This is a genomic window from Bdellovibrio bacteriovorus, from assembly GCF_001592755.1.
Classification (GTDB): domain Bacteria; phylum Bdellovibrionota; class Bdellovibrionia; order Bdellovibrionales; family Bdellovibrionaceae; genus Bdellovibrio; species Bdellovibrio bacteriovorus_E.
In genome coordinates, this window is the sequence record NZ_LUKF01000016.1 from 287,586 (window position 1) to 402,928 (window position 115,343).

The following is a 115,343-nucleotide window of genomic DNA, read 5'->3' on the forward strand; positions in this document are numbered from 1 at the left end:
CATAAGCACTCGGTAAGAACGATGTATGCAGAACCAACAAAATGGCTAAAATATTCTTAGATTTCCAACGATCTAAAAGCCCGAACATTATAAGCTCCTCCGCTTTCGGAGGAGCTATAAAGCAAAGAGAAAACCCACTAAAAACACCTTAAAAAGGGCTTTATTTGAAGATGAAGAACACCAATTCCGCCGAATCGGACGGTGTCCGAGACTAGGGAATAAAGAGAGGAAGCCAGTTTTCTATTATTTAAAAAGGATCAGGTACCTTTTGGGAGGCTTCGAGAATAGCAAATCATTCAATCAATCGCGCGAAAGCGCTGATTCGATAAATAAAAAGTACGTCGTTAAGAAGTTTGATTTTCGATGAGGATCAACGCCTTGATACCGGGTTGGTTTTTTCTTTCATTTTAGCATGGAGCCTTGGATTGGAAGGGTGAGGTGTTTTAGAAAATTCAGACCTCCGGCCCCGCAGGATGCGGTATTCAAGGCCGGCGAGCGCCGGAAGCGCGCGTCTGAATTTTCTAAAACACCTCACCCTTCCACTCCAAGGCGGCCCCGCTACGAACGAAAGACAAAAAAAAAGCCCCGTGTTTCCACGAGGCTTTCGATTCTTCGCAAGAAGAGCAAAAACTACTTAACAGTAACTTTCGCGCCTGCAGCTTCAAGAGCTTTCTTGATTTTTTCTGCGTCTTCTTTAGTAGCGCCTTCTTTAACAGCTTTGTTACCAGCTTCAACAAGGGCTTTTGCTTCAGCAAGACCAAGACCAGTCAAGCCACGAACTTCTTTAATAACGTTGATTTTGTTGGCGCCAGCGTCAACAAGGATAACGTCAAAAGCAGTTTTTTCTTCAACAGCAGCAGCAGGGCCTGCGCCAGCAGCAGCTACAGGAGCAGCAGCAGAAACGCCCCATTTTTCTTCAAGCATTTTTACAAGTTCAGCGATCTCAAGAACAGTTTTTTGAGACAACGCATCAACTAATTGATCGTTAGTTAGAGACATTTTAAAATCCTCCAAAGGATATAAATTTATTGTTAATTCAAATATTCAGCGCCCAAACGTAACTATTACGCTTGTGGAGCTTCTTCAGTAGTAGCACCGCCACCAAGTTTCTCAGCGTAAGCATTTAAGCATCTAGCAAGTGCAGAACCTGCACCCAATAGCGTACCGAGGAACATAGCGCGAAGTTGGTCTTTGCCTGGAAGAGTCGCCAAGAATTTGATCTTAGCATCGTCCAACGCTTCACCGTCCATAACACCAGACTTGATCTGAAGAACTTCAACGTCCTTCGCGAATTCAGCCAATGTTTTTGCAGTAGCGTTCACTTCACCGTAAGAGAATACGATGGCGTTAGTACCTTTCATTGAATTAGCAAATGCCTTTTCAATAGCTGGGTGATCTTTGAACGCTCTTTTTGCAAGAGTGTTGCGGACAACCTTCATCTCTGATTCAGCAGCATTCAATTTTTTGCGCAAAGTAGTAACTTGCTCAACCTTGATGCCTTTGAAGTCAACGATGAAAGCTCCTTTAGCTTTTCCGAATTTCTCCGTGATTAGCTGAATCTCTTGCTCTTTATCTGCGCGAGTGATCATAAGTGAGCCTCCTTTCGTTAGATTCTTTCTACTCCAGTTTTGCTGAAGTAGGTTGTGCGATTCAGGTTGGTTTGGAGTCACCTAGAACTAGGAAACTTTTTGCCTTATCTCGGTAGGCCCCACACCGTCGTGGGATTACATCTACTAAAAGAAACCTACTGTCTCTGATCGCAATAAAAACTTAAGCTCCGATTTGCATCGGAGCTTTTAATTACATTTAAAATTATGCGTTAGTAGCAGTTAGAGCTGCTGCCGCATTTGGCTCAATCTTAACACCAGGGCCCATAGTTGAAGCTACGGAGATAGTTTTAAGATAGATACCTTTAGACGCTGCTGGTTTAGCTTTAACGATAGCACCCAACAAAGTTAGGAAGTTATCGCGAAGTTTAGCATCGCCCATAGATTTCTTACCGATACCAGCGTGAACGATACCTGCTTTATCAACGCGGAAATCAAGCTTACCTTTTTTCTCGGCAGCTACGGCTTCACCAACGTTCATAGTTACAGTACCGATTTTTGGATTCGGCATCAAACCACGAGGTCCCAAGATCTTAGCAACTTTAGAAACAGTCGCCATCATATCTGGAGTCGCGATACATTTGTCGAAATCCAACCAACCACCTTGAATTTTAGCTACAAGGTCGTCAGCACCAACGAAGTCAGCGCCAGCCGCTTTCGCTTCAGCCTCTTTAGGACCTTTTGCGAAAACAACAACTTTAACTTCTTTACCAAGACCGTGAGGCAAAGAGATCGCGCCACGAACTTGTTGGTCAGATTGCTTAGGGTCAATACCCAAGCGCAAAGCTACGTCGATAGATTCATCAAATTTAGCTGGAGCAGTCGCTACCACAAGTTTGAATGCTTCTTCAACAGAGTATTTTTTTTGAGAATCAACCTTCTTAGAGGCTGCTTCGAATTTTTTACCTGCCATACATCACCCCTATGCGATATCGATGCCCATGCTCTTAGCTGTACCAGCAACTTGTGACATTGCGGATTCAACTTTCAAGCAGTTCAAGTCAGGCAATTTCGTTGTAGCGATTTGCTTGATTTGATCGTTATTGATTTTGCCTACTTTGTCTTTTTGCGGTTGTTTGGAACCAGATTCCAATTTCAACGCCTTTTTGATCAAAGAAGACACCGGTGGTGTTTTCGTAATGAAAGTAAACGATCTGTCTTGGTAAACAGTGATGATGATAGGGATGATGCTATCACCCAACGCTTGTGTACGAGCGTTGAACTGCTTACAGAATTCCATGATGTTTACCCCGTGCTGTCCAAGTGCCGGTCCAACGGGAGGAGCTGGATTAGCTTTCCCTGCCGGTATTTGCAGCTTGATCATTCCTGTAACTTTTTTTGCCATGACCCACTCCTGCAAGAGGTTTGTTTAAGAGTGCCTCGACCAATTCGAAGCGACCCGTGCTTAAAGTGCTACCTATGTAGCGCTTAAATTATTGTTTTTCAACTTGAATGTAGTCCAATTCCACTGGAGTTGGTCTACCGAAGATGCTGACAAGGACTTTCAGCTTTCCTTTGTCCTCGTTCACTTCTTCTACAGAACCCTGGAAGTTGCTGAATGGACCGTCAATAACAGTCACATTCTCACCCACAGAGAACTTCACTTTCGGCTTCGGCTTTTCAGCCACGCCCGCCATTTGCTGCGTTACGCGAAGAACTTCAGCTTCCGGTACTTCTGGAGGACGAGTTTTAGTCCCACCCACGAAGCCGGTCACTTTAGACGAATTGCGTACTAAATGCCAAGTCTCATCATTCAAAAACATCTGAACGAAGATATAACCTGGGAAAAATTTACGCGATTTAGTTTGTTTTTGGCCTTTTACAAGCTCAACAACGCTTTCCGCTGGAATAAGGATTTCCCCGAAGAACTCTTCCATTTTATTGGATTTGATCTTTTCTTCGATCGCCTTTTTAGCGGTGTTTTCACAACTTGTTTGAACGTTAACGATATACCACTTTTTGTCCATGGTCCGTTCCTTACTTCATGAGGTAGTTGATAAAGAAGCCAGAAATCAAATCGAATGAGCTGATGATCACGCTAGAGATAAGAACCATCACCACACAAGCGATTGTCATGGCAGTCGTGTCTTTACGAGAAGGCCATACCACCTTACGAATTTCAGAGACAACTTCTTCACCCCAAGACATTACTTTTGGGTTGAATTGAAGGACTGCGAAGACAACCAAGCCCAAAGCCACAGGAACACCGTGACGAACAATGTCTGAGTCCGCAGCTCTTGCTACAACCCCGAACGCGCCCGCGAAAGCCTTGATGAGAAGAGATGTTGTCAAACCGACCAAGATAGCTGCGATGGCAAAGCTGATTGTCAAAATCTTAGAGTTGGCCTTTTCCATAGTTCCTCTTTGTTTGGATTTCAAAATTGGCAGGGGCGGAGGGATTCGAACCCACGACCTAACGATTTGGAGTCGTTCGCTCTACCACTGGAGCTACACCCCTGCGATCTTCTTGATGATAATTAACCAATCCCTTCGTTGCTCGGTCGTCGGCGTACTATCTGTACGCTCTCCTCGGTCGCGCCTCGGGCTTGATTAATTCTCATCAAGAATCTCCTTATTTAGGAGACACAAGTAGCAGTGCTATTGTTAGCATTGCCAAAAATACATCGACGAAGTCGATGTGCTACAAAACACCGCGGGGGACCCTTTTGTCAAGGAGTCCCCCAGGTGATTTTAATTTAGCCTATGCTGCGTTATCGTTATTCAACGATTTCAACAACTACGCCGGCGCCAACTGTACGGCCACCTTCGCGGATCGCGAAACGCAATTCTTTTTCCATTGCGATTGGAGCGATCAACTCAACAGCCAATTCAACGCGGTCACCAGGCATAACCATTTCAGTTCCAGCTTTCAAAGTACAAACACCAGTTACGTCTGTTGTACGGAAGTAGAACTGAGGACGGTAACCATTGAAGAATGGAGTGTGACGTCCGCCTTCTTCTTTAGTTAGGATGTACGCTTCAGCTTTGAATTTTTTGTGAGGTTTTACTGAACCTGGTTTAGCCAAAACTTGACCACGTTCAACTTCTTCTTTTTTAGTACCACGAAGAAGAACACCACAGTTGTCCCCTGCTTGACCTTCATCAAGAAGTTTACGGAACATTTCGATACCAGTTACAGTCGTTTTTTGAGTTGGACGGATACCGATGATTTCGATCTCGTCACCAACTTTAACGATACCACGCTCTACACGGCCAGTAACAACTGTACCACGACCAGAGATAGAGAATACGTCCTCTACTGGCATCAAGAAAGTTTTGTCAGTAGCACGAACTGGTTCAGGGATGTAAGCATCACAAGCGTCCATCAATTTCATGATAGCTGGACGACCGATTTCAGAAGTGTCACCTTCCAAAGCCTTCAAAGCAGAACCTTTAACTACTGGGATTTCGTCGCCAGGGAATTCGTACTTAGAAAGAAGCTCACGAACTTCAAGTTCAACAAGGTCCAACAATTCTTTATCGTCAACCATGTCAACTTTGTTCATGAATACAACTAGAGCAGGAACACCTACTTGACGAGCAAGAAGGATGTGCTCACGTGTTTGTGGCATTGGACCGTCAGCAGAAGAAACTACTAGGATAGCTCCGTCCATTTGAGCGGCACCAGTGATCATGTTTTTTACGTAGTCGGCGTGGCCTGGGCAGTCAACGTGAGCGTAGTGACGTTTGTCAGTTTCGTACTCAACGTGAGTTGTAGAGATAGTGATACCACGTTCTCTCTCTTCAGGAGACTTATCGATTTGATCGTAAGACATCGCCTGAGCTTTACCAGCTGCTGCAAGAGTAGTAGTGATAGCAGCAGTCAAAGTTGTTTTACCATGGTCAACGTGACCGATTGTGCCGATATTTACGTGCGGCTTCGAGCGGTTAAATTTCTCTTTAGACATTATTCCTCCTGCAGAGATTTATTATAAAAGTCGTAAACGCTTTAACTAAAAACTTAACTTCAATTTCCAAATTATCCGAGTAACAAGTGGAGCCCATGATCGGAGCCGAACCGACGACCTCACCCTTACCAAGGGTGTGCTCTACCACTGAGCTACATGGGCAAGTGCATCGCCAGATAAATCTTCTCTTCGTTGCTCTGTCGTCGGTGTGCGGTGCACACCTTCCTCGGTCGCGCCTCGATAAGATTTACCTGTCGAAGCACTTCCTAACAACTTAGAAAACTTATCTCGCGATACCCAACTCTGACAAATTTGGAGCGGGAAACGGGTCTCGAACCCGCAACCCTCTGCTTGGAAGGCAGATACTCTAGCCAATTGAGCTATTCCCGCCCTATCAGAGTGCCCGAAGAAGAGTAAACTCCTCTTCCCATTTTCATCTGGGTTAACATTCAAAATGGTGGGCAGGGAAGGATTCGAACCTTCGTAGACGCAAGTCAACGGATTTACAGTCCGTCCCCTTTAGCCACTCGGGCACCTACCCATTTTGTGAATGTTGACCCAGAAAAAATGGAGCTGGTTATGGGACTCGAACCCGCAACCTGCTGATTACAAATCAGCTGCTCTACCAATTGAGCTAAACCAGCCTTACTGAGATAACCGAAATGTTTTACGGATAAAATCTAAGTCCGTCAAAGATAATTATTTGCCAGATTACGATTTTTTTCGGTTTCCGCGCGGTGCGTGCTGCCTAAGAGTTTCAGTTAACGCCATAGCTGTCGCTACAGAAGCGTTATAACTCGCCGAAGAACTAGCCTGCGGAATGAAAACTAATTCATCACAAAGTCTTTCTGTTGTCACTCTCAAACCTTTGTCTTCCGAACCAATCGCCCAAATAACTTTATCTGGAAGATCCAATTCAAAAATAGATCTTTTTCCACGCGGACTGAGACCAAAAATCCAATAGCCTTTTTTCTTTAATTCTTCTGCATAGTTAGAGAAGTTCGTCGTTTCCACAACCGGAACGTGCTCAACTCCACCACAAGCGACTTTATGAACTGTCGGAGTTAGACCCACCGCGCGATCCTCGGGAATCAATACGCCGTGAGCACCAGTAAGCCAAGAAGTTCTCATAATTGCGCCAAGGTTGTGCGGATCTTCGATACCGTCCAACATCAACACGACAGACTTATCGAAACTATCAAGACCACCCATATCCAAAGTCGGTGCGCCATCGACAAAAATCGCAGCACCCTGTTGGGAAGAACCGAACTTTTCGATCACGTTCTCGGGCTTGATATCCACTTTCACTTTTTTCTCTGTCGCAAACTCGTACATATCACGAAGATCACCGGAATGTTCCCATCCTTGACGGATCCACATGCCTTTCACTTGGTTAGGACGCACGTTTAAGACTTCATTGATCGCATGAGTCCCGATCACGATACGCCAGTCACGCGGAATCTGATTTTCCGAGCGCGCGGCAGGATGAGGACCGCGTCCTTGCTGTAGACGGCCGCTTTGAGGACGACCTCCCCCAGAGGGACGAGCACCGCTTTGTTGCGGACGTTGAGATTGAGAACCACGAGACGGACGAGAATTATTTTTCTTCATAAGCAGCCATTACAAAATCTGTTGCAGTTTCCTTGATGTTATTTGATTCAAGGATGGGTCTTCCAACGACCAGTGCCGAAGCTCCTTTACGAAGAGCTTCTTTAGGACCCATGATACGCTTTTGATCGCCGGAATCCTGCATACTAAATCGAATTCCAGGTGTGACAAGGTAAAGATCGCGGTTTTGTAAAAGGTCTAATTCATGCGGAGAACAAACCACGCCTTGAAGGCCCGAAGAGCTGACTAAATTCACCAGATCGGTCACGTGCTGAGCAATCGGTTGTTCCTTCATATTCCCAGGGACAGAAGCTTGATCCCAAGATGTTAGAATAGTGACCGCCAAAATCTTGAAAGGCCTTTGGCTTTGCAGCTCTTTTTCTACGGCGGCCATCCTTTTTAAGGCTTCGGCTCCACTGAGAGCATGAACTGTGACCAAAGAAGCCCCTGCTTCGAAACTCGCGCGAACGGCGGCCTCCATGGTGGAAGGAATATCAAAGTGTTTATTATCCAGGAAAATCGGGCCCCGTTGTGCCATTTCTTTGACGAACTCCATGCCGTAGCGAAGGCAGAGGCGAGGCCCCAGCTTAAATCCCCCGACGATATCACTAAGATCATCGGCAATTTTTAAAGCCTGGTCGCGAGTGTCGACGTCGAGAGCTAAAATAATCGGATTTCTCATCGGATGAGCGCGAAGATTTTTTTTCAAAGGGAACTCCTGGCATAAAGGATTTTTGAAGTTTCTCATTCGGGGATGAACGAAGCAACTATCGGCGCGGCCCGTCTCACCCAGAGACACCTCTTTTTCAACTTAGAGAATTCATTTAGCCACCTCTGCGGCTGAGATATACTAAGAAAAAGGCTGAAAAGTATGAAAATCTTCAATCAAAGACGCCGTCTGATCGTCAATCGCGAAGTTCAATACGATGTGCTTATGTACGTGGGCATTTTTGTTATGTCCATCTTTGCGGTTCAAGCCTTGGCGATGTACATATTTTTAAGCCGGCTTGAACACGTCGTCAGTCACATGACGGCTTTGGAGTTTGTCGCTAAGTACAAAGTCAGTATTCTGATCTATCAACTGATTCCGGTCGGTTTTGGAATGGTTGTTGGAGTGTATGTTTTTAACAAACTGACCAGTCGAATTGTCGGTCCTCTGTATAACGTTAAAAGGATTCTTCATAATGCCGTTGAAACTCAGCAAATTCCGCAGGAAATCAAGTTGCGTGAGCACGACTATTTCCGAGAAGAAATCAACGACATCAATGTTATCTTAAAAAGACGAATAAAGTAGGCTCTTTTTTGCGCCTGAGCACCAGACATTTCTTCGACACCAGCCTAGATGGACTTCCCATGAAATAAAAAGAAGAAATCAAAAAAATTTTGCGACTTCCTTTGAAGCAGAAAAAAATAAGGCCATCAAAGGAGGTCCCATGAAGTATCTAATTCCATTTCTATTAAGTATGGCTTTATCCACTCCTGTTTTCGCGCAGGATGTAAATGATAAGACGTCGAATGAAGAAACGTTTGAAATTGCTTTAGGTGAACAAGGAGAAGTTGAAGCGCAAACCCGCCATTTTTACTACAACTTTGGTCGCACGTATTTGAATCAAACAAAATCGGCCCGCTTTTACATTCGCAACACGGGAGGTTTACCAATCTATTTCAATGATTTCGACATCAGTGGAAATGGATTTTGGTATAATGAAAACTGCCCGCGTTTGCTTTTCTCAGGACAAAGATGCTCGGTGCGCGTTTACTTTAGACCGAACTATGTCGGGAACTTCAATGGTCGACTGGATATAGAAATGACCGGAGCTGAAGACATCCGCATTCACCTTCGTGGTCGAGGCATTTGGCCGTTCTAAAAATCAAAAGGGGAGTTTTTTGACTCCCCTTTTTTATTTATAGCTTCCAATCCATCATCGTTATTTGACCAGAACCGCGAGAGATTTGTCCCAGCTTCCACGCTTTTATTTTTTTAGCACTCAATTCGGCAAGGACTTCCTCGGCCTGAGCTTTCTTAACCAAAACGGTGAAGCCAACTCCCATGTTAAAAGTACGGAAAAGTTCTTCTTGTGATAAATCCGCGCGCTGAAGCATCGGTTTAAAAACAGGTGCCATCTCGTCAACGGAAGGCCAATACGAAATCGTGTAATCGAAGTTATCACTCATGCGTGGAATATTGTGAATACCTCCCCCTGTCATATGGGCGGCGGCAAGAATTCCCTGCTGGAATTTTTGGCGAAGATGAGTGAAAGTTTCCACATAGATTTGCGTTGGCACAAGCAACTGTTCTAAAAGATCTGTTTCTGTGTCCTTCACTAATTTTCGTAAAAGCGAATAACCGTTGGAGTGAAAACCACTGGAGGCAAGACCGATTAAAACATCGCCTTCGCTCATGTGTTCTTCTTTGAACATTTCTGAAGGAGTTAATTCCCCGACGCTAAAGCCTGCCAGATCATACTCTCCGTCTTTATAGATTCCTGGCATTTCGGCGGTTTCTCCACCTATTAACGCCATACCCGACTGACGGCAACCGTCGACCATGCCAGTAATCAATTCTTCACTGATGCGTGTGTCTAGTTTTCCGAAGGCCATGTAATCTAAAAAAAACAAAGGGCGCGCACCGACACACAAAAGATCGTTCACACACATCGCAACCAAATCAATCCCGATACCGTGGTGTTTATCGAGGTGCTGACCAATCTTCAGCTTAGTCCCCACACCATCCGTACAAGACGCGAGATATTTTTGCTCATTCAATTTGTAGACGGCAGCAAATCCGCCAATTCCTTGCAACACCTGATCGTTGAATGTTGTCGGAACAAGCTTTTTAATTCTTTCAACAAAAGCATCGGCTTTTGTGATGTCGACTCCGGCCTCTTTGTAATCTACTTGTGACATACTTGTTCCTTTCTTAATGAAGAAAATGACGGCGACCCGTAAAGATCATGGCAATATCCAGACGGTCCGCTTCAGCGATCACATCGCTGTCTTTGATAGAGCCCCCCGGCTGAATGATATATTTAACCCCTAAATTCGCAGCAACCTGAATCGAATCGGCAAACGGAAAGAAAGCATCTGAGGAAAGCACGACATCAGAAATATCTTTGATTCCTTTATCGCTAAGACGTGAATGGATCAGTTTTTCAATGCAATCCACACGGTTTGTCTGACCTGAGCCCATCGTGAGGAGTTCAAATTCAGGCCCCTCTTGTCGACACAAAGCAATCGCGTTGCTTTTTAGATTTTTAACGGCCAATGCGGCGAATCCCGCGAGCTTTTCTTTATCCGCTGCAAACTTTTTCTGCGTCACGGTTTTCATCTGAGACAGATCAAAACTATCTTGTTCTTGCATCAGCACGCCGCCTTCAATCGAGCGCACTTGCCAAGAGGAATGGGGTGTTAAGCCGACTTCCATCACGCGACAGTTCTTTTTCAATTTTTCGCGAGCAGAATCAGAGAAAGAAGGCGCTAAAATCACTTCGACAAATTTTTCTGAAAAGAATGTCGCGACTTCGTCGGTCACCGGGAAATTTAAAGCGATGATTCCGCCAAAAGAACTTTTTTCGTCGCCCTTCCAGGCTTTTTTTAAGGCGCGCAGAGGTGACTCCGCAATCGCCAAACCGCATGGCGTATTATGTTTCACCACCACGGCGGTAGGTAAAGCTTTGTCTTTTTGCCATGAATGCACATCTTGCAAAGTCTTTAGAGCAAAATCTGCGTCTAAATAGTTATTGTAAGACATCTCTTTTCCTTGAAGGGATTTTGCGTGTGCCAAACCTTCTTCAAATGGATTTTTCAGAACGAAGGCTTTTTGGTGAGGATTTTCACCGTAACGAAGTGCTTCGCCACTTTTCTGAGTCAGAAAACCCGCAATGGCCATGTCATAAAAAGCTGTCATCGTATAAACCCGCGATGCACATTTTTGGCGGAACTCAAAAGAAGTACTACCTGTGTTCCGAAATTCTTGAACAAACTCTGAATACTGATTGGATTCACAAAGTACAGTTACGGACTGAAAGTTTTTTGCTCCCGCGCGAAGAAGAGTGGGGCCACCAATATCAATGTTTTCAATGCACTCTTCAAAGCCACTTTGCTTTTTCAAAGTTTCATGAAAAGGGTAAAGATTAACGACGACTAAATCAATCGGCTGAATTCCGAGCTTTTCAGCTTGCTCGATGTCGCTGGCATCGTCACGACGGAATAAAAGACTTGAGGCAATTTCAAAGCTGATGGTTTTCATTCGTCCTTGAAAGGCTTCTCCATGACCACTCAGTTTTTCAACAGGGGTGACTTTAAGGCCCGCAGTCTCAAGAGCTTTAGCCGTTCCACCACTCGCGATCAACTCGACATTTTTTGCTGCCAAAACTTTGGCTAATTCTACTAAACCCGTTTTATCAGAAACGCTTAATAAAGCGCGACGAATCTGTCTCATAGTTCTCCCCTTAAGAATTCAACTGCACTTTTAAAAAATTCCAAACCCCAGGCTTTTCCCGCGAATGGTAAATGCCAGTCGTGTAAAGCAGCTTCTGGGTGAGGCATTAAGGCAAAGACCAGCCCTGAAGGATCGCAGACTCCGGCAATACGCTCAGTGGCTCCATTGACGTTTTCTTTGTAGCGAAGAACCGCTTGTTGGTTTTGTAAGAGACGTCCCAGAACTTTTTCATCCTGACAGACGAAGCGGCCCTCCCCGTGTCGGATCGGAAGTGCAAATTCTGCAGGTAAGTTTTTCGTCCAAATACATGGAGATGAAGAGTTTTTTTCTAATGTCGTCCAGTGATCGATAAAATGACCCTGTTCATTCTTAACTAAGGCACAAGATCTTTGAAAGTCCGCATCCGGCAACAATCCCAGTCGTACAAGAGTTTGAAAGCCATTGCAAATTCCTAAAACCGGTTTGGTTTTAACGAAAGTTCGCAGTTCTTCTTTTAAAGTATTTTCTAACTTTAATGCGAGAATCTGGCCGCTTCCAAGATGATCTCCGAATGAAAACCCGCCGGGGAACACCATCGCCTGATGATCCCGCAAAAGAGCGGGATTTTTTAGAAGCTCGTTCACATGCACTTTGCAAGCGTCACCACCAGCTAAATCGATAGCCCGCGCGGTTTCATTTTCACAATTAATGCCGTCTCCCCAAAGAACTAAAAACTTAGGCTTCATAGACATTTTTAACTCCTTCAGACCAGGATTTCTGCAAGCTTTGTAAAGATGTGCTTGCCGATGCGCCGGCAAATTCTACTTTAAACTCTGGTTCATTCAGAACTGTACCGAGATGTTTGAACCATCCGGCAAAGTGGGTTTCAAAAGCCGTCTTTTTATTTACGGGGACACTGACAACGAATAAAGATCCTGTTTCAGACCAAAGTTCTTCCCAAGAAAGATCGTTTAAAGAAAGCTTCATGCCTAAAGAATTTCCGAAACCACTTTCCGCTAAGGCCGTCATCAAGCCGCCTTCGGAAATATCGTGGCAGGAAGAAAGCATTGAGGCTTGCTGAGACTCATAAATTTTTTGGTACAACTCGATATTTTTTTGCAAAATCGGATACTCTGGCGCCACGTCGTTTTGAACTTCGAATTCTTCTGAAAATGCCGAAGCATACAAACTGCGTGTCAAATTTCCGATGACATAGATTTCGTCGCCGGCATTCTGAAAAAATCCCGGAGTGACTTTATCAGCGTCAGGAATTTGACCAATTGCCGTCATTAACAAAGTCGGCGGAACAGAAATTTTGACGGTCTCACCACCTTTGGTTTTTCCAATGAAGTCATTTTTCATGCTGTCCTTGCCACTGACTAAAGGCGCCTTGTACGCGAGAGCCGCTTCGTACATACCTTCGCATGCACGGACAAGCTGGGCCATCTTGTGAGCGGCATCCGGATTTGTTTTTTTACCAATCGGATCAGGCCAGCAGAAATTATCCACGAGAGCCATCCGGCGGGGATTAACTCCTGTTGCGACAAGATTGCGAACCGCTTCGTCGACGGCTTTTTGCGCCATGAGGTAAGTGTCATAGTAAGAAAACTGAGGGCATAGACCATTTGATACCGCGACGGCATTATTTTTTTCACCGCCATGGACTGACAGATCAATGACGCCGGCATCGTTCGCACCATTTTGAGTTTTACCCGCGTAGGGTTTCACTCTTGTTGCTCCTTGCACTTCATGATCGTAGTAGCGCACCAGAGGCTCTCTTGAAGCCACATTCGGCGAAGCTAAAACGTCTTTGAGTGCGGAAAGAAGAGAGCTTGCGTTTTTTGCTGGAGATGCCTTTCGTGGATTTTCACGATGGTATTCCTTATAGGCTTTCGGTCCTTCGAAATGGGCTGGAATCTTCATGCGACTCAGACCCTCGTGCAGAAAATGCAGATCCAACGACGCTAACGGCGTATCACCGTAAGAAACATCGAATCGTCCTGAATCCGTGAATTCTCCAAGAACGGTTGCTTCAACTCCCATGTCTTTTGCCAGAGTTAAAAAGTTTTGAATATCGCCTGGAGCCACCGCATAAGACATGCGCTCTTGCGATTCACTGACTAACATTTCCCAGTATTCAAGACTTCCGTATTTCAAAGGATGCTGACTTAAATCCATTCTTGCGCCGCCCGAGAACTGCGCCATTTCGCCAATGGAAGAACTGACTCCGCCGGCTCCATTATCAGTGATGGCTTGGATCCAACCGCGGTCGCGAGCTTGCAAAGTAAAATCCAGCAAACGCTTTTGCGTGATGCTATCTCCGATTTGCACGACATTGGAGGAAACTTGATCGTGTAACGCTAATGAGCTGAACGTCGCGCCATGCACGCCATCTTTGCCTAGACGGCCACCGGCGACAACGATGAGATCACCTGGCGCAATTTTTTTCTTTTCACTGGGGCGTCCTTTAACGGTCTTAGGCATCACGCCTAAAGAACCCACAAAGATCAAAGGCTTCGCTGCAAATTCGCTGGCAAAATAAAAGCTGCCATTGATAGTAGGAATACCACTTTGATTTCCGCCCTCTTCGACACCTTGGTGGACACCACGGAAAATAACGCCAGGCTCTTTCAAAAGTTCAGGACGCTTCGGAGAGTCTGCGGCCGGGAATAAATCTTTTTTGGAAAGACAGAAAACATCCGTATTCGCAACGGGTTTAGCTCCTAAGCCGCAACCTAAGATATCGCGGTTCACTCCTAAAATCCCTGTCAAAGCGCCACCAAAAGGATCGAGAGCTGAGGGACTGTTGTGAGTTTCGACTTTAACGCAAACATTGATGTTTTTATCAAAATCAACGATGCCACCGTTGTCTTTAAAAACGGAAACCAGGTATCCACAAGACTCGAGTTCTTTTGTGGCCTTTTGAATATACGTTTTATAAAGGCTAGTGATGTTTTTATTTCCTACCGCAGGGAAACTCCCTGTTTCTTCGGTGTAATTAACTTCAGCGGCAAAGATCTTGTGCTTACAGTGCTCGCTCCAGGTTTGTGCTAAACACTCTAGTTCCACTTCCGTGATTTTATGAGCCCATCCTAAAGACGTTCGAGCTTGAAGCATTTCTGAAGAAGAAAAATGTTGAATGATCGTATGGATTTCTTCATCCACCAGAGCTAAACCGCGTTCTTCGTTAATGCGCTTCAGTGTTTCCATGTTCAGATCAAATAGCTGAAGGCGGCGTTTTTCCAATGCCGGAGACTGCCAGAATTTGGAAAAATCTTTCCAAGGATTTGATTGATGAAGTTCGGATCCGCGAGCGATTTCAACTTTGTGTAAAAGAGGGTTTGCTAAAGACTGAAAAAGAATTTTTTCGATCTGCTTTTGCGAATAATCCCCCTCAATTTCAAGCTCCCATCCGCTGTGGGCTTCAATTCCAAAATCCTGCCAAGAAGAATTATGTTGCGAAGAAAAAAGCATTAAGGCTTCTGTTGCTGATCTTGCCAAGTTGTCAGTCACCCCTGCTAGGAAACGCAATTCCACATAGGTGGATTGAAGATGAAACTCGGGGAAACCATGTTGAATTTCTTCCGCTACCGGATCAAAGAAGATCTTGTCCATCAAAGTGTCTAAACGGATTTCCTGACTTAAACCTGGCGTTTTTTCTAAAAGCCAGTACACACGGCGAAGACGAAGCGCTTTCAAGGGCGCTTCCTTTTCAAAGGCTTTTTTTAATGCGTTTTCGGTACTGTGATCATAAAGACTGCGAACAGAAATTCTTTGCATCACGGTGTCTCCTTAAAATAGACCGTCGGTTGACGTCCCAAAGCCACGTTCTCTAGAAACTGACTGTAAAGGCGGTGTTCCACTTCATGAAATTGTTGTGTCCATGCCGGAAGAGTTGAATCCTGACTACGACAAACAATTTCCTGAACTAAAATCCGTCCGGTATCCATGCCTTCATCCACCAAATGAAGAGTCACGCCACTTTCTTTTACACTGTCGCTAAACGCGCGCGCGATCGAATCCACGCCCGGATATGCTGGCAATAATGAAGGATGAATATTCACTATTTGTTCGGCGCCCTCATGCCACTGGCGGAAGTGTTGAATAAAATCGGCCGATAGCAATCGCATGTAGCCTGCTAAAAAAATCCAATCCACGTGATACTCGTGAAGAAGGCTTAAAACTTCCGCCTCGTGGGCCTTACGATCTGCCTTCTTTTCTACAAGATAAGTGCGCACACCGGCGTTTTTGGCTTTCTCAAGAACGGGGGCTGCGGGTTTGTCAGAAAGGATAAAGGCAATCTCGATCTTTTCTTTTGATAGCTCTTGGGCTTTTGCGACTAGAGCCATCGCATTTGATCCTGTCCCTGAAGCAAAAATGGCGATGCGAACAGGTCTCATAGTCCGATGTCCTCTCGCACATACATTCCTTTAAAGGAAACTTTTTGAATGTCTTGGTAAGCAAGCTCACGGGCTTCTTCGCGCGAGGCCGCTAAAGCGGTGATTCCTAAGACTCTTCCCCCCGAGTTAACAAGCGTATTTTGCATTTCGCTGACCCCGGCATAGTACAATTGATGACGAACTTTGGGTTCGATGGCGACGGGATGACCGGTATTCAAAGGACCTTGCGGATAACCTTCACTCACCGCCACAACGTGAACGGAAGTTTCTGGTTTCACCTCACAAACCTGGTTTTTTAATTCGTGTGTCACGGCCGTAACAATAAGCTTCGCTAAGTCTGATTTCAGACGTGGCAGAAGAGCTTGTGTTTCGGGATCACCCATACGCACATTGTATTCTAGGACATAAAGTCCTTGGTTTGTTTTCATCAAACCTGCAAACAAAAATCCCTGATAGGGAAGATTCTTAGCGTGCAAGCAGGCCAAGGTTTTGGCGAAGATCTGGTGAATCGTGCTTTCGTCTTCTTTGGTGATAAAGTCACAAGGACTGTAGGCGCCCATGCCTCCGGTGTTTGCACTGAAAGGATCCGGAGTAATGCGCTTGTAATCACAGGCTGTGCCCAATAGAACAAAGTCTTTTCCGTCACAAAGAGCAAACGCAGAAAGCTCTTTTCCGATCAAACATTCTTCAAGAAGTAAAGGATAGCCATACTGACTGCCTAGCACGCGAACGGCTTCTTGGGATTTTTCAAGACTTTCACAGACCCACACGCCCTTTCCCTGCGCCAACCCATCAGCTTTAATAACGATGGGTTTTTGGAAGTCGTGCTGCTCTAAATATGTCATCGCCTCTTTCTCAGAGTAACCGACATGGCAGGCTGCCGTCGGGACTTGAGATTCTTGAAGAACGCCTTTGCAAAAAAGCTTTGAAGATTCAAGTTCTGCGACTTTTGCTGAAGGTGCAAAACAAGAAATACCTTGAGCTTCCAATCGTTGTTTTAAGTCGGAAAGAATTGCGGCTTCGGGTCCTACGACAACCAAGGACACTTGATTCTGCAGACAAAAAGTTTCAATTTCTGCAGGCGATTCAGCGGATGCACATTGTAAACCTGCAACTCGCATCCCCGGGTTTCCCGGGCACACCCAAAGCTCACTGACTAAAGAAGACTCTTTAAGCTTCTGAGCCAGAGCGTGTTCTCTTCCGCCTTTACCAACAACAACGACTTTCATTTTATGACTCCAAAACTTTTTGCGCTTTTTGATGCCACAATTTCAAATTAAGTTCTTCAGCAAATGGTTTTTTACGACCCACCACTGACGCCACTTCGTTCGCCAAGGCTTGATATAAGAGAGAACTTACTTCAATCTGCGCGGGATTCAGACTTTGTGGCACTTCACGAAGTTCTTCGCGACAAATGCCTTTCCAATCTTGAGTCTTGCGTTCCTGTGCCATCTCTTTGGCTTTCTTGACAGCGGCATGCCAAGAAGTTGGCGCATACAATTGACGAAGGAATTCTTTCGACAAGGGAAGGCCTTCATATGTCAGACGAAGCTCATCAGGTCCGATAGAATCAACAAGAAGGAGCGTCCTTGCTCCAGAGGGTTCTTTATCTCCAAAGGCAAATTCTAACTTTCCATCCCAAAGCTTCACACCGAAGGAAGCAAAGAGCTTTTCCAACTCTTGAACGACCGCTTGGGTGTTCAGACGCAAGTTTTGCAGCTCTTCATCCGTTACGATATTCATCTGCGCGATTTCGGCGCGGCTTAGATAACGGTCCGAAGTTTCAAGCTTTGTTGAAAACTCAATCAGCGCAGGAGAAAATACCGTCGATGCATTTGGCATCTCTGTTAATTGCAAGTCCTGCAAATAAGCAGGATTTTTCTTCAAACGGCCTTCTAAAGAGTTTCCTTGGCCCAAGAATTTTCTAAAAATGACTTCTAAAGGCACAAGACAGTTCGTAGGAACATCTTTATAGACCGAATAGTCATACTGACCTTCATACCATTCTGGACGAAGCACCTTCACGGGCTTAACGGCGATCGTATTTTCGCCCGTTGTTTTTACGAAATGCGAAGGAATTCCTTTCTTCGCCAGATACTCGAAAAACGATGCCGCCATGGACGCCAGTGCGGCGCCTTTCATTGGAATTTCGTTGGGCATTTCACCCCAATCAAAGATCGAGTAACGATTGCTATAATTAAACACCAAGCTGTCGCCATTTTTATAAAGATCTTTGACGGAGCCTTTATAAATTAGTTCCATGCTGATTTCCTCATTTCAGAAAGCTTTTTCCACTGTAAAACAAAGTTCCCGATATTATTGGCACCGACCCAAGCGCCCGAGTGACGAGCCTTCGCAAAGAAATCCAAAGCCAGGTTCGAGCTGGTCAGCTGTTCTTTTTCACAAAGAAACAAGTTTAATCCCACCACTTTCGGAAGCTCCCAAGGACTGACAATTTCACCCAAACATTTTTCATCCGTGTGAGAGCACCAAAGCACTTCGGCACCGCTGTCTTTTTGAATATCTTCTAAAGATTTCTGAATTGGAGAATACGACTCTAGACTGCGATTCCAATGCAGATAAATTTTATCCTCTGGCAAATTCTTCCAACGCAGAAGAAGATCCGAAATATTTTTGTAGTTTTCTTCGGTCACGGCCATGACCGGAACTCCTTTAGGCATTTGCACGATCGACAAGAAAGAATCAAGTCCTGCAAAAGCGCCATTCACTGCAACACCGAAGACAGGCTTTGCCGTCAAAGAAGCAACAACACCTGGCAGGTGCGCTGCCAACCCCGCGCCGGCGACAAATACATCTGCACCACAAGTCGTAACAATTTCGCGTACGCGGTCGGGATGACGATGGGCCGAAGCCACTTCCATTTTTACTTCACCGCATTTTTCCAAAGAGTGACACAAAGGACCAAAGACTCTTTCATCACTCGCACTGCCGAACATAACCTGAATTTTCATAAAGGCACCTCGCTTTTACCATCTCCACCAATATTGTGATGTCTTGTTTTCAAAAATTTTTCTGTAGCCACAGGAACAGGATAATCTCCGTCAAGGCAGGCACTGCACAGATTGGAAAGCCCCAAGCCTTCTTGCAGACGTTGCAATGGGAGGAACACCAGTCCATCAACTTCTAAGACCTTGGCGATTTCATCTTCGGATTTTTTATGAGCCACTAAGGACTCTCCGTCGGGAAAATCAATTCCGTAAAAACACGGGTGACGAATCGGTGGACACGTGCTGGCAAGGTACACTTTTTCCGCGCCGGCTTCGCGCAAAAGACGGATGATACGAGCCGAAGTCGTTCCGCGCACGATACTGTCGTCAACAAGAAGAATTTTCTTCCCGCGAATTTCGCTTTCTACCGGTGAAAGTTTTAAGTTCACCATCATCTTTCGAAGTTCCGGTTGGTTGACAATGAAACTTCGTTGAACGTAACGATTTTTGATAAGCACTTCGCGATAAGGTTTTTCTAAAACTTCCGCTAAACGGCAGGCCGCCGCACGTGAGGTGTCAGGAACTGGCGCAACAACATCCACATCCAATCCCTTTTTTTGAACCTCTTCAGCCAAAATACGTCCTAAATTCAATCGGACTTCATAGACCGGCCGACCATGCCACTCGGTCTCGGAGCCGGCAAAATAAATCCATTCAAACATACAAGGACGAGCTTTCTTTTCACTGAGAAGAAAAGAGTGCAGGTTTAAATCTTTATCGATAAAGACCAGCTCCCCCGGGCGCAGATCGCGAAAATACTCAAAGCCCAAACCAAAAAACACCTGTTTTTCAGAGGCAAAACAATAGCTGTACTTATCGCCGTTCTTTTTTCTTCCTAAAAGCAAAGGCCTGATCCCATGCGAATCGCAAAACGCGAAGAGTCCCTGATCTGCCAGCATTCCAATGGCGCTGTACGCCCCTTGCACTTGCTGCAAAAGTTCTCGGATGGATTCAGATAAATTTTTTGCGAGTTCTCCGGTTTCTTTGCGTGAAGCCAGTCCAATCGCTGTCATATGCAGAAGAATTTCCAGATCGTTGCGGCTAAACGTCCAACGCAGCTTACGATTGCGAAGATAGTCGACGACCTCGTCGTAATTTGTGACGTTCCCGTTGTGAATCATGCCGATTCCGTAGGGATAACTTAAAAACAAAGGCTGAAGATCCTCTTTATCAACGGTTCCAATCGTGGAATAGCGCGTATGCCCCAGAGCCATGGATCCTTTAAGTCGAAGCTGTCTTTCAGAAGTAAAAACGTCTTCAACTAAGCCTAAGTCTTTTTCGAGATGAAACTGAGAGCGCTCGAAATCATAACTTAGAATCCCCGCTGCATCTTGACCGCGATGTTGAAGAGCGAATAAAGCAGGATACAGTTTTTGACCGGCTTTTTCTTCTCCAATCAGACCAACTACTCCACACATGGATTAGGACTCCCCTTTAAAAAACAAAAACGGCGTCATAGAGACGCCGTTTTTATTAAGATACGTATTCAAATTTTTTAGACACTTCGGGTATTCAGACACACGGAGGGTGTGGAGTCGGGATTTTTCCCCCGGACTGCCCCCTGATGGAGGGCCATAGAGCGAATTTCTTAAGAACAGTCGCTGAGCCATACACTCTCTACTTGAAGATTTAAAATGGATGCCCAACGCTATCGACTGTGACAGAGTTCGGTCAAGAGCCCTAACACAATCCTGACAATTCAACACGCCCCGACAATTAGGCACCTTTGCCAGAAGCATTTACTGCGGGTACAGCCATCAGCGCCGTCAATATTCCTAATAAAACCAGAGCCGCGAAAATATCTCCAGAGATGAGTTGGGCTTGATACGCGTACGATGCAGCCAATATTTCCATCGCCCCGCGAGCGTTGAGCAGAAAACTGAACTTTATCGCCTCAGAAGAATCTACTCCCGCAAAACGAGTGAAAATATAAGTTCCTACTAATTTTGAAGTTACGGCCGCTACAAATATCAGTAAAAATGTTTTCAAAGAGAATAAACCGAGGATATCGATCTTCCATCCTAACACAATGAAAAACACGGGAGCCAAAATCCACATCTGCACTGAAATTAAGTGCGTATCTCTTGGGAATTCTTTCCAACGTCCCAAAGCCATGCCAATGAAAAAAGCCAGCACCACCCAATGACTCATCAGCCATCCGACAACATCTTCTTTGGGAAGAAGAAACGCCAACACCACCCAAGCCACGATGTCGCAAAGACTCGCTACCGTGATCGTTCGGCGAGAAAGACGCGAGCCGTACAAATTTCGTTCTTTCAAAATTTGAATTACGATGGGTAGCGCTGAAATCGAAAAGGCTATTGCCAAGAACCAGTTTCGCTCAAACAAGAAATAACCCGTAAAAAATGGAATGACGAAGCTTCCGATAAACGAAAGAGCGTAAAACCGCGCATCCTTGCGAAGATTGACAAACTGAAGTTCCCAACCGGCCAGAAAAAGAAAACCGGCTCCAGCCACTTGCGCTAACTGGGGCATCCAAGAAGGCATCGTAATATCGGTGACGCCAGGCCCTAAGCACAAACCCAAAACAATCCAAATAATTAACTTCACGACAAACTCTTTCGCTTAAAACCGACAGTAAGCCTATTTAATATCAGCTTTTTGAAAAACTGATTCAAATCAATTTTACTGAAAGCGACTAACCTTCATGAGGATTTTGCGCGATTGAAAGTAGACCCTCCGGTGATAAGACCTCAATCGTCTTGGCTGCGACTCGAGATATGAAACCTTCTTGTAGGCATGATAGGATCTTGCTGACAGAACTCTCCTTAAGATCACGACTTGATGTGCGTTTACAGATCTTTCTTTTTTCGTGATTTACGATAGGCAAATACGCTTAAAGAAATAACGGAAAACGCGATTGCAAGAAAAAGATAAATGCGCCCTTCGGCCGTATCGTCTTCAGCAGATTTAATACCAAAATAGAAAACGGCGGTTTTCGTGACGAGTGTCGCTTGCAATAAAATCCAAATATAAGAAAAAAGCTCCCAAAAAATTTTATCTTCTTTGGTTTCAATTTTCTTTTCTTTTTTCAGAAGCCTTTGTTCGCCCCATTGATTTTGATGAAATTCGCGAATGATGGAAATCCAAGCCTTCTGAAATTCTTCCCGTGAAGGACCATGCACTTCAGACGCAAGTTTCTGCATAGCTATTTCGCGAAATTTCTGGATAGAATCCCGGCTCCAGTGGCCACCCGCACTTTGCCATAGATCTTGTGCAATGGATTTTTCTAAATCCGCTAGAAAATCCGCCCCTTCAACAGAAAGGTCTTTGTGCAGTTTGAATTCTTCTTTGAGGGAGTGGCCCATGCAGATTTTCTATCTTAAAGAAGATTATCTGACAAGCCACACCTCAACGTGGTCAGTAATTAGCGATCTTCGACGATGATTAACGTGCGATAGTTCACACGACGAATAACGTTTCCGCGACGATCTCGAGAAATCGTTCCATTTCGGTTGATCACAGGCACGAGGCCGCGCCCCTCAGTCTGAATACGGTTGAATACAAAAGCCGCGTTTTCATGTTGAAGACGCACGCAACCTCCGGATGCGCGGGATCCCAACTGTTTGTAAAGTCCCGGTGTTGTCGCATGAACGGCAATACCCCCGTTGAAAAAGACGGCGTAAGGCATTGGAGTCTTCCACGTTTCCGAATAATGATCTTTGTTCAACATATAGGGATAGAAATAACCCGTCGGAGTGACGGAAAAATAAGTACGACCACTTTTCGCGGTTTCCCATCTTTCACGTCCTGTAGAAACTAGCCAATCATAAGTTAAGAAGCCATTAAGATAAACTCGCATGCGTTGGGCACCGACACCGGCCGCCTTTTTGTTGATGATTAACACGACTCGAAATTCACGAAATACGTCCAGTGATTCCGTGCGAGCGATGTCGTCCACCGACTTAACGACAAGAGGAATTTCGGTGCGCGGGAAACCACTCTCTTCAGCGATTTCATCCGGTGACATCAAGTCATCAAGGGGTTGAGGTTCTAAGGACTCTTGTGCCTGAGCGTTCAGCGATAGCAACAACAAGAGCGGCAAAAGATATTTCTTCATGGTGTCTCCTTCATATTTTTCTGAGTCGTAAAAAGACCGGACTCAACGCTACCCTCGTGATGAATTGGGGCTCAAGACGATATTGTCTAGTTTGTCTGAATAAACTTTTGACGAGGTATTACGAAGGATGGCCGCAAAGGCAGCGTCTAAAAATGCAGATTCACGTTCACCGTGACACCCGGATTTCTGACGAAGTTTGTTTCACGGACAAAGTCGATATTGGGAATAATATCGTAATCCAGAATACGATTTAAAACGATGTGTCGCCATGTTACTGAAAAGTTGTAACCGGCCAACTGGTAATTAGGACGATTTGAAGAGGTCACAAAAATGGCATACGACAAGGAACGACTTTTTGAAAAACTCTGTCCTAAAGACACGCCATTGGTAACAGTAAAAATATGGGGACGACTTTGGTAATCCCCTTCATTGATCAAAGTCACTGAGTACTTTGCGCTCAACGGCCAGTTGAAGTTAAGAGCTTCAAAAATTCCCGCACCCTTTCCTGGAGTCGCGTAAAACTCAAGTTCCGGATTGATACGATAAGTTTTCTCTTGAACGATTGTTTCAAACTTCAAAGAGTGCGATATCGCCGGCGTTCCTTCAAAAGTGATCCGCGGCTGAAATGAAGTTCTAATGTCGCCCATCCTTTTGAATAGACTTAATGAAGCTCCGTAGTTTCTTTCGCGCGGCTCGGTACGAAGATACTTTGTCTTCGCATCTCTTTCTTCATTTTCATCATAGCTGGTAAAGGTCAGTTGCCAGTACTCTTCCACATTCGGAAGACGAAGATCGATATTAAAGTTGAAGGCTCCGGAAGTACCGTCAAGCTCGGTGTAATAACCAGAAGATTCTAAGGTCACGACAGTTTTGTTCGGACGCTCAGTGTATCGTTCCCCCGCTAAAAACACATCCAAACCGTCGGCCACGCTATCCAACCATTCTGACACGTTGACGTTTTGCCGAATGATGGTTTCCTCAATAGTTTCGGGGGCGGCTGAACTTGAAACCGAATACACCAAAACTCCAAGACATAAAAAGGCCTTCCACGAAGTGAAGTTCCTTTTACTTGAAAATTTTGATTGTATTTTCTCGCTCAAAATTTAATCTCCCTATATGGACCACTGTAAACTAATTTCTGGTATCTTGTCCTTTATTTTGTTGTTTTCTTTCGTTGAAAACGCACACGCCTATATTCCTCAAAGAGGCAACGTCCACACATCCATTGGTCCCTATTTTTATCGCACAAATTATGACGGTGAAGGCTCTTCACCGGGCTACAACACGGGCGTGAACTGGGTGATCATCGGTGATGTGAACGAGCGCGGAAGTCTAGAGTTTACAACAACCTTCATGAACAAAAGCTTCGTCGGAAGAGATGATGGCTATGTCGTTATTGAAGAAACACAAGTGGTTCATGCCGCTGCCGGGTATCGTCGCTGGTTTGGCGAGCGCTACAGTGCCGTGATGTCGCTGTATACCTCGTACCCTCTGGGAGATTCAGAAAAAATCTACAACACATTCCCCGGTACACCCGTCACAACATACGCACAAGAAAATGCAGAGACGGGCCTGGATTTCGGTCTGCAAGCAGAACTGTGGTCCCGTGGACGTTACGCTTTCACAGCCGAGGGACGATACTCTTGGTCTTTAACAAAAAAGCATGACGAGTTTTCCGATCAATATGGTTTTATGATTGTCCTGCGCTATTTCTTTCAAGGACAGAATACTCCCCGCGAAGATATTGACCTCTTAAAATAAAAAAGCCCCAGCTTTTCGAGCTGAGGCTTCGCAATCTAACAAATTACCTTATTAGTAAGATTTCGCGAACAAAACCCACTTCGTTGCTGGCTTACCAGAGAAGATGCAGTTTCCAGTGACCGCTTCTTGTTGCAAAGGAGCACAACGTGGCGTCACTTTTAGTTTCGCCAACAATTCATGACCCATTCCCTCTTCACACCATGGCACCATCGCAAAGCCCGGAGCTGAAGCTTCGTCGCCTGAGAAATACTTTTCAAAGTCTTGCAATGAAGTGATGCGCTTGATGTTATCATCACGGAATTTTTTCGCTCTTTCAAAAAGTCCATCTTGGATTTCTTGCAGAAGATTTCCAATATTCGCGACGAAATCGGCTTTCGTTTGAGACGCTTTTTCTTTAGGACCGCGATCACGGCGACCTACGAAAACCTCTCCCTTAGCCATATCACGTGGACCGACTTCCACACGCACAGGAACACCTTGCTTGATGTACTGCCATGCTTTTTCTCCGCCACGCATATCGCGATCATCAATCTTCACGCGCACTGCGGATCCAGAAAAGTTTTGTTGTTTAAGTTCTTTGGACAAAGTTTGCACATACTCAAGAACTTGTGCTTTTTCTTCGTCATTGCGATAGATCGGGATGATCACCACATGCAAAGGCGCAATTTTCGGAGGTGCCACAAATCCGTTGTCATCACTGTGGGTCATGATCAAACCACCGATAAGACGAGTTGAAACACCCCAGGATGTTGTCCATGCGAACTCTTCTTTACCTTCCGCACTCAGGTATTTGATCTCAGAAGCCTTAGCAAAGTTTTGACCCAAGAAATGCGAAGTCCCCGCTTGAAGCGCTTTACGATCCTGCATCAACGCTTCGATCGTATAAGTGTCCACCGCACCTGGGAATCTTTCGTCCGGCGTTTTCATACCTTTAATCACTGGCATCGCCATGTATTGTTCAGCGAAGTCAGCATAGACATCCAACATTTGCAGAGTCTCTTCTTGCGCTTCTTTTGCCGTGGCATGAACGGTATGGCCTTCTTGCCATAGGAATTCAGCCGTTCTTAGGAACATGCGTGTGCGCATTTCCCATCTCATGACGTTACACCATTGGTTCACCAAGATAGGAAGATCGCGATAAGACTTCACCCACTTAGCAAACTGGTGGCCGATGATGGTTTCGGAAGTAGGACGAATGATAAGTGGCTCTTCAAGCTCACCGTCGGGAACTAACTTGCCTGTGCCATCGCCTTTAAGACGGTGATGAGTCACAACGGCGCACTCTTTAGCGAAACCTTCGACGTGGGCCGCCTCTTTTTCCAAGAAGCTAAGAGGAATCAACAATGGAAAGTAAGCATTCACATGACCGGTGTCTTTGAACATACGGTCTAGAACAGCTTGCATGTTTTCCCAAACAGCATAGCCCCAAGGTTTGATCACCATGCAACCACGGACCGGAGAGTTTTCCGCCATGTCAGCTGCTGTGATCACCTGTTGGTACCACTCAGGATAATTTTGTGCTCGTGTAGGAACAATCGCTGTATCTGCCATCTGTCTTCTCTTTCTTAATTGTCTTTAGTATCGATACCGTAGGCTTTGATCTTTCTGTGAAGATAACTTCTTTCCAGACCAATCACTTCTGCTGTCTTACTGATGTTTCCGCTATTTTCGGAAATCTTACGAAGCAGATAATCTTTTTCAAACTGAGCGCGGGCCTCACGGAATGTGGAAAGGTCCTGCATCTCGACTGCTTTTTCATCGTCTTTGTCGATAAGCCCTGCAAAACGCAAGTCATGGACGTCGACGAACTCTCCCGGAGTCAAAATATACACGCGCTCGATAAAGTTCTTAAGTTCGCGCACGTTTCCAGGCCAAGTGTAAGCAATCATTTTTTCGATCGCTTTTTCAGAAAAAACTTTTTTCGGATAACCGCTTTCGCGAGACACATTGTCAGAGAAATAAGACACCAACACAGGGATGTCTTCCATGTGTTCACGAAGTGCAGGAATGCGGAAAGGAATAACGTTCAGACGATAATAAAGATCTTCGCGGAAGCGCCCCTCCTTAACCTCTTTCTCGAGATCTTTAGAAGAAGCAGCAATGACACGAACATCATTTTCGATCAGTTCGTTACCACCAACGCGGGAGTATTTCTTTTCATCAAGATATTTTAAAAGTTTCGCCTGACATTCTTTGTTCATCTCGCAGATCTCTGCGATATAAAGCGTCCCACCTTGGGCTAGATCAAGTTTGCCTTTTTTTACTCGGTCTACGCCGGGCATAGCTCCCTTTTCGATACCGAAAATTTCGGAATCAAGAAGGTCTTCCGGGATACCACCGCAGTTGATTTCAACAAACGGACGGCTGGCACGCGCGCTCATGTAATGCACGTTTTGCGCAACAAGTTCTTTACCCGTGCCCGCCTCACCTTGAATTAACACCCAAGAGTTTGTTGGTGCCACACGCGCGATGATTTGTTTCGTCTGCATGATCGAAGCCGCTTCACCGATAAGCGCGATGGACTTACGAAGTTTATTTAACAACAACGCTTTTTCTTCTTTTTGTTGTTGGTAACTAAGAATGTTTGAAATCACGATCAGGATCTTATCCATGGAAAGTGGTTTTTCGATAAAGTCCCAAGCGCCCAGCTTTGTTGATTTCACCGCCGTTTCAATCGTTCCGTGACCCGAGATCATCACGAACTCCAACTGCGGAAATTCTTTACGAGCCATTGTTAGAACTTCGATACCATCGTACTTGCCGGGCATCCAGATATCTTGAAACACAATATCAGGTTGAACTTCGCGGATAGCTTTCAGTCCGGACTCTCCATCATGAGCTAAGAAAACTTGATAGCCTTCGTCTTTCAAAGAAGCCGAAAGCACATCACGAATCGGAGCCTCGTCATCAATAATCAGAATTTTTGTATTTTGAGCTGTCATCTAGGACCTCTTTCTACTCGCCAGCAGGTTTCCAAGCACCCACTTCATTGACTGGCATTTCGATCACCATCTTAACCCCTTTGGGTTCATTGGCTGTCGCACGAATGAATCCATTATGATCTTCGATGATCCTTTTCACAATGGCTAAGCCTAGCCCAGTTCCGCCTTCTTTTGTAGAGTAGTATGGCTCAAAAATGCGACTTCGATCTGCCGCAGGAATACCTTCACCATTGTCTGACACCGTCAAACGCACAGTTTTGATGTCCTTGTCGTATCGAGTCACGATTTCCACTGTGGCCTGTGGCTCTTTTGCAACAGCCGAAACCGAGTTATCAACCAAATTGACGATCACGCGCTTGATCTGATCGGGGTCAAACTTGAAGTCCGGAAGGTCACTGTCCTTTGAAAATAGGAACTTCACATTTCCATGGGCCTGACGATAAAGCCCCAAAGATTCTTCGACGACGCTATTCAGATTCGCCACCACGGGGCGCGCCTGAGGCAATCGTGCAAAGTTACTGAACTCATTCACCAGATTTTTCAAACCGTCCACTTGCTTCACGATCATCGTCGTACATTCGCTGAAAGCCGGATCGGTGATAGAAGCACCGAATTTTCTTTGCAAGCGTTCGGCAGAAAGCTTGATCGGCGTCAGAGGATTTTTAATCTCGTGAGCAATACGACGAGCCACTTCCGTCCAAGCGGCCGCACGCTGCGCATTTGCAATCGGAGTCAAATCGTCAAACACCAAGATCTTACCCATCTCGTGCCCTTTTTCATCCTTCAAGATCGAAAGAGTCATTAAGAGAGGTAAAGCCTCCCCTTGGACGTTCAGACGAAGTTCTTTTTGGATACTTTCAACTTTGTGATCGGCCATGGTCTTCTGCAGTTCAGCGAAAGTGCGGAAGTATTCCAAAGTCAGAAGATCACGAACAGATTTCCCAATGTATTTTTCAGGATCGATCTTCAACAGATGAGCGGCGTGACGATTGATTGTCGTCACAAACCCGTGTTCATCGACAGAGATCACCCCCGCACTGACGTTTTTCAGAACTGTATCGGTGTAGCGCGCATGCTGATCTAATTCTTCCAGAGTTTTTTCCAAGGTCACGGTCATTTGGTTGAAGCTTGAAATCAAATCATTGATCTCTTCAGAGCCCGCTTGAATCTGCAACGGAGTGTAATCCCCTCCCGCGACACGTCGGGTGGCGCGTCCTAGCTGCACGATAGGAATGGAAAGCTGCTTTGCCAGATAGAAACCAAACCATGTCGCCGCAAGCAAGATCACAAAGGTCATGAGGACCAAGATGTACAGATAGATTGATTTCAAAGGATATTCGAGCGGGTTGATATCTCGAAACTCGTCATAGGCTGTTGAGATGTCATTCATCTTAGAAATGAGCGACAGCGGCAAAAAGCTGGATACGACGATGGCCCCTTTTTCTGCACCCTCTTGGACAGGTACGATCACGCGCACCAAATTCCCGTCTCCAAATTGATGGATGATGCTGGCTTCAGCTTGCAGCTTAATCCCTTTTTGCAGGAACTCGAGTGACACGGCCGGCACGTTAGGGACGGTATCATCTTCCGCGGCAGAAACAACGCGCTTACCGAATAGCGAAGGATAATATTCCACTGCATCCAAGCTGAACTCTTCACGCAGGTTTTCAATGCGCTTTTTAATCTCATTCGGACTTCTTACATTGCGAATGGAATCCGCGATTTTGTGAGCGAAGTGGTAATTGTCTTTCTTTGCATTGAAATAATAAGCGTTCGTTACTTCGATGGAGCTTTTTAAAACGCCCGCCATCTTGGCGCTAAACCACTTATCAAAACTGGAATTGATATAGAAAACCGAGATGATGAACATCAGCACTGTCGGAACAAAGCTGAAGGCTACGAAGGCGGCGATCAATTTTGCCTTGAGGCTGCTACCGAAAACTTTCCCCTGCCTTTCAACGAAAACCTTCACGACATTGCGGAAGATCATGAAAAGCAGAAGCAACAACAGGATGATATTGAAGTTTACCAGACCGAAGAAAAAAATACTGTGAACGAACGGAAGCTGTTGGCTGGTCGCGAAAAGACGGATTTCAAACCACGTCAGAAGACCAAATAAAAACGACACCAAAAGAACTAAAAAGATCTCGCGGCGTCGTTTCTTAAATTCCTGAGGACCAGGAGGCTGAAAATCGTCATTTACAGGGGTGTTTTCCATCACCCCATGCTAGATTACTTTTTCGCTTTTTTCTTCTTTTTTTGTGTTTTTGATGCGGCTTTCGAGGACTTCGCCGCTTTAGGTTTGGCCATCATTAATGCCGTTTTCAAAGTCGCAGGAATCTCTTGAGTCAAACCAATCATTTCCATTACCACTTGAGCCGCTTCTTCACCTTTATTCCCGTGAGCACCGCCAGCGCGAGCCAACGCCTGCTCTTCGTTTTCAGTCGTTAGCACGCCAAAACCGATGGGTTTTTTGTAATCAAGCATCAAACGAGTGATACCGTCAGTCACAGAGTTACATACATAGTCATAGTGAGAAGTTTCACCACGAATCACGGCACCCAAAGCGATAACACCGTCGCAACCGGCATCAAGAAAAGCTTGGCAAGCCAAGGGAAGCTCGACCGCGCCCGGAACCAAGGCTGCGAAAATTTCAACGCCTTCGCAAGACTCAAGGTAAGAGATAGCGCCCTCTTCCAATTTTTCAGTGATTTCATTATTAAAACGAGCCGTTACAACTCCAACTTTAAGTCCCATTACTTGTGCCCCTTTACATTTTCAATAGCTACGATTTCTACAATTTCAATTCCGAAGGCTTTGAGGCCGACTTTCTTTTCTGGCTTGTTCGTCAAAAGACGAATTTTGTGAGCACCGATTTCGCGCAAAATTTGTGCGCCGATGCCATAATCACGTTCATCCATCAAGGGAGTTGAAGGACGAACATCTTCCATACCGATAAGGACATTCAATTCCTGCGCAAGACCTTGGGTGCGGTTGTTTCCACGAAGCAAGACAAATGCGCCGGAGCTTTGCTCATTGATAAGCTTGATACTTTCAAGAACCGTCGAAGCGCCTCTTTGCAAGACGGCCATAAAGTCTCGGGTGAAATTATCCACATGAACGCGTACCAAGGTTTCTGTATCCGGTGTGATTTCACCTTTTTGGATAACCAAGTGTTCAAGCCCGTCTACGGTGCTTCTAAAAACACGCGCTTTCAAGCCTTCGCCGAAAGAGGCTGGCAAATCAACACTGGCCAACTCTTCGACCAATGTTTCATTGGCCAAACGATAAGCGATCAAATCAACGATGGTTCCGATTTTGAGATTATGTTTTTTTGCGAACTCTTTAAGATCTCCAACTCGGGCCATGCTGCCATCGGGATTCATGACTTCGCAAATCACCGCTGCGGGATTCAATCCTGCAAGACGAGCTAAATCTACGCTGGCCTCGGTGTGACCGGCACGTTTAAGAACGCCCCCTTGTTGAGCACGAATGGGGAAGATATGTCCCGGCATGTGAATATCGGAAGGCTTTGCATGAGGATTCGCAGCAACACGAAGAGTGTGAGCGCGGTCCGCTGCAGAAATTCCTGTCGAGATACCTTCAGACGCTTCAATGCTGACAGTGAACGCCGTTTTGTTCGGCGCAAAGTTCATATCATCACGAACCATCAGTGGCAGTTGAAGGCGTTCGATTTGCTGTGCGGTGACCGTCAAACACACAAGACCACGAGCCTCGGTGATCATGAAATTCACCGCTTGAGTTGTGACGTGATCTGTTGCCAGGATCAGATCACCTTCATTCTCGCGATCTTCGTCATCCACAAGGATGACCATTTTTCCGTTACGAATGTCTTCGATGATTTCAGGGATAGTATTAAACGACATTAGTCTTTCCTTACTTCAAGAGAGCGCTGAATCGCACGAGCCATATAGTCCGGCTCGACATTCACAGAAGAACCTTTTTTAAGTTCACCTAAATTAGTCCGTTTGATTGTTTCCGGAATCAGACACACCGACACGGTGTTGTCTTGGAGCTCATTCACCGTCAGACTGACGCCATTCAAAGTGATGCTACCCTTCTTCCACACAAACGGAAGAATGCTGTCTTTTACTTTTACGTCGATGAAAAGAGATTCACCTTCAAGGTCGGAACGAAGAACTTCACCCAGGCTGTCCACATGACCTGTCACCAGATGACCATGGATACGATCCCCAAAACGAAGAGACCTTTCCAGATTCATTTTTTTACCAATCCAGCTTTCCGGATTCCAATTCAGAACTTTGATGGTCTCTGCAGCTAAGGCAAAGGTCATTTGCTCGTCATTGAAAGCTTCCACGGTCAAGCAAACCCCATCACAGGCGATGCTGTCGCCAAGCTTTATATCGTTGAATTCACTAGGTTTTTTAACTTGAATTCGGTAGGCATTATCGAGTTCCTGAGAACTCAAAATAGGCATCACCGATTCTACGATTCCTGAAAACATAAGGGCCTCGGTTTGATGCCCAGGAAACTACACTTTTGCCCTCGGGAAGGCAAGGAATCCATCCTAGATCTCAGACCTTGTCCGAGGGTTCGGACAGAGCCGAGTCATTTTCACCGCCATCTCAAATATAAAGCCATCTGAGGCGTCCGAAATCAGGAACGCCAAATGCTCTAGGGGATATCGCAATTCAAACTCATAAAAGGAGTAAGTAATGAATCCATTTAAAACAACAGTCTTATCAATGAGCCTGATGGCTGCTCTTTCAGCCTGCGCTCCCCAAAAAGAAAGTGCCCCCGCAACTCCGGACACGAAACAAGTCAGTATGAATTCTGATATCTACGTGAACGGTGAAAAAATGGGCGAAATCCATCGCCAAGTGAAAACTCAAGACGAGATCGACAAACTCAAAGAGAAAAAACGCTCTTCGTCTCTTATCCCCCTTCCCGTTTCACCCGAATTGTCTGCTTCCGTTTTCAAACTCACAGGTCAGTCGGTGGAGGATCAGTACTTGGTGGCTCCTCGTGTTTTCGTCTACAGCGGAAGCCGACTTAGTAAGCTTAGTAAAACCACCGACGGCAGCGTGGTGATTCCTTTTAATATCGCGTTGATTGACGGCCTCAGCCCTCGAATCCATACCGCCGGCGTTTCTGGCCCTACCCAGGAAATTCCTGAAGCTTTGCGTGTGAAAAGCTATCGTCAGCTTCACGAAGAAGTCGCGAGATATGCAGATAAGAAAAAAGAAGATTTCGCCTTGGCCGCGATCCCGGGTTGCGCTTCCAAGATCACAATCTCGGCGGCGGGTCAGAACTTCGATGTGACACCGGCGCATCTTTCAGATTCAGATTTTTGCGAGGTGAACAAACCGTTCACGGTGAACTTAAAGGTTCCCGAAAACATCGCTCGATATATTCTAGGTACAGCCTTAAGAGCGAATATGGTGGATGTGATTGTCAACTATGCGGTGACCGCACCGGTTCCTGTCAGCGAGTTGTCGGTTCGCTTCGACAAACAAAAAGTCTACGATGCCATCGTTATGAATCTTCAAGCGTCTTATCCTCCCTACGGAGAAGCCGAAGTAGAATACGCCGTGGAAAAAGCGATGAAGTCCATGAAGATGAGCATCCATATTCAGGGTGACTACAACGAACAAATGAAGCTTATCGTGACACAAGCTATCGCCACATTCTTTGAAAAAATGCCGCCGAATCCCGAGCGTCCTTCTGCAGGCAAGTGTCAAAAAATGGTGTGCCTGACTGTGAAACAAGTGAAATTCGAACATCAAGAAAAGTTTGAAGTCCAATGGGCGCAATTAGAAAACATGCGCATGGAAAAGGTCTTCCGTCTCACTTCAAAACTGCAACCTGTAAATGATGAGCAAGTGACTATCGGTAAAGACGCCAGCATCGGTGCTGCAACGGCGACGGAGTTTTCAAATAAAAATGCGAACTCTGCGACCAACCCGTTGAATGTTTACAGTGTCGGTATTACACCCCAAAAGGGAGATACGGTTTACTTCAGACCTACTTTGTACACTTGGGAAAGACGTAAGCTCGAGCAAGAAGTTCAATTCAATAGTAAAGTTTGGAGACAATGCACAGGTCGCGTAGGAATTGAAAACAGTTGCAGCTATACGACACGCCACGAGTATTGGTATCGAAAGGAATATCTCGGTCAGGACATTTGGGTAAGCACGGTGAATCCTCTTGGCTCCATCCCTCAGTTCTTAAATGGTGTGAAGCTGTACTTCAGGTTTGCAAATGGTGAGCAAATGACCTGCCCTCTTGAAGACCTTTACGGAACAAATGAAGACGGCCGTCGCACAATTCAAATTGAGAATACGCCAAACTGCCCTCTCTTCGACGTTGAAAGAAAAGTAATTACGAGCTTTGGACTTATCAACGATATTAAATTAGATGCGATCACTTACACAGCAGGAGAAAGATATGTGACAGATTATGGTCCGGGCCATAACACGTACACAGAAAAAGTTTACAGTCCTACAGTCTATCTTGCGGGACAATTAACACTCTTGGGGGGCTCGTTTATTTCGGGAAGCTCGGTTCCCTAAAAAAAAGGGAGAGTCGATGACTCTCCCTTTTTTATTTTTGGCCTAAGTTATTTTTAGCGACCTGGCTTTGTGGAGGCACCAGAACCTGGGCCTGGATTCACGGGAGTTACCGGAGTCACCCCTGGATCCGCAGGTTTGTAATCAGCGGCGTGGAATTTGAAAAGTTTTACTTTCGCACCAATCACCGCGTTGTCATCGTTTTGTTCAATCACACGACCGCGGGAAATCTCGTCGCCGACCCAGTCAATCTCGATTTTCGCCACGGCCGAACTTGCTTGCGCACCACCACCCAGATAGCGAGAGTTACAAGGCTCACCTTCCCAATAATAGTCTTCATTATACACTAGCAACTGGTCGCCAGCTTCTAGCTTCACGTCAGAACCACCTACGATAATAAGATGCGTGTCATGATTCGCCATCACGCGCGTGTACCACTCTTCAGATTTTAGTTGGTCATTCAAAGATGTCACACCTAGGTTCAAGGCATTCTTCGTCACATTCGCTAGTGGTGTCTGATAATAAGCACTTGGTCCCAATGTGAATGCGCCGAAATTAAGGCCGAAGCTGACTTTGGTTTTAGTTTGTTTGGAAGTTACGTTGGCCGCCGCCATCACCTTTGAAGTTAAAGGACGTGTCGCGACCATAGACAAATCAAGCTGTGCCCATTCTAAGTTGATGCCGGCTGACGCCAAACCATTTGTTGGATAAGCACCACTTGGATTAAAACCTAAAGTGATACCGCCTCCGCCAATCAATTCAAATGAATTCACAGAGCCTGAGATCTTAGCTTGTGGAATGTTGACCATACACCATGCCGTCTTCGCATATTGCACGCTGTAGTTGTCTTTACCTGCAGCTTCCGAAAAAGCCTTCATCATTTGACCATCTGTTTTAGTCAAATTGAAGAAACCAACATCACCCGTTGTCGCTTGCGATGGAGGGACCGCAATTGGTGGATTGTATTTTAAAGTGAATTCTTTGCTGTCTAAAAGCACGCTGTAGATCTGTTGATTTGCGACGAATTGGAAGTCGAAAGCAGTTCCACCTGGAAACATCACTGAACTAGAACGGATGGAGCCCAGCTCAACAATCTTTTTCAAAGCGCGAGGTGGTGTTGCCACCGGTTGTTGTTGTTCACACTTCTGATTACCCATTGTCATGGCAGCGCCCGCCACCAAGATCGTTGCTTTAAAAATCTTCTTCGATATATTTTGTGCTTTCATGAGTCCATCCCTTTCCACTCATTGCGCCCATCTGCGATACAGGCACAGTATACGGAGTAAAAGAGCTAGACCTTAAACTTGCGCTAAGTGTTCGAAGCGACTTGCAAAAACAAAACCGATATCACCTTGAGACACGCTAAGTATCTGAATTTAAAGACAACCTAAAAAATTCGCATTTACCAAAAAAATTATGTGTGTCGAAACTTTGGACTCTTTCACCAAACATTTTACGGTCTGTTCGTAGAGTGAACACTCGAGTTGTCGAAACATTGTTCAGAAAATTTTGAAATGAAAAGTCTTCGGAAAAATCTTCCAAACACAATCTTAACTTTCAGATTCAAGGCGTGTGTGTTTTAAAGCGAGCACGAAGAAGGAGATCCTATGAAAACTTTGGTTCTTATTTTCACTCTATTAATGGGCTTCTCGGCACAAGCAAACACGGCCTGTCTTTCAGAAGACCAAGCCCGTGAACAAATGCTTTTAAAAGAATCGACAGTGCTAAAAGCGCTTCATCAGAAAGCCGGAGTCCGTATTTGCAGAGGCACTCCGAACCAAGGATGCATCACTAAAACTCACTTCGTAAAAGCTATTTTAGCCTCAACATGGAATGAGTATCATCAGGCGTTTGTCTCTAACACTCTGTACGGTTGGGATTGCGCCGCGGGAGCCTCTTGCTGGTTGCAAGTCGGCATTTCTTGCCAAGGTGATGTTAGACTTGTTGAAACTGGCGACTAGAAACTTCCGCCGCCAGACAATGTGATGAAGTACTGCACTTCATCCTTTCCTAAAACAAAGTCATTTTTATCGGTGCGGTCTTCCAAATAATGGAAGGCCTGCACGCCACCACCGATACGCAGTCCACCGAGTCCAAAAGTGATTCCTGCTTTTCCGAAGACGGCATTGGATTTTTCGGTCGCTACACGCAGACCGGGACCGGCGAAAAACTCAACACCGAAAGCGCGATTCTGCGTATATAAATCATAATTAAACAAAGCGGCTGAATCCAAACCGTAGACCGTTTTGATTTCAGTTCCAAACTGAGTGAACAATGAGTTGCGCCAGTTCAACCAATTTGTCGCGTAGTAATTAAGTCCCAAATGAATTTCCGAATAAGTTTCGCCGTCACGAGTTCCCGAAGAACCACTCAGGTCATAAGTAAAGCGGCTTTGCGCAAAGGAAGAAATAGAAACAAAAAAACAAACGACACTAAGTAAAATAGAGTTTTTCATAAAGAATATTGTGCGGACGGGCCTAAATGAAGGTCAAACTCTTTTTTGTTCGCGCGTGCGCACCAAATACACGACGATCGCGATGTTCACCAGAGTTATAAGCACCTTAATCCACGAAAAATGAAATATCAGTTCGTAGAACTCGTAAGGCAGGTAAATGCCTCCAGACAAAATTCCTAGCCATTGAGCCCAGGCTTTTTCACGCCAAAGTCCGAAAGCTTCAAGCCAGCGCATAAAACAATAGGCGATGATTCCGATAGCTAGAAGATGGATGTTTTGTTCGGTAATACCTGAAATATATTGAGCCAGTGGCTTAGGAATTTGGTGATGGGCATTAAGTCCCGCATGCGCTAGGAAATGTTCACCGACATGTTGGGCTCGATAATGCAAGAACTCTAAAAAGCCGAGGCCTGCTGTCAGCACCGTCAATCCCTTGAGGAATTCAAGCAGAGCAATGACTTGCAGGCCCGACATAGATTTACCTCTTAAAAGCTCAGTTGTTGACCGTTCCCTTTAACATGAACAGTATCCCCTGCTTTTACTTTGCCAGAAATAATCTCTTTGGAAAGCGGATTCAAAAGTTCTGATTGAATCGCACGTTTTAGAGGTCTGGCGCCATAAACCGGGTCGTAACCTTTCTTTGCCAAGAAATCGACCGCGCTTTGATCAAAATCAATATTGATCTTTTTCGCTTTCAATCTTTGTGCAACAAGGTCCAACTGCACTTTCACAATGCCGGAGATTTGTGATTCACCCAATGAGTGGAACATCACGATCTCGTCAATACGATTTAAAAATTCAGGGCGGAAACGTTCGCGCAAAGCCTCGTTGACGGCTTCACGTTTGGCGTTTTCATTCATGCCTGGATCCAAGATAGACTGCGAGCCCACATTGGAAGTCATGATCAAAACCGTATTCTTAAAATCAACCGTGCGACCTTGACCGTCTGTCAAACGGCCATCATCCAAGACTTGCAAAAGAATGTTGAAAACATCCGGATGCGCTTTTTCGACTTCATCCAAAAGGACGACGCTGTAAGGGCGACGACGAACGGCTTCAGTCAGTTGACCACCTTCTTCGTAACCCACGTATCCCGGAGGGGCCCCGATCAAGCGAGCCACAGAGTGTTTTTCCATGTACTCACTCATGTCGATGCGGACCACGGCTTGTTCATCATCGAATAAAAATTCCGCCAAAGCCTTGACCGTTTCAGTCTTACCAACACCCGTTGGTCCTAAGAACATAAATGTTCCAATAGGACGATTCGGATCCGAGATCTCAGCACGGGCGCGGCGAATAGCATCAGAAACAATAGTCAATGCGTGATCCTGCCCCACCACTCGTTTCTTCAAAGCGTCTTCCATATTCAGAAGTTTTTGGGATTCGCTTTCAAGCATCTTGCTAACAGGGATGCCTGTCCACTTCGCCACCACTTCGGCCACGTCTTCCGGGCCGACTTCTTCTTTCAACATACGGCTTTCCGTCGTGCTCTTTTGTTCTTTGCTACGTTCTTCTAAGCCTTTGAGTTTCTTTTCAGCTTCGGGAAGTTTTCCGTATTTCAATTCAGCCGCTTTACCCAGATCGCCTTCGCGCTCGGCCCGTGACACCGCCAATTTCAAATCCTCGATGTCGGCTTTGAGCTTTTTAATCTGATCGATACCACCTTTTTCAAACTCCCACTGTTCACGCAAAAGTTGGTTTTGCGCGTTCAGCCTAGTGAGTTCTTTTTCGATGACTCCCAAGCGCTCTTTTGAACTTTCGTCTTTTTCTTTCTTCAATGCTTCTTTTTCAATACGAAGCTGCATCAGTTCGCGTTCAATTTTATCAATCTCTTCCGGAACGGAGCGTGTTTCAATACCAAGTTTACTTGCCGCTTCATCGATAAGGTCGATGGCCTTATCCGGCAAAAAGCGATTCGTAATATAACGATGAGAAAGTTTCACCGCCGACACCAATGCCGAATCTGTGATGCGAATACCATGGTGGACTTCATACTTTTCTTTTAGTCCGCGCAAGATCGTGATCGCATCTTCCACGCTCGGTTCTTCCACCATCACTGTTTGGAAACGTCTTTCAAGAGCCGCATCTTTTTCGATGTACTTACGATACTCATCTAAAGTCGTCGCACCGATACAGCGCAACTCTCCACGAGCCAAGGCCGGTTTTAAGAGCTGACCCGCGTCCATAGCGCCTTCGGTCTTACCTGCGCCCACTAAAGTGTGAAGCTCATCGATGAACAAAATAATCTGTCCATCGCTGGATGTGACTTCTTTGATGACGGCCTTTAGACGATCTTCGAATTCACCGCGGTATTTTGCGCCGGCGATCAAAGCCCCCATATCTAAAGACATCAATTTCTTACCGACTAAGTTGTCAGGCACATCGTGCTTAATAATTCTTAAGGCAAGGCCTTCAGCAATCGCCGTCTTACCCACACCAGGTTCACCAATAAGAACCGGGTTGTTTTTAGTACGACGAGAAAGAACTTGAACTACACGGCGAATTTCTTCATCCCTCCCTACGACAGGATCTAGCTTGCCTTCCGCCGCCAAAGCCGTAAGGTCGCGACCATACTTCTTTAATACTTCGTACTTGTTTTCAGGATCATCATCCGTGACTTTTTGGTTGCCGCGCATTTCCTGCAGGGCTTGTTTAATATTATCCGGAGTGACTTTATTCTTTTTAAACAGGCTGTTTAATTCCGTGTCTCCGCTTTTTAACATCGCTAAGAAGAAGTGCTCAGTGGAGATATAGGAATCTCCCCAGGCTTGGGCTTCATCTTCGGCCAATTTAAAGACCTTTTCTAATCTGGCACTGGCGAAAAGCTTTTGGCTGCCGCCTGTGACTTGCGGAAAACGCTCAATTTTGTTTCTTAGTTCTGTGAGGAATTGGGCCTGTTGCACGCCCACTTTATCCAGCAATCGAGGAACAATGCCTTCGGACTGCTGCACCAGTTCCATAAGAAGATGTTCTGGTTCGACAGAGGGGCTGCCTTTACGCTCAGCCAACTTTGCGGCCGCTTGCATGGCCTCCTGGCTTTTTCGCGTCATTTTTTCAATATCGTTGCTCATACAACCTCCATCTGGAATAAAGGATGAGTCTTATTTTAGCTTTGTCAATGGAGGGTTTTAAGAATGGCTGTGGGAATCGTAAATCCCAAGGGAAAAAACAAATCGCAGCCGCGAATCCACCCTTCTATTAAAAAAGACACTGTGAATCCTCAAGATTATCTGCGCTATGAAACACGCTTTTCTTGTGAGGACTGTTCCCACTTTGACGGCGAAAAAGTCGTTTGCACCATTGGCTACAACCCGCAAAACCACCTCCGTGCGGTCCAAACTCACCAGTACGAGACTGCGGGCAATATGGCCTTTTGTCGCTTCTTAGAAATTGACTGAGCCTTCGCCCAGAAAAATCCCCTTTTTCCCTCTGAAAGTATTGTATCTAAGTGGTTCAGGACCATCTTACGTCCTGAATCCTCGATCTATCGTTAGACTAGTATTGTAGAAAAAAGACAAAACCCGCCTGACGTCCTGTCAAGACATCGTCTCAAATCCCGATCAAATGTGTATCAATGATTCACTCAGAAGGAGTCAGAGAGAGAAGGTCACTCTCTCTGTGTAACCGAAAGGAGGGCCTTCAAGGATGAAATAGAAAAGAACAACAGATTGTTCACGGGCAGCGCCCAGTAGCTGAAGCCGAAAGGCGAAAGCGGACTAAGCCCAAAATGTTTTTATAAAGGAAAACGTTTAAACAAAAAGGCCATTTAATTAGCACAGACTCGGATGTCAGTGCTCGGCAAAGCAGAGTAGGTTCTGCCCAGCCAAAAAAACAAATCAAGGAGGGTATTGAAAATGAAAAATAAATATTAACGGAGGAATTTAAAATGGGAATGAGAGTAACAACTAACATCAGCGCGATCAATGCTCAACGTAACCTAGTTGGTTCACAAAGAGCGATCAACGACTCAATGGCGAAACTTGCTTCTGGTAGCCGTATCAATAAAGCGGCAGACGACGCAGCAGGTTTGGCGATCTCTGAAGGCTTGAAAGCTCAGATTCGTTCTGCAGCACAAGCTCAAAGAAATGCGAACGATGGTATCTCAATGGTTCAAACTGCTGAGGGTGGCTTGAACGAAATCGGTAACATCGTGGTTCGTCTTCGTGAGTTGGGAATCCAAGCGGCTTCTGACACTGTTGGTGAAACAGAGCGTGGCATGTTGAATAAAGAGGTTCAGCAATTGAAATCTGAAATTCAACGTATCTCTTCTGTAACTACTTGGGGTACTACTAAACTTCTAGATGGTTCATCTCCGAAGTTTGATTTCCAAGTTGGTTTGTTCAACAACGCTGAAGAAGATCGTATCTCTTTCAACGCTGGTGAGAACGTTGCAACTTTGGACGCTCTTGGATTGAGTGGTGTAGACTTCTCTTCTAAAGAAGGCGCTCAAGATGCTCTTGCAATGCTTGATAATGCTCAGACTTCAATCTCTGGAACTCGCGCTAACCTTGGTGCCCTTCAGAACAGATTGACTTCGACTGTTGACAACTTAGGTGTTGCTCAAGAGAACTTGTCTGCAGCTAACAGCCGTATCCGTGACACAGACGTTGCTCAAGCATCTTCAGAGATGACTCGTAACAACATCTTGTTGCAAGCTGGTACTTCAACATTGGCTCAAGCTAACCAATCTAACCAATTGGCTCTTAAGTTGATCGGTTAATTGCGCTAGGCGCATAGAGTGCAGGGCAACGCCCGAAACTGAAGTAGCGCTTAAAAACGTAACTTACTAAAAACCCGATGAGTTCGCTCATCGGGTTTTTCTTTTTTTGACCAAGCACTGACACCAAAAGAATCTGCTTAGCGAACAAAGTTTAGACACCACCCTGTCCAAGATTTGACTTCTTCAAAAAACTGTAAAACTTATTTACCAATAATTTCAAATATTTAGCTCAAGTATCCAGGAATTTCCGCCGAAAATATGTAAGAAGCATGGAGGAATTCTATGAACACGGCGCAAACAGCAAGATTACTGGTGATGGCATTGATGACGACATCCCTACTTGCAGCCTGCAGCAAAGGCGGCTTTGAGACTTTGGCTACGGACGGCAATTCAGGCCAGGGATCTGTGACCCCCGGCGATGATTCTGGCCAAGGCACTCCCCCGCCTGTCCCCAGTGAATTTGATAAATTAGATATGAATGCTTATGTTGGCAGCGGCACTTATGAAAATGAACAGGTGCTGGCGTTGGACAAGGCCAATAAGGCACTTCTTCTTTATCTTCCTTTGCCTCCTGGACCTTTCAGTTCCGTGTACATTGATGTTCCGAGCGTCAAAGGTGTTTCCATTAAGACCGTTCTGGACTCGCAACAAAAGGCTCGCGTCGCCGTCAGCATTCCGCTGCGCCTCATCGTGAAGGACAAGGTGACGCTGCCTCCGGCAACGACTTTGCCTGATGGTCGGACATTACCAATGATGCCGAGCGGAGAATACCCTTCCCTAGCCCTGGGTCTTAATCAAAACTCTAGCAACAAGATCTACCTTTATTTGGGAGTAAATGCAGTGGGCCTTTTTGTGGAAAGCTCTTTCTTTCCGGAATATGTGGGCATAACTGCGCCGATTAAAAACCAAGCAGGTACTAGAACCTTGGGGTACTTTACCATCGTGCCTAAGCAAGGCGTTAACAACGGCGGTTTGTTCCTGTCTTTCTTGATGCCGAATGACTTGGCTGCAATCATTGATGATCACTTGAGTGGTATTATCAACTAAACAAGACTCTAAAATTCTCATTCTAATTTTCTTTGCCTGCCCCCTTAAATGTCGCTAGTCTAAGGGGGCTAATCATTTTTGAACGAAGTTTGACTTCTAGCATTTTCAGGGAGCGATCAATGGCAAAGAAAAAAGCGAAAACAGCTAAGAAAGCCGCAACTAAAAAAGCAGCAAAAAAACCTGCTAAAAAAGCTGCTGCTAAAAAAGCAACTAAGAAAACTGCAAAACCAGCGAAGAAAGCTGCAACTAAAAAAGCAGCAAAACCCGCTAAAAAAGCTGCGACGAAAAAAGCCGCTACTAAAAAAGCAGCTCCCAAAAAAGCTGCGAAAAAGTCTGCTGCTAAAAAACCAGCTGCTAAAAAAGCGGCTCCAAAAAAAGAAAAAGTGGCTAAAGCCGCAGCCGTGGGCGCGGGTGCTGCTGAAGTATTGAAACCTTCCACTTCTCCGGCAGTTGAAGAAATCTCTTCTGATTTCGACGACGAAGCTGAAATGGACAACATGATCGACATCGAAGAAGAAGACACTGGTTCTGACGACGAGTGGGAAACTGAATCTGATGACGAAGACATGGAATCTGAAGACGAAGAAGGTTCTATCGAAGAAGACGAAGAGTCTGAAGACGTAACTTCATCTGACGATGATGATGACGACGAAGACGATGAAGATGAAGACTTCGGCGATGACGAAGGTTACTTCTAATTCTGAAATCTAAATAACTGCGAAGCTCTTTCTAGAAGATTTTATGAAAGAGCATTTGCGGAAAATATTTAAGATTGGAAAAGCGCTCTTTGATGAAAAACAAGAGCGCTTTTTTGTATCTGCGAGGGTCTTCTCCAAACGCCTCTGCCTTCATTCCTAAAGACCGAGCCATCGCTAAGGCTCGCGGTTGATGATACTCTGATGTTACAATCAAAACTCTGGGATATTTTTGAGGCATTAAAGGCCGGCTGTTTTGTATATTGTCCCAGGTGTTTTTGCTTTCCCCTTCTTCCAGAAAATCCGTGTAACCTTCCTTCGAGAGAAGGATTTTATAGACGGCCACTTCTCCCCGTTTTTCATCTCCAGAAAGTATAAGCTGCGCATGCGGCCAACGACTTTTAGCTTTTGCCGCATTGCTGGCGCGGTCGCGGGTCACCGTACTTTTCAAATCCCCATTCGCACCTAATAAAAGAATGTAGTCATAATCAGTCAGCGAGCCGTTGCGGGAAAATCCATAAACATACAGCTCGGCCGCTAGAATATAAAATAGGAGGATACCTAGAAGAGTCATGTCGATATTGTAGCGCGAAGTGACCGGTCTTTGTAGTCAACGCCCCTGGTTTTGTTTATGATTTTTATATGTACAAGCATCTTTACCAGCGTTTTTTAGAAGCCCATCCTCACGAACTTCATTTTGCCTGCCACAGTCATCACTATTGGCCGGATGTTTCTCGGGACGCTCATATTCAGTATTGGGATGATTCTGCTCGTTATGTCGATGACAAGTGGGCGCATATTTTTTCGGTGAAGGTGCCTCATGCGCAGCAGCTGATCGCCGAGGTTTTAAATATCTCGCATCCAGAGCAAATCGTTTTTGCCCCGAATACACACGAGTTTGTGTTTCGACTTTTAAGCTCTTTGGATTGGAAAAAGAATATCCGTATCTTAACGACGGATTCCGAGTTTTACAGCTTTGACCGTCAGATCAACCGTCTTTCCGAGATGGGAAACTTTGAGGTGATCAAAGTTCCGACCTTACCATTTGAAACTTTCCACGAAAGATTTGAAGCCGAGATGGCCCGCGGCACTTGGGATCTGATGTTCTTAAGCCATGTGTTCTTCAACTCGGGCTTGGTTTGCGATGTCCATCGCTTGGCTTTGAAAGCTCCTCAAGGAAGCATGTTCGTTATTGATGGATACCATAGCTTCATGGCTGTGCCTTTGGATTTTTCTTCCCTTCAAGATCGCGTCTTTTATATTGCGGGTTCTTATAAGTATGCTCAAGGTGGCGAAGGGGCTTGCTTTCTTTATGTTCCACCGCAGACGCGGCACCGCCCTTTTCATACCGGGTGGTTTGCAGAGCTTTCTCACCTTTCAGCGGTGGGCAATCAAGTGGGATATCCGCAAGATGCTCTTCAATATGCAGGAAGCACTATGGATTTTTCCGCACTTTACCGCTTGATTGCGGTTTTAGAGAAATTTAAATCTGAGGGTTTGAATGTCGCTAAAATCCATCAAGTGATCAAAGACAATCAACAGACCTTTTTAGCTTCTTTAGAAAAGATTCAACATCCAGTATTAAACCGCAAGAATCTATTTATCTCGGCGTCTGCCACCGCCGAGCACGGACACTTTCTGACTTTTGAATGTCCTAGTGTTGAAGCCACTCAGGCCCTTGTTCGCCAGCTTAAGCAAGCGAAAGTCCAAACGGATTCTCGAGCGACTCGGTTGCGTTTTGGATTCGGACTCTATCACGACCATAGCGATCTTTTAGAACTGGTGCACAGAATTGGGACTCTAGCATAAATTGCAACTGATGCTTTTTCCGCATCAGTTGCATTATCTATGAAGGCCGCCGCTTCCGAAATAAAGCATGATGTATTTGTTATCATTCTTTTGATACATATATAGTTGTTTCCTATTTCATTGCGGAAGGACGTAAAGGACGATAGATACTTCGTCATTAACAAAACGGAGTTATCCATGAAAACACTTTTATCTATCGCCTTGATTTTGGCCTCTACAACATCTGCATTCGCGGCTCCCGCTAAAGCAAAACAACCAGCGAACCTTGAGCTTTGCACTTTGGAACTTCATGAAGAAAGCGAAGAGCTTTTCATCGTTGAAGAGATCTTCGACATCAAAAAGGCAGCAAGCGCTACCAATTTTCAACTTGAAATGTTGAACGCCCACATGAACTACATCAGCTTCGAAGAACCTAAAGACTTTACTTTCGAAGAAATTAAAGACGTGTTCCAAAAAAGTTTCGACGATCTTTACATCCTAAAATTGACTTCTCGTAAAACCGGCAAGGTTTACTTGGAAACAAAATCGTATCCCGGTGACAACCCTTATGGATTGGTCTTCGATCTTAAAGGAAATGTGATCGCTCAAAACGGCGATGATTCTTACACGCTGATCGGTAAAGATGGCAGCGAGTTTTCTTGCTACGAAGTGAATAAAGACAAGTACGACAACTAAGTCTTGGCTTTGGAAACAAAAAAGCCTCCTTCTCAGGAGGCTTTTTTTATTTGGTTAGCACACCGGTACTTTTCACCATGTTTTCCAGAATGCCACTGAAGCTATTCAGCTCCTCGTTGTTGATCTGATTCCAGAACGTTGAAATCTTTGGCGCCCATTGCGGGAAAATCTCTTTCACCAAAGCCTGTCCTTTATCCGTGATCTTAATTACGAAAGAACGTCCGTCCTTTTCGTGCAACTCACGCTTCACCAATTCAGCCTTCTCAAGTCCATTGATGAGTCCTGAAATCGTGGCTTGAGTCACGCCCACGCGATTTGAAAGCTCGGAAGGCATCATACCTTCAGGTGCATCTCCAAGCAGGATCAACAATGTGAATCGACCGCTGGACAGATTGTGAGGCGCTAGCAAACTATCTAAATAGTTCTCCAAGTCATTAGCCACCTTCATAAAAAGAAGATTCGCGTACAGCGCTTGAGAATCCACGGCGTCGTGGATTTTCGACGCCGAGGCTCTTAATTCTTCTTTAGAAGGCAGAGTTTGAATGAATAATTTAGCCATAACATACTCCTATTCTATTACCCTTCTGACAAACCTACTTCGTTAGACTCGACCGAACCTTTCGATTCAGAGCCCACTTTCACTTCAACATGACGATCTGCTTTTTCTTTTTTCATATGTGTCGTGAATCGAGAACCTAGGTTGTTAGCCCAAATTCTGAAGCGATCGACATAAGTGAACACCGCAGGTACGACGATCAAAGTCAAAATCGTTGATGAAATCATACCGCCGATAATCGCCACCCCCATCGCCGTACGAGTTTTCGAAGCCTCATTCATACCGATCGCCACAGGCAATGTACCTGCGATCAATGCAAACGAAGTCATCAAAATCGGGCGAAGACGTGTCTTACCAGCTTCGACCAAAGCTTCCGCTCTGGATTTACCTTGCGCCATCATTTGGTTCGTATAGTCGACAAGCAAGATACCGTTCTTACCGGCAACCCCGATCAACATGAAGAAACCAAAGATCGCAAAGATCGTTAATGTCTCGCTCATCAAGAACAAGCCCAGGAACGCACCACACAGTGCCAATGGCAAGGCCACCATGATTGTGATGGGTGTGATGAAGGACTCATACAGACTTGAAAGAATCAAGTAGATGAACATGATCGCGAATCCAAGGGCAAGGACCGTTGAAGTCATCAGCTCTTGCATGTTTTCCGCATCACCACCGAATGTGTAACGCACACTTGGAGGGAACGCGTTCGGACCTGTCGTCATCGATTTAACCACGTCATTCACGGCATCACTTAGACCCACGCCTGGAGCAAGCCCCGCCGTGACCTGAATATAACGACCACGGTCTTGACGTTCGATAGAAGCAGGACCTGTTGCCAAGTCACCTGTCGCTACGTCAGAAAGTTTCACCAGTTTTCCGTTCACGTTTGGAACATAAACTTGGTTGAAGGCTTGTTTAATATCACGTTGCTCTGGCAACAGACGTACACGCACTTCATACTCACGTCCCTTTTCACGGAACTTCGCTGGAGTTAAACCTTCCACTTGAGCACGCAATTCGCCGCCCATTGTTTTCGTGTTAATACCGTATAATTTTGCAGCGCCTGGTTTTACATGCACTTGCATTTCGGGTTTACCAGGGCGGAAGTTAGAATCCACGTCTTTAAAGCGAGGATCCGCCTTCAACGTCGCTAGCACTTTCGTCGCTGAAGCCTCCAAATCTTTTGGATCTGCAGAGATGATATTCAAGACAAACGGTTGATCTCCCATACCGCCGGAAGCGTCGTACTGTTTTACAACCGGATTTGCGTTGGTGAAACCAGCTAACTGTTTACGAATCTTATCGCGGAATTCTTCTGTCGTTAATTCCCCACGCTCTTTGCCATCTTTCATACGCACGTAGAACTGTGATTTATTAGATTCCCCGTACAAGCTACCCACGATTTTCGCCGTGTAGTTCACTTCGGGGTTCGCGCGAAGGATGTTATCCACTTCGTCCGCCACTTTATTCATACCATCTAAGCTGGTGCCTGGTTCCATTTCCAATGTGACGGCGAACTCACCCGAGTCGTCATCCGTGATAAAGGCTCCAGGAACTTTCGTGACAGTATAGATACTAAGCACGAACACCATGAATGTCGCACCAATCGTCATTAATGGATGACGTAAGGTCACACGCAATAACTTTTCGTAAACGTTTTCTAACCAACCTTGGAAGCGGTCAAAACCACGCACCAAGCGGCCCAATGTTTTTCCATAAAGTGTATTATGATCTTGCGGAGAATGACCTGCACCGTGACCCGCACCACCAAAGTAAGCCGTTAACATTGGAATGATCGTCATCGCCACGAACCAGCTGATGGCCATAGAGAACACGACGGTCATACCGAACTGTTTTAAGAACTGACCGATAGTTCCCGACATCGTACCTACCGGCACGAATACAGCGATAACAACCAGAGTGATGGCCATAACGGCCATTTGAATTTCCGTTGTTCCTTTTTCTGCCGCTGTCAGTGAATCTTCACCCAGTTCCATACGACGATAAATATTTTCGATAACCACGATGGCGTCGTCGATCAGAAGACCTACGGCCAAAGTCAACGCCAGCATCGATACGATGTTAATCGAGAATCCTGCGACCTTCATAATCATGAAGGCACCGATCAAGGAAATCGGAAGCGAAAGGGCTGTGATCAATGTTGAACGCGCACTTCCCAGGAAGAAGAACACCGTGATGATCGTGAGCACGATACCGATAATGATCGTTTCATTCACGTCATAAATATTATCTTTAATTTTGATGGAACCATTCGTCACGACTTGAACTTTGGGCGCACCATCAAGCTTCGCCAATTCAGGTCCGATACGATCTAATTGTTTAATAACGTCGTCAGCTACACGCACGGTGTTTGAACCGGATTGACGATACACTTGTAAGAACAACGCTTTTTCGCCATTCAAATAAGCGCGGGATTTTTCATCCTGCATGGTATCGACAACCTTACCTAGATCCGCCACACGTGTTGGAACTTCGTTTCCGTAAAGATTCACAAGAGTGTCAGAAATTTCGGGCACGGACTGAAACTCTCCGAGGCCACGGAACACAAGCTCTTTACCACCTTGTTGTTCCACTTTACCACTTGGAATGTTCTCGCCGGAAGCACCGACTTGACCCGCCACTTGGCTGACAGAAATTTCACGAGCACGCAGCTTATTACGATCCAAGATCACGTGAATCTCACGTTCACGGCCCCCGAAGATTTCGATGGCACCGACGTTGTTCACTTGCTCAAGACGTGGCTTGATAAACTGGTCCGCGATATCGAAAAGTTGCGCATCATTTAGATTGTTCGCCGTTAAAGACACCATCAAAATCGGAGTGTCTGACGGGTCAAACTTTTTGATGACAGAATCTTCAGCATCATCTGGAAGTTTCGGTTTTGCGATATTTACTTTATCACGCACTTGTTGTTCGGCGTACTTCACGTCGACCGAGCTATTAAACTCGACGATAACTTGTGAAACACCCTCTAAACTTTTAGAAGTCAGACGTTTGATACCGGAAATGGTACTCACTTCTTCTTCGATCGGACGGCTGACCAAGGTTTCAATCTCGGAAGGTCCTGCACCAGGATAAGTTGTTTGAACAGTGACAACCGGGATACTGACATCCGGAAATAAGTCCACGCTCATCGATTTGAAAGAGGCCCAACCCACGACGATGATGGCGATCGTCACACAGGCTGTAAAGATGGGTCTGCTGATTGATATCTTAGGTAAGCTCATGATTATTTTCCTCCTTCAACAGAGGCTTGGTAAAGTTTAACTCTAGCTTGAAGTCCAAGAATCTGAGCGGCCGCTTGCACGCGGTTCACTTCAGATTGAGAGAAGTCTTGTTCAAAAAGAAGAACTTGATAAGTCGTAGTTCTTCCCTGACGAAGACGTGTGCGCTCATTGTCCAATTTGGCTTTTTGCGCGTTGACGATATTTGTAGCTAGACGAAGGCTTTCTTTAGCTTCCGCCATTTGTTCTACTAAGTTCGTCCATTCTTGTTCTTGATTGAATTGTTTTGCTTGATAAGAAAGCTCGGCCGCTTTGCTGGCTTTCAGTGCTCCGGCTTTAGCATCGTTCAAAGCGAAGACATTTAACGGAAGATTGAAGCGCAGACCGACGAAAGCTGTGTCTCTGCCGTCTTCACCCGCCGCTTTTAAAGCGTCGTTTAATTCTTCATTACGACCGTTCAATGCGTAACTTCCGTAAAGATCTAAAGTCGGCTTGTTTTTTTCTTCAGTGACTTTGGCAGAAGCTTGCGCCAAGCGAGATTGCGCTTCCGCAGCTTTCACATCGTAGCGGTCGCCCGGTCTTGCTTTAGGAACTTCAACCGTTCCTAAAGAAGAATAGTTAATGCCATCCAACGCCGGAGTTGGTTCTTCTGCTTTTCTATTTAGGAAAGTGTTAAAAGCGCGACGAGCGGCTTTTTCGCTATTTTCTGCTTGTTGCACTCCGAAGATAGTGGCTTCGACCATGGCTTTGGCTTGAAGAACGTCGGCGTTTTCACCTAAGTTCATACGAGCTTTACGAGACACATAATCCAAAATACTTTGAGCTTGTTTCAAAGCGCGTTTCTGAACTTGCACAAGCTCTTGAGCTGATGCCAGTGACCAGTAAGCCGCTTCAGCTTCAACCAAAGTTCCCACAGACTCAGCTTCTGCGCCGAATTTTTCTGCGACATTTTGTTGACGAGTCAGTTCTTCATTCGCACGTGCCGTGCGACCGAAACCATTTCCCCAAAGAGGCATGTTTAATTCTAGAAGCGGAGTCGCATCCCAAAAGCTGTTCGGAATTCCTGCCGGAAGATCTGCTCCGACAACTTCCGTGCGGTCCATAGCGTAGGAAAGTTTTGTTTCAAGACCGAAACTGAAATCTTGAGATACTCCTAAAGAGTAATTCTGCATTTTCAGTTCGTCATATGTAATGGTGGAACCGAACGGCTCTTTGCCATCGTAGCCAATTCTTGCATTCGCAAAAAGACGCGGCGTAAAGAACAAGTCTGCTTCACGTGTCTTTAGTTGAGAAGCTTCGGCCTGCTCAGAGCTCGCCTTGTACCCTAAACTATGTTGTTTAACTTGATCGAGATATTCATTCAGATTCATTGCGGACGCTGAATTTCCAACCAGGGTGGCTGCGAGAATCAGCGAGAAGCTAGCAATGTTTAAAACGTCGGATCTTTTCATTTCATAACTCCGTTATGTAATCGCTTACATACTTAACCTAACCGAAGACCCCTAAGTATGCAATCAATTACTTTCTTGCGTCCTGATTTAGCTTATGATACATTATATAAAGATAAGACATTTCAAGTACTTAATTGAATTGTCAGGAGATTATCAATGACGGATTCATCTCAAGTTAAGATCCAAAAAGACGAAAGTCCTGCTCATGTTAAGGGCAAAAAAAGGGACCGTTCTGCTTCTGAAGAAAGACTGATTCAGGCAGGGTTGGAGATCTTTGCGAAAAACGGATTTAACGGTGCCACTACTAAGATGATTGCTAAAAAAGCGGACGTGAACGAATCACTGATCGGTCGCTACTTCGATGGCAAAGAAGGTTTGTTACTTGCCATCATCGAAAAGTTTCTTGAGCAAGTTATTCAAGACGAACTTCCCTACCCTCCTCAAAATTCGTTAGCAGCAGAGCTCGAGAATTATGTGCGCTTTCGCGTGAACCAAGGTTGTATGCACGAAGATTTCGCGCGCATCGTATTTTCGCAATGTCTGGTAGATAGAAAATTTAAAAAGAAAGCGCGTGAAACCATTCCGCTTCTCATCGATCCCAAATTAATTGATCGCGTGCAGATGCTGGCAGACAAGGGACGATTAAAAGAAGGAACGAATGTCATGGAGATCTGTGAACACTTAGATACTTTCTTAGACGGCATCTTCTTTTTCGATCACATCTTGCATGAAGAGTCGCCGGAAGTGACTGGCGATAAAGCGGCGCGCTTCGTAAAAACTTACTCTCGTCTTTTTGATAAATAAGATTTTTTAGATAGGTTAAAAATAAAAAACCCACAGTGAGAGCTGTGGGTTTTTTGTTTTATTCTTCAAACGCTGGAAGATCGTCGATCGTTGTTGTTGGCGGCGGTGGGATTACGCCTGGCTCTTCAGTTTGCGTTGTTGAGCCGGTAGAGTTCCCGCCTGAGCTTGAAGAACCCTTAGATCCCGTTGAAGAAGACTGTTTTTTCTTGTCCTCTTCTTGCTTACGTTTTTGTTCCTCAGCTTGCTTGCGAGCTTCTTCTTGTTTTCTTAACTCTTCTTGTCTGCGAACTTGCTCTTGATTTTGAGTTTGCGACTGACGACGTTGCTCTTCAAGGCGACGTTGTTCGTCGGCTCTGCGTTGAGCCTCGCGCTGAGCTTCGATACGTCTTTGCTCTGCCGCTCTTTGCGCCTCTTGTTGGCGTCTTTGCTCTTCAAGACGTGCTTGCTCGGCTGCGCGACGTTTTTCTTCTTCGATTCTGCGTCTTTCTCTTTCCTTACGTTCTTTAACGATAGGATCGTGTTCCTCCACACATTTCATTGCGTGCTGAACTCCGTACTGACCGCGATCTGCTTTATTGATGACACAGTTTTTAACTAAAGATGCTTGAGGTGTATTACAGATACGCATTGCATCTGTCGCGTCTCGAGGATTTGAGACATAAAGGCCACCGCGCAAGAACAACTCGGAAGCACACATAGCGACCTCAAAAGAGTTCGTATTCAAGCAAGCTTCCGCTGCATAAATAACGTTCTTTTTGTGAGGATAACCATTCTTATCAAAGGCTCTAGAATTTAAGTGCTTCGTCAAATAGATAGTACAATCTTGGAAACGAATGTCTGTACGGCCTCGGGTACAAGCCACATCCGTCTTTGAAGACATCGTATTTAGATTTTGATAAAGGAAATCAGAACACTCACGCTGCTGATAAGACATGGTGTCTTCATTAACGTAAATACTTGAATCGTTGTCATCATCCGCAACAACATAAGCATTCGCATTCACCGTAACGAACAAAACTGATAGTAAAACACCCAAAGTGAGTTTCATATATTCCTCGTTTGGCATTAATCCGGATGTATGTTTTGCAAGGCGTAGGCCACGTCATCTCGTTTTAATACGGCTTTTAGGTCGGTGGCGTGGCGAGGATTTTTACACAGTGACAATTCGGTTTGGCTCGAGAAAACGCTGACTTGGGAGAGATTTTAGGCAAAAAAAAAGCCCGAGGTGGGAAGAGAGAAAACCACCTCGGGCTAGCTAGTAATACTCGTACTTTCGTACTTAAGATCTATTTCATCGGCTTCGTGTGAACTGCGAATTTTTCGAACTCGCCGTACTCATGAAGTTTGTTATAAAGAGTCTTGATCGTAATACCCAAGTTGTTTGCCGCTTGAGTTTTATTACCACCAAAGTGCGCTAGAGCTTTCAAGATATAGCGCTTCTCTAGGTCGTGAAGAGTCATTGTAGGATCATACTCAATCACGTCTTTTTCAGTCTCACCGTTACGGATATTCTCTGGAATATCGTTCAACATGATCATGTGACCTTCAGAAAGGATCTGAAGTCTTTCGCACACGTTTTGAAGCTCACGGATATTTCCTGGCCAGTCGTAACGAATCAAAGCTTTCATCGCTTCTTCATTCACTGAACGACCACGGTTCAAATACGCGTGTTGAGAGTTGTTTAAAAAGTGGTTGATCAGCGACGGGATGTCATCTTTACGACGACGGAGAGGCGGAGCACTGACCACGATCGTGTTGATACGATAGAACAAGTCTTCACGGAAATTACCTTTAACAACTTCTTGGTCCAATTCTCTGTTCGTTGCACAGATCAAACGGATGTCTACTTTGATAGGGTCTTTGCCACCCACGCGGTAGATTTCACCTTCTTGGATGAAGCGAAGAAGCTTAGCTTGGATTGCTGGATCCAACTCACCGATTTCATCAAGGAACAAAGTTCCGCCGTTAGCCGCTTCCGCCAAACCGATCTTACGGTTGTAAGCGCCAGTGAAAGAACCTTTTTCGTGACCGAAAAGTTCTGACTCAAGAAGAGTCTCACGAAGAGCACCGCAGTTGATGGCTACGAAAGCTTTGTTTCTGCGATTAGAACGATCATGGATAGAGCGAGCGATAAGCTCTTTACCCGTTCCAGATTCACCAAGAACCAGGATGTTCGCCGTTGAAGGAGCTACGCGGTCGATCATCTTCATCAAGCTTCCCATCACCTCAGACTGGTAGACGATGGTCTTGTTTTCCAAAACTTTGGAAGTTGTATTTGTATTCCACATCACTTGATTTGCATTCTGAGAAGAGGGCAAGATCATAGAGTTGTTGTCGTTCATGGGTTCCACCTTTCGGTAACGTACTTTATAAATCTGGGTGGGTGTCTCAGATTGAATATCTCGTTCTGATACACCGCAGCAACGCATTGAGTTATAACTTTGGTCGTGTAAGTTTTGCAAGTAAATTTTTGCATGGCGTTAAATTTTTTTTAGGGCCTATGCTTCAACCCGCGGGATTTCAGCATCATGGGAAAGCCTTTTAAGTTGGCCGAAAACATTGATAAGTATCTGAAATTCATGACCTTTGTGAAGTCAGCCTCCCCCCTCACAATCAAGCACTATAGCTTAGATCTTAAGCAGGCTTTTAATTATGAGAATTCATCGGCTTCTTTGAGCGAGGCCGAATTGCTAGCCACGGCTCGCGGCGCCTTCAACCAATGGGCTCACCTTTCTTTGGCCTCTCGCAATCGCAAAGCCGCGACCCTGAAAAGCTTCTTTTCCTGGGCCTTCGACGAGTCTCTGACTGAGAGAGATTTGTCTCTGCAAATCACTTGTCCCAAGGTTCCAAAGAAACTTCCGCACTTCCTAAGCGTCGATGAAGCTTTGGCCGTCTTTAAAAGTTTTGATGCCGACAAAGAGATTTCGCTGAAAGAAAAAGTTCTGTTCCTGCTTCTTTACGGGGGCGGTCTGCGTGTCAGTGAAGCTTGTAACTTAAAGTGGTCTGAAGTTTTCATGTCGCAAAAGATTCTGCGCGTAACAGGTAAAGGATCGAAAGAAAGAGTCATCGCCCTTCCTACGTTAACGGTGCAAGTGCTGCACGCATGGAAGAAAGAAAGTGGTTTTAATAAGTTTGTCTTTGGTGAAGAGCCTTTGAATCCGCGCACGGCCTATGACATGGTGAAAATAAGTGGCCAGCGCGCGGGACTTTTAAAACCTTTGCATCCCCATGCTCTTCGTCACAGTTTTGCGACTCATTTATTATCGAGCGGAGCCAATTTAAGAACGCTGCAAGAGCTGCTAGGTCACGAGAGCTTACAGGCCACCGAAAAGTACACTCACTTAGGGATCGATCAATTGGCGAGGACGCTTGAAAATCTGCATCCTCTGGGAAAAGGAAAGTGATTACTTTCTGATAAATTCACACGTGATCTGATAACCCGCTCCTTCATCCAGCGCCAAAGTCACTTTATCACCATGATTCGTAAGAATATAAGTCTCTGAAAGATAGGCCTCTCCGACAAGAGGATACATGATAGTTTTTTGAGTAAGAACATTTCCGTCGATGGTTCCGACAACGTCATAACCAGAGTAATGACCTTCATTTATAGTTACGTGGCGAAAACCTTCTTCTAAAAGAAAGCCTACGGCCTCTTCGCCATAAACGTTGATCTCGATGGACTTCGGATTAGATGTCTGCTTGCTATAACTGACGTAAGCTCTTTTTCCCGGAGCCAATTCACATTTTTCCTGGTTAACCGAGTAGGCACCCAAGAACTGCTGTAAACCTTGAGCGTGAGAGATGTTTGAAAATAAAACTATCGCGATAAGTGAACAGACGAATTTCATAAAACCTCCGAGAGAGGCCTTTATAAGCTATCTTCGGCGGGGATCAAAATTCGCCGTACAAAACTTGTAATAGGTATAAAGCATATTCGAAACTGTCGCTTAGTTTTACAAAGTGGCGTGTTCAAGATAGTGGCGGACCATAGCTTCGACATTGCGAAGTTCCTGATCCACAAGTCCACGTTGGGGAGCAAGCTTGTCCGTATCTGCAAGATGAGCCTTAAAGAAAGGCGCCATCCAAGGTTCTGCATTCACAACACCTTGCTGAAGAAGAAACTTGATATAAAAGTGCATCTTTAAAACGAGAGGATCCTTTGCGGTCTCGACAGCCTTTAAAGCATTCCCTAAAAGGTTGAAAAGAAACTCAGAAGAATTATCACCCTCCTGGCTGACCTTGCTCACACAATCAATCATGTGCAGAGCAAGCTCCAGGCGGTCATAGTCTTTACGAATACCCGGGAAGTCGTTCAGCAGAGTCGCTTCTTGAAGAACATTCAGCTGTCCTTCTTCGGCCTGTTTATAGGTGAAACTCACGAAATGAGTGGGTTCAAGCACTCCCCCACCGAAACGTTTTTTACTTTTTAAGGCACCACGGGCAATGAACGACAGCTTTTCTCCGACGGGAGAAAGTGCATGAAGAATCAAGTCGGCTTCCGAGTATTTGATTTTTCTAAGAATGATAAAGCGGTCTTTGCCTTGAGTCACACGTCCCAACTTTGCTGAAGCTTTACTTCTTCATACGAAGATATCACAAGCTTGGCAAAGTCTTTTGTATTCAGAAGATCTAATCCCACAATCAACAGGCCGCGCAGTTGTTCTAGGCTTGGTGTCGGCTCCCACCAGTGACGAAACATTTTGATTGCTGACCAGTGGCACATATTGGTGCTCGCCATTTTCTGCCAGCCCTCAGTTTTAGAAAGACCTAGTTTTTTAAACAGATTTTCCGCAACGGCTTCCGCGCTGACATCTGAAAAAGTAAAAACGGCACGATCGAACAAGCGTGGCGTTCCGCATTTAAAATACGGCTGCGCTTTCGCCGAAATTTCTTTTTCAAAATTTTCGACAAGCAACGGATTATTCTGATGCTCACGACGGGCGTCAGATAATTCTTTTAAAAAAGCTTCCGCGTTCCAACTCATGTTCTGAGCTATCATCGCTGGCGAACGAAATCTTTCACCCGCTACGGCCACCGCTACAGAAGGCGAGTATGAACACAACCGCACGGTATAGGGACGAATGGCAATCGCCTCTTGAAAATGTCGCGCATGAGAAACTCGAAAAGAGAAAATACGCTTTTCGTTTAACAATTTATCAAGTTCTTCGGCAAAGGGATAAACCTCTCCGGTTACGGGATGATCTTCAGCAAATAAAACAAAACAGGTTTCTTTTTTTAAGCTCTCTACCCACTCTTTCACATCGTGAAGTTTCAAGTGTGAAAGTGCAGCCACTTCATAAGTTTCTTTGTAGTAGTAAGGAAGCAAACCTTCAAATACGGAGGTCTGTCCCAGAATCACACCCATGGCTTTTTTATGGGACATGAACTGGGCCGTACTTTGTGAAATTTCAAAAACAGCAGAGGCAATGCCCGGAAAACTACGCGCACGAGCTTTGGGTTCCAAACCTAAGGCGGCTTTGACTTGATCGTTTAATTCTTCCCAAGCTTCCGGTCGTACAACGTCGATAAACATCTTTAAAATTTAGCAGATTCCCTCACAAAAGAGAGTGCGACGAAGGTCTTATTTTCATCAGGAAATTGAGTGTTGACCCGATCCCAAAGTAAACTTACTAAGTTCACGTGGGAGTGCGTTTATGAAATGGAATAAGTTTGTTTTAGCTATGGCTTTCTTCACCGTCGGTGCTTTGACTTCACCCGCGCATGCTCTTTTTGAAACGCGCGTGACTTACGGAATGCTTGCGAACAACCCTGATTTAGCTCCCTTATGTCCAACTTGTGCTGCAGAAACTCCGTCCGTTTCTAATGCTTATGGTCTCGGCGCTGACGCGATCCTAACAATTCCGTTCCCTTTCGTTCCAGGTGTAGGTCTGCGTTATGAAAACATGAGCTTCACGACAAGCGGTATTGACTACACGATGGATTACACTCGCACCGCGCTTTTAATTAATTGGCGTCCCATCGACAATCTTTTCTTCTTAGGGCCTATTTTCACTTGGGGACTGTCTCACTCGACTCGTCTCAAGGCTGAAGAAGGTGGCGTATTAAAAGCAGATTTTTCAAGTGATTCCGTTAAATCCTACAGCCTGGGCTTAGAGGGCGGTGTGAAGCTGACTGGTTTCATTGTGGGAGCTGAAGTCGGCTACCTTGATTTTCGCTGGGATGGCGCAGAAGACGCGACTGGTAACGCAGCCACGCAAGATATTAATATGAGTGGAACTTACGGCAAAATTATCCTTGGCTTTTCTATTTAAGTGTCGAAATCTACACACCTCTGTTAGACTTGATTCTGAGAGGTGCTAATGACAAAAAAACGTATCGAATGGCCAGTCGCCTTATTCCTGATTATCAATCCGCTGGTCACCCTTATTCTAACTCCAATTTACTTCTACTATTATGGTTTCGAGTTAGACATTCTTCTTTTCGCTTTGATCTTTGCGGCTGCGACAAACTTGAGCATCACAGCGGGCTATCACCGTTTATTTTCTCATAAAAGTTACGATGCTCATCCCTTGGCTAAAGCGCTTTTCCTACTTGTAGGTGCATCAGGCTTTCAAGGTTCAGCTTTGAAATGGTCTTCGGATCACCGTCGTCACCACACACACATTGATGGAGAAAAAGATCCTTACAACATCAATGAAGGTTTCTGGTACGCCCACATGGGTTGGTTGTTCTTTAAAGACTCTGTTGACCAAAAAATCCACGCTCCTGATCTTCAAAAAGACTGGATGGTAGAGTTCCAACATAAATATTATGTGCCACTCGCAATTCTTACTGGCTTTGCTCTTCCCACTTTGATTGGCTGGGCGATGGGTTCGGCGTTGGGTGGATTCGTTATCGGCGGCGGTCTTCGTATCGCGTTGACTCAACAAAGCACTTTCTTCGTGAACTCTCTTTGCCATACTTTGGGTAAACAAACTTACTCAAAAGAGATCTCGGCTCGTGACTCTTGGTTTGTGGCGGTTCTTACGCATGGTGAAGGTTATCATAACTTCCATCATAAGTTCCAAATCGACTACCGCAACGGTATCAAGTGGTATCACTGGGACCCAACAAAATGGGTTATTAAATCTTTGAACTTTATGGGCCTTGCTACGAAACTTCGCCAGATTTCAAATGCAGAAATTCTGAAGGCGCGTTTGCAAGCCGAAGCTGCGGAATTAACGAAACATGGATTTGCGGAAGAAAAACTGCAAGCTATGAGAGAAAAAATCTTAGAAGCTCAGAACAAAATGAAAAAGCTTCGTGAAGATTACGAACAATTCAAAGTGGATGCAGTTCGTAAACGCGAAGAGCTTAAAGAGGCTTACGATTTAAAACTTGCGGAAATCAAACGCGAGATGGAAATTGCCAAGCTTGAGTTCCAGATGGGCATGAAGCAGTGGCAAGTGTGTCTAAGATCGGTTTAAGAAATTCAGTTTAGAAACTAAAAAGGGAGCTTTTCAGCTCCCTTTTTTTATTTGCAGTCTTTCGACTTATTATAGAAGAAGTAGTGGAATTGAGAAGACGCCGGATTCCCACCGATGTCCCTGTCGTTAGGATATCTAGTGGCTTCACGGAAAGCTTGCTGCTTCTTACAGTCCTGATATCGGTATTCCTCGTTAATCTTCATCATGTCCTGAAACGATGGCAAATAGCCTTTCTTTTTATAGAACTCGGCCTCTTTGGCATAAATATTCTTTTCTAGAGTTTTCGCCACCGCTTCAAATTGCACATTCGTTTTAATACTTCCGATCGGCATGTATTTAGGAAGCGTGTCTTCCGCAATACCAAACTGACGAACAAACTTAGCAAAATAAGACTTGATCGAATGTTGCGGAGCCCAGTGGTACTCGTAGCCCTTTTCAATCATCCAAGTATAAATGCTTTGAAGAACGGCATCTTGCATGCGCACTTGACGAAGAAGAGGATACCAGCGGTATTCCGCAACGAAGTCAAATCTTGGATCCACTTCGATATCGTAAGGAGCGAATAAGGAGGTCTTAGAAACACCTAAGCTTTTAAGATAGTCGGTGTTTTTAAACTTCGTTGCGCCACTGCGATATTTCGGAACCATAAAGCGACCATTGGAAGCTTTATCGTAAGCCATGCGGATCACTTCAGAACAGAAGATCGTTGAGTAGTCATCATCATCCATCGCAAAGTCATAACGAATGCCTTTTTTCTTATCTAAGGCTGCTTTCGCGATATCGTACATTTTTCTTGCGGCCGATTTCGCTAATGCCTCATCAGGCTGGCGGTACAAAGCGACACGCGCATCTTCGGCCTTTCTCCATTCTTCAAGTGGCGTCACAATCACACCATACTGAATCAAGGCTTCCACGACGAATTTCTTACCGGCTTTATCTTCACCGACAAGAGCCAAGTGGGAAAAGTTACCTTCTTCATCACCGATACGAGCGATCATCGCTGATACGTGCGATTTTCCGCGCACAAGCATCACGTCACCACTTTTCAATTTGAAATCTGCAAACTTGGGATTCGTCCAAGTGCTAGGCTTTGTATTCGCCATAATCGGCGCTTTTTCAAACTTAAAGACTTTCTGGTTGTACAGCCACTCTAAGAGATACTCTTCAGAAAAACGCGCATACTGAAAACCTTCACGGATCTCTGTGATACATTCCTTCGAAAGCTCATTGCGAGAATCAAACTCTTGAAGTTTATCATGCAGGACAACGCGGATTTGAAAGATCGTGTCCATCACTTCACTGCCGCGAGTTTTTAATAACTCTACTTCCGCAGGAGTTTTAGGAATGAAATGATCCGCTGGAAGATAATAAAGATAGTCCGTGACTTGGTTCACGAATTTCGCGCAAGTTTGCGGATTAAAGATCTGCGGATTGTTTAAATCATTCAACACTTTTTGACTGCCCGTCAAAAGCTCTTCCGTGCTGGCGGGACGACGATAGGATTCAACCTCACCTGTTTTTGAAAAGGGACTTTGACAGGCTGCCAGCGCCAAAAAGGCAGAACCTAGAAGTAAGCGTTTTTTCATTAGGATTTCCCCCGTTTCCCCTTCTTCGGAAAATTCTTGGGTTTCCGTAACTGGACTTTCGAAGCGAAGCAAAATTCAGCTCGGTTTAGCTGTCTAAGTCTTGGTCGTGGCTATGACCGTTTAGGCGTTTACCCATGATTGTCTCACTTTGAGACGGCATTCCGCTTTGTAATCTATTGAAATCATTGAGCCGCATTTGGCAAAGCTCTTGCTTTGTAAGCCCTGTGAGGAGACCTATCCATGAAAACTGGAACACCACTATTATATAAGCTGTTGTTGTTGAACTTGTGTTTCAGCGTTGGTTGGAGCTTGGGTTCGCCTGTCTTTTCTACGTTCGAGTTAGCTTCAAGTGATAAAGGTCTTTCTGTTCCATTTAATATTGATGAACAGCCAGCCCCCATCATCGAACATGCTCTTGATCAGATTGATAAAGCTAAGAATGTTCAAAACCTTTTAGGTAGTCTGAACAATATGAGCAATAAGAATTGCCCTGACTGCGAAAAACAGTTGGCAAATCTGCGCTACAATCAGTGCAACCGTCAAAATGACTATTTGGAAAAAGAACTTGCACAGACTTCGCAAGGGAACTCATTGCTATCGGCCCTCACTCGCTCCCCTATTCGCGTGAATTCTATTATTAAACCAATGTGCATGCGTATGTCGATGGAAGCAAAATTTTCGGCTAGCAGTAAATCTTTCCGTCAATGCGCTGCGAACGGAACTACCTCTCAAGCATTCCGTCCTTGTATCTCAGAAAACTATTTCAAACTCATCAACAACAGCTTCGACGTTGTCAGCTCGTGCATGAAGGACTTCATTGCTCCGGGTGAAAGCGAAGAGATGCAAAAGCTGGATGTTCGCGCCGTTTACGCTCTTATCAATGTTGAATCTGGTTTCCATGTGAACGCGATGAGCGGCACGGGTGCTGGCGGTATCGGTCAGTTCACGCAACCCGCAATTCAAGACGTCAACACGAATGAATTAAATGACATTCGTATCGCTTTAGAGAGTAGCAAGAACCGTTTGTGCTCACGCCTTTCCATGGAGTTCCTAGATTCCATGCAACCCATTCGTCCGCAAAAATCTTACGCGTGTGATCGTATCTCTTTAAAGCGCGGAAACCCTGTGACGAACATGATTTATACTTACGCTTATCTTAAAGGTGTTAAGAAAGACATGAACTCGATGATCTTTAGCAATAGAAATTATAAATCGAAGTTCCGCCTTTCTGAATACGACATGAACAAAGTGAAAAGAGCTTTGATGGTTTGGTCTCACAACACAGGTCCTGCGGGAACTTGGACTCCGGCGAAGACTTTGTTAAATACTTACTACCGCAATCGTCAGGTGACGAACGCGGACGAGTTCATCAACCAAATGCAGCAGTACATGCAAAAGTTCCCGGCGAGCGCGAATAAGAGTTCCGCACGTCGTAAAGAAACATCGTCTTATTTCCCTGCGATTACGAAAACATTGAACGATATCGAAAAGAATGCTGGAGGTGGATCATGCGTAAATTAATTCTGATGATTTGTTTGCTTGCTTCCCAATCGTCCTTGGCTTTTAACGACAGTCTGACTTTACAAACTGCGGATAACCTTATTGCGCACTTGCAACGGCAAGACAACATCGTCGCTCGTTTGCAATACCTAGAAACATACAAGCAGTTTCTTTTCGAGCGATTAAATACGATTGAGATTCCTGATCTTGCGACCACGCCCGATGATCACCCGGCCTTGGAAGAATACCGCAGTTTGACTGAATATGATAACTACGTGAATTTGATTCGTATGAAAGATATCAATGCTTCGACCTGTCAGCGCACGAAAGTTCGCATTGAAAACTCCACCAGCCGTGACGGCGGACTAGTGCCTGAGGCTGTTGAGGCGATGAAGATTCTCAATGCGCTTTGCAGTCCTACTACAAACTAAATCCCTTCATAAGCTTTGCGGCGACCGGATTGTTGATCTTTCGGTCTGCCGCCGCAAGCCAGATCTCTTCACTCACGCCTTTTAATGTTCCTAACACCACCAGCTTCTTTTCTTTGATAAGCTCATTGGCAGCCATTGAGGAAATCGGTATCAGACCGACGCCTTCCTGACCTAAAAGTATTTGCAAACTTGTGTCTTGAGTTTCGGCGATGCGATCAACTCTGATACCATTGACCTTGAAGTAGTGATCTAAATCTCGACGTAATTTGCTATGCACCGTGGGAAAGACAAAGGGCTGACCTTCTAAAGATTGCGGAAAGCCTTTCTTCAAATGTTTGTATTTCGCCGATGCACAAACCACGACATCCAGCTTCGCAATAGGTCGGGCATAAATGCTTTTGGTGTCAACGTTGGGCGGATAGTTGGCAAGAAGCAAGTCAATTTGATGGGCGCTGAGCTCTCGCAAAAGTTCACTGCCTCCTCCCTCAACGACCGACACCGAACAATTCCCTTGCTTATAGGCCTGCAGAATAATTTCTAACAGGATGTGTTTGGGCACGCTGTCCAAAGCGCCTATCTGCACGTGCACGCGATTGTTTTGAAGACGGTCATGCAGAGCCTCCACCATTTCTGAACCTAAATGGAACACCTGGTCCGCATATTCGTAAGCCAACTTTCCTGCCTCTGTCAGATGCAGCCTTTGCTTACGGCGTTCAAAAAGATCTTTGCCTAATGACTCTTCCAGTTGGCGTAATTGAGTGCTTAAGGAAGGCTGTCCGATTTTAAGTTTTTCAGCAGCTTTAGCAATGCTCCCCTCTTTAGCGATTGTATAAAAGTAGTGAAGGTGATGATAATTAAGCCACTGCATTTGGTTTGCTACTTTAACAGGCATAAGACCTCTTCGTTAAAATCAAATAACTTGTTAAAGATTATCGATTTTTTATAATTTAGAAAAGCCCTTATACTCTGAGTCCGGAGGTCCTTTTTTGTGACGCAGACTCTATTGTTTCCTTTTGCAGAATATTGGTGGTTTTATGCTGGATTTATCGCTTTCGTTTTGGCGATGCTTGCGTTGGACCTGGGTGTCTTTCATAAACATTCGCACACTGTCGGCTTTAAAGAAGCCACGATTTGGTCGATTGTTTGGGTCAGCTTGGCTTTGCTGTTTAACGCTGGACTCTATTACTACGCCCTAAATAAGTTTCCTGACCCGACCACAGCTAAAGACGTTGCCCTGCAATTCCTTACCGGATACGTCATCGAAAAATCTTTATCTATAGATAACATATTTGTCTTCGTCGTCGTCTTCGGATTCTTCGGCGTTCCGCCGAAATACCAGCATCGTGTTTTATTTTACGGTATCTTGGGTGCCTTGATCTTCCGTGCCATCTTCATCGCTCTAGGCTCTGTGCTGATGCAGTACCAAGCGGTCGTGATGATCTTCGGTGTGTTCTTAATCATCACGGGTCTAAAGATGATGATTCAGCCCGAAAAAGAAATCGATCCCACTCAAAACTGGTTGATCAAGTTCATGCGAAAATACGTGCGCGTTCACGAACGTATGCATGAAGATCATTTCTTCATTGTTGAAAATGGGATTCGTCATGCGACTCCGTTGTTCGTTGCTTTGATCTTCCTTGAAGCTACGGACATTATTTTCGCTGTGGACTCGGTGCCGGCGATCTTTGCGATCACGAATGAACCTTTGTTAGTTTTCACTTCGAATATCTTTGCGATTCTTGGCCTGCGCTCTTTGTACTTCTTGCTTGCCGGTGTCGTCGACAAGTTCCACTTACTGAAGTATGGTCTAGCTGCCGTTCTTATTTTCGTGGGCTTAAAGATGGTGTGGTTGAACAAGCTGTTCGATGGCCACTTCCCTATTCTGTGGTCTCTCGCTATCATCGCCTTCTTTATTGGCGGCTCGGTCGCCCTTTCTTTGCTAATTAAGCCAAAGAATAAATGACAAGTGCCCCTAAGATCAGGATAATGATCTTAGGGGGCTTTTTATGAATAGAAGACTGTTCTTCGCTCTTAATGCCACGGATCCTCTTTCCGAATCCTTCCTACCCACTTACAAAAAATTGAAAATCAATGCCGATCGGCGAGAAATCAATGTGAAGTGGGTTCCTGTTGATAACTTCCACATCACCGTCAGTTTTTTGGGCGAACAGCCTGAAGAAAACATTCCGGCCTTGATGGATGCTTTAAAGGAAGTTTGCACACTCTTCACCCCTTTTGACTTAAAAATCGAAGATATGGGTGCTTTTTCCAATGAACACGATGCTCGAGTTCTTTGGTTAGGCGTTCAGAAAAAAAGGTACTTAGGTGAATTTAAGTATGCTCTGGATGATTTGCTACTGGAGCGCGGACTGATTCAACATCCAGACGCTAGAGAATTCAAACCTCATTTGACCTTCGGAAGACTTCGCAATCCTCGCAGTGTGAAAGACATGATTTCACCCTTCAAAAGAAAAAGTTTTGGAAAAATTCATGTGAATGAAATCGTGCTTTATGAATCAAAACTTCAGGGAGTTTTCCCCGTGTATACGCCGATTTTACGTTGCCCTCTGACGGGAGAAGAAAAGCTTGTGGAAGAAGAGGCCTTTCCGATTATCGCGCCATAAAAAAAGGGAGCTTACGCTCCCTTTTTTTTATCTGTGGGCCCATCCGTAAAGGCGGATGTAGATCGTGCTGTTCTTAAGATAGAACATCAGATCTCCATAGTAGTGACCTTCAAATGGAGGCCAGAAGAAAACTCTTGTCCAGCAAGTTTGGCGTGGTGGCAATATCTTCGGGCAATTTGTCGTGGCATCGTAGGCTTGCCCACGGATTGAAATGCCTTCGAGGTCCACTTGTTGCTCGCCTGCTGTTAATGAAAAATCGGCATACATACGGCTGTTCACCCAAGTAGAACCGAAGTTGTAGCTATAGTACTGGTCTTGCTGTTTTCCTGACTCAACTGTCAATGCGGTGACGTCGTTTGCCGAAGCCATCACGCTTCCAAAAATCAATGACATGAAAATGAGTAGCTTCATCATGGTTCCCCCTACACTTAAAGTCTGAAAGACGGACGCATGCGAATCAATGCAAATGCTTGAAATTTACGCACAGGGTTGCAAAAAAGAAGCAGGCACTTACTGGCACTGAACATTGGCAGTTGCATTCACGAAGTAGTACGGTCCATTTGCGTAAACATAAGCGTACTGGAAGCCACCTGCGGGCACCCACACTTGGAACCAAGAATTCATCCACACACCTGTTTGAGTTAGACCGAAAACTTGTCCTTGGCAGAAGGCATTGAAGCCTGTGTAGTTATAAACCTGAACAGCAGTCCATTGAGGTGTCACTTGGAATTGCATTTGCGGAACCCACCAAGCAAAGCTCAATGAAGGCAGCATAAAGCCCACGATAGCAACGAATAGATTTCTCATAAAAACTCCTCGGTTAAAACTTTCCAGAGCCTCGTAACATGGGCCCTGTCGCTGTTTCAACGAAGAAACGACAGCCTTGTACTACAAAGAAATTAAGATCGTGAATTGCTGTTTATTTCAATTTGGAAGAGAGGTTGAGGGCCTCGTGACCCAGTTTTGCGCGATGGGTTGCAAAAAAGAAGCAGGCACTTTTTTCGATGCGATGGGTTGCAGAAAAGAAGCAGGCACCTTTTGGTCGGCGCCTTCAAAAAAAAAGGAGCTATTTCTAGCTCCTTTTTTTTGGCGATTAGATGCCTGATTTTAGGCGTTCTTCGTCGTCGACGTGGGTTTGGATGCCGCCCTTAAGATTTGGACGGTAAGCCAGGTGGTTGATGTCGTAGATGAAGTTGGCACCGTTCACGCCTGGAGTTTGCCACTCAGGGCCCAAACGGATGGCGTCCACGGGACATGCTTCTTCACAGTAACCGCAGAATACGCAGCGAAGAATGTCGATTTCGTAGCTGATCGGGAATTTTTCGACGTGAGGGTCGTTGTGTTCCGCCGCTACGATTTTGATACATTCCGCAGGACAGTTCGTCGCACACAACATACAAGCTGTGCAACGAAGTGAACCGTCTTTTTTCACTGTCAGAACGTGATTCCCTTTAAAGCGAGGAGAGTATTCATACTTTTCCTCTGGGTAGTTCAACGTCATCATTTTCTTGCGGTTAAGAAGGTTCACCAACAAGTGCTTCATGGTGATGCCCAGGCCACCCAGGACCCCTGGCAAGTACCACTTTGCTTTTTCAGAGTTATTTTGCATTACGCTCATAGGCTGCCTCTTCTAAATACAAACTCGTTCTTCTTACGAGCTTCCAAAGTCACTTGGTCTTCACGCTGATTCATCGGCATGAAAGGTTGAGCTGTCGCTGTTGGGATTGTCAGGTTTTTACCTGCCAACAACAACGCCGCTTCCGTCAAAGTCAGTGCTTCAGAAACAATCGTCGTTACTTTTTTGAACTTCTGTTCAAGACCTGCGTGGTTGATGAACGTGCCATCTTTTTCCACGAAAGTTTTTGTTGGGATCAACCATACGTTGCCAGTCAAAGACATCAACGCATCGTCTTTACCTGCTTGCAACCAGATCAAGTTTTGAGCTTTTGAAAGCTCTTTCACGCGCTCTTGAAGATCAGGGAAAACGGCTTGGTTTTCAGGACCCGCAACAACCACAGTTTTGATCGAACCGTTACCAAGTCCTTGAGTCAAATCCGCCCAAGTTGCTGTGATACCGTGTTTTTCCAAAACTTTCAGAAGACCTTTTGTATTCGGGTTTTTATCACCACGAAGAAGAAGGCCGTCAAAGCTGTCGAAAGTTTCTTTGTTATTAATCCAGAAGAAGACTTTCTTAGTTTTGAATTCGTTTACGAATGTAGACACAATCGCATCAAACTCTTCCACTGTGTATTGAGCCGTCAAAACAAGAGCCAAAGAATCGCCCGAAGTGTTTTTCAAAACTTCATGAGCATTCTTCGCCGCCGCTCCGCCAGCCATTTCTGTCCAGCCAGAAGCATTGCGAACTTGCGCTTTCAACAAGCGAGTTTCTTTGTTCACGAATTTATAGATGTCGCGACCTTCGTCACACATCCAGTAACCGTTCACTTTTTCATTGTAAACAGGCTTCACGCGGAAGAAACCTTCCTTGTTGAAGTACACTTTTACGTTACAACCGTTTGAACAACCGTTGCAGACTGTTTCCGCGTCTTTGAGATACCATACGCGCTGACGGAAACGGAAATCTTTCGACGTCAATGCACCGACCGGGCAGATGTCGACAGTATTCAAAGAGTATTTATTGTTAAGCTCAACACCTTCGTGAGTTCCGATTTCAGAACGGTCACCACGGTTGAAGATACCCAACTCATTCGTCTTAGAAACTTCTTCAGTGAAACGAACGCAGCGAGAGCACAAGATACATCTTTCAGAGTCCAAAACCACTGTCGGACCTAGATCGACCACTTTGTGTTTTTTTACTTTGGCTTCAGCCATTTCTGGATCGTACTTACCGTACTCCATGTATTGGTCTTGAAGACCGCACTCACCCGCTTGGTCACAGATAGGGCAATCCAACGGATGGTTGATCAAGTGGAAGTCCAAGCCCCACTTTACAGCATCACGTACTTTTTCAGACGTGTTGTTGATCTTCATGCCTTCCGTAACCATTGTGTTACATGCGATTTGTACACGTGGATTTCCTTCGATCTCCACCATACAAAGACGACATACACCCGCGACACTCAAACCTGGGTGCCAGCAGTAGTGTGCGATACGATCGCCAGACTGTTGCATGGCTTCGATAATCGACGTGCCTTCTTTTACTTCGACTTCTTTGCCATTAATGGTGCATTTCGGCATATGTCGTTCCTTTTACTTTCGAACGTCCTTCGCGGACATAGAATTCAAATTCATCTCTAAACTTAGTCACAAAGCTCAAAACCGGAAGAGCCGCTGCATCGGAAAGGGCACAGATTGTTTTCCCTTTCATGTTGTCAGCAACTTTGATCAACAAGTCGATGTCTTGCAAACGACCGCGACCTTCCAAGATCGAGTGAAGAATCTTGTTCAACCAACCTGTACCTTCACGGCAAGGTGTACATTGACCACAAGACTCATGCGCATAGAAGTGAGTCAAAACACCCAACATATCCACCATACATTGAGAGTCGTCGATCACGATCACCGCACCAGAACCAAGCATGGTTCCAAGGCCCGCCAATGATTCGTAATCTAGATTTGCTTTCGCCACTTCTTCTGCTGTTAAAACAGGAGCTGAAGATCCACCAGGAATAACCGCTTTTAATTTGCGGCCTGGTTTCATGCCTCCGCCCTCTTTCATAAGCAAATCCATCAAAGGATAGCCCAATGGAACTTCGTAGTTCCCTGGAGTCATCACGTTTCCAGAAAGAGAGAACAATTTTGTTCCCGCAGATTTTTCTGTTCCATGTTTGCGGTAAGTTTGTGCGCCATCGCGAACGATGTAAGTCACGGCCGCCAAAGTTTCCACGTTGTTCACGATTGTTGGTTTACGCAAGTAACCTTGAACCGCTGGGAATGGAGGCTTCAATTTTGGTTGGCCTTTCAAGCCTTCCAAAGAAGAGATCATGCCTGTCTCTTCACCGCAGATATAAGCGCCGGCACCACGGTACACATCAAGGTCAAAGTCGAAACCAGAACCCAAGATGTTTTTACCAAGAAGGCCCGCTGCATAAGCTTCTTTGATCGCTTTATTTAAGCATTCGATCGGGTAAACGTATTCACCACGAACGTAGATATAACCTTTATTAGAACCCACCGCGAAGCCAGAGATAATCATGCCTTCGATCAATTGATGTGGAGCACGCTCCATCATCATACGGTCTTTAAATGTACCAGGCTCCCCTTCATCGGCGTTGCAAAGAAGGTAACGAGGTTCTCCATTTTTAGGAAGGAAGCCCCATTTCATACCTGTTGGGAAACCTGCACCACCACGACCACGAAGACCCGAAGCTTTCACTTCGTCGATGATTTGCTGAGGTTGCATTTTCAAAGCTTTTGGCAAAGTTTCGTAACCGCCTTTAGCTTTGTAACCAGCCAAAGTTTGATACTCTGGCAAGTGATAGAATTCCGTCAGTAATTTTGTTTCAGCCATTATTTCATTCCTCGTAGCAGATTCATTGCTGATTCCGGAGTGAGTTTCTCATGATACGTGTCGTTTACTTGCATCATTGGAGCCGTTCCGCAGGAACCCAAGCACTCCACTTTGCTGACTGTGAAACGGCCATCTGAAGTGACTTCGCCGTATTTCACACCCAACTCGTGGCAGATGTGGCTAGCCATCTCGCGACCACCTTCAAGAGCGCAGGAAATATTCGTGCATACTTGCACATGGTATTTACCCACCGGCTTTTGATTGAACATCGTATAAAACTTAAAAACTTCGTTAATACGTGCTTCAGGGATGTCCATCACTTTAGAAAGATACGTGATCATTTCCGCAGTGACGAAACCGTTGTTTTCTTTTTGTGCGATGTAAAGGCTTGGGATGATCGCAGAATCTTTCGCTTCATAGCGATTCAATTCTTTTTTTACTTCCGCCAAACCTTGTTCACTTAGTTGAAACATTCTTTTTCCTTTAAATTTTTCAAAACTCTAAGTTGCTTCAGTTCCGGGCCTTGCGGCCCTCCGCTCTGCGGGCTGCCGCCCTTCCGTCCGATTATCTATCTAGTTCACCAGCGATTAAGTTCATCGATGCGACAGTTGCGATAGCATCTGCCAACATCGCGCCTTTCACTACCGTTGGGTACGATTGGTAGATCGCGAAACATGGTGGACGGACTTTCAAACGGTATGGATTTGCAGAGCCGTCGCTCACTAGATAGAAACCTAGTTCACCGTTGGCCGCTTCCGTCGCATCGTAAACTTCGCCCACTGGAGGACGAAGCCCTTTGATGATCAACATGAAGTGATTCATCAAACCTTCGATGTTTCCGTAAACGTCTTTTTTCTCTGGAAGAACGATGCCTTTGTCGCGGATTGTGTAATCGCCACCTGGAACGTTTTTGCAGACTTGTTCGATGATACGAACTGATTGGCGCATTTCTTCGAAACGAACCAAGTAACGGTCGTAGATATCACCTGTTGTTCCTACTGGAACATCAAAGTCCAAAGCGTCGTAACCATAGTAAGGTTTCGCTTTACGCAAATCCAAGTTCACGCCGGAAGCGCGAAGAAGAGGACCTGTGTAACCCCATTGAATCGCGTCTTGAGCAGATACCGGGCACACGTTTTTAGTACGAAGGATGAAGATTTTGTTGTCCAAAACCATCGAAGCCATTTCGTCAGTGCCTTTACGGATCTCTTTACAAAGAGCTAAAACTTCGTCGAACCAGCCTTCAGGCGCATCTTGAGCCATACCACCGACGCGAGTCATAGATACAGTCAAACGAGCTCCGCAAAGTTTTTCGAACAAGCCATAAACCTGTTCACGAAGACCGAACATATAGAAGAAAGAAGTCAAAGCACCCAAGTCCATCGCGCCCGTACCGATTGCAATCGTGTGGTCGATGATACGAGAAAGCTCTGCCAAGATCACACGCATCGCTTGCGCTTTAGGCGGGATTTCCACGCCCAACAAACGCTCGACCGCTTTACAGTAACCAATGTTATTCATTGGCGCTGAACAGTAGTTCAAACGATCTGTGTACGGGATCACTTGGTTGTACGGATGAGTCTCTGCCATTTTTTCGAAACAGCGGTGAAGATATCCGATTTCATTGTTACAACGAACGATCGTCTCGCCGTCCATCTCAGCCATCACACGAAGAGTTCCGTGCATCGCTGTATGGGCAGGACCGATATTCAAAGGAACATATTTATCATTCAACACATCACCAGGAGAACCCGGTTCGTTGTTGAAGTGAATTGGCAATGAGGACGTGCAAGGTTGTTGCAAGTTCGCATCGTAGTCTTTACGAAGCGGATGACCCACGAATTGATGATGAGTCAAGATACGGCGCAAGTTAGGATGACCCTCGAACTTGATACCGAACATGTCATAGGCTTCACGCTCAAACCAGTCCGCACCCTTCCAAGCCGGAAGAACTGTCCCGATAGATTCGTTTTCACCAACCTGTGCTTTTACACGCAAACGAGAAGCGTCTTTTGACGAGAACAAGTGGTAAACAACGTCGAAACGTTTTTCGCGGTTTGGAAAATCCACTCCGCACACGTCCATCAAGAAATCGAAATGACCATTTTCGCGAAGAAACAAAAGCAACGCCGGAACGTCTTCTTTTGGAACTTCAAGAACGTCATCACCCACAGCGTGGATGAACTTGTAGTTCTCGATTTTAAATTTACCCGCGAGGTTTTGTTTTAAAGTCTCAAGTTTGTTCATATGGATACTTCCAGTTGTCTTTCCAAGGACGTGGTTGACGAGTCGCAATCATACGTTGCAATGCCATGATTCCATCCATCACCGCTTCTGGTGTTGGAGGGCAACCTGGGATGTAAACGTCGACAGGGATGACTTTGTCGACGCCTTGAAGAACGTGGTAAGCGCGGTAGAAACCACCAGAGCTTGCACACGCGCCCATGGAGATCACGTATTTTGGTTCAAGCATTTGTTGATAAATACGAGTGATCACCGGAGCCATTTTTTCTGTGATAGTTCCAGCAACGACAAGCAAGTCCGCTTGACGAGGAGAGAAACGAGCCACCTCAGCACCGAAACGTGCTAGGTCATACTTCGGTCCCATCACTGACATGAACTCGATACCACAACAAGCAGTACCGTAAGGCATTGGCCACAAAGAATTTTTTTGCCCCCACGCCACCAAAGCATCGAGCCTTGATGTGAAAGCAACATCTCGTGACATATCATCTATGGCTTGAGTTCCGCTTGCGCCTGCGAGAGACACAGAACCCTGCACTTGATCTTTGTGCATAAATACACCTCTGCAATTTCATTTAGCTATCATTAAGTAGTTACTGAAAATCCGTAATCCTGACAACTAGATAAGTAATATAAGGGGCGCGTCTGATTTCTTCAACGCGGCATTCCGAAACGGGGTAATTGAAATTGATTCTCTAGTCGTCTCATTTCAAACTTTAATTTCCACCTAACATCACTCGAGGAGAAGTCCAGTTGTTGATCAGCAGGACTTCGAGGGGACCTCGACAAGAAGGGAAACAGCATGAAGAAAATGGCTCTGTACGTGAGTTCTGCCATGCTTGCGATCAGCTTAGGGGCGCAAGCTAATTCAAAAAGACAAGATTTGCTCATTAAACTAGCACCGGGCTTCGTCGAGTTCGAAATGCAGGGAGCAAAAATCGAAAAGCTGAGCGAATCCTGGGTTCGCGTTCAAGCGCCTCGCGGTATGAGCATTCAATCTCTGGAGAAAAATCCAGCTGTTGAGTACGTTCAACCGAACTACAAAGTGAAATTACTTGAAGATTATCGCATTGAAGACCCATTGCGCCGTGCTGCTTTGGCGAAAATGCTTTCTAGAAATCCTCAACTTCGCGCAGCCGCTCGTCAGGACAATCCGGCGATCCCTGACGCTCCGCAAACTACAACAGGCGCGGATCCTTTGTTTTCAAAACAATGGGGCATGATCGATAACGGCGTTGTCGATGCATGGAAAGTGACTAAAGGAAGTCCAGATATGATCGTTGCCGTGATCGACACGGGCGTGGACTACACTCACGAAGATCTTCTGCCGAACTTGTGGAGAAACGCGAATGAAATTCCAAACAACGGTATTGATGACGACGGCAACGGTTATGTCGACGACGTGATCGGCTGGGACTTTGTCGGCAACGACAACAAGCCTTACGACCTGGCTGTTGATACTTTGGATGGACTGTTTAAAGGTGGAAACCCGGGTCACGGAACTCACTGTGCTGGCAATGTGGCAGCTCGTGGTGACAACGGTAAAGGGATTGCGGGCGTCGCACCGAATGTGAAAATCATGTCTTTGCGTTTCATCGGCATGACTGGCGGCGGAACCACAGCGGATGCGATTAAATCTATTCGTTACGCTGTTGATAATGGCGCGAAGGTTTTGAACAACTCTTGGGGTTCTGAAGGTGAAGAACCAGGCGCTCCAGAAAACCAAGCTTTGCGTGATGCTGTTCAATACGCGCAAGACAAAGGTGTTCTTTTTATCGCCGCCGCAGGTAACGGCCACAAAGGCGTTGGTTACGACAACGACAATGACCCAAATCCTGCCTACCCGGCTTCTTACCCGCATGACAACATCATCGCGGTAGCGGCTTTGGATTCCAACGATCGCTTGGGTTCATTCTCAAACTGGGGGCACAAGTCGGTGGATATCGGCGCACCTGGTGTGAAAGTATTTTCGACAGTTGTGGGTCAAGGCTACACTGACACCGTGATCGATAAGTTTGGTTTCAAAGCCACTTGGGACGGAACTTCCATGGCAGCTCCACACGTTGCAGGTGCCGCGGCTCTTTACTGGTCGGCTCATCCAGAGAAATCTTGGCAAGATGTGAAGGCGGCGATCTTGGGTTCTTCTCGTAGAATTCAAGCTCTTGACGGCAAGTCTGTGTCGAACGGCAAGTTGGACGTTAAAGCTTTGATGAATTACTAAAGCTTTCACCAACTTAATTTGTAAAAGTGAAGCACCTCTAAAAAAGTAGAACGAGCACTTACCGAAAGGATTTCAAAGATGCGCGTTCTACTTTTTTCATTTCTAGCCACTACTCTTTTTTCTGCAACATCATTTGCCGAGAAGTTTGAGCTTGATAAGTCTCACACGGATGTCAGCTTCAGGGCACCTCACTTGATGGTTTCCAAAGTCAAAGGCCGTTTCGAAAAATTCGAAGGTACTTTCGACTTCGACGAAAAAACTCAAAAATTGGAAAACGTGTTCGTCAAAGTTTACACAGACTCTTTGAACACGAATGAGAAAGACCGCGACAAGCACTTACGCACGGCGGATTTCTTCGACGTTAAAAAATATCCAGAGATGACCTTCAAGGGAAACAAAGTTGATTACGACAATGGCAAGCCCGATAAAATTCATGGCGACCTGACTATTCGTGGTATCACGAAGCCGGCGACCTTCGACATCGACTACAAAGGCGCGGTCAACGATCCATGGGGAAATCGTGTCATTTCTTTCGAGGCTGAAGCTAAAGTAAATCGCAAAGACTTCGGTTTGAACTGGAATAAAGCGATGGACAAAGGCGGCTGGGTTGTCGGCGACGACATCGAAATCGAAATTGATGGCGAAGCCAAAGTAGCAAAACCTGCAGCTCCGGCAAAAAAATAGGAGCTGACATGCATCCCTCATCACGGACACATAAAGTGGGCTTAGGCCTTCGCCAGCCCCATTATTCCTATTTAGAAACCCGTCCTCAAACTGAAGCAGCTTGGTTTGAGGCGATCACAGAAAACTATCTGAATTCACGCGGGCGTCCTTTAGAGATGCTAAAGTTGATTCGTCAGGATTACCCGGTGGCCCTGCACGGACTATCGATGAATATCGGATGCCCTGAAGGATTGCGTCTGGATTATTTGCAAAAACTGCGGGAGCTGATTGAACACGTCGAGCCTTTTATTGTTTCAGATCATCTTTGTTGGACGGGATCTCCGGACCAGAATCTTCATGATCTTCTGCCTCTCCCGTTTACAGAAGACAGCATTGAGACTTTGGTGAACAACATCGATTTCGTACAAAACTTTTTGCGTCGACCGCTAATTCTGGAAAATATTTCCACTTACATCAGCTATCGCAGCAACGAAATGAATGAGTGGGATTTTATTAGTGAAGTCAGCCGTCGCTCGGGTTGTGGGCTTCTGCTGGATATGAACAATGTGTATGTGAATTCCTATAATCACGGCTTTGACCCGAATTATTTCTTAAACCACATTCCTTTGGATCGCGTGGTGCAAGTTCACATGTCCGGTCCGACAAAATTTGAAGACATTCTTTTTGATAATCACGGGCAGGAAATTCCAGAACAAATCTGGGATTTATTCAAACTAATGGCGCCAAAAATTCGCCACTTGCCTATTTTAATTGAACGCGACGAAGACATTCCGGATTTCAAAGAACTTGAAGTCGAAGTGATGAAAGCAGTTTACATCTTGGAGGGCTCTCATGAATCTGAACGAAGCACAGAACCTGTTTAAAAAAGGCCTTCTTGGCGAAAATGATCAGGCTTTTCAAAAAACTTTAAAAGCTGTAGGACAAATGTCTTTAGAGCGCGCTTTCAAAGTTTACAATCACAGCTACATCCGTCGCTTAACCGAAAGCTTGAAAGAAACTTATCCCGCGGTTTTTTGGGTTTTAGGTGCGGATTCATTTCAGCAAGTGGCGGCGGATTATATCAATGCGCAACCTTCGTTGTCTTATGATCTGGCTGCCCATGGAGCCGAGTTCCCGGCATTCCTAAAAACATCTTCGGTGTCTGCCGGTATTCCGTTTCTTTATGAGCTGGCCCGTTTTGAGTGGGCGATCAAAGACATGCATCACACACCCACGCCGCAGCCACTTTCTGAAGAACATATCGAAGAACTTTTGCGTGAAGAGGATTTCAAAGTTCACTTCATCGAGTCCATGCATATTTTCGAAAGCCCTTACTCGATCTATGATGTTTGGAGACAGCGCAACGAGCGCACTTATCACTTTGAAGATATTCACTGGAGCCATCCGGAGCATCTTTTGGTTTATAAGAAGCAAAGAAAGATTTATGTCCAAAGAATCGATGCCGTCGAAGCCCAAATCCTTTTGGATTTAAAAGAAGGGAAATCGGTAGCGACAGCTTTGGCCGATTTTTCTCACGCTTTGAATGCGGAAAAAGTCACGCAGCTCTTAGAGATGATCACAAGAGCTGGCATTGTCGAAGACGTTTTAGTTTTAGAGAATTAAGCGGCTTTTTTACCGATCACTTCAGAAGCCATGTTGTTCACCATGTGCTGAAGAGTGTTGGCCTGAGCAGACATTTCTTCCGAGGTTGCGGCAGTTTCTTCTGCCGCTGCCGAGAAGGCTTGAGTTTGCCTTTCTAAAGATCCCATCGCTTCATGAATGGCTTTGATGCCATCTGACTGATGAGTCGAAGTTTCCGAGATCTCTTGATTCAACACCGTCACTTTTTGCACGGAACTCACAATGCCATCGAGAACCTTGTCGCTTTTTTCGGCAAGTTCCAAAGACACGCGTGTTTGTTCAACACTGCTTGTGATCACTGTTTTTACTTCTTTAGCCGCGCTCGCAGATTTTAACGCCAAACCGCGTACGGCTTCTGCCACGACGGCGAAACCCTTTCCTTGCTCTCCGGCGCGGGCCGCTTCGACAGCAGCGTTTAAGGCGAGCAAATTTGTCTGAAAGGCAATGTCATCGATAATATCCATTGCGGAAGTGATCTCGCCGGAAATTTTGGACATGACCGTGATGGCCTCGATCAATTTTTTTACTTCGTGAGCACCTTCAGAAGCTCCAACTTCGGAAGTCTTGGCAAGTTCGGCCGCGGTCTTTGCGCGATCCTGATTCGCCTTCACGATTTCATTTAAATCTGTCACTGAACGCAACGTCTCTTCAATTCGTGCAGCCGACTCCACCGCTCCTTGAGCGACATTTTGACCAGCCGTTGAAAGCATATTGGAAGCTTCCAACACTTGCTGGCTCGCGGTGTTTGTTTCACTCACTGTCTGCGCCAAGAAATTCATCAGGCGGCTTGCAAACACGTAGAACAGTGCAAATGCTAAAACGAAGGCCAGTGAAAAGCCGATAAGAACTTTATCGCGGAAAGTGGCAACCGCTTTTTCCACGTCATCGACATAAACGCCGCTTCCGACGATCCATTGCCATGGTTTGAACTGACGAACGAAACTGATTTTAGGTTCGGGTTGAGGCGAACCTGGCTTGGGCCACATATAATTGGCAAAGCCTTCAGCCTCTGCTGTTTGCCCAATGCGCGCAAACTCCACGAAGAGTTTAAAACCGTTCGGGTCTTTCATATCAGACAGGTCTTTACCGTCGAGTTCGGGCTTAATTGGATGCATCATCATGCGAGGGTGAAGATCATTAATCCAAAAGTACTCGTTGCCACTATAGCGAAGAGCCTTGATAGCGGCGAGGGCTTGATCTTTCGCTTGATCTTCCGTGATTTCTTTCTTTTGAAATAGTTCGTACTTGTGCTCAATGATTTTTGTCGCGATATCAACCGTGCTTCGAATAGCGACTTTCCGATCTTCATACATATTGTCGCGAACCAGCGGAAGAACATAAAAAAGAACAATGGCCCAAAGAGGTAGGATCGCTACAATCAGTAACGCCAAGGTTTTATATCGATAACTCCGCGTTTTCCAAATACGATCCAACATGAATACTCCCTGTGTTGAATGACCCAGGGCTACATCGTCAAAATATTTTTGCAGCTGAAGGAACTTCTTAATATTCCGAAACACTTTTTAATTTCTGTTTCAGACTGAAACAATCTTATCTGCCACCGCCACCTTCGCCGGAAGTACGCCTCGGGTTTACTCCTGGCGGGATGATTTCTGAGCCCGAAACCTCTTGCTGCCAAGGCGAAAGCCGCGAAGCTCTCATGAGGTCTTTATGATAAGACAGAAGCAAACTTCCCTTCTCTAGAACATCGATCAAATAGTCCCGATCTTGAAGACTGACGGCAAAGCAGCCTTCGCTCCATCCCAGTCGACCGTTTTGTGCGATGAACTGTTCGCTGACGTAGCTGGCACCATGCAAGACGATGGCGCGCTCTTTGGCGCGATCATTGGATTTATCAATTCCTTCAAGGTATAGTGAGCGCCCATTCACTTTGCTGGGATAAGTCCCTTGCGCAAAGTAAAACCCCAAAGAGCTTTTCCAAGAATCGACAAAGTTTGAAAAGCTGCGCGCTTCTAGGACGCCTGAGTTGATGCCATGAGCGACATAAAATCTTTCGACATAGCCATAATCTAAATGCAGGAGATAAAGACGTTTGACGGTGGAAGGTTCTGAATAGTCCACAATCACCGCGTACTCAGTATTCGGGATCAGGCCCACATTGTAGTCAAACATACGGAAGGTCAGATCTAAGGCTTCCCGAGAGATTCCTTGTTGTAAGAATACGTCAAAGACCTTACGGCCATCGGCAATTCTTCGCTCGAACATGGATTCTGCTAAAGCTAAACGGGAACAAAGGAATATGAAAAAGAAAGCTGCGATGAAACGAACGAAATTTTTCATCAGATCACTGTTGCGGGTTTTGAATTCACCCGCAAGTTAAGAATCAGAAACACTGGAACACTAAGGCCAAGGAATGTAAGGCACATCCTGACATACGATCGGCAAAGCTTCTGCTTGAAGAGGCGCTGCCACGTGATCAATTTCCGAAGACTCATCTAAGAGTGCAATGTGAGAACGCAACATCAAATTAGCGATGAACATCGTGGAGTCACCCAGACGCTCTTGCGCCATTTTTTCGTGACGTGGAATCAGCACGGCAATGCGACGGATGGATTCAAGAATATGACGAACCATGCAGTTATAACGGGGTTCGCGCTCGAGTTCATGGATCAACTCATCGGCGTAATTCGCCAGTTCGTTGTATTCTCTTTCTTTATAGAACTGCAAAAGATATTTTTGCATCACTTCCACCGCTGCGGGACGGAAGTTATCTAAAGAATCTTTACCGGCTGGATTTACCGCCCTGAACTTCGGAGTTTCGTTCATCGAGATAAAGTAATCACACGTCATCGGGATACCGACTCTTTGGAAAGGCTGAACCAAAAGATCTGCCACCGGAGAAATGAGTCGCAGCTTTCTTTCCATTGAGATCAAACGTTTTGTGACTTCTTTGCTTTTTCCATTAGAGAGCCTTTCGTAGTGAGGCGCTCTTTTTTTATTCAGCTCTAAGGCTTCGTCAATGTGTTCAGTTAGGCAGGCGCGCGGCTTAATACCGGCAGCAAAACTTGCACTTCCTAACATCAAACTTAGAATGAAAATAAGTCCGTGGCTGAAATTCATAGAGACGTTATAGCATAGTCCCCTTCATCAACCCTGTGAGCTCAGGGGCCCTCTGTAATAAGGGAAGGCTTGTCTACACTTTAGACATTCTTGCCCCCTTGTCATCTTTCCTGCTTTGGTCGGGCTCGCATATCTCTGGATGAGACGTCGTTTCTGCAATACGAACCAATGCAAGGTGGTTTCACTTAATACTGTTAAGATTTCGACAAATAAAATCCGAAAAGATAGGTGTATGAAATACCCCGGAACGTTTCTCTTCATATTTCTATTTCTTACGGCTGCGTGGGCGGGGCCCAATTCTTTAACTTATCAAGGGCGCATTTTACGTTCCGATGGCTCACCCTTAGAATTTAATAACGTCAGCTTTCAGTTTGAAATCACCAGTCCCGACGGGCTTTGTGTTCTGTACCGCGAACAAGTGAACGGCATCAACATGACGAATTCAGGTGGCGTGTTCGACGTCGCTATTGGCAGCGGCACGAAAAGCTTTCCCGCCGACGCTTCTTTCAAACTTCTGGATGCATTCGTTAATGCCGGATCTTTATCTTGTTACGGAAGTGCCAATTACAATCCGAGCTACGATGACATTCGTCGTCTGCGGGTGCAGTTTCACGATGGTTCTGGTTGGAAAGTTATTTCTCCAGACTCTGAAATTCGCTCGGTGCCTTATGCCGGTTACTCTTATTCGGCGACAAAACTAGGAACAAATAGTGCCTCTGATTTTTTATTAAAGGCCGGAATTCCAACCTGTGCTTCGGGAACATTTTTATCTTGGAATGGTTCCACTTTAGCTTGTGCCAGCGTTGCTGGAGCTAGCGGCGGCACGGTGACGGACGTCACTTCCGCAAACTCCTATTTAACAATCATCAATGGCACTTCAACACCGACACTCACCTTGAACGTCGGAACTGCCGCAAACACCGTGGCTGCGGGAAATGATCCCCGTCTTTCTGATGCGCGTATTCCAACGGGAGCAGCCGGTGGAGATTTAAGTTCCACTTATCCCAACCCCACGGTCGCAAAAATCCAAGGCGTGGCGGTTTCTACAACCGCACCTAACACGGGTGAATACTTAAAGTACAATGGAGTTCAATGGCTTCCTGCCGTGATCACGAGTTCTGATGTTTCAGGATTAGCAGCGACCTTAAGCGGTTATGTTACGCAATCTTATTTTAGCTCGGCGGTTGCAAGTGCGAACTGCGCCCAACATCAAACGATGTATTGGGAGGCCGCAACGAACAGCTTTAAGTGTCTATCTATCAATGTCAGTGTGGCTGGTGATGTCAGTGGTTCCATTGGCTCCGTCAGTGTCGACAAGATCAAAGGCGTTGCTCTTGATTTTTCAACCGCCCCGACATCAGGTCAGACATTGAAATTTAACGGCACAAGTTGGGCTCCTGCGAATGACAATAATGGCGGCGGGACTATCACTGCATTGACTGGCGATGTGACAGCAAGTGGTTCCGGATCTGTTACAGCGACAGTGAATTCCGTTGGTGGTTCAACCGCAGCGAATATTCATAGCGCCACTCAAGCGGCGAACGCGGCAACGGATGCGAATACTGCCTCGACTATTATCAAAAGAAATGCTTCGGGAAACTTTACCGCCAACAACGCCAATTTAAACAGCGTCGTTTTGAAAGATTCTGGCTCAAATACGGTAACGCTTCAAGCTCCGACTACAGTTTCTACTAGCTACTCTCTTAAGTTCCCTGCGGCGCAAAGTGGAGCGAATCAGTTACTTCTGAATGATGGTGCTGGCAATCTTTCTTGGACAAGTTTATCTTCCGTGGGCGTCACTAATGTTGGGGTCACCGCTCCTATCGTAAATTCCGGAACGGCGTCGGCACCGACAATTGGAATTCAACAAGCCAATGGTTCACAAGCGGGCTATCTTTCTAGCGCGGACTGGACAAGCTTCAACAGCAAACAAAGTGCAACCCTCAATTCAGGAAATATTTGGATTGGTAACGGATCTAATGTCGCTACGGCGGTCACACCGGCAGGAGATGTGACGATCTCGACGGCAGGCGCGACTTTAGTTGGAAAAATTCAAGGCACCGGTGTTGTCAGCACAACTCCGACCGCGACAAATAATATCTTTAAATACAACGGCGCAAACTGGGCCCCGGGATTTATCGGTGTCGCTGACATCCGTTCAACCGCAGCCGGTAATGCGCAATTCTTTCCGACGACTTGCAGTGCCGCGCAAACTTTGAATTGGGAATCGGCGACGGATAAATATATTTGTACAAACATTGCCATTGGTGATTCGCAAATCACCTACGCTTCCAAAGCGGCGAAAACATTCTTGGCAGCGCCCACGGCTGGCGGAGTTCCTTCATTTAGAACGATTGCCTCTTCCGACCTTCCCACCACGGGAATTGATGGGGCGTACATCAACGGAGGAAACTCTTTTGGTACAAATGCGACCCTCGGTGTGAATGATGCCTTTGGGTTAGATATTGAAACTAACAACGTGGCTCGTGTTTCCATCGGTAGCACTGGGAAAGTCGGTGTTAATGCTTCAGGCGCCTCTTCTCAGTTTCAAGTTCACGGCACAGCGAGTGTGCAAACAGATTACGCGATTGCGACCTTCCAAGATTCTTCAAATAATGGTTTAAGCTTCGGTGTCGACACGTCAAATGGTTGGAGTTGGTTGTATTCACGCACGGCCGGAGTGTCTCCCCGCCCAATCGCTCTTTTTGCTCACAACTCAAATCAAACGCCGGATCTTTTGGTTGATAACGGGCAAGTCGGTGTTGGTACCGGATCTCCGCAAGCTCCTTTGCATGTTGTCGGAAACGGCAATGGCGGCATTCTTATTCAAAAAAGTTCCAATGATAATGGTGGCGCCACAATTGTTTTTGCCAAATCTCGCGGGACGAACACGGCGCGCACAGCCGCTCAATCGGGCGACCGCTTGATGGGACTTTATGGATCTGGCGCTTACGATGCGACGAACATTTCTAACAACTCCGCAGCCATTCAATTTCTTGCCGCCGAAAATTTCACAAGTACGGCGCAAGGGACGTCAATTGATTTTGGAACGACTCCGATTGGCGGCACGGCTCGACAAACACGAATGACCATTCTTCCGTCTGGCCAGATTGCCGTCGGAACAATCACCGCTCCCGCTGGTCTGTTGTCAAACACTACGACGAATCTAGGTGACTCGGGCACTATTGCGGCTATCAACGGAAATGGCATCGGACCTGGCGGGTTCCAGTGGGAAGCCGCGGGCACCGGATACGCGACGACACTTTTTAACTCGACCAATTTAGCAAATGCTCATGGACTCCAGCTTTACACCGCCTCGAGCGATGCCAACGTGAACATTCTGTATGCTCGCGCCAATGGCAATGCAAGATTTTCTGTCAAAGGAAACGGATTCGTTGGGATTAATACGCCCGGTCCTCGAGAAGCCATGGAAATTAATAAAGGGCACTTCTTCCATGCAGGAGGCGACCTCGTTCACTTCTTCAACTCCTACCACAATGGGACTCAACGTTACGGTGGTTATGGCGGTGTCGCTGGCTATACAGGTGGAATTGGATTCAGCCCTTCTACTGGAAATCTGTACTTAATGACATCAAATACTGCCGGCACCTCAGACAACCCCACCGTGGGAGTGGGCAATCACGTCGTTTTAGACCGGAACGGCAATCTGGGTGTTGGAACAGGCTCTCCGGGTTACACTCTTCACGTCGTAGGATCTGCTGGGTTAAGTTCAGGAACAGCTTGGATTAATGCCTCAGACATCCGATTAAAAAATATTAAAGGCGACTATGAGTACGGATTGAATGAGATTCTGAAATTACACACAGTCCGCTTCAACTATAAAAAAGGAAATCCTTTAGGACTTCCTTCAGATCACAAGATGACAGGCTTCATTGCCCAGGAAGTTCAAAAAGTAATTCCCGATGCCGTGAAAACTCGCGCGGACGGTTATCTTGAGTTGAACGTCGATCCCATTCACTGGGCGACAGTCAACGCCGTTCAAGAACTTCATGGCATTTGCAAACAATCTGAAGAACAAATGAAATCAGTGGATGCCCGCTTGCAACGTCATGATCGCGAGATTGCTTCTTTAAAAGAAGAAAATCGTCTGTTGAAACAACAACTGGAAAAACAAAGCCAAGACTTGGAAAAAATCAAAAAGAAGTTAGGCCTTGAATAGCCTAATCTTCTTTGCCGTCTTTCTTCTTAATTGCACCCATATAGGAATACTGCCAAGGACGGAAAGACAACAACACACCTGTGTCTTGCACAGGGACGTTGTGTTCTCCTTCAAAGCGAGACTCTTCTTGCATCTCTAACAAAATACGTTCGAGTTTTGCTTTATACTTGGCTAACGCCGGAGGACTGATCTTTAAAAACGAGAAGCGAATGTAGTCCTCAGGCCGGAAATCATAACTCAAATAACTTGTCTTGGTTTGATCGAACAAAGCCTTACCCACCGGCCCATCACGACGGAAGCGCAGAAAGCCTTGGCGTTTGAATTTCACTTTGTCTCGAGGATGAAGTTCAATCAGATTCAGTCGATCCAACTGAAAAAGATATTTTTTTGATTCGGAACTGGCGATTTGATAATCGCGCTCAATCTTTTGTGGAGTCTTCCCCTCTTGCAACATCATGAAGTAATGCAAAAGGCGCGCATTTTCGGCAAGAGCCTTTTCTTGCTCATCTGAAAGTGTGACGGCCTGATTCGCCTCTTCCAAGTTGGCCGATTTCACGACTTCGGAAAAGCTGATATCAGCCACGCGACAGATTTCTTCTAGTCGCTCAAGGCTTAAACTCTTATTGGAAAGAATGCGCTTCACGCTAGATTCGCTCAAACCTAAGGGTTTCGCTAAATCACGATATAGAACATTCTTCGCTTTTAAGGCGCGTTTCAGTGAGTTTAAAAACTGGTCAATCTGTGACATCTCAACCCCCAAAACTGACGGTAGCGTATTTTAATACTCTAAGCAAGGGTATTGAATAATAGGACCAACCTGCCGATCCTAGAGACAAGGCACTGTAGGAGGTTTTATGGCCATCTTTAAGTTTCTAGTAGACCGTTTATTTCAGTCCCGCCCGTTCTTTTATGGCTGGGAACAAAGAGCTTACGAACGACGCCAAGAGCAATATCGAGGGGAAACCCAAAACTCTTGCAGAGTCCGCTGGGATTAACTACAGTTCCGACGATGCAATCTGCGACAGAGAACTCCTCTTTATTTAATCGCCCTCTTTGGTTCTACATAAAAAACAATCCCCGGGCCTTCAGCTTGGGGATGATTTTTTTGCTTATCACGAATGCCCTTGATGGAATTTATCCATTGATCATGAAAACGGCGATTGATCAAATCGAAACCAAAGTTCCTTTGGACGACATCGGTAAAACATGCGCCATGTTTTTCGCTGTAATGGCAGGCCTTGCTATCAGCCGTTATGGCTGGCGCGCTCACTTTGGAAGGTTTCACACGTTTGCGGCCGAACACATTCGTCAAAAACTTTTCCGCCACGTCACCTCTTTAGGACCGAACTTCTTTCACAAAAATCAAGTCGGCGAATTGATGAGCCTTCTGACCAACGACGTTCAATCTTTCCGCCAAGCCATCGGCCCCGGCCTTTTGATTCTGGCTGACGGTATCATCATCATCGGCGTGGTCTTACCGATTATGATTTCTTTAAACTGGGAATGGACTTGGAAAACTTTGGTATTCCTGCCGATCGTTCCGTTTTTGATCTGGCGAGTGATGCGCCTGATCCATTCTAACTATAAAACTCAGCAAGATCGTTTTTCTGAGTTGACCGGTGTTGCTCAGGAAACTGTGGGCGGCATTCGAGTTATCAAAAGTTTTGCTCAAGAGGACAATCGCACGACACTCTTTAACAGTGTTAGCTCGGCCTTTGAAAAAGCTTGCAACAAAGTCGCCCGTATTGATGCTTTCTTTATTCCGGTGATGGAATTTGGAGTCACCTCAGGAAGTGTGATTCTGCTTTTTGTCGCTCGAGATGATATTTATTCCGGCGCCGTGACTATCGGAACCTTCGTCGCTTTTCATCGTTATATTCAAAAGATGGTGTGGCCGATGACGGCATTGGGTATGGGTTTTTCATACTTCCAAAAGGGTTATGCTTCTTTCGATCGCATCAAAGATGTTCTGCAAACAGAAACGGACATTCCCGATCTTGGAAAGCACGAACTGACTTCATTTAGATCTTTAGAATTTAGAAACGTTTCTTATAAACACAAGGGCAGCTCGGTCTATGTTCTAAAAAATGTGTCTTTCACACTGAATGCCGGTGAATCCTTAGGAATTATGGGACCTGTCGGCGCCGGTAAAACTACGATTTTGAATTTACTCTCGCGCATGTATCCTCTGGAAGAGGGCCAGATCTTGATCAATGGTCACCCTATTGAGGACATCACTCAGGAATCCTTAAGAAGAACCTTCCTGCTTGTACCGCAAGAGGCCTTTCTATTTAGCGAAAGCATTTCGGACAATGTCAGTTTTGGTCTAAAAGCGCGCGCCGCCGATGAAGACATCGTTCGCATGACGGAGGTCGTAGATTTAACAACAGAGATTGAATCACTGCCTCATAAATTTGAATCGCAATTAGGAGAGCGCGGAGTGAATCTTTCAGGCGGCCAAAAACAACGCCTTACGATCGCTCGTGGACTGATTATGAGGACGCCGGTTCTGGTCCTGGATGACTCATTAAGCGCCGTCGACACGCAGACAGAAAAAGCTATCGAAGCAGAATTAAGCAAAAGTCATTCAACCATGAGTCGTATTATCGTCGCTCACCGTCTTTCATCTTTGAAAGCCGTGAATAAACTTTTGATTCTAAAAGACGGGCAAGTGGAAGCTTTGGGTACTTACAGTGATGTTTTAGAAAAAAGTCCGACGTTCCAAAAAATTGTGCAGATTCAAGGAAAGGGGGATCATCATGAGTGAGAATTTCATGCATGAAGATCTGGTTAAGACCAAGATCACCTACCCTGAACTGTTCCGTCGTTTGTGGCCTTATGCTCGTAAAGAGAAGCTTTTGTTATTTTCAGCCATCGCGGCTGTTGCCGGTGGTGCCGCCGTGGCCCGCATGGTTCCGTTCTTAGTGGGCTATGCGATCGATCACGGTGTTAAAGAAAAAGACTATAGCGTCTTTATCAATGTCGCCTACGCTTATTTGGCTTTGGAAGTCTGCCGCTCGATTTTCTCTTTCGGAAACGTGTACCTGTTCCAGCGTTTTGGAAATCGCATGCTCTTTCACTTGCGTGAAGATCTTATGTCGCATGTCCAACGCTTGCCACTGCAGTTCTTTAATAAAACTCCCACCGGCCGGATTGTGACACGTCTTACGAATGATGTGATGTCTTTAGGGGAACTTTTCTCTGAAGGTGTGATCGCCGTCTTTACTCAAAGCGTGGTGATTGTTTCAGTCGTAGTGGCGCTTTCTTTGATTTCTTGGAAACTGACTTTGGTGTCCTTGATCCTAGCTCCATTTTTTATTGGTGCTTCGATTTACTTGAGCAATCGCATTCGCGAAATCCTGCGTGAACAAAAGAAGAAACTTTCTTTGATCAATGCTTTCTTAGCGGAAAATCTAAACGGCATCAAAGTCGTTCAGCTGTACAATCGTGTGACCCGCAATCGGGAGCTGTTCGGAGCGCTTTCTACCGATTACCGTGATACAAACATGCGTTCCATCCGCGCTTATGCGCTGATGCAACCGATTATGAATCTGTTTAATGCAACGACAATCACTTCTGCATTGTATTTTGGCGGCTTGTTAAGTGCGCAGAACTCGATCGCGATTGGATCTTTGGTGGCCTTCTTGATGAATATCCAGGACTTCATTCCGCCTCTGCGCGAAATCTTAGAGAAGTACCAGCAGTTCCAAAACTCATTAACCAGCGCCGAACGTATTTTCACATTGATGGATGAAAAGAAAGAGTTCGAACTGGACAATCTTCACAGTCCGAAAGTGGTTCAAGGCGATATTGAAATTCGTAATCTGACATTCCAATATGAGCCTGAACTTCCGGCCGTGTTAAAGAATATCTCTTTACACATCAAAGCCGGTGAATCCATCGCCTTGGTGGGACGCACAGGAAGTGGCAAATCTACTTTTATTTCTTTGCTTCAGCGCTTTTATGACGCTCCAGAAAAGTCGATTTATGTCGATGGCGTTGCTTTAGAGCGTATCGCCCGTCATGAAATCCGCCATCACGTCGGCGTCGTACAACAGGACAATTTTATCTTCCGTGGCACCATTCGCGACAATATTGGTTTAGGTGATCCAAAGGTGACGGACGAGCAGATTCAAAGAGCCTGCGAAAAAACCGGCTATATGTCGCTGCTTGTGCGCACCGGGCGCGATCTTTCAAGTCCTGTGGATGAACGCGGCGCCAATCTTTCTGTCGGCGAAAGACAGCTTATTGCTTTTGCCCGAATTCTGGCATTCAACCCCGATATTCTTATCTTAGATGAAGCGACCGCAAACATTGATTCTGAAAGTGAACACATCATTCAGGAAGCGACGAAAGAGATCACCAAAGGCCGCACGAGCATTATCATTGCTCACCGTCTTTCAACGATTGAGCAGTGCGATCGCATTGTTGTTTTGAATCAGGGCGAAGTGGCCGAGGTGGGCTCTCATGCAGAATTGATGAAAGCCCAAGGACTGTATTATCAGTTTGCTTCTTTAGGTTTGAAGTCCACTTTGATGGATGCATCCGCTGCTGGCACCGCGGAACCATAGAAACGAACGGCGTTGATAGACTCAATGTAGTCCCACCCGTTCACGTTGCTGCGAGGAATAGAAACGCCATTGATTTTAACCGTGATAGTTTCAATCAGTGGTTTTTTTGAAAGTTTAAAGTCCGTCAAGATCTGATAGATACGAGATCGGATATTCGTCACCGCTGTCGTCAGACTCGAGCTGCAAATGGATTCCGTGACTCCGCCGGATGCTTTAGCAATATCAATAAATGTAAGACCGGACTCAGAGTAGTCATTAAACGTGGAGCAATTGATACTTGTAGGCAGTACTCCGATGAAATTGAAAACCCATGAACGACTGCCATCCACCCAAGGCCTTTTCAAGGAATCTAAAACATTCGTGTAATACGCAACTGGATTAGACACCGGACTCTTGTCGTTTTCGTTAGATAAAGCAATCACAACAAGCAAGGCATCTTCTCGAAAGAAACCTCGGCCTTCATTCGCTAGATACGAAGGTGACAGGGCAATTTCCATGGATTGAAGACCGCGTTCATTAGAGCTTCCCGCTTCACCCACGATCATGCGACTTTTTAAGCTGTTTACCAAATCAGGAGTCGACTTGGTCACAAACTTGGGCGAGCCAATGAATTTACCACCGTCGGGATTTGTGCCACCCACGCTCGTCGTTACCACCGCCATGTGATAATCCATTTTTAAGGAATTTAACTTCGTCACAAGATCGGGTACTTGGCTCGACAAACTTTGCTGATGTTTTAACATCGACGAAGAGTTGTCGACGATCCAAAGAATATCCACTTTATTATTATAAGTGACATTTTGATCGAAGTTGTCGGAATCCGCTGGCAGATCGAACTTCACATCCTGTGCACACGCCATTAGCATCATCGCACTGACGCCCACTAACAATGCTGAAAGTCCTTTTTTCATAGTTCCTCTAAAAGTTGCGGAAGAGGCCTGGGAACCTCTCCCGAAAAAATTAAGCTGCTTTTGTTGTAAAGTTCTTAATGCTTTCACGCACAGACTGACTGAGCGTCGTGAATTTCACGCCGTACTTCACAGATTCAGAATCTGGAGCCGCATCTTTCACGAACTGCTTGCTGACGATCTGGCAGACAGCATTGAAAGGGGGAACTCCATCGCCGGGTTGGAAATGCAGGAAGAGAGACTGACCTGGTTGTAAATTCGGAGTGTCGATAAGAACACCGGCTCCGCCTGCGCTGATTTCAAGCGCCTGACCGCGGAAAACGGTTTTGTTATTGTGAACAATCAGTGAAGCCCCGTAAGAAGCTCGTGCGTGACGGCGACGGAAGAAGATCTCTGCCACATCGGCATCTTTAGAATCTTTCATTCCACGAATGCTCTGGGACGAAAACTCTTCCACTTCAGCGACGCGCTTCCATGCAGGAAGTTTTGCGTGCCAAATGTAGTCGTATTCAAAAAGAGTTTTTTCTTGCAGCATCTGCACAAGTTCCAATCTGCAGAAAGGACCATAATTATTGCCTTCCTTCAGAATGAACCACTCTTTGTCCTTAAGGTTCTTAGGTGCTGGTGCAGGAGAAGCGCCAGGACGAACCGCAGGCTTTTGGGCTAACTTGGTTGCAAACTCGGGGTGCTCTAACAACATCATCCATTCGCCGACGTTGTCGTCGTAAACGTAGTCTGTCCATTGATGTTCCTGGGCCTCGATCTTCTTAAGAACCGTCTCATGCGTATACGGTCCGATATGGGTCCCATTGTTAGATAAATAGTACTGTTTTGCCATCTCAGAATACTCCTTAGGAAGTCTATCGGCACAAACAAGACCCGACTTAACTGTAGGAAATTAGACAGTTTCTCGAAGAAAATTCGTTATGTTTCGTCGAACTTTTAGACAAAAATAAGGTTAAAGCCTTCCTCACGAAAGCCGATCAGATTACTAGCAGTTAAGGTTATCAATATTTAAACCGAAAAAAGTTTATGGTTTTTGTACAGAAGAAAGAAATGAAGACAAGAAAGAATATTCTAATAGTGGATAACAAGTGTGAATTGGAGCATCAGCTCCGCGAACCACTATTTAAACAGCTGGAAAATTCAGCTGTTTCTCCTATTCTTGTCCGAGCTAAAGACGGTGCCGAAGCTGCTATCAAATCCGAAAATCAAAAATTCGACATGGTGATCATTGATACGGAAGTTCCCCGGCTGATGGACGGTGGCTTCGTCTATGGCATTCACACTTATAAGAACACCCAAGATGCCGACATCATCGTGATTTCTCAAAGAGAAGAAACAGATCTTCCCGAGTCTTTGCAAAATTCAAAGTTCTTTAAAAAGCCTGTTTCGCCGGGTGAGTTGATTGATGCGATGATTTCTATTTTGAACATTCAGCATCATGGAGCACCGAAAGAGGCAGCTCCCGCTGTTGCGGCTGCAAAGTATGCCGTGGATGTGCGTGTGATCAATGCTGTCATTAAAGCAACGACCAGTGTGCTGGGGCAGTTTGGTGTAACGTCAGTCAACATGGGTAAAGCCGGACCAAAATCCCCTCATGAGCCTATGATGGGCGAAGTCTCTTCTGTGATTGATATCAAAAGTCAGTCGTTCCAAGGTTACCTGACGATCTCTTTTGACAAAGGAAGTTACCTCGAAGTTGTTTCGACCATGTTGATGGAAGAACAAACCGAACTAACACAAGATAATCAAGATGCCGTTGGTGAGATCAATAACATCATCTTCGGGAATGCAAAGGCTGAAATTAGCAACTACGGTGTGCAGATGACGGTTCCTCGTGTGATTTTAGGCGCCGGGCAAACCGTTCACAGTGCACCCGGTGCTGCCGGCATGATGATTCCGTTTTCAACGGGTAAAGGACAGTTTTACTTGACCGTTGTGGCGTCTCCGATCGCTAAAGTCGCTTAATCCCTCATATTTTAAATGTCAGTATTTTGTTTTGGCGCAGTACGCATAGGATTATGTACTTGCTTCGCTGCCTAATTTCATATTTAAACTTCATACGTTCCGTATATGCTGTGAATAGGGCGCAGCGTTTCTACAAGACACCAAAAAATGTCTGTCTATGGAGGGGTTTATATGACAGCAAGTTTACTGTCGGTTCTATTTGTTCTTCTTTCTGGCTCTGTTAATGCAGCCACCATTTCTCAACAAATTCCATACTACGGTGAAGACTTTTATAATGATCTTTCGTCGGGTGCTCGAGACGAAGAATTGGTGGGGCGTTTGCACACCGTGCTTAGCAGCCAACACCGTGCGGTTCCAGGTCGCCTGGATGAAATCACGGATAACTGCAACGGCTCTAACGGTTGTTACCAACACATCTCGCTGGGTTATGACCGTGCCCGCATCTTCCTTCTAGGCGTTTATTACCTGGTCGATGAAGGAAACGGCAACTACGGTCTTCCTGATGTTTACTGCGGTAATATCAGACACAGCCACGAATTCCGTGGAACACCTCCTGGTCCTCGCGTCATCCCCGACAGCACGACTCTGAACACAGAGCACACATGGCCTCAAAGCCGCTTCACTGGCAAATTCAATAAAGGCATGCAAAAATCAGATCTTCACCACTTGTATCCCGCCGACTCTGAAATGAACTCTGTTCGCGGCAACAATGAATTCGGTGAAGTTTCCAGAGATTCTAAAATCCTTAAATGCAAAGAGTCCCGCACAGGCAAAGGCACTGGCGGAAGTGCTGAAATTTTCGAACCACCAATGGCTCACAAAGGAAATGTCGCTCGCGCTCTTTTCTATTTCTCGGTTCGCTACAGCATTCAAATCAGCTCAAACCAAGAAAAAGTTCTTCGCAAATGGCATCTTGAAGATCCTGTGGATGACGAGGAAATGCACAGAAATAACGAGATCCAAAAAGCGCAAGGCAATCGCAACCCATTCATCGACTTCCCTGAATTGGTTGACTACATTCACAACTTCTAAGATCTGATGGTCTTAAACGAAAAAAGGCATCCGTGATGGATGCCTTTTTTATTTTGTAAGCTTGAAGTTTTATTCCATCCCTAAAGCGCTCTTCCATTCTGGGGTAGGCTCAATCAGACGGCGCTCTTTCATATCGAATAGTCCAAAGACGAAGGTTGCTTCATTGGCAATGGATCCATCCTCCTTCACCATCTGTTGCAACATAGTGGCGATCTTACCTTTGTAACTCGTGAGCTTTGAAACGATGGTGATAGTTTCTCGCAGACGGATTTCTTTTAAGAATTTGATATTCACTTCAAGGATGACCGGTCCCATTTTCTTTTGATGAATCTCTTTAAAACCAAATCCGCGCGGCGTGATGATCTCCCAACGTGCTTCTTCGTAAATCTGCAAATAGGTGGCGTTGTTGATATGCCCATAGGAATCCACGTGATGTTCTTTGATCGTGATTTTAAAAGGACTTAGTTCTGACATAACCACCTCTATTTAAGCGCTTCGCGAATATGTGCAGAGGCCAAATCCAGCGCCCACACAACAACCGCGATCACCGCAATGATACAACCGACTTCACGCCACATCGCTTGGCCTTGATACTGAACAAGCATAGTTCCAATACCTCCCCCACCGACTAAACCGATGATGGTGGCCATGCGCACATTGATGTCCCAGCGATAGACCGTAAATGAAATATACGGCAGAAGCACTTGAGGAACAATCGCATACCAAATTGTTTGCAGTTTATTAGCGCCCGTCGACTCTATGGCTTCGATGGGACCTTCTTCTACGGCCTCCACCATTTCCGAGTATTGTTTGGCGAGCGAAGCAATAGAGTGGATCATGAGCGCGAGCATACCCGCGAATGGACCGATGCCAACCCACACGGAAAAGATAATGGCCCAGATCAAGGCTTCGATCGAACGCGTGATATTTAAAAACATGCGCAAAACCAAATAGACCGTTTTTGCAAAAGGTCCGCGCATGATATTTTTTGCGCAAAGAAAGCTTAGAACAAACGCGGCGGGGATTGCGAGGGTCGTTGCTAAGAACGCCATGAAGATAGTTTCTATAATATTTAAAACGGCGCGCGGAAGAACTTCCCAGTTCGGAGCCAAGAGCCCCTTAAAAAGGCGAACGGCGCCAGCAAAACCATTTTCGTCTAAAATCTCGATAAGTGAAAATTCCGTTTTATAGATAGAAACGATAAGAGCCGTCGACAAAGAAATGATCAGTTGCCAGCCCCAGAAACGGCGAAACCAGGCCTTGTCCTCGAGGGTTGGTGGAGACGTCTTAAATAAAACATCTCCCAAAGTCGTTACGCCCATCTTCTTTAAGAGCGCGCTAAAGGCACAGCCTAGGGCAAAAAAGGCAATGACACAGGCCACTCCGACAGGAAGGTTCAACAACGCCTCTTCCGAGGTAACAAAGAACGCCACGGTGAATACTGAAAGAAGAAATCCAAAGAGAATGCCATCAAAAATGATTTTACGAAATGTCATGGGCGTCTTCTCCGTAAATGCGATGGAACCACTCTTCAGTTATTTCTTCGGGTCTGCCGGTGAAAACGATTTCCCCGTCTTTAAGAGCCACAACACGTGTAGCGTACTTACGAACTAAAGAAAGAAAATGCAGATTAGCGATCACCGTTATGCCAAGCTCTTGATTTATTTTTTTTAGATAGTCCATCACCGCGTGTGACGTCGCTGGATCTAAAGAAGATACAGGCTCATCTGCCAGAATCAGTTTGGGCTTCTGAGTCAGTGCTCGCGCAATCGCTACACGCTGCTTCTGTCCTCCGGAAAGATGATCGGCTCTTTGCAAAGCTTTGTCGGCGATTCCAACCAGCTTTAAATTTTGCAAAGCCTCTTTTTTATCTTCGTCTGAAAAAAGCCCGAAGAAACTTTGCCACGTGGACTTTTCGGCCAGTCGTCCCATCAATACATTTTTTAGAACACTTTGCCTTGGGATTAAATTGAAGTGTTGGAAAATCATTCCAATGTTTTTACGCAGCTGACGAATGCCATCACTTTTTTGCAGCTGGCCCACGTCTTCACCTTGAAAAAGAATTTGTCCCGAAGTGGGTTCGTGCAAACGATTCAGACAGCGAAGCAAGGTCGACTTTCCCGAGCCACTTAGTCCAATAATAACTAAGAACTCGCCGGACTGAACTTCTAAATTCACTCCTTTTAAGGCGCGCACCCCATTGGGATAAGTCTTAGAAAGATTTCGCACACTCAGTAAAGGAGGGGTCATTTTATTTTCCTTCAGGCGGCGCCAAAGTTTTTAGCATTTCGCGGACGCTGTCATAATCACTGTCAGACGCTTTTTTAAAATTCGTCGCTCCGAGCATCAAGTCGATGGCCTTCAGACCCTCGGGAGTGGCGGCAAACTGCAGAAGTGTGTCGACGATTTTTTCTTTCATCTCTTCCGGCATGTCTTTTCTAAAGACGATCGGATCATTCGGGATCGGCTCGGAAAGTTCGATGATTTTTACTTTCTGTTCGACGTCAGGATATTGCATCTTCACCAAGCGACGCGCATCTTCGATCTGACCGTTTTGCGCGGGACTGTAGTAGGTTGCTCCGGCATCCACTTGGCCTTGATAGATCATCGTCACGACAGAGTCATGCTTCATCGCGAACACCGTGTCCTTCGGTTCTATCTTCAGGTCTTTCAAAGTTTTCAGCGGCAAAAGGTATCCTGACGTTGAAGCAGGATCGACAAATGCGACTTTCTTTCCTGCCAAATCCTTCAGCGATTTGATCTTACTGTCCGCACGCGCCAGAAACTGCGATTGGTAAGTCGCAATCCCATAGCGAATCACCGTGAGGCGTGCTTCAACACCGTACTGCTTATGCGCAAGATAATAGCCATAAGTGTTGATCGCAGCCACATCCGCTCTTTTTGTACCAAAGGCTTCAACGACAGCAACAAAAGACTGGGGAATGGTGATTTCATATTTGTAGGGAGTGTTTTTCTCTAAATACTCTTCAAGCACCTTGGCATTATCAGCAAGGACTTTCGCATCAACAGCCGGCACAAGATGAAACTTGATAGGATTTTTTTCGGTGCCCAAGGCGTCTTTTTTTAAATTACATCCCGATACTAAAAACGAACTCATCAGGACCATCGTAAGAAGTCTTGTCATGCTGTAAGCCTCCAAAGCTATTATAGAAAATCGCTCTGACAGGGCAAGAAAAGTCTTTGATTTCACTGGACTTGTATGGCTAGATGGCCCTTATGTTAGAGCAGGTTCTTGATAATATTCGAGCGATCACTCAGCAAGGTGAAAAAAGCCTGGTTGTGTTTGATTTGGATTCCACCCTTTTTGATGTGAGCCCTCGGGTGGAAAGAATTCTTCTCGACTTCGCAGCCTCCCCCATCAATCAAAAAAAATTTCCTGAGCAAACGACTTTGCTTAAGAACATTAAAACTATGCGCTCGGATTGGGGTATCACTGCCGCCCTTGAACGCGCTGGTTTGGACGGCGCTCATCCTGAGTTTCAAGAAGCCATCCGCGCTTATTGGCAAAAGCATTTCTTTTCAAATCACTATCTTCAGTTTGATTCTTTGTATGATGGCGCTTTGGAATTTGTTCTTGAGGTTGAAAAAGCCGGAGCTGAAATCGCTTACCTGACGGGCCGTGATGTGGAACGCATGGGAATTGGCTCTGCCGAGATTCTTCATCAATGGGGCTTTCCGATGAATGATCACGCGAAGCTTGTATTAAAACCTCATCGCAGCATGGACGATGCTCAATTCAAAACAGATTGGTTTATTGAAAACGATAAGAAGAATTTTAAGAAGATTTACTTCTTTGAAAATGAGCCGGTAAACTTGGTGCATCTGGAGCAATTCTGCCCTCATGTAGAAATGATTTTCTTTGAGAGCACTCATTCTGGCAAAGCTCTGGCACCGGCAAAGCTTCCTCGTATCATCAATTATCTGCTCAACCAAAAGGGTTCTTAGCGTGTTATATCTAGTTGCCACACCTATCGGAGATACGGGCGAAATCACTTTGCGAGCTTTAGAGATTCTAAAGTCCTGCGACGTCGTTATCTGCGAAAGCACGAAAGAAGCTTCCAAATTACTGCGTGCTCACGGCATCACTGGAAAAACGTATGAAGTGCTGGATGAACACTCTACCCCCGATGACAAAGCCGCCTTGGTTCCGATTTGTGCGGAAAAGAACGTGGCTTTGGTTACCGACTGTGGCACTCCCGGGTTCTGTGACCCTGGAGCGGATTTAGTTCGCCTGTGCCGTCAGAAAAATATTCCTGTAAAGTCAGCTTTAGGAGCTTCGGCCCTGATGGGGCTTCTTTCGTTGAGCGGACAGCGACTGGATGAATTTGTTTTTCGCGGCTTTTTACCGGCGGAAACAGAAAGTCGCCAACGCGCTTTAAAAGAGCTTACCAAAGAAAAGCGTGCGATCATCGTGATGGATACTCCCTATCGCTTGAAAAAAACTTTGAATGATATGAAAGAGCATTTTTCAAATCGCAAGGTGCTTTTAACCCTGAATCTTTCTCAAGAAGATGAAACAGTATTAGAAGGTCACATCGATAAAGTTATTTCGTCGGTGCCTTTTGAAAAAGCTGAGTTCATGCTTTTGATTTATCCTTAATAATGACGAATTTGATTTCACTTCCTATTGATAGCTTTGTTCCCGCTATTCAGGACAAACTGAGAAGTGAAAGCAATCTTGTGATCACTGCCGCGCCAGGTGCGGGTAAAACCACACGCCTGCCGCCAGCTCTTTTAAGTGTCGTTGCAAAAAAGGTGATTGTACTAGAGCCACGAAGAATGGCCGCGATTGCCGCTGCTCATCGCATCGCTGAAGAGCAAGGATGGCAAGTGGGTCGTGAAGTGGGATATCAAGTTCGATTTGCCAATAAGACATCGAAAGAAACTCGTCTTATCTTTATGACCGAGGCCTTGCTTGCCAGACAGATGATTCAAGATCCTGAATTGCTGGATGTGGATTTAGTGATTCTGGATGAATTTCATGAGCGTTCCATGCATGTGGACTTGGCGTTAGGACTCTTGCGTGAGCTTCAAGAGCTGGGACGCGATATCAAAATTCTAGTGATGTCGGCAACATTGGAGGCGGAAAAGATTTCTGCTTATCTTGGTGGCTCGGGCATCATCAGCGTTCCCGGAAAACTTTTTGAATTGGATGTTCGCTATCAAAAGTCTTCTCAGCACCTGCAAACCTTTCCTGGGTTTTACGATACGGTTTTGCAGACGGTGAAAGAAGCTCAAGCTCAAACGGATAAGGATATTTTGGTGTTCCTTCCCGGCGTGGGCGAAATTGATCGGGCCCTGAATGCCTTGCAAGCCTGGGCGGATGGAAAAAACATTGAGCTTGTGCCTTTGCACGGATCTTTAAATATCGAAGATCAACGACGAGCCTTGCAAAAGTCTTCTCGTCAGCGGGTGATTCTTTCTACGAATATTGCAGAGTCTTCCGTGACCATTGATGGCGTGAATACGGTCATTGATTCGGGTCTTGCGAAGAATATGAAACAAGATCATCGCACGGGATTTTCTCGCCTAGAGCTTGGCCGGATCAGTTTATCAAGCGCCATTCAAAGAGCCGGTCGCGCCGCTCGTCAGTTTCCCGGCGTTTGCTATCGTCTTTGGAACAAGCACGATGAACTTTCCTTTAGTAAAAGTGAAATCGCTGAAATTCAGCGGGTGGATTTGACCGAAAGCCTGCTTTTTTTGAGTGCCCAAGGCGTGACGGACTTTGAAGCCTTCAGCTGGTTTGAAAAGCCTGCTGCGGTGGCCATTCAAAATGCTTCGAGGTTTTTGAAGGTTGCCGGAGCTATTGATAGCGATAATAAAATCACGGAGCTTGGAAAGCGTATTCTTCATTTCCCCCTGCCTGTGCGTTTAGCCAAGCTTATGTTGGTCGGAATAGATCTGAAAGCGACAGAGCTTGCATCAGAGATGGCAGCCTTGCTTCAAGAGCGCGACATCTTACGCAAAGAAGCCGTGAGTTCATTTATTAGTGATAATTTAGAGTGTGATCTGTCGGCAAGATTAGAAGTCTTGCATCAGTTCCGTAAAGACAAACGTGCTCCGAGGGAAGCAGCCTTTTTTGCTTTGCAAACCGTGGATCAGGCCGCTCGTCAGACCGAAGAGTTAGCAAAGCGACTTCAAAACGCGGGAGAGAAGTCTTTATCGAAGGACGAACAAAAGATTCTAACGAAAAGAATTTTGCTTGAAGCCTATGCCGATCGTTTGTGCCGTCGTCGAGGGCGGTCTGAAAGAGCCTTGATGGTCGGCGGCCGCGGAGTGAAGCTTCAACCGGAAAGCTTGGTTAAGAATTCTGAATTTTTCGTGGCCTTGAACGGAGTCGAAGGAAGTTCCGACTCCGAAACCGTTGTGAGCCTGGCTTGTGGATTTGAAAAAGAATTTATTCTGCAGAACTTCAAAGACAGCATTGTCAAAGTGAAGGACGTCACGTTTATTGAAGAAAAAGGTCAGTTCTTCGCCCGTGAATATCGCTCGCTGCATGGGTTGGCTTTAGACGAGCCTACTTTAACTCCCGCATCTAGCGAAGATATCGCAAGTAAGCTGCCGCAAATCCTGAGTGAAAAATTAGAACTCGTTTTTAAATCCAATGAAAAGCTTGCCGACTGGTGGCAACGCCTGGAGTTCTTGGAAAAACAAGAACCGCAGAATTTGGATTTAGAAAATTTGAAATTAGAAGCCTTCACACAAGCCTGCATGGGCGAAAGCAAAATGCAGGTCGTGATGGAAAAAGACCTGGTCTTTTTCTTTGAAAACGTCTTTCCCCAAGAAGTCGTACAAACTTTAAGAAAAGAACTGCCCGATAAAATTCAGGTTCCCAGCGGCAGTCATATCAAAGTCCACTACCCGTTAGATAAAGCTCCGTATTTAGAAGTAAGAATTCAAGAAGTCTTCGGCATGATGGAAACACCGAAAGTGTATTTCGGAAAAATTCCGCTAACGTTTCATTTACTGGGACCGAACTTCCGCCCCGTGCAAGTGACGTCCAATTTAGAAAGCTTCTGGAAAAACGGCTATCCCGAAGTACGCAAAGAATTGCGCATCAAGTACCCTAAACATCAATGGCCGGAAGATCCTGCGGATGGGACGCCGGAAGCCAAAGGCCGACGTCGCTTTTAGTCTTTCTTCTTTCTGGCGAGGATTTGCCTTAGAAAGCTTTAAAGTAGATTGTCGCTTCGTTCGGGCACGCCATCCGGGCTCAGTTGCCGCCGCACTTCGTGCGGTTCGCGCCATCGTGGCGCCGGCAAAGGCCCTCACTACGGACACTCTACTTTAAAGCTTTCTAAGGCAAATTTTGCTAGATAGAAGAACGGCTATTCAGCTTCGCTGTGAGTTTTGGGTCGGCGTTCCGCCGACGTTGGGGATTGGTGATTGTATCGATGTCGACTTCCCATTTTTAACGATAGATTCAACGAGATCTTTTGGAATTTTAGTTTTACCTTTTGCTCTGGGCACTCTTGGAGAAAACCAAATTTGTGATCAGCGATTGCAAGTTTCCATTCGCGAAAAGAAAGCTAATGCAGACAAAAGGTACAAATCTACTGCCACCGTGGCAGTAACTTTCGACCGGTTCTGCTCACTGATTTTCAAATATCAAAGTCTTCCAACCCAAAAAACCGACAGAAACCACATCTGCATTAAGCACAGCCCACAAAAATTTCTGGCGATTTAAAAATAGAAAAACCGAAAGCAAAAAGAACCAACGAACCATTCGAGCTGTAACAAAAGAAAGATTTTGAATCCAGCACAGATTTGGGAGTGGGGAAAGGCCCCCTCTTGAAGCACGTCCGAAGGCTCGGCCTTCGCCGGCGCAGGATACGCGAACCGCACGAAGTGCGGCGGCGATTGAGCCAGGATGGCGTGCCGACCGAAGCGACGGGCTTCAAGAGGGGGCCTTTCCCCACTCCCAAATCCGTCGCTAGAAGCAAAAACTAGTGAACCCGCTTACAAGCACAAACAGCCTCGTCGCCGTCCGCCTCTGCAAGCTCTTCTTCACGGTTTTCAAGATACGCTAGAAACGCGGCGGAGCGAAAAGCCAGATCGTATAAAGTGTCCATATCGATCACGAACTTTTCCTCGCCGAGTTTTAGCGCAGCATAAGAATCGGAAATTTCTTCGAAGGCGATTTGTTCTGCCTCGATGAATTTAGAATTTTTCATTAGCCCCTCATTGAGTAGTAACCGATGACAAGACCTGGTTCGAAAGCAAATGGAACTGCTTCCAAATTCGGTTCATCAGTCAGGCGGCCTTCTTCTTTACCCGCAACTTCTTCTTTCACCATGAAAGTAGGAAGTGGAAGGCGTGGAGCTTGTTTCGCCTGCAAGTAAACTTGGTTGTCATAAGCTTCGTCTTTCAAACGAACCTTGTCGCCGACCTTAATAATAGCAGAAGCGATATTCACCTTCTTACCATTCACCAAAACTTTACCATGAGAAATCAATTGTTTCGCCGCCGGAATGCTAGAAGCAAAACCCAAACGGAAAACCACGTTGTCCAAACGTTTTTCCAAAAGATTTACCAAAGCCTCAACCCAGTTTGTAGAAGCTGATTTTTGCGCCTTAGCGATGATACGACGGAACTGCTCTTCACGCAGACCGTAGTGGAAACGGATTTTTTGTTTTTCTTCTAATTGCAAAGCAAACTCAGAATACTTACGACGTTGCAAGCCGTGTTGGCCCGGAGGATAAGGGCGTCTTTCTAGAGCGCCAGACTTCCCCATACCAGGAAGTTCCGTGAGTAAACGTCTTTGTCTTTTAAAGCGTGGAGTTTTACCTGTTCTTTTCATTTATTCGTCCTTCACAATATCGTCAGATGATTTAAAAGCCTCTGAGGTGAAAGAACAGAATTTCCTAAAATTTCTGGATCAATGAAAGTATGAAGAAAACGGAATGAAAGCGTGTTGAGATTGAAAACAAGTTGAAACCGACTTCTTCCCTATGCTAGAACCCGGGCCACAAAAAGGTGGCATTATGAAATTTGTTGTAGCAATTGCGACGGTATTAGTTGGATTCAATGCTTTGGCGTCTACGGAAGTTCTTTTGAACTGCAAACACATCGATCAAGCAGACATCAGTTCTGCGGTTGTTCAAACTTACGCAGACCCAGCGAAAAAATTCTCTTTGGAACTGGTCCTGACTTCTCCTGCTGGCGAAACTCAATCAATCGAAATCGACTCTGAAGACTACACTGAAGGTTGGATCGCTCTTCCTGCTGAAGACACAGCAGAACGCTATTTGACTCGCCAAGAAGGCGGCTGGGAGATCTTCGGCACTATCGGCCAAGCTACTTACTTCGCCACAGCAACATGCGAAGAAAAAGCCGAGTAATAAAAAATTACTCATCTCTCCCCATACCGGGAACCAAGTGATGATCAAAAAGGCTCATATGCAAGGCGGAGGGTTTTTTCCGAAACGGAGGCGTGCTGGAGGCACGTCGGAGTGAAGGAAAAGGCCCGACAACGCAGTCAGATGGGCCTTTTTCATCATCACGGATTTAGTAAGATGGGGAAAAGGTTTCGTTCTTATTTATTAAACCTCTTCCCCATCTCACTTCGCCTAACCTACCAACCAGTTAAGCGACGACGGCGATTTCTTTTGCGAACTGGAACATTTGTTCCTGTGCTCTCTTGATGAGTTGTCGAAGTTGGCACCGTCTGGATTGTTTCTGTCTGCTTCATAGCCGAACTCCTTTCGTCTAGATTAAGAACTCCATCCATTCTCTCAGAGAAGCAGGGCATCAATCGACGCTTTTAATATTAGTCTTGGGTCATGAAAACAGGTTGAGAATGCTATTTCTTACGAAATAAAGATTGTACGACCCACAAAGGACCGATCAGCAAAAACTGTAAGTCTTTGAAAAATGAGGGCTTTTTACCCTCGATCTGATGACCCTTGAATTGGCCGATCCAAGCCAGAACGAATATAGCCAGCAACGAATAAACCGGATTTCCGAACTGACTCAGTGCATAAGTAAGGACATAACTCAGGATAACTTGTGCCAACATTACCAAAAAAGGCAGGGCTCCTAAGGTCATGTACCAGCCCAAGGCTACCGCAATCACCACTTCACCGAGCTTAATTGGTCCCATAGAAAGTGGAATCTGAATCAACAAACCCACAATAGAAAAGAAAATCAAAGGAACGCAGATCTTATGAATCACCTGGTTTTGAGGATGCTGATGACTTTCGCTGTATTCAGAAAACCATTGCTCCAGGGGCTTCATAACTCTCCTATTTTTGCGTAGAAAGAGGACCTACCATCGTGGCACCCGGCGGAACATCTCTGGTCACAACGGCGTTAGCACCGATCAAAGCTCCATCGCCGACGGTGATGGGACCTAGAACTTTCGCCCCTGTTCCAATAAGAACTTTATTTCCAACAGTGGGATGACGTTTTACCGGGTCGAATTTTAAACCGCCTAACGTGACTCCATGAAAGATGATGCAGTCATCGCCGACAACGGCTGTTTCGCCGATCACCACACCCATGCCATGATCGATCACCAGGCGTTTACCGATAGTGGCGCCCGGGTGAATTTCGATTCCCGTCAGTAATCTTGAGATTTCAGCGACCAAGCGGCCTACGAAAAATAACTCCGCTTTATAACAAGCATGCGCGATACGGTGAAAGAATAAAGCTTTCGGACCCGGATACAGAAGACCGATTTCCCAGAGGGACTTGGCTGCCGGATCATAGTTTTTATACGTGCGCAGGAACTCTAGAATACCATTAACCATTTAACTTCTCATTCATATCATCCAGCAGGAAGTAGCGATCAAAGAGTTCATTGTATCGGGACCATTTTTCACCCGAGCCTCTTTCCGCGTCCATCAACGTTTTTAAAGTCGCCACTTTGCTGTCAAAGTCATCGACCATCGCGATCACCATCGCCTCTAAAAATTTAGGTCTTTTTGGAGAACCGTATTCCAGTTTGCCGTGATGACTTAAAATAATGTGCTTACAAATATCTCGCAGCTCTTCGTTGAATCCCAAGATGCGCGAGGCTTTTTTATCGATCAACTCACAGGCGATTTGCATGTGACCAATCAGACGACCGCGGTCTGTGTAAGAGATACCATTGTCGTAAGAAAGTTCCCACAACTTTCCGATGTCATGAAAAATAGCGCCGAATAAAAGAAGATCTCGGTTTAGGAAAGGATAGTGCGACCCCATGAAATCCATGATCTTACAAATCGAAAGAATGTGCTCAAGCAGTCCTCCCGTCCACGCGTGGTGAATGGATTTGGCTGCGGGAGCTCTTAAAACTTTCGGGCGAATCTCCGGATCTTCCAACGTATCTAAAATCAACTGACGAAGGTGATCGTTCTTCATAGTTCGAACCATGTTCAAAAGTTCGACCAACATGTCTTCGGTATTGCGCGAAGATTTTGCGATAAAGTCTTCAAAATTCACCGTCGAAGAGTCCACTCTTTCCAAACGATGCACAACAAGCTGCTTGCGATTTTGGAAAAGTTGAATCTGACCTTTGATCTTAACAACGTCACCAACTTCAAATTCTTTCGCCAGTTCATCCACGCGATCCCAAAGACGCGCATCTAAACTTCCCGTGGCATCACCCAACTGAAGCCCCATAAAAGGACGACCGTTTTTTCCCATTCCGACATGTTTTTCTTTCACTAAGAAATTCATGTCTACGCCATCTTTATCCTGAAGACTTTGGATCGATTTTCTTTCCATTACGGGGCCTCACAGAAAAGTGGTGAATATTCAGAGTGCGTGAAGGTCACTTGCGCCAAGTAAACGTCGTTGTCTTTTTGCGCCGAGAAAAAGAAGGTACCGCCCAAGACACTGACGTAGCGTTCTTGAGTGGTGTTCACCTTGATACCTTCGCCGGCCATTTCTTTTAAAAAACGATCGGTGATATCGAAAAACTGATTGCAACCCGAGCCAAAAATTTGCTGGCCAAGACGACGCTTGCGGGCTTTGCTGACGAAGATTACTTTTTTTGCCGTCGCCGTTTCAAACTGAGGGAATTCGAATCCTACAAAGAAGGACCCTTGTTTCTTGGTGATGTAACGGGATAAATCCACCGTGCCACCGCCTTTAGGCAGTAACAACTTAACAGCTTTGTTTTCGACAATGCCGTCGTTTTTTTCGACCAAGAAAACATTTACTTCAGAGAAAACCAGATTCTTACCAACAGCCGAAGACGCGGCTGCGGCGCCATGTTCACCACCGCCACCTTCAGCGTGTTCCCCTTCAGGAGCCGCTTTGAATTCCAGCATGTCCCACACCTTCGTGGGAACTTTCAAATCTTCCGCCAAGTCTTCGAATTTAACGTCATGATATTCTGATACGTGATAACCCGCAGGATCTGAGGTGCAGCCTGCAAGAACTACGGACATCCAGAAGATAGAAACCTGGACGAACTTGATCATCACTCGTACTCCAGTTGATCCCTCAACTCTAGCAACGGAAGAAAGTTAGGTTCGGATTGAAGACCCGCACGAACGTAATCATAGGCCGCCGTGCGATCATTGTTTCTCATCATCACCCAAGCCAAACCATAAAGTGCCGATGCACTTTGTTTATCTTTATTATACGCGTCCGTGTAGGCTTTTTGTGCGCAGGCGACATCCCCTGTATTAATACAGATATCGCCCATCAAAAGATCCTTCACTGACAAAGTGGAAAGCTCTGGCATCTTCAAGATCGCCGTCGATTCTGGCAAACGACCGATTTTCGCCAGGTAACTTGCTTGAGTGGAAAGCACATAAGCATCTTTAGGAGCTTCAGCCATCGCCTCTTGCAAAAGTTTTGCAGCGTCGCTGTCGCGATTGATTTCCATCAAACACACCGCACGCAAAGCTTTGAGTTCAGGATTCGGTGGTTGCTTTTGATAGATCTCATCACAGTATTTTTCTAAATAATCCCATTGAGTAAAACGCCATTCCACGTGCAAAGGATGCGTGTAGTTGCGCGCCTGCCCCGGCATTTGACTTAAGAATTGAACCACCGCCTGATTCACACCATCTACGTCACCCAAAAGATTTTGCGCATAGACGTTGAACAACAGAAGTTCCTGGCGAAGATATCCGGTTTTTTGAACGTTGGCTTTGATATCACGCACCAGAGTCTGCAAAACGCCCGCGTCGGAATTCGCTTTTGCATACTCTACTGTCGACATTGCGCGACCGAAAAGCGCCAGCACTGAGTTTGGATTTTTGCGATAAATATTATCGAAGTCGCGCATCGCTTCGCCGTAATTGCCTTTTTTCTGCTGGATAATCGCTAGGTTTAGCAAAGCAGAGACATTGAAAGGCTCATGCCCAATGGCTTTTTGAAGAGTGTCTTCGGCTTGCTTCAAGTCCCCGTCCATCATGTAAGAAACGGCGATTCCAAGGTAGGCATCAACGATTTCAGCGCGGCTGCGGCCTTCTTTAACCAAAGCTCGTTCTAAAATACGTCGTCCCATCAAACTTTGACGGTCTTCAGAGATAAGAACTGACGCCATCTGCACTTGCGATTCTGCATCAGGTTCTTTCAGTTTTGTCGCCTTCATGTAGGTTTGCAGAGACTTTTCATAAAGCCCCAATGTCTTATAGCGGATCGCATGCGACATCAGCTCTTCATAACCCAGACTTTTCTTTTTACCTTTTTGCGACAAAGAAAGAACAACCACACCTGCGATCAGTAAAGAAGCCCCGATCAAACTCCAACGAAGAACGTTGGACTTCTGACGAATCTTTCCTTGCAAGCGTGTATCGCCCGAAGCGCCATAGCTTTTAGCCGCCGCCGGAGCCGTCGTCGAACGAGACACCGGCTGCTCTCGCACCGGAGTGACATCTTTAAATCCTGTGTCGCGCACAGGTGGCGGAGTCAGATCTAAATTCGGAGGAACCGGCGTAGGAGTCAAATCATCCGTCACCGGAATAATATCAGTTCGAGTCATCGTATGATGAGCAATCGACTGAGTCATTGTCTGTTCAGACTGGGAATCTTGCTCTTCACGGATATTTTTAACGATATCCATGAAAACTTTATTTTCGCGGATATAACTCCAGCGTCCTTCAGGCAGACGAACTTCGTCGATGATCGAAACTTGTTTTGTACGAAGCTGTTCCGTGACTTCAGACAACGTAAAAGGGCCCAGGATCCTGGTTGAGGATTTGATGAGCCAATTTTTTTCGTTGCCGTTCACGTTGTCTGTACTCATATCAGATTAGAATGGTGCTTTCGTTAAAAGAAGTTTTAAGTCGTCGTTCGTTAAGAAAAGACCCGCGCCCAAATAGCTGGATCGTCGGTCCCCTTGATTGAAGGCATCGTTGATACCTCCAGTAACATAGATACCGCGATACAAGGTATAAGACAGAGAACTTCGAACATTCGTATTTTCAAAATCAAACGCTTCTAATGTGAATTTCAACTTACGACGGAAGAAGAAGTAGTCGATACCAAAACCACCCGAGTTCTCGATCAAACCACCCTTTAAAGTCAGATCCCAGAAATTCTTCGCGTAAAGAACAGTGAACTTGATCTGGTTGTAATAAGTTTTTGTTTCCGTGTAATCCGCTGGAGATTCAGGCCCCGTACCTGTTCTTTTGTAACCGGTTTTTTCCACAAGACCTGCGGGATCATCCACAACGGCGATATAGTAGTAACGGTCTAGACCGGGTTGAATTTGCACCCCGATATAGGATTTCGTCGCACCGACATCATTTAAATACTCACCACGGAAATCAAAGGCCGTTTGAATGCGATTTGCAGTATCCAACATACCGCTAAGGCCATCAATCGCTGAAGAAACGTTTTCAGCTGTCTGCTCGTCGCTGACAAGCTTACCGATAGCACCTTCACCTTTATTGATTTTTGAAGTGATCTCATCCAGGTTTTTAACCGAGTTCGACAAGCGCTTCCAAGTTTCTTTCAAACCGGTCTCGCTTTGGTCGTTCATAACTTCTTTCAAAGACGATGTGATGTCATGGATGTCATCCACGATATCGCCGACCTTGTCTTTGTTTTCAGTCGTCATTTGCGCCAAGTCACCGGTCAAAGTCTCGATGTTCTTAACAATACGACCCAGAACGTGACGACGAGTTCCGTCTTCAGACGTGGCCTCTTGCAAGTTCTTCGCAACCTCTTTCAGCGAAGTTGTCACTTCAGAAACTTGAGTCATCAAGTTATCCAGCGAGCCACCATCACGAACGATCAAGATTTGCGCATTATCTTCCAGTGGAGGATCTGTCGGCGAACCTGGATATACTTCGACGTGCTTGTCACCCAAGATCCCTTGAGCTTTCACTTCGATAGACGCCGATGTCGTTAAAGGAACATCGGATTTTACGGTGATATCGATACGAGCTTTTCCGTCTTGCAAAGAAATGTTTTTGATCACACCGACAGGAATACCGGCAGAACGTACGGCTGAGTTTTTAACCAAGCCGCCTGCATTCGGAAGTAAGAACCAAGCTTTTTTAGAACGACCAAGGTATGAAGGATCATCACTGACCTGCATCGACATGACGGCGATCAGTGATCCCACCACGACAACTAACAAACCTACTTTAAACTCTGCAGCGCGAAGCCAATTCATTGATGTTTCATCCCTTTATTCACGAACCTCTTCACAAGCTCGATGTCCGTGTTGAAGAAATCCTCTGGAGTACCAAATAATAGAACTCGGCCACTATCTAACATCGCAATATAGTCGGCAATCCTGAATGCGGCGGACAAATCGTGGGACACCATGATAGACGTCGTCGCACCAGCTCTTAATTTATGAGTACTCAGAATCAAATTATCCACCATTTCAGTCAGAATGGGATCTAAACCCGTGGTAGGCTCATCATAGATCAAGATTTCTGGATCTAGGGCGAGAGCCCGGGCTAGACCCGTTCTTTTCTGCATCCCACCACTGATTTGACTTGGAAGTTTGTGATAATGTTTGGACTCCAAACCGACTTGCTGCAATTTTTCTTCGGCAATACGAAGGACTTGGGATTCTTTCAAGTCACGGCGATGCTCGAACAAGGGAAAACACACATTTTCTATGACAGTCATGTCGTCAAAAAGTGCGGCCGACTGAAAAAGGACGCCAAATTTACAGCGAAACTTTGTCAATTCATCCGGAGGCAGGGTTCCGATATCAGTTCCCAAAACTTCAATCGTTCCCGAAGTGGGTTTGAACAATCCCAAAAGATGTTTCAACATCACACTTTTTCCGGTTCCAGAAAAACCAATGATCGCAGTCAAACTGCCTTTCGGAATTTCTAAGTTGATACCTTTAAGGACAAACTCTTTTCCACCATCGAAGGATTTTTTCACGTCCCTTAAGGACACTGCTGATTCTTGTTTCATTAAGAAATCCCCATGATGTTGTAGTAAAAGCGAATCAAGTTTGTCGCGAAATAATCTAGAATGATAATTCCGACCATGCTTTGCACCACGCCTTGGTTCGTGGCATCACCCACACCTTTAGCGCCGCCCGTGGTGTTAAACCCGCGATAAGTACAAACTACTGCGAAGTAAACGCCAAAGATCATGCCTTTAAAAAGACCTTCGTTAATGTGTTTCACCTCGATGAAATCCGCGATCTTTTGCCAGAACACGGCTTCGTCCAAAGAAACCAATTTCACACAAAGGAAATAACTTCCCAACATCGCAACGAAGTCAAAAACCGCCACTAGCAAAGGCATGCAGATCACCGCAGCCACGATTCGCGGAGAAATCAAATACTGTTTCGTGTTCACGCCCATCACATCCAAGGCGTCGATCTGTTCGTTCACGCGCATAGTTCCCAAACGGGCCGCCATGGCACCGCCGGCTCTGGCAGCAACGATCAATCCGGTTAAAACCGGGCCTAATTCCCGCGTGATCCCTAGGGCAACCGTAGGTCCCACCATGTTCACGGCATTGAACAACTTAAAACCTAAATAGAGTTGGAAAGAAAGAGCCAAGCCCGTGAACACACCTGTTAAACAGATGATGCCAACGGATTGATTTCCGATGAACTCCATATGACGAATAACTTCAGGGAAGCGCGAAGGTTTCGCAAAGATCAGACGCACACTTTCCGTGAAAAACATCATGATCTGACCTGTCTCGGCGATACCATCACGCACTTTGTTTAAGACAAAGGCGCCAATGCCCGAGATGATCGTATAGAATCTGTCCGCTAAGGTCACTTTACTCTCCCCCAACTTCGTCACGGATAAAACGGGCATCAACCCCGGTATAAACCCGAGGCACACGCTCACCGACACTGGTTAACATTTCCCAAGTGATACTTTGAGCCAGTGTTCCGATTTCGTCGGCGGAAAGAAAACTTCCTCCACTGCCGTATCCAAATAAGATCACTTCTTGATCTTTAAATTTCTTCAAATCTTCGTTTCCTACCACATCTGTCACATCCAGCATCAGATAGTCCATGCAGATCGTACCGGCGATAGGAACTCTTTTTCCCGCAAACAGCAACGTCGCTTTGTTGGAAAGAATGCGGTGAAAACCATCCGCGTATCCCACAGGGACCACAGCAATTACAGAGTCACGCTTGGCTTTCCAAGTGGCGCCATAAGAAACAGTCTCGCCGGCTTTGACCTGACGATAAGTGGCCACTTGGGATTTAAAAGTCATGACAGGTTTTAATTGGCAGACAGATTTATCTTCTAAGGGATTGTAACCATAGATCATCAGGCCTGGGCGTAAACCCCAGTTTTGTAAAAGAAGCGGATGATCCTTACTTCCCCCCTGCTGTTTTAAAGCCAGCAGATTTAAAATCCCCGAGCTATTTAAAGCGTGGCAGAAAATATTGAACGGCTTAAAGAGCTGACTGACTTGATCCAGTTTACGCAGCTGTTCGGCACTTTGCCCTTGAGGATCTAAAGCGTCGTCGCCATTGTACAAATGAGTGACCAAAGCTTTCAGGCGGATTTTTTTGTTCTGCCACAGACGATCAAAAAGTTTCTGCCCTTCCTCGGGACGGAAACCCAAACGGTTCATGCCGGTATCAAACTTCAGATGAATGTTTACGGGCTGATCGGCCACCGCTTCGAGATGCTCGATATGTTCCCAAGTGCTTACCACCGGGGTCATTTGATATTGAAGAATTTTTTCCGCACCTTCTCTGTCGAAACCACGGAAGACCAAGATCTCGGCTTTCACTCCGAAATTTCTTAACAAAAGACCTTCTTCAATCAGGCAGACACCTAAGTGTTTAATACCTAAAGATTCTAAGAAGCGCGCCAATTGCACGTCGCCATGCCCATAAGCATTGGCTTTCACCATCGGACACAAAAAAGGCGCTTGCGGAAATGACGACTGCAACAGGCGAATGTTGTGCGCCAAGTGATCCAAGTTGATTTCCGCAAAGGTGTGTCGATACATTTCCATCAAATTACTTTTTCCATTCGCCTAATCAGGCGCCACTTCAAACTCGGGACGATGAGTTTCGGGAGCTTTATACAAACAAATTTTATTTCCGCCCTTATCGGTAATGTGCAAAAGAGCTTTGGTCGATGTCTCGTCCAAAGTTTTCGCGGAATCACACAATGATGGATACTCACTCACGCCCAAACTGATTGATACTTTCATACCGTTATCCATGAATGACGTGCCTTCGATAATTCGGCGCAGTCTTTCTGAACGCAATGCTGCTCCTTTTTTTGAGCAGTGAGGCAATATCATCGCAATTTCGTTAGCCGAAGTTCTGCACGTCAAATCATTGGTTCGGCTGGTCTTAGTGATGATGGTTGCAACGGATTTTAGCAACTCATCTCTCACTGCTTCACCTAAAGATGATTCAATCTCATAAAAATCATCCATGGCGATCTTCACAACCGAAATGGGCTGCTTCAATCGACGCGCCCGCGACACTTCATCCCCCAAAGCTTTTTGGTAGAAGTTGCGGTTGTACAATTCCGTCACGAAATCTTGGACCTCTAAGGCATCGACTTTCTTTTCTAACGTGAAAGTCGAATAGCAAAGAGACAAAAGACTGAACTCTTCTGCGAGCTGGCTGGCTTCCGCGGGAGTGATATTGCCGGAATAAACAAACACACCTTCTAAAGCGTGATGGGCATAAAGCGGCAACGCCTTGGGTGGATTGAAGTGAAATGCTTCAACCAACATATCGTTAAAGCGCGCTGGCAATAGCCCCATCGCCATTTGGGTCGTTAGATCTTTGGTGTCGCCCGTCTCTAATTGCACGCCGACACCTTGAATGTCGGAAGCAGGAATTCCTTGCGCGTGGGTCGCCACGAAAGATCGAACAGATGGCAGAAACTTAAAGAAAATGCACAGAGCATTGGGAAGATGATTCAGATATTTCTGAATCAAATCTTCCTTGCTTTGCGCGGATCGATAATCCGTAATGCGCATTGAAACATGGGGCGTCGACTTTTCTGTTTCGGCCTGCTTCAAACTGCTGACGGCAGCGGCGTGAACTTCTTCCACTTTGGATTTCGTCGCTTGCAACTCATCAAAGATCTGTTCGTTTTGATAAGTCAGGTAAAGTTTTTCGCAAGCGCGATCCACAGACCAAACAATACGTGACTCTAAAGCTGCAGATTCATCTGAAATCACGTCGACAAAACCAAAGCTATTGTACTGAGCTAAAATATCGAATTGCGAAACGCTTGAGACCGCAATGAATTTGATTTCCTCATTGATGTCCTGAACGATTTTTACGAAGTCACTTAAAGACCCCGCAAGGGCTGCTGTTGAAAACACCAGGATGTGCGGTGGATTTTCTTTCAGACGCTGTTCTAAAGTTTCCGGGTCTTGGAAGTAGTAAGCGTCATAGCCCGCCTGCGAAAGATACACTTTCGCCGAAGCCCCCGCATCCACATCGGTGGTGAAAACAAAAACCGTAAACTGAGAACTATAATCGCGAATATTCAACTAAAGCCTCTTTCCAGGTCGACGAATTTCAACGTGATACGTGTCTAATTTTGTCGTCTTAGCCTTCGCCGTCATTTGAGGTGGCATGACAAAATTCACCGGAGTTAATTCGTCACTCATCGTTGCAAGTTCTTCCGGCGTTGGCGCCATAACAGGTTCAGCCACTGGAGCCGCATCAATCGTTGTCGCCACCTCATCAGCCGTTACAACCTCTGCCAAGACGGGCTCTGCTGCGGAAGCTGACACAGTCGCCGGAGCTTCCTCGGTCTTTGCTTGCGGGGCTTTTGGCTCTTCACCTAAGAAGCCGTCAATAAAACTAAATTCATCATTACCCAAAGCCGGTGCTGCAGGCTGTGACGCTTTCACCGAAGACGTCGACACAATGGGAGTTGAGATTTTTGGTTTCAAAGACTCATGTGAGGATTCTGCCTTCACTTCTTCCGCTTGCGCCGGCGGAGGAGCGACTTCTGTCGCCTCAGGAAGCTCCAAAAGATTATCAATGTTCACATCCAGCGGCGATGCTGGCGCCGAAGAAGCTTTCACCTCTTCATAGTGAGCTTTGGCTTCTTCTTGATGAGCAGATTCTTCAGACAACTTCGGCAACTCTGGGGAAATCACTAGAGGCTCTTCCTTTGCAACAAGAACATCGGCCGGAGCTTTAAGGACCGACACCGATTGAACTTTTTTAAACAGAATATTCACTTTCGTTCCTTGACCACGTTGAGATTCCACACGCACATCAGCGTTGTGTTCTTTCAAAATCCCAAACGCCACCGAAAGGCCCAAGCCCATATGATTGTGGAAAGAACGTGTGGTAAAGAAAGGATCAAAAATCTTGTCGACGTTCGCGGCTTCAATGCCCTCGCCCGTGTCCTCGATATTCAAGTGCACACCGTCGGCATCTTCGAAAAGATCGACTTTGATTTCTTTTTTCGGCATACGCTCCATGGCTTCCACAGAGTTATGCAGAACATTTGAGATCGCGCGCATGATCGCATCCACGTGAAGATCCAAAGCTGAGTTGTCTTGGATATTCTTTGTCAGCTTGACACCTTTTTGCGCGAAGAGGGGCTCCATCTCTTTCAGTGCTTTCACTAAAGGCCCTTCGACCTTCATGGAGTTTTTCTCTTGCACTTCTTCGCCTGCGTAACCCAGAAGTTTATCTAGCACTCCACGAGCCGCGCGTGTTTCACGCAAAATAGATTCTGTGCTTTGCACGATGTCGGTTTCTGGAGACTTCGCCAGAATCATTTGCGAATAACCCAAGATCGAAGCCAAAGGCCCGCGCATTTCATGCGCCAAAGCCGAAGCGACTTTCATCGAAGCTTGAACTTTTTCTTTTTGCACGACTTCAGGATCTTGCGCGATGACTTTTTCAGGAACCGGTGGAGCTAGCGGACGAGACTTTGCTGCTTGCAATTCGTCTTCAAGCTGAGTGATTTGTTTTTCCGTTGTCGTCGTTAACCACAGCAATGCGGCGGCGGCCACCGTCATAAGGCCTGCCCCCATAAGCAAGAACTGCCACCACAAGCCCGTGCGACCCTTCATGGTTTCCTTCAAAGGTGCTGAGCTTAGAACCAACAAGTTACTTTGCGGAATCATCTCGTACATTCCGTAAAGGTCGCCCGATTTTAATTGAAACGTATTGCTGCCATGAGAAGAACCGCTCTTCTGTGCTTCTTTAAAAACAGGATCATCGCGCATCACTGTTCCAAGATACTCCGGCACGGAATGACCGACAGTAAGACCGGTTGAAGTCACAATTGAAAATGAACTCAAAGCACCTCTTTGGGCATCAATCACCGATTGAAAAATTTCACCAGATCCGAAAAGAGCGTAAGCCTTGCTGCCTTCTAGAAATACCAAAGCGACATAACGTCCACGTTGAGAATCCTGAAAAGGCTTCACATAAAAACGCAAATCTGAAGTTCTGTTTGCGATATTACCAACGGCGGATTTTACAAACTCAGTGGTCCAATTCGCGGCTTTCGAATTTTCTTTCGCGACGATAACTTGCGGCTCAAGGTTCCCGCCGTTGACCGAAAACGATGCCGCCGCATAGTAAGGCGCCATCGCATTCCAGTTGAGCTTTCCTTTTTGAAAATTTTCTGAGTTCAAAGTTGCGACAACTCTTTGCAGAGTTTTTAACTCTGTCGCCATGGAATGATTGATCGCACCGACTTGGGTGCGCGTTTGGGCTTCCACCCAGCTCATTCTGTCACCGTAAACGAAACTGTCCGTGCGCCACAAAACAGCTCCGATAAAAATCGCGGCAACAGCAACGAGGACGGCGATGAGTTTTACTTTCATTGAGACGGTTCCTTCCCTGTAACAGTCCTCCGGCGGGGCCCAAAGCATCTTGCCTTGTCACTTCCGCTCGACGTCTTTGATTTTATTGTAGTTTTAGAAACTGGTAAGAATCAAGCAAGAGTCCTTTGCAAATGCCAACAAAAGCGGTAAGAAGATGCCACTATGAGTACTCATCGCTCGGATGTTTTGATTATTGGTTCTGGCTCTGCAGGATTGGCGCTGGCTTTAAAACTTTCTTCATTGGGAAAAGTGATCGTGCTTGCCAAAGAATCTGCGGGCGGAACGAACTCTGCCATGGCTCAGGGAGGCATCTCTGCCGTCATGTCGGAAGAGGACAGCTTTGAGTCTCACATCCAAGACACCCTCGTTGCGGGTGCCGGCCTCTGCAAGGAAACTGTAGTTCGTAACTATGTAGAGCAAGCCCCTGAACGCATTCAGGATTTGCAAAACTGGGGCGTGCATTTCGACGTTAAAAAAAGAGGCTCTGAAGAGACCAATGAAATCGATTTGACGCGCGAGGGCGGGCACAGCTTTCGCCGCATTCTTCACTTCGAAGACCAAACGGGATTAGAAATTCACCGCACTCTTTTAGCTCGTGTTCGTGAAAATCCCAATATCACTTTGCTTGAACGCTTTTACGCCATCGACCTGATTGTGAACAAAGAGGTCGATCCCAATGACATGAATCCGGTTCACTGTATCGGTGCCTACGCTTTGAACAAAAATGATGGCGAGGTGCATACATTTTTAGCGAAGAACACGGCTCTTGCGACCGGTGGCGCAGGAAAAGTTTATCTCTACACTTCCAATTGGAGTGGCGCGACGGGCGACGGCATCGCTATG

The 115,343-nt window shown here is 45.7% G+C and carries 109 protein-coding genes, 5 tRNA genes and 1 riboswitch (2 of these 115 cut by a window edge); of the genes, 34 read left to right on the forward strand and 80 right to left on the reverse strand.

Annotation, left to right across the window (positions count from 1 at the left end):
- The 15 genes from AZI85_RS11075 to pyrF form a co-directional block, all read right to left on the reverse strand.
- Positions 1-88, reverse strand: partial view of a pre-toxin TG domain-containing protein gene (locus tag AZI85_RS11075; protein ID WP_063244106.1) — the start only. Its footprint begins 1,433 nt before the window's first position; the window shows 88 of its 1,521 coding nt (coding positions 1-88); its start codon is at positions 86-88; its stop codon lies off the left edge, out of view.
- A gap of 542 nt (positions 89-630) precedes the next feature.
- Positions 631-999 (reverse strand): 50S ribosomal protein L7/L12, encoded by a 369-nt coding sequence (gene rplL, locus AZI85_RS11080; protein ID WP_063204871.1) that lies wholly within the window; start codon positions 997-999, stop codon positions 631-633.
- A gap of 65 nt (positions 1,000-1,064) precedes the next feature.
- Positions 1,065-1,589: a 50S ribosomal protein L10 gene (gene rplJ / locus AZI85_RS11085; protein ID WP_063244107.1), complete on the reverse strand. Its 525-nt coding sequence runs from the start codon at positions 1,587-1,589 to the stop codon at positions 1,065-1,067.
- 223 nt (positions 1,590-1,812) lie between these two features.
- Entirely contained in the window at positions 1,813-2,520 is a 708-nt protein-coding gene (gene rplA / locus AZI85_RS11090; protein WP_041876464.1) for a 50S ribosomal protein L1, read from the reverse strand.
- A gap of 9 nt (positions 2,521-2,529) precedes the next feature.
- Positions 2,530-2,952: a 50S ribosomal protein L11 gene (gene rplK, locus AZI85_RS11095; RefSeq protein ID WP_038448239.1), complete on the reverse strand. Its 423-nt coding sequence runs from the start codon at positions 2,950-2,952 to the stop codon at positions 2,530-2,532.
- Positions 2,953-3,040: 88 nt separating this feature from the next.
- Positions 3,041-3,574 (reverse strand): transcription termination/antitermination protein NusG, encoded by a 534-nt coding sequence (nusG, locus tag AZI85_RS11100; protein WP_063244108.1) that lies wholly within the window; start codon positions 3,572-3,574, stop codon positions 3,041-3,043.
- Positions 3,575-3,584: 10 nt separating this feature from the next.
- Positions 3,585-3,962 (reverse strand): preprotein translocase subunit SecE, encoded by a 378-nt coding sequence (gene secE / locus AZI85_RS11105; protein WP_063244109.1) that lies wholly within the window; start codon positions 3,960-3,962, stop codon positions 3,585-3,587.
- Positions 3,963-3,989: 27 nt separating this feature from the next.
- Positions 3,990-4,065: transfer RNA gene (locus tag AZI85_RS11110), tRNA-Trp, on the reverse strand.
- A 259-nt stretch (positions 4,066-4,324) separates the two neighbouring features.
- The gene (gene tuf / locus AZI85_RS11115; protein WP_063204875.1) at positions 4,325-5,515 is read right to left on the reverse strand and encodes an elongation factor Tu; all 1,191 of its coding nucleotides are present in this window, start codon (positions 5,513-5,515) and stop codon (positions 4,325-4,327) included.
- 87 nt (positions 5,516-5,602) lie between these two features.
- Positions 5,603-5,677, reverse strand: a tRNA-Thr gene (locus AZI85_RS11120).
- Between the two features lie 151 nt (positions 5,678-5,828).
- A tRNA-Gly gene (locus AZI85_RS11125) sits at positions 5,829-5,905 on the reverse strand.
- Positions 5,906-5,970: 65 nt separating this feature from the next.
- Positions 5,971-6,056, reverse strand: a tRNA-Tyr gene (locus tag AZI85_RS11130).
- 27 nt (positions 6,057-6,083) lie between these two features.
- Positions 6,084-6,159, reverse strand: a tRNA-Thr gene (locus AZI85_RS11135).
- Positions 6,160-6,226: 67 nt separating this feature from the next.
- Complete coding sequence (locus AZI85_RS11140) at positions 6,227-7,126, reverse strand: TrmH family RNA methyltransferase (protein WP_063244110.1); 900 nt, start codon at positions 7,124-7,126, stop codon at positions 6,227-6,229.
- The gene (gene pyrF, locus AZI85_RS11145) at positions 7,113-7,832 is read right to left on the reverse strand and encodes an orotidine-5'-phosphate decarboxylase (protein WP_253720954.1); all 720 of its coding nucleotides are present in this window, start codon (positions 7,830-7,832) and stop codon (positions 7,113-7,115) included. Before pyrF ends, AZI85_RS11140 begins: the two co-directional genes overlap by 14 nt.
- A 162-nt stretch (positions 7,833-7,994) precedes the next feature.
- On the opposite strand from pyrF, the gene AZI85_RS11150 reads away from it, so the two are divergent.
- Together AZI85_RS11150 and AZI85_RS11155 are read left to right on the forward strand one after the other, a co-directional pair.
- Positions 7,995-8,417 carry a hypothetical protein gene (locus tag AZI85_RS11150; protein WP_063244111.1) on the forward strand — a complete coding sequence of 141 codons (423 nt, stop codon included), beginning with the start codon at positions 7,995-7,997 and terminating at the stop codon, positions 8,415-8,417.
- A gap of 139 nt (positions 8,418-8,556) precedes the next feature.
- Complete coding sequence (locus tag AZI85_RS11155; RefSeq protein WP_063244112.1) at positions 8,557-8,991, forward strand: Ig-like domain-containing protein; 435 nt, start codon at positions 8,557-8,559, stop codon at positions 8,989-8,991.
- A 37-nt stretch (positions 8,992-9,028) separates the two neighbouring features.
- On the opposite strand, the gene purM is transcribed toward AZI85_RS11155, so the two are convergent.
- The 13 genes from purM to AZI85_RS11220 form a co-directional block, all read right to left on the reverse strand.
- The gene (gene purM / locus AZI85_RS11160; protein ID WP_063244113.1) at positions 9,029-10,030 is read right to left on the reverse strand and encodes a phosphoribosylformylglycinamidine cyclo-ligase; all 1,002 of its coding nucleotides are present in this window, start codon (positions 10,028-10,030) and stop codon (positions 9,029-9,031) included.
- Positions 10,031-10,043: 13 nt separating this feature from the next.
- Positions 10,044-11,564: a bifunctional phosphoribosylaminoimidazolecarboxamide formyltransferase/IMP cyclohydrolase gene (purH, locus tag AZI85_RS11165; RefSeq protein ID WP_063244114.1), complete on the reverse strand. Its 1,521-nt coding sequence runs from the start codon at positions 11,562-11,564 to the stop codon at positions 10,044-10,046.
- Complete coding sequence (locus tag AZI85_RS11170) at positions 11,561-12,295, reverse strand: phosphoribosylformylglycinamidine synthase subunit PurQ (RefSeq protein WP_063244115.1); 735 nt, start codon at positions 12,293-12,295, stop codon at positions 11,561-11,563. The genes purH and AZI85_RS11170 overlap by 4 nt, the downstream gene beginning before the upstream one ends.
- The gene (locus AZI85_RS11175; RefSeq protein WP_063244116.1) at positions 12,279-15,323 is read right to left on the reverse strand and encodes a phosphoribosylformylglycinamidine synthase subunit PurL; all 3,045 of its coding nucleotides are present in this window, start codon (positions 15,321-15,323) and stop codon (positions 12,279-12,281) included. The genes AZI85_RS11170 and AZI85_RS11175 overlap by 17 nt, the downstream gene beginning before the upstream one ends.
- On the reverse strand, positions 15,323-15,943 hold the full coding sequence (gene purN, locus AZI85_RS11180; protein WP_063244117.1) for a phosphoribosylglycinamide formyltransferase: 621 nt from the start codon (positions 15,941-15,943) through the stop codon (positions 15,323-15,325). Before purN ends, AZI85_RS11175 begins: the two co-directional genes overlap by 1 nt.
- Entirely contained in the window at positions 15,940-17,172 is a 1,233-nt protein-coding gene (gene purD / locus AZI85_RS11185; RefSeq protein ID WP_063244118.1) for a phosphoribosylamine--glycine ligase, read from the reverse strand. Before purD ends, purN begins: the two co-directional genes overlap by 4 nt.
- A 1-nt stretch (position 17,173) precedes the next feature.
- On the reverse strand, positions 17,174-18,205 hold the full coding sequence (locus AZI85_RS11190) for a phosphoribosylaminoimidazolesuccinocarboxamide synthase (RefSeq protein ID WP_063244119.1): 1,032 nt from the start codon (positions 18,203-18,205) through the stop codon (positions 17,174-17,176).
- Complete coding sequence (locus AZI85_RS11195) at positions 18,196-18,915, reverse strand: AIR carboxylase family protein (RefSeq protein ID WP_063244120.1); 720 nt, start codon at positions 18,913-18,915, stop codon at positions 18,196-18,198. The genes AZI85_RS11190 and AZI85_RS11195 overlap by 10 nt, the downstream gene beginning before the upstream one ends.
- Positions 18,912-20,369 carry an amidophosphoribosyltransferase gene (gene purF / locus AZI85_RS11200; protein ID WP_063244121.1) on the reverse strand — a complete coding sequence of 486 codons (1,458 nt, stop codon included), beginning with the start codon at positions 20,367-20,369 and terminating at the stop codon, positions 18,912-18,914. The genes AZI85_RS11195 and purF overlap by 4 nt, the downstream gene beginning before the upstream one ends.
- Before the next feature lie 298 nt (positions 20,370-20,667).
- On the reverse strand, positions 20,668-21,522 hold the full coding sequence (locus AZI85_RS11205; protein WP_063244122.1) for a cation:proton antiporter: 855 nt from the start codon (positions 21,520-21,522) through the stop codon (positions 20,668-20,670).
- A 242-nt stretch (positions 21,523-21,764) separates the two neighbouring features.
- Positions 21,765-22,280: a hypothetical protein gene (locus AZI85_RS11210; RefSeq protein WP_063244123.1), complete on the reverse strand. Its 516-nt coding sequence runs from the start codon at positions 22,278-22,280 to the stop codon at positions 21,765-21,767.
- A 59-nt stretch (positions 22,281-22,339) separates the two neighbouring features.
- Complete coding sequence (locus tag AZI85_RS11215; RefSeq protein WP_063244124.1) at positions 22,340-23,032, reverse strand: L,D-transpeptidase; 693 nt, start codon at positions 23,030-23,032, stop codon at positions 22,340-22,342.
- Between the two features lie 146 nt (positions 23,033-23,178).
- Positions 23,179-24,051: a hypothetical protein gene (locus AZI85_RS11220; RefSeq protein WP_155723998.1), complete on the reverse strand. Its 873-nt coding sequence runs from the start codon at positions 24,049-24,051 to the stop codon at positions 23,179-23,181.
- A gap of 97 nt (positions 24,052-24,148) precedes the next feature.
- Here AZI85_RS11220 and AZI85_RS11225 point away from each other — a divergent pair, with 97 nt between their 5' ends.
- Positions 24,149-24,793 (forward strand): hypothetical protein, encoded by a 645-nt coding sequence (locus tag AZI85_RS11225; protein WP_063244126.1) that lies wholly within the window; start codon positions 24,149-24,151, stop codon positions 24,791-24,793.
- 51 nt (positions 24,794-24,844) lie between these two features.
- On the opposite strand, the gene proS is transcribed toward AZI85_RS11225, so the two are convergent.
- From proS to AZI85_RS11255, 6 genes are read right to left on the reverse strand one after another with little or no spacing between them, the layout of a single operon-like run.
- Positions 24,845-26,344, reverse strand: a complete 1,500-nt coding sequence (gene proS, locus AZI85_RS11230) for a proline--tRNA ligase (RefSeq protein WP_063244127.1) — start codon at positions 26,342-26,344, stop codon at positions 24,845-24,847.
- A gap of 14 nt (positions 26,345-26,358) precedes the next feature.
- Positions 26,359-27,735 (reverse strand): sigma-54-dependent transcriptional regulator, encoded by a 1,377-nt coding sequence (locus AZI85_RS11235; protein ID WP_063244128.1) that lies wholly within the window; start codon positions 27,733-27,735, stop codon positions 26,359-26,361.
- A 13-nt stretch (positions 27,736-27,748) separates the two neighbouring features.
- Entirely contained in the window at positions 27,749-29,953 is a 2,205-nt protein-coding gene (locus tag AZI85_RS11240; protein WP_063244129.1) for a sensor histidine kinase, read from the reverse strand.
- A 14-nt stretch (positions 29,954-29,967) separates the two neighbouring features.
- Positions 29,968-30,492 carry a 6,7-dimethyl-8-ribityllumazine synthase gene (gene ribH, locus AZI85_RS11245; protein WP_063244130.1) on the reverse strand — a complete coding sequence of 175 codons (525 nt, stop codon included), beginning with the start codon at positions 30,490-30,492 and terminating at the stop codon, positions 29,968-29,970.
- Positions 30,492-31,622: a 3,4-dihydroxy-2-butanone-4-phosphate synthase gene (gene ribB, locus AZI85_RS11250; protein WP_063244131.1), complete on the reverse strand. Its 1,131-nt coding sequence runs from the start codon at positions 31,620-31,622 to the stop codon at positions 30,492-30,494. The genes ribH and ribB overlap by 1 nt, the downstream gene beginning before the upstream one ends.
- Positions 31,622-32,221 carry a riboflavin synthase gene (locus AZI85_RS11255; RefSeq protein ID WP_063244132.1) on the reverse strand — a complete coding sequence of 200 codons (600 nt, stop codon included), beginning with the start codon at positions 32,219-32,221 and terminating at the stop codon, positions 31,622-31,624. Before AZI85_RS11255 ends, ribB begins: the two co-directional genes overlap by 1 nt.
- Before the next feature lie 211 nt (positions 32,222-32,432).
- On the opposite strand from AZI85_RS11255, the gene AZI85_RS11260 reads away from it, so the two are divergent.
- A complete protein-coding gene (locus AZI85_RS11260) occupies positions 32,433-34,289 on the forward strand; it encodes a hypothetical protein (RefSeq protein ID WP_063244133.1) in 1,857 nt (618 codons plus the stop codon).
- Positions 34,290-34,342: 53 nt separating this feature from the next.
- Here AZI85_RS11260 and AZI85_RS11265 read toward each other — a convergent pair whose 3' ends face one another.
- A complete protein-coding gene (locus AZI85_RS11265) occupies positions 34,343-35,512 on the reverse strand; it encodes a hypothetical protein (RefSeq protein WP_253720956.1) in 1,170 nt (389 codons plus the stop codon).
- A 381-nt stretch (positions 35,513-35,893) separates the two neighbouring features.
- Between AZI85_RS11265 and AZI85_RS11270 the strand changes: the two genes are divergently transcribed.
- Positions 35,894-36,247 (forward strand): hypothetical protein, encoded by a 354-nt coding sequence (locus AZI85_RS11270; RefSeq protein WP_063244135.1) that lies wholly within the window; start codon positions 35,894-35,896, stop codon positions 36,245-36,247.
- On the opposite strand, the gene AZI85_RS11275 is transcribed toward AZI85_RS11270, so the two are convergent.
- Genes AZI85_RS11275 through clpB form a run of 3 tightly spaced genes read right to left on the reverse strand, consistent with a single transcriptional unit; the run spans position 36,244 to position 39,812 of the window.
- Complete coding sequence (locus tag AZI85_RS11275; RefSeq protein ID WP_063244136.1) at positions 36,244-36,741, reverse strand: hypothetical protein; 498 nt, start codon at positions 36,739-36,741, stop codon at positions 36,244-36,246. The two genes, AZI85_RS11270 and AZI85_RS11275, sit on opposite strands and share 4 nt — an antisense overlap.
- Positions 36,742-36,774: 33 nt before the next feature.
- Positions 36,775-37,215 carry a DUF2127 domain-containing protein gene (locus tag AZI85_RS11280; RefSeq protein ID WP_063244137.1) on the reverse strand — a complete coding sequence of 147 codons (441 nt, stop codon included), beginning with the start codon at positions 37,213-37,215 and terminating at the stop codon, positions 36,775-36,777.
- Between the two features lie 11 nt (positions 37,216-37,226).
- Positions 37,227-39,812, reverse strand: a complete 2,586-nt coding sequence (gene clpB / locus AZI85_RS11285; RefSeq protein ID WP_063244138.1) for an ATP-dependent chaperone ClpB — start codon at positions 39,810-39,812, stop codon at positions 37,227-37,229.
- A 63-nt stretch (positions 39,813-39,875) separates the two neighbouring features.
- Here clpB and AZI85_RS11290 point away from each other — a divergent pair, with 63 nt between their 5' ends.
- From AZI85_RS11290 to AZI85_RS11305, 4 genes are all read left to right on the forward strand, one after another.
- Positions 39,876-40,139, forward strand: coding sequence for a hypothetical protein (locus AZI85_RS11290; RefSeq protein WP_063244139.1), 264 nt, complete (start codon positions 39,876-39,878; stop codon positions 40,137-40,139).
- A 488-nt stretch (positions 40,140-40,627) separates the two neighbouring features.
- A complete protein-coding gene (locus AZI85_RS11295; protein WP_063204906.1) occupies positions 40,628-41,461 on the forward strand; it encodes a flagellin in 834 nt (277 codons plus the stop codon).
- A gap of 282 nt (positions 41,462-41,743) precedes the next feature.
- On the forward strand, positions 41,744-42,508 hold the full coding sequence (locus tag AZI85_RS11300) for a hypothetical protein (RefSeq protein ID WP_063244140.1): 765 nt from the start codon (positions 41,744-41,746) through the stop codon (positions 42,506-42,508).
- 119 nt (positions 42,509-42,627) lie between these two features.
- Positions 42,628-43,206 carry a hypothetical protein gene (locus tag AZI85_RS11305; RefSeq protein ID WP_063204908.1) on the forward strand — a complete coding sequence of 193 codons (579 nt, stop codon included), beginning with the start codon at positions 42,628-42,630 and terminating at the stop codon, positions 43,204-43,206.
- 31 nt (positions 43,207-43,237) lie between these two features.
- Here the strand turns inward: AZI85_RS11305 and AZI85_RS11310 are convergent, their stop codons facing one another.
- Positions 43,238-43,777, reverse strand: coding sequence for a YdcF family protein (locus AZI85_RS11310; RefSeq protein ID WP_063244141.1), 540 nt, complete (start codon positions 43,775-43,777; stop codon positions 43,238-43,240).
- Between the two features lie 68 nt (positions 43,778-43,845).
- Here AZI85_RS11310 and AZI85_RS11315 point away from each other — a divergent pair, with 68 nt between their 5' ends.
- Both AZI85_RS11315 and AZI85_RS11320 read left to right on the forward strand, forming a co-directional pair.
- The gene (locus AZI85_RS11315; RefSeq protein ID WP_063244142.1) at positions 43,846-45,012 is read left to right on the forward strand and encodes an aminotransferase class V-fold PLP-dependent enzyme; all 1,167 of its coding nucleotides are present in this window, start codon (positions 43,846-43,848) and stop codon (positions 45,010-45,012) included.
- Positions 45,013-45,189: 177 nt separating this feature from the next.
- Positions 45,190-45,687: a hypothetical protein gene (locus AZI85_RS11320; protein WP_063244143.1), complete on the forward strand. Its 498-nt coding sequence runs from the start codon at positions 45,190-45,192 to the stop codon at positions 45,685-45,687.
- 46 nt (positions 45,688-45,733) lie between these two features.
- Here the strand turns inward: AZI85_RS11320 and AZI85_RS11325 are convergent, their stop codons facing one another.
- Genes AZI85_RS11325 through AZI85_RS11335 form a run of 3 tightly spaced genes read right to left on the reverse strand, consistent with a single transcriptional unit; the run spans position 45,734 to position 50,942 of the window.
- Positions 45,734-46,246 (reverse strand): MarR family winged helix-turn-helix transcriptional regulator, encoded by a 513-nt coding sequence (locus AZI85_RS11325; RefSeq protein ID WP_063244144.1) that lies wholly within the window; start codon positions 46,244-46,246, stop codon positions 45,734-45,736.
- A 17-nt stretch (positions 46,247-46,263) separates the two neighbouring features.
- Positions 46,264-49,494 (reverse strand): efflux RND transporter permease subunit, encoded by a 3,231-nt coding sequence (locus AZI85_RS11330; protein ID WP_063244145.1) that lies wholly within the window; start codon positions 49,492-49,494, stop codon positions 46,264-46,266.
- Positions 49,495-49,496: 2 nt separating this feature from the next.
- Complete coding sequence (locus tag AZI85_RS11335; protein ID WP_253720957.1) at positions 49,497-50,942, reverse strand: TolC family protein; 1,446 nt, start codon at positions 50,940-50,942, stop codon at positions 49,497-49,499.
- Positions 50,943-51,098: 156 nt separating this feature from the next.
- On the opposite strand from AZI85_RS11335, the gene AZI85_RS11340 reads away from it, so the two are divergent.
- Entirely contained in the window at positions 51,099-51,746 is a 648-nt protein-coding gene (locus tag AZI85_RS11340; protein WP_063244146.1) for a TetR/AcrR family transcriptional regulator, read from the forward strand.
- A gap of 58 nt (positions 51,747-51,804) precedes the next feature.
- On the opposite strand, the gene AZI85_RS11345 is transcribed toward AZI85_RS11340, so the two are convergent.
- A complete protein-coding gene (locus AZI85_RS11345; protein ID WP_063244147.1) occupies positions 51,805-52,794 on the reverse strand; it encodes a hypothetical protein in 990 nt (329 codons plus the stop codon).
- 238 nt (positions 52,795-53,032) lie between these two features.
- The gene (locus tag AZI85_RS11350; RefSeq protein WP_063244148.1) at positions 53,033-54,088 is read right to left on the reverse strand and encodes a sigma-54 interaction domain-containing protein; all 1,056 of its coding nucleotides are present in this window, start codon (positions 54,086-54,088) and stop codon (positions 53,033-53,035) included.
- 186 nt (positions 54,089-54,274) lie between these two features.
- Here AZI85_RS11350 and AZI85_RS11355 point away from each other — a divergent pair, with 186 nt between their 5' ends.
- A complete protein-coding gene (locus tag AZI85_RS11355; RefSeq protein ID WP_063244149.1) occupies positions 54,275-55,150 on the forward strand; it encodes a tyrosine-type recombinase/integrase in 876 nt (291 codons plus the stop codon).
- Here the strand turns inward: AZI85_RS11355 and AZI85_RS11360 are convergent, their stop codons facing one another.
- From AZI85_RS11360 to AZI85_RS11370, 3 genes are all read right to left on the reverse strand, one after another.
- Positions 55,151-55,594, reverse strand: a complete 444-nt coding sequence (locus AZI85_RS11360) for a hypothetical protein (protein ID WP_063244150.1) — start codon at positions 55,592-55,594, stop codon at positions 55,151-55,153.
- Positions 55,595-55,699: 105 nt separating this feature from the next.
- The gene (gene recO / locus AZI85_RS11365; protein WP_063244151.1) at positions 55,700-56,296 is read right to left on the reverse strand and encodes a DNA repair protein RecO; all 597 of its coding nucleotides are present in this window, start codon (positions 56,294-56,296) and stop codon (positions 55,700-55,702) included.
- Positions 56,293-57,279 (reverse strand): hypothetical protein, encoded by a 987-nt coding sequence (locus tag AZI85_RS11370; protein ID WP_063244152.1) that lies wholly within the window; start codon positions 57,277-57,279, stop codon positions 56,293-56,295. The genes recO and AZI85_RS11370 overlap by 4 nt, the downstream gene beginning before the upstream one ends.
- Positions 57,280-57,400: 121 nt before the next feature.
- On the opposite strand from AZI85_RS11370, the gene AZI85_RS11375 reads away from it, so the two are divergent.
- Entirely contained in the window at positions 57,401-58,018 is a 618-nt protein-coding gene (locus AZI85_RS11375) for a hypothetical protein (protein ID WP_063244153.1), read from the forward strand.
- 48 nt (positions 58,019-58,066) lie between these two features.
- Positions 58,067-59,173 (forward strand): fatty acid desaturase, encoded by a 1,107-nt coding sequence (locus AZI85_RS11380; RefSeq protein WP_063244154.1) that lies wholly within the window; start codon positions 58,067-58,069, stop codon positions 59,171-59,173.
- Between the two features lie 47 nt (positions 59,174-59,220).
- On the opposite strand, the gene AZI85_RS11385 is transcribed toward AZI85_RS11380, so the two are convergent.
- A complete protein-coding gene (locus tag AZI85_RS11385; RefSeq protein ID WP_063244155.1) occupies positions 59,221-60,759 on the reverse strand; it encodes a YiiX/YebB-like N1pC/P60 family cysteine hydrolase in 1,539 nt (512 codons plus the stop codon).
- A gap of 240 nt (positions 60,760-60,999) precedes the next feature.
- Between AZI85_RS11385 and AZI85_RS11390 the strand changes: the two genes are divergently transcribed.
- Both AZI85_RS11390 and AZI85_RS11395 read left to right on the forward strand, forming a co-directional pair.
- Entirely contained in the window at positions 61,000-62,280 is a 1,281-nt protein-coding gene (locus AZI85_RS11390; protein ID WP_063244156.1) for a transglycosylase SLT domain-containing protein, read from the forward strand.
- Positions 62,268-62,690, forward strand: coding sequence for a hypothetical protein (locus AZI85_RS11395; RefSeq protein ID WP_253720958.1), 423 nt, complete (start codon positions 62,268-62,270; stop codon positions 62,688-62,690). Before AZI85_RS11390 ends, AZI85_RS11395 begins: the two co-directional genes overlap by 13 nt.
- Here AZI85_RS11395 and AZI85_RS11400 read toward each other — a convergent pair.
- The gene (locus AZI85_RS11400) at positions 62,680-63,582 is read right to left on the reverse strand and encodes a LysR family transcriptional regulator (protein WP_063244157.1); all 903 of its coding nucleotides are present in this window, start codon (positions 63,580-63,582) and stop codon (positions 62,680-62,682) included. The two genes, AZI85_RS11395 and AZI85_RS11400, sit on opposite strands and share 11 nt — an antisense overlap.
- 96 nt (positions 63,583-63,678) lie before the next feature.
- On the opposite strand from AZI85_RS11400, the gene AZI85_RS11405 reads away from it, so the two are divergent.
- Together AZI85_RS11405 and thpR are read left to right on the forward strand one after the other, a co-directional pair.
- Complete coding sequence (locus AZI85_RS11405) at positions 63,679-64,653, forward strand: TerC family protein (RefSeq protein ID WP_063244158.1); 975 nt, start codon at positions 63,679-63,681, stop codon at positions 64,651-64,653.
- 43 nt (positions 64,654-64,696) lie between these two features.
- Positions 64,697-65,314: an RNA 2',3'-cyclic phosphodiesterase gene (thpR, locus tag AZI85_RS11410; protein ID WP_063244159.1), complete on the forward strand. Its 618-nt coding sequence runs from the start codon at positions 64,697-64,699 to the stop codon at positions 65,312-65,314.
- A 27-nt stretch (positions 65,315-65,341) separates the two neighbouring features.
- Here thpR and AZI85_RS11415 read toward each other — a convergent pair whose 3' ends face one another.
- The 8 genes from AZI85_RS11415 to AZI85_RS11450 form a co-directional block, all read right to left on the reverse strand.
- Positions 65,342-65,728 carry a hypothetical protein gene (locus AZI85_RS11415; RefSeq protein WP_155724000.1) on the reverse strand — a complete coding sequence of 129 codons (387 nt, stop codon included), beginning with the start codon at positions 65,726-65,728 and terminating at the stop codon, positions 65,342-65,344.
- A gap of 96 nt (positions 65,729-65,824) precedes the next feature.
- The gene (locus AZI85_RS11420; RefSeq protein ID WP_063244161.1) at positions 65,825-66,121 is read right to left on the reverse strand and encodes a hypothetical protein; all 297 of its coding nucleotides are present in this window, start codon (positions 66,119-66,121) and stop codon (positions 65,825-65,827) included.
- A gap of 286 nt (positions 66,122-66,407) precedes the next feature.
- Positions 66,408-66,932 carry a NuoI/complex I 23 kDa subunit family protein gene (locus tag AZI85_RS11425; protein WP_063244162.1) on the reverse strand — a complete coding sequence of 175 codons (525 nt, stop codon included), beginning with the start codon at positions 66,930-66,932 and terminating at the stop codon, positions 66,408-66,410.
- A complete protein-coding gene (locus AZI85_RS11430; RefSeq protein WP_063244163.1) occupies positions 66,929-68,512 on the reverse strand; it encodes a 2Fe-2S iron-sulfur cluster-binding protein in 1,584 nt (527 codons plus the stop codon). The genes AZI85_RS11425 and AZI85_RS11430 overlap by 4 nt, the downstream gene beginning before the upstream one ends.
- Complete coding sequence (gene nuoF / locus AZI85_RS11435; protein ID WP_063204933.1) at positions 68,493-69,785, reverse strand: NADH-quinone oxidoreductase subunit NuoF; 1,293 nt, start codon at positions 69,783-69,785, stop codon at positions 68,493-68,495. Before nuoF ends, AZI85_RS11430 begins: the two co-directional genes overlap by 20 nt.
- Positions 69,785-70,258, reverse strand: a complete 474-nt coding sequence (locus AZI85_RS11440) for a complex I 24 kDa subunit family protein (protein WP_063204934.1) — start codon at positions 70,256-70,258, stop codon at positions 69,785-69,787. Before AZI85_RS11440 ends, nuoF begins: the two co-directional genes overlap by 1 nt.
- A 91-nt stretch (positions 70,259-70,349) precedes the next feature.
- Positions 70,350-72,032, reverse strand: coding sequence for an NADH dehydrogenase (quinone) subunit D (gene nuoD / locus AZI85_RS11445; RefSeq protein ID WP_063244164.1), 1,683 nt, complete (start codon positions 72,030-72,032; stop codon positions 70,350-70,352).
- On the reverse strand, positions 72,019-72,513 hold the full coding sequence (locus tag AZI85_RS11450) for an NADH-quinone oxidoreductase subunit B (protein ID WP_063244357.1): 495 nt from the start codon (positions 72,511-72,513) through the stop codon (positions 72,019-72,021). Before AZI85_RS11450 ends, nuoD begins: the two co-directional genes overlap by 14 nt.
- A gap of 318 nt (positions 72,514-72,831) precedes the next feature.
- Between AZI85_RS11450 and AZI85_RS11455 the strand changes: the two genes are divergently transcribed.
- The 4 genes from AZI85_RS11455 to AZI85_RS11470 all read left to right on the forward strand — a co-directional run bounded on the left by AZI85_RS11455 (position 72,832) and on the right by AZI85_RS11470 (position 76,536).
- Entirely contained in the window at positions 72,832-74,250 is a 1,419-nt protein-coding gene (locus AZI85_RS11455) for a S8 family serine peptidase (RefSeq protein ID WP_063244165.1), read from the forward strand.
- A 78-nt stretch (positions 74,251-74,328) separates the two neighbouring features.
- Positions 74,329-74,934: a YceI family protein gene (locus AZI85_RS11460; RefSeq protein ID WP_063244166.1), complete on the forward strand. Its 606-nt coding sequence runs from the start codon at positions 74,329-74,331 to the stop codon at positions 74,932-74,934.
- 8 nt (positions 74,935-74,942) lie between these two features.
- Positions 74,943-75,797, forward strand: a complete 855-nt coding sequence (gene bufB, locus AZI85_RS11465; protein ID WP_063244167.1) for an MNIO family bufferin maturase — start codon at positions 74,943-74,945, stop codon at positions 75,795-75,797.
- Positions 75,766-76,536, forward strand: coding sequence for an HvfC/BufC N-terminal domain-containing protein (locus AZI85_RS11470; RefSeq protein ID WP_063244168.1), 771 nt, complete (start codon positions 75,766-75,768; stop codon positions 76,534-76,536). Before bufB ends, AZI85_RS11470 begins: the two co-directional genes overlap by 32 nt.
- Here the strand turns inward: AZI85_RS11470 and AZI85_RS11475 are convergent.
- The 3 genes from AZI85_RS11475 to AZI85_RS11485 form a co-directional block, all read right to left on the reverse strand.
- Positions 76,533-77,990 carry a methyl-accepting chemotaxis protein gene (locus AZI85_RS11475; protein WP_063244169.1) on the reverse strand — a complete coding sequence of 486 codons (1,458 nt, stop codon included), beginning with the start codon at positions 77,988-77,990 and terminating at the stop codon, positions 76,533-76,535. The two genes, AZI85_RS11470 and AZI85_RS11475, sit on opposite strands and share 4 nt — an antisense overlap.
- A 115-nt stretch (positions 77,991-78,105) precedes the next feature.
- A complete protein-coding gene (locus tag AZI85_RS11480; protein ID WP_253720959.1) occupies positions 78,106-78,780 on the reverse strand; it encodes a murein L,D-transpeptidase catalytic domain family protein in 675 nt (224 codons plus the stop codon).
- A 135-nt stretch (positions 78,781-78,915) separates the two neighbouring features.
- Complete coding sequence (locus tag AZI85_RS11485; protein WP_063244171.1) at positions 78,916-79,635, reverse strand: hypothetical protein; 720 nt, start codon at positions 79,633-79,635, stop codon at positions 78,916-78,918.
- 232 nt (positions 79,636-79,867) lie between these two features.
- Between AZI85_RS11485 and AZI85_RS11490 the strand changes: the two genes are divergently transcribed.
- Positions 79,868-83,815 (forward strand): tail fiber domain-containing protein, encoded by a 3,948-nt coding sequence (locus AZI85_RS11490; protein ID WP_063244172.1) that lies wholly within the window; start codon positions 79,868-79,870, stop codon positions 83,813-83,815.
- A gap of 1 nt (position 83,816) precedes the next feature.
- Here AZI85_RS11490 and AZI85_RS11495 read toward each other — a convergent pair whose 3' ends face one another.
- Complete coding sequence (locus AZI85_RS11495) at positions 83,817-84,563, reverse strand: helix-turn-helix domain-containing protein (RefSeq protein ID WP_063244173.1); 747 nt, start codon at positions 84,561-84,563, stop codon at positions 83,817-83,819.
- Positions 84,564-84,669: 106 nt separating this feature from the next.
- Between AZI85_RS11495 and AZI85_RS17660 the strand changes: the two genes are divergently transcribed.
- The 3 genes from AZI85_RS17660 (at position 84,670) to AZI85_RS11505 (ending at position 88,386) form a co-directional block, all read left to right on the forward strand.
- Positions 84,670-84,810: a hypothetical protein gene (locus tag AZI85_RS17660; RefSeq protein ID WP_155724002.1), complete on the forward strand. Its 141-nt coding sequence runs from the start codon at positions 84,670-84,672 to the stop codon at positions 84,808-84,810.
- 101 nt (positions 84,811-84,911) lie between these two features.
- Positions 84,912-86,582, forward strand: a complete 1,671-nt coding sequence (locus AZI85_RS11500) for an ABC transporter ATP-binding protein (RefSeq protein WP_172795330.1) — start codon at positions 84,912-84,914, stop codon at positions 86,580-86,582.
- Positions 86,575-88,386: an ABC transporter ATP-binding protein gene (locus tag AZI85_RS11505; RefSeq protein WP_253720960.1), complete on the forward strand. Its 1,812-nt coding sequence runs from the start codon at positions 86,575-86,577 to the stop codon at positions 88,384-88,386. Before AZI85_RS11500 ends, AZI85_RS11505 begins: the two co-directional genes overlap by 8 nt.
- Here the strand turns inward: AZI85_RS11505 and AZI85_RS11510 are convergent.
- Both AZI85_RS11510 and AZI85_RS11515 read right to left on the reverse strand, forming a co-directional pair.
- Complete coding sequence (locus AZI85_RS11510; protein WP_063244175.1) at positions 88,317-89,297, reverse strand: hypothetical protein; 981 nt, start codon at positions 89,295-89,297, stop codon at positions 88,317-88,319. The two genes, AZI85_RS11505 and AZI85_RS11510, sit on opposite strands and share 70 nt — an antisense overlap.
- A 49-nt stretch (positions 89,298-89,346) precedes the next feature.
- Positions 89,347-90,132, reverse strand: coding sequence for a GYF domain-containing protein (locus tag AZI85_RS11515; protein ID WP_063244176.1), 786 nt, complete (start codon positions 90,130-90,132; stop codon positions 89,347-89,349).
- Between the two features lie 218 nt (positions 90,133-90,350).
- Here AZI85_RS11515 and AZI85_RS11520 point away from each other — a divergent pair, with 218 nt between their 5' ends.
- Entirely contained in the window at positions 90,351-91,265 is a 915-nt protein-coding gene (locus AZI85_RS11520; protein ID WP_253720961.1) for a chemotaxis protein CheX, read from the forward strand.
- Between the two features lie 79 nt (positions 91,266-91,344).
- A riboswitch (purine riboswitch) is annotated at positions 91,345-91,443 on the forward strand.
- The gene (locus AZI85_RS11525) at positions 91,437-92,297 is read left to right on the forward strand and encodes an endonuclease I family protein (protein ID WP_063244178.1); all 861 of its coding nucleotides are present in this window, start codon (positions 91,437-91,439) and stop codon (positions 92,295-92,297) included. (Overlaps the previous riboswitch by 7 nt.)
- Positions 92,298-92,366: 69 nt before the next feature.
- Here AZI85_RS11525 and AZI85_RS11530 read toward each other — a convergent pair whose 3' ends face one another.
- The 4 genes from AZI85_RS11530 to AZI85_RS11545 are packed head-to-tail and all read right to left on the reverse strand — an operon-like array spanning position 92,367 to position 95,442.
- Positions 92,367-92,771 (reverse strand): acyl-CoA thioesterase, encoded by a 405-nt coding sequence (locus tag AZI85_RS11530; RefSeq protein WP_063244179.1) that lies wholly within the window; start codon positions 92,769-92,771, stop codon positions 92,367-92,369.
- Between the two features lie 8 nt (positions 92,772-92,779).
- Positions 92,780-93,793 carry a phosphonate ABC transporter, permease protein PhnE gene (phnE, locus tag AZI85_RS11535; protein ID WP_063244180.1) on the reverse strand — a complete coding sequence of 338 codons (1,014 nt, stop codon included), beginning with the start codon at positions 93,791-93,793 and terminating at the stop codon, positions 92,780-92,782.
- Positions 93,780-94,547: a phosphonate ABC transporter ATP-binding protein gene (gene phnC / locus AZI85_RS11540; protein WP_063244181.1), complete on the reverse strand. Its 768-nt coding sequence runs from the start codon at positions 94,545-94,547 to the stop codon at positions 93,780-93,782. Before phnC ends, phnE begins: the two co-directional genes overlap by 14 nt.
- Before the next feature lies 1 nt (position 94,548).
- Positions 94,549-95,442: a phosphate/phosphite/phosphonate ABC transporter substrate-binding protein gene (locus AZI85_RS11545; RefSeq protein WP_063244182.1), complete on the reverse strand. Its 894-nt coding sequence runs from the start codon at positions 95,440-95,442 to the stop codon at positions 94,549-94,551.
- 92 nt (positions 95,443-95,534) lie between these two features.
- Between AZI85_RS11545 and AZI85_RS11550 the strand changes: the two genes are divergently transcribed.
- The 3 genes from AZI85_RS11550 to hrpB are packed head-to-tail and all read left to right on the forward strand — an operon-like array spanning position 95,535 to position 99,452.
- The gene (locus tag AZI85_RS11550; RefSeq protein WP_081111005.1) at positions 95,535-96,263 is read left to right on the forward strand and encodes an HAD family hydrolase; all 729 of its coding nucleotides are present in this window, start codon (positions 95,535-95,537) and stop codon (positions 96,261-96,263) included.
- 1 nt (position 96,264) lies between these two features.
- On the forward strand, positions 96,265-96,918 hold the full coding sequence (rsmI, locus tag AZI85_RS11555) for a 16S rRNA (cytidine(1402)-2'-O)-methyltransferase (RefSeq protein WP_063244184.1): 654 nt from the start codon (positions 96,265-96,267) through the stop codon (positions 96,916-96,918).
- 2 nt (positions 96,919-96,920) lie between these two features.
- Positions 96,921-99,452, forward strand: coding sequence for an ATP-dependent helicase HrpB (gene hrpB / locus AZI85_RS11560; RefSeq protein WP_063244185.1), 2,532 nt, complete (start codon positions 96,921-96,923; stop codon positions 99,450-99,452).
- Positions 99,453-100,264: 812 nt separating this feature from the next.
- Here the strand turns inward: hrpB and AZI85_RS11575 are convergent.
- Both AZI85_RS11575 and rpsD read right to left on the reverse strand, forming a co-directional pair.
- The gene (locus AZI85_RS11575) at positions 100,265-100,492 is read right to left on the reverse strand and encodes a hypothetical protein (protein WP_063204958.1); all 228 of its coding nucleotides are present in this window, start codon (positions 100,490-100,492) and stop codon (positions 100,265-100,267) included.
- Entirely contained in the window at positions 100,492-101,118 is a 627-nt protein-coding gene (rpsD, locus tag AZI85_RS11580; RefSeq protein WP_063244188.1) for a 30S ribosomal protein S4, read from the reverse strand. The genes AZI85_RS11575 and rpsD overlap by 1 nt, the downstream gene beginning before the upstream one ends.
- Positions 101,119-101,302: 184 nt before the next feature.
- Between rpsD and AZI85_RS11585 the strand changes: the two genes are divergently transcribed.
- The gene (locus AZI85_RS11585; protein ID WP_063244189.1) at positions 101,303-101,659 is read left to right on the forward strand and encodes a hypothetical protein; all 357 of its coding nucleotides are present in this window, start codon (positions 101,303-101,305) and stop codon (positions 101,657-101,659) included.
- Between the two features lie 461 nt (positions 101,660-102,120).
- Here the strand turns inward: AZI85_RS11585 and AZI85_RS11590 are convergent, their stop codons facing one another.
- The 11 genes from AZI85_RS11590 to AZI85_RS11640 are packed head-to-tail and all read right to left on the reverse strand — an operon-like array spanning position 102,121 to position 114,500.
- Positions 102,121-102,555 carry a DUF962 domain-containing protein gene (locus tag AZI85_RS11590; protein ID WP_063244190.1) on the reverse strand — a complete coding sequence of 145 codons (435 nt, stop codon included), beginning with the start codon at positions 102,553-102,555 and terminating at the stop codon, positions 102,121-102,123.
- A gap of 7 nt (positions 102,556-102,562) precedes the next feature.
- Positions 102,563-103,069 (reverse strand): serine O-acetyltransferase EpsC, encoded by a 507-nt coding sequence (gene epsC / locus AZI85_RS11595; protein ID WP_063244191.1) that lies wholly within the window; start codon positions 103,067-103,069, stop codon positions 102,563-102,565.
- Entirely contained in the window at positions 103,062-104,030 is a 969-nt protein-coding gene (locus AZI85_RS11600; RefSeq protein ID WP_063244192.1) for a 3'-5' exoribonuclease YhaM family protein, read from the reverse strand. The genes epsC and AZI85_RS11600 overlap by 8 nt, the downstream gene beginning before the upstream one ends.
- The gene (locus AZI85_RS11605; protein WP_063244193.1) at positions 104,030-104,731 is read right to left on the reverse strand and encodes a hypothetical protein; all 702 of its coding nucleotides are present in this window, start codon (positions 104,729-104,731) and stop codon (positions 104,030-104,032) included. The genes AZI85_RS11600 and AZI85_RS11605 overlap by 1 nt, the downstream gene beginning before the upstream one ends.
- Positions 104,731-106,509, reverse strand: coding sequence for a tetratricopeptide repeat protein (locus AZI85_RS11610; protein WP_063244194.1), 1,779 nt, complete (start codon positions 106,507-106,509; stop codon positions 104,731-104,733). Before AZI85_RS11610 ends, AZI85_RS11605 begins: the two co-directional genes overlap by 1 nt.
- Before the next feature lie 6 nt (positions 106,510-106,515).
- Positions 106,516-107,886 (reverse strand): MlaD family protein, encoded by a 1,371-nt coding sequence (locus AZI85_RS11615; RefSeq protein WP_063244195.1) that lies wholly within the window; start codon positions 107,884-107,886, stop codon positions 106,516-106,518.
- Positions 107,883-108,650: an ABC transporter ATP-binding protein gene (locus tag AZI85_RS11620; RefSeq protein WP_063244196.1), complete on the reverse strand. Its 768-nt coding sequence runs from the start codon at positions 108,648-108,650 to the stop codon at positions 107,883-107,885. The genes AZI85_RS11615 and AZI85_RS11620 overlap by 4 nt, the downstream gene beginning before the upstream one ends.
- The gene (locus AZI85_RS11625; RefSeq protein WP_063204968.1) at positions 108,650-109,477 is read right to left on the reverse strand and encodes an MlaE family ABC transporter permease; all 828 of its coding nucleotides are present in this window, start codon (positions 109,475-109,477) and stop codon (positions 108,650-108,652) included. The genes AZI85_RS11620 and AZI85_RS11625 overlap by 1 nt, the downstream gene beginning before the upstream one ends.
- A gap of 1 nt (position 109,478) precedes the next feature.
- Entirely contained in the window at positions 109,479-110,681 is a 1,203-nt protein-coding gene (gene alr, locus AZI85_RS11630; protein WP_063244197.1) for an alanine racemase, read from the reverse strand.
- A gap of 21 nt (positions 110,682-110,702) precedes the next feature.
- Complete coding sequence (locus AZI85_RS11635) at positions 110,703-112,190, reverse strand: GGDEF domain-containing protein (RefSeq protein ID WP_063244198.1); 1,488 nt, start codon at positions 112,188-112,190, stop codon at positions 110,703-110,705.
- Positions 112,191-114,500 carry a sensor histidine kinase gene (locus AZI85_RS11640; RefSeq protein WP_063244199.1) on the reverse strand — a complete coding sequence of 770 codons (2,310 nt, stop codon included), beginning with the start codon at positions 114,498-114,500 and terminating at the stop codon, positions 112,191-112,193.
- A gap of 162 nt (positions 114,501-114,662) precedes the next feature.
- Between AZI85_RS11640 and nadB the strand changes: the two genes are divergently transcribed.
- Positions 114,663-115,343, forward strand: partial view of an L-aspartate oxidase gene (nadB, locus tag AZI85_RS11645; RefSeq protein ID WP_063244200.1) — the start only. The gene runs 933 nt beyond the window's last position; the window shows 681 of its 1,614 coding nt (coding positions 1-681); the start codon lies at positions 114,663-114,665; its stop codon lies beyond the right edge, outside the window.

Excerpts from the sequence above, each read along its gene's own strand:
- rplL (WP_063204871.1), bottom strand. The coding sequence starts at position 999 with ATGTCTCTAACTAACGATCAATTAGTTGATGCGTTGTCTCAAAAAACT.
- rplJ (WP_063244107.1), bottom strand. The coding sequence starts at position 1,589 with ATGATCACTCGCGCAGATAAAGAGCAAGAGATTCAGCTAATCACGGAG.
- rplA (WP_041876464.1), bottom strand. The coding sequence starts at position 2,520 with ATGGCAGGTAAAAAATTCGAAGCAGCCTCTAAGAAGGTTGATTCTCAA.
- rplK (WP_038448239.1), bottom strand. The coding sequence starts at position 2,952 with ATGGCAAAAAAAGTTACAGGAATGATCAAGCTGCAAATACCGGCAGGG.
- nusG (WP_063244108.1), bottom strand. The coding sequence starts at position 3,574 with ATGGACAAAAAGTGGTATATCGTTAACGTTCAAACAAGTTGTGAAAAC.
- secE (WP_063244109.1), bottom strand. The coding sequence starts at position 3,962 with ATGGAAAAGGCCAACTCTAAGATTTTGACAATCAGCTTTGCCATCGCA.
- tuf (WP_063204875.1), bottom strand. The coding sequence starts at position 5,515 with ATGTCTAAAGAGAAATTTAACCGCTCGAAGCCGCACGTAAATATCGGC.
- AZI85_RS11140 (WP_063244110.1), bottom strand. The coding sequence starts at position 7,126 with ATGAAGAAAAATAATTCTCGTCCGTCTCGTGGTTCTCAATCTCAACGT.
- AZI85_RS11150 (WP_063244111.1), top strand. The coding sequence starts at position 7,995 with ATGAAAATCTTCAATCAAAGACGCCGTCTGATCGTCAATCGCGAAGTT.
- AZI85_RS11155 (WP_063244112.1), top strand. The coding sequence starts at position 8,557 with ATGAAGTATCTAATTCCATTTCTATTAAGTATGGCTTTATCCACTCCT.
- purM (WP_063244113.1), bottom strand. The coding sequence starts at position 10,030 with ATGTCACAAGTAGATTACAAAGAGGCCGGAGTCGACATCACAAAAGCC.
- purH (WP_063244114.1), bottom strand. The coding sequence starts at position 11,564 with ATGAGACAGATTCGTCGCGCTTTATTAAGCGTTTCTGATAAAACGGGT.
- AZI85_RS11170 (WP_063244115.1), bottom strand. The coding sequence starts at position 12,295 with ATGTCTATGAAGCCTAAGTTTTTAGTTCTTTGGGGAGACGGCATTAAT.
- AZI85_RS11175 (WP_063244116.1), bottom strand. The coding sequence starts at position 15,323 with ATGCAAAGAATTTCTGTTCGCAGTCTTTATGATCACAGTACCGAAAAC.
- purN (WP_063244117.1), bottom strand. The coding sequence starts at position 15,943 with ATGAGACCTGTTCGCATCGCCATTTTTGCTTCAGGGACAGGATCAAAT.
- purD (WP_063244118.1), bottom strand. The coding sequence starts at position 17,172 with ATGAAAGTCGTTGTTGTTGGTAAAGGCGGAAGAGAACACGCTCTGGCT.
- AZI85_RS11190 (WP_063244119.1), bottom strand. The coding sequence starts at position 18,205 with ATGGAACTAATTTATAAAGGCTCCGTCAAAGATCTTTATAAAAATGGC.
- AZI85_RS11195 (WP_063244120.1), bottom strand. The coding sequence starts at position 18,915 with ATGAAAATTCAGGTTATGTTCGGCAGTGCGAGTGATGAAAGAGTCTTT.
- purF (WP_063244121.1), bottom strand. The coding sequence starts at position 20,369 with ATGTGTGGAGTAGTTGGTCTGATTGGAGAAGAAAAAGCCGGTCAAAAA.
- AZI85_RS11210 (WP_063244123.1), bottom strand. The coding sequence starts at position 22,280 with ATGGGCCACTCCCTCAAAGAAGAATTCAAACTGCACAAAGACCTTTCT.
- AZI85_RS11215 (WP_063244124.1), bottom strand. The coding sequence starts at position 23,032 with ATGAAGAAATATCTTTTGCCGCTCTTGTTGTTGCTATCGCTGAACGCT.
- AZI85_RS11225 (WP_063244126.1), top strand. The coding sequence starts at position 24,149 with ATGGACCACTGTAAACTAATTTCTGGTATCTTGTCCTTTATTTTGTTG.
- proS (WP_063244127.1), bottom strand. The coding sequence starts at position 26,344 with ATGGCAGATACAGCGATTGTTCCTACACGAGCACAAAATTATCCTGAG.
- AZI85_RS11235 (WP_063244128.1), bottom strand. The coding sequence starts at position 27,735 with ATGACAGCTCAAAATACAAAAATTCTGATTATTGATGACGAGGCTCCG.
- AZI85_RS11240 (WP_063244129.1), bottom strand. The coding sequence starts at position 29,953 with ATGGAAAACACCCCTGTAAATGACGATTTTCAGCCTCCTGGTCCTCAG.
- ribH (WP_063244130.1), bottom strand. The coding sequence starts at position 30,492 with ATGGGACTTAAAGTTGGAGTTGTAACGGCTCGTTTTAATAATGAAATC.
- ribB (WP_063244131.1), bottom strand. The coding sequence starts at position 31,622 with ATGTCGTTTAATACTATCCCTGAAATCATCGAAGACATTCGTAACGGA.
- AZI85_RS11255 (WP_063244132.1), bottom strand. The coding sequence starts at position 32,221 with ATGTTTTCAGGAATCGTAGAATCGGTGATGCCTATTTTGAGTTCTCAG.
- AZI85_RS11260 (WP_063244133.1), top strand. The coding sequence starts at position 32,433 with ATGAATCCATTTAAAACAACAGTCTTATCAATGAGCCTGATGGCTGCT.
- AZI85_RS11265 (WP_253720956.1), bottom strand. The coding sequence starts at position 35,512 with ATGAAAGCACAAAATATATCGAAGAAGATTTTTAAAGCAACGATCTTG.
- AZI85_RS11270 (WP_063244135.1), top strand. The coding sequence starts at position 35,894 with ATGAAAACTTTGGTTCTTATTTTCACTCTATTAATGGGCTTCTCGGCA.
- AZI85_RS11275 (WP_063244136.1), bottom strand. The coding sequence starts at position 36,741 with ATGAAAAACTCTATTTTACTTAGTGTCGTTTGTTTTTTTGTTTCTATT.
- AZI85_RS11280 (WP_063244137.1), bottom strand. The coding sequence starts at position 37,215 with ATGTCGGGCCTGCAAGTCATTGCTCTGCTTGAATTCCTCAAGGGATTG.
- clpB (WP_063244138.1), bottom strand. The coding sequence starts at position 39,812 with ATGAGCAACGATATTGAAAAAATGACGCGAAAAAGCCAGGAGGCCATG.
- AZI85_RS11290 (WP_063244139.1), top strand. The coding sequence starts at position 39,876 with ATGGCTGTGGGAATCGTAAATCCCAAGGGAAAAAACAAATCGCAGCCG.
- AZI85_RS11295 (WP_063204906.1), top strand. The coding sequence starts at position 40,628 with ATGGGAATGAGAGTAACAACTAACATCAGCGCGATCAATGCTCAACGT.
- AZI85_RS11300 (WP_063244140.1), top strand. The coding sequence starts at position 41,744 with ATGAACACGGCGCAAACAGCAAGATTACTGGTGATGGCATTGATGACG.
- AZI85_RS11305 (WP_063204908.1), top strand. The coding sequence starts at position 42,628 with ATGGCAAAGAAAAAAGCGAAAACAGCTAAGAAAGCCGCAACTAAAAAA.
- AZI85_RS11310 (WP_063244141.1), bottom strand. The coding sequence starts at position 43,777 with ATGACTCTTCTAGGTATCCTCCTATTTTATATTCTAGCGGCCGAGCTG.
- AZI85_RS11315 (WP_063244142.1), top strand. The coding sequence starts at position 43,846 with ATGTACAAGCATCTTTACCAGCGTTTTTTAGAAGCCCATCCTCACGAA.
- AZI85_RS11320 (WP_063244143.1), top strand. The coding sequence starts at position 45,190 with ATGAAAACACTTTTATCTATCGCCTTGATTTTGGCCTCTACAACATCT.
- AZI85_RS11325 (WP_063244144.1), bottom strand. The coding sequence starts at position 46,246 with ATGGCTAAATTATTCATTCAAACTCTGCCTTCTAAAGAAGAATTAAGA.
- AZI85_RS11330 (WP_063244145.1), bottom strand. The coding sequence starts at position 49,494 with ATGAGCTTACCTAAGATATCAATCAGCAGACCCATCTTTACAGCCTGT.
- AZI85_RS11335 (WP_253720957.1), bottom strand. The coding sequence starts at position 50,942 with ATGAAAAGATCCGACGTTTTAAACATTGCTAGCTTCTCGCTGATTCTC.
- AZI85_RS11340 (WP_063244146.1), top strand. The coding sequence starts at position 51,099 with ATGACGGATTCATCTCAAGTTAAGATCCAAAAAGACGAAAGTCCTGCT.
- AZI85_RS11345 (WP_063244147.1), bottom strand. The coding sequence starts at position 52,794 with ATGAAACTCACTTTGGGTGTTTTACTATCAGTTTTGTTCGTTACGGTG.
- AZI85_RS11350 (WP_063244148.1), bottom strand. The coding sequence starts at position 54,088 with ATGAACGACAACAACTCTATGATCTTGCCCTCTTCTCAGAATGCAAAT.
- AZI85_RS11355 (WP_063244149.1), top strand. The coding sequence starts at position 54,275 with ATGGGAAAGCCTTTTAAGTTGGCCGAAAACATTGATAAGTATCTGAAA.
- AZI85_RS11360 (WP_063244150.1), bottom strand. The coding sequence starts at position 55,594 with ATGAAATTCGTCTGTTCACTTATCGCGATAGTTTTATTTTCAAACATC.
- AZI85_RS11370 (WP_063244152.1), bottom strand. The coding sequence starts at position 57,279 with ATGTTTATCGACGTTGTACGACCGGAAGCTTGGGAAGAATTAAACGAT.
- AZI85_RS11375 (WP_063244153.1), top strand. The coding sequence starts at position 57,401 with ATGAAATGGAATAAGTTTGTTTTAGCTATGGCTTTCTTCACCGTCGGT.
- AZI85_RS11380 (WP_063244154.1), top strand. The coding sequence starts at position 58,067 with ATGACAAAAAAACGTATCGAATGGCCAGTCGCCTTATTCCTGATTATC.
- AZI85_RS11385 (WP_063244155.1), bottom strand. The coding sequence starts at position 60,759 with ATGAAAAAACGCTTACTTCTAGGTTCTGCCTTTTTGGCGCTGGCAGCC.
- AZI85_RS11390 (WP_063244156.1), top strand. The coding sequence starts at position 61,000 with ATGAAAACTGGAACACCACTATTATATAAGCTGTTGTTGTTGAACTTG.
- AZI85_RS11395 (WP_253720958.1), top strand. The coding sequence starts at position 62,268 with ATGCGTAAATTAATTCTGATGATTTGTTTGCTTGCTTCCCAATCGTCC.
- AZI85_RS11400 (WP_063244157.1), bottom strand. The coding sequence starts at position 63,582 with ATGCCTGTTAAAGTAGCAAACCAAATGCAGTGGCTTAATTATCATCAC.
- thpR (WP_063244159.1), top strand. The coding sequence starts at position 64,697 with ATGAATAGAAGACTGTTCTTCGCTCTTAATGCCACGGATCCTCTTTCC.
- AZI85_RS11415 (WP_155724000.1), bottom strand. The coding sequence starts at position 65,728 with ATGATGAAGCTACTCATTTTCATGTCATTGATTTTTGGAAGCGTGATG.
- AZI85_RS11420 (WP_063244161.1), bottom strand. The coding sequence starts at position 66,121 with ATGAGAAATCTATTCGTTGCTATCGTGGGCTTTATGCTGCCTTCATTG.
- AZI85_RS11425 (WP_063244162.1), bottom strand. The coding sequence starts at position 66,932 with ATGAGCGTAATGCAAAATAACTCTGAAAAAGCAAAGTGGTACTTGCCA.
- AZI85_RS11430 (WP_063244163.1), bottom strand. The coding sequence starts at position 68,512 with ATGCCGAAATGCACCATTAATGGCAAAGAAGTCGAAGTAAAAGAAGGC.
- nuoF (WP_063204933.1), bottom strand. The coding sequence starts at position 69,785 with ATGGCTGAAACAAAATTACTGACGGAATTCTATCACTTGCCAGAGTAT.
- AZI85_RS11440 (WP_063204934.1), bottom strand. The coding sequence starts at position 70,258 with ATGTTTCAACTAAGTGAACAAGGTTTGGCGGAAGTAAAAAAAGAATTG.
- nuoD (WP_063244164.1), bottom strand. The coding sequence starts at position 72,032 with ATGAACAAACTTGAGACTTTAAAACAAAACCTCGCGGGTAAATTTAAA.
- AZI85_RS11450 (WP_063244357.1), bottom strand. The coding sequence starts at position 72,513 with ATGTCACGAGATGTTGCTTTCACATCAAGGCTCGATGCTTTGGTGGCG.
- AZI85_RS11455 (WP_063244165.1), top strand. The coding sequence starts at position 72,832 with ATGAAGAAAATGGCTCTGTACGTGAGTTCTGCCATGCTTGCGATCAGC.
- AZI85_RS11460 (WP_063244166.1), top strand. The coding sequence starts at position 74,329 with ATGCGCGTTCTACTTTTTTCATTTCTAGCCACTACTCTTTTTTCTGCA.
- bufB (WP_063244167.1), top strand. The coding sequence starts at position 74,943 with ATGCATCCCTCATCACGGACACATAAAGTGGGCTTAGGCCTTCGCCAG.
- AZI85_RS11470 (WP_063244168.1), top strand. The coding sequence starts at position 75,766 with ATGAATCTGAACGAAGCACAGAACCTGTTTAAAAAAGGCCTTCTTGGC.
- AZI85_RS11475 (WP_063244169.1), bottom strand. The coding sequence starts at position 77,990 with ATGTTGGATCGTATTTGGAAAACGCGGAGTTATCGATATAAAACCTTG.
- AZI85_RS11480 (WP_253720959.1), bottom strand. The coding sequence starts at position 78,780 with ATGTTCGAGCGAAGAATTGCCGATGGCCGTAAGGTCTTTGACGTATTC.
- AZI85_RS11485 (WP_063244171.1), bottom strand. The coding sequence starts at position 79,635 with ATGAATTTCAGCCACGGACTTATTTTCATTCTAAGTTTGATGTTAGGA.
- AZI85_RS11490 (WP_063244172.1), top strand. The coding sequence starts at position 79,868 with ATGAAATACCCCGGAACGTTTCTCTTCATATTTCTATTTCTTACGGCT.
- AZI85_RS11495 (WP_063244173.1), bottom strand. The coding sequence starts at position 84,563 with ATGTCACAGATTGACCAGTTTTTAAACTCACTGAAACGCGCCTTAAAA.
- AZI85_RS17660 (WP_155724002.1), top strand. The coding sequence starts at position 84,670 with ATGGCCATCTTTAAGTTTCTAGTAGACCGTTTATTTCAGTCCCGCCCG.
- AZI85_RS11500 (WP_172795330.1), top strand. The coding sequence starts at position 84,912 with ATGATTTTTTTGCTTATCACGAATGCCCTTGATGGAATTTATCCATTG.
- AZI85_RS11505 (WP_253720960.1), top strand. The coding sequence starts at position 86,575 with ATGAGTGAGAATTTCATGCATGAAGATCTGGTTAAGACCAAGATCACC.
- AZI85_RS11510 (WP_063244175.1), bottom strand. The coding sequence starts at position 89,297 with ATGAAAAAAGGACTTTCAGCATTGTTAGTGGGCGTCAGTGCGATGATG.
- AZI85_RS11515 (WP_063244176.1), bottom strand. The coding sequence starts at position 90,132 with ATGGCAAAACAGTACTATTTATCTAACAATGGGACCCATATCGGACCG.
- AZI85_RS11520 (WP_253720961.1), top strand. The coding sequence starts at position 90,351 with ATGAAGACAAGAAAGAATATTCTAATAGTGGATAACAAGTGTGAATTG.
- AZI85_RS11525 (WP_063244178.1), top strand. The coding sequence starts at position 91,437 with ATGACAGCAAGTTTACTGTCGGTTCTATTTGTTCTTCTTTCTGGCTCT.
- AZI85_RS11530 (WP_063244179.1), bottom strand. The coding sequence starts at position 92,771 with ATGTCAGAACTAAGTCCTTTTAAAATCACGATCAAAGAACATCACGTG.
- phnE (WP_063244180.1), bottom strand. The coding sequence starts at position 93,793 with ATGACATTTCGTAAAATCATTTTTGATGGCATTCTCTTTGGATTTCTT.
- phnC (WP_063244181.1), bottom strand. The coding sequence starts at position 94,547 with ATGACCCCTCCTTTACTGAGTGTGCGAAATCTTTCTAAGACTTATCCC.
- AZI85_RS11545 (WP_063244182.1), bottom strand. The coding sequence starts at position 95,442 with ATGACAAGACTTCTTACGATGGTCCTGATGAGTTCGTTTTTAGTATCG.
- AZI85_RS11550 (WP_081111005.1), top strand. The coding sequence starts at position 95,535 with ATGTTAGAGCAGGTTCTTGATAATATTCGAGCGATCACTCAGCAAGGT.
- hrpB (WP_063244185.1), top strand. The coding sequence starts at position 96,921 with ATGACGAATTTGATTTCACTTCCTATTGATAGCTTTGTTCCCGCTATT.
- AZI85_RS11575 (WP_063204958.1), bottom strand. The coding sequence starts at position 100,492 with ATGAAAAATTCTAAATTCATCGAGGCAGAACAAATCGCCTTCGAAGAA.
- rpsD (WP_063244188.1), bottom strand. The coding sequence starts at position 101,118 with ATGAAAAGAACAGGTAAAACTCCACGCTTTAAAAGACAAAGACGTTTA.
- AZI85_RS11585 (WP_063244189.1), top strand. The coding sequence starts at position 101,303 with ATGAAATTTGTTGTAGCAATTGCGACGGTATTAGTTGGATTCAATGCT.
- AZI85_RS11590 (WP_063244190.1), bottom strand. The coding sequence starts at position 102,555 with ATGAAGCCCCTGGAGCAATGGTTTTCTGAATACAGCGAAAGTCATCAG.
- epsC (WP_063244191.1), bottom strand. The coding sequence starts at position 103,069 with ATGGTTAATGGTATTCTAGAGTTCCTGCGCACGTATAAAAACTATGAT.
- AZI85_RS11600 (WP_063244192.1), bottom strand. The coding sequence starts at position 104,030 with ATGGAAAGAAAATCGATCCAAAGTCTTCAGGATAAAGATGGCGTAGAC.
- AZI85_RS11605 (WP_063244193.1), bottom strand. The coding sequence starts at position 104,731 with ATGATCAAGTTCGTCCAGGTTTCTATCTTCTGGATGTCCGTAGTTCTT.
- AZI85_RS11610 (WP_063244194.1), bottom strand. The coding sequence starts at position 106,509 with ATGAGTACAGACAACGTGAACGGCAACGAAAAAAATTGGCTCATCAAA.
- AZI85_RS11615 (WP_063244195.1), bottom strand. The coding sequence starts at position 107,886 with ATGAATTGGCTTCGCGCTGCAGAGTTTAAAGTAGGTTTGTTAGTTGTC.
- AZI85_RS11620 (WP_063244196.1), bottom strand. The coding sequence starts at position 108,650 with ATGAAACAAGAATCAGCAGTGTCCTTAAGGGACGTGAAAAAATCCTTC.
- alr (WP_063244197.1), bottom strand. The coding sequence starts at position 110,681 with ATGGAAATGTATCGACACACCTTTGCGGAAATCAACTTGGATCACTTG.
- AZI85_RS11640 (WP_063244199.1), bottom strand. The coding sequence starts at position 114,500 with ATGAAAGTAAAACTCATCGCCGTCCTCGTTGCTGTTGCCGCGATTTTT.